Source organism: Neobacillus sp. S1115 (assembly GCF_055385565.1).
In genome coordinates this window covers 403,186-518,528 of record NZ_AP038275.1, presented here as the reverse complement: position 1 = coordinate 518,528, position 115,343 = coordinate 403,186, and the positions used below count along the sequence as shown (strand labels likewise).

Below are 115,343 nucleotides of genomic sequence, written 5' to 3'. Positions count from 1 at the left end.
AGAGACTCCGGAATTCAGTAGGTACTAATTTATGCAGAGGAAAAAAAGTCCGTTTTGGTTGACTGTATCCGGCAAAAAATTCCGTTTTAATCGGAACTTTTTGCCGGATATTTTTTTATAAAGAAAAATATTAATTATTAATTTTCTTTATATTCCGTTATAAATAAAGGTTTTGTTACCACTGAAACACTTTGGCATGAAATTTGCATTGTAAATAAGTAAGCTTTTAAACATCAAGGGGCGAAACGGATTCCTAGTTTACATTTTTTGTATTCGCTTACAACATAAAAGGGGGATTTAAGAGTGAAAGAACGAAATGATCGTGCAGCGTCACGACGTATTACAAGCAACATCTTCAAGGGATCGCTTGGAAATCTAATTGAATGGTACGACTGGTATGTCTATTCTGCTTTTGCCATTTATTTTTCTGCTGTATTTTTCCCACAAGGAAATCCCACCATTCAATTGCTTAACACAGCTGGGATTTTCGCTATCGGTTTTCTCATGCGTCCTATTGGCAGTCTGTTAATGGGAATATACGCCGACCGGCGTGGCCGCCGAGCTGCGTTGACACTTTCCGTCACCATTATGGCAGGGGGGTCTTTAGTTATTGCCTGTACTCCTGGTTATAGCAGCATCGGTATTCTATCACCTATCATTCTCGTCATTGCCCGGCTGATTCAAGGAATCTCGCTCGGCGGAGAGTACGGAACTTCCGCCACATATTTATCTGAGATGGCGAGCAGCGGCCGCCGCGGCTTCTACTCTAGTTTCCAGTACGTTACACTTGTAGGCGGGCAGTTGCTGGCACTCGGTGTAATGATTATCCTTCAGCAAACACTTAGTGAGAGCGCTATGCATTCATGGGGCTGGCGTATTCCGTTCGTCATTGGCGCATTAGGAGCATTGGCCGTATTATGGTTGCGCCGTACAATGGACGAATCTGAACAATTTTCGAAAATGGGCAAAGAAACCCGTAAAAAGGCTGGAACCCTTAAGGTTTTAATGAAATATCCTAAGGCAGTTTTAACAGTAGTTGGCTTAACGCTCGGCGGAACGATCGCCTTCTACACTTTTACAACTTATCTACAGAAATTTATGATTAACACAGTAGGAATCGATAAAGAATCTGTCAGCTGGATTAATTTTCTGGCATTACTCATATTTGTTGTTTTGCAGCCACTTGCCGGTATGCTTTCCGACCGAATTGGCCGCCGCCCGCTATTACTAGGTTTTGGAGTATTGGGAACCATCCTGACGGTACCGCTCTTTATGCTTATGCAACAGACAAAAAATCCAGTCATGGCTTTTCTACTTATGTTGGTCGGCCTCGTGATTGTGACAGGCTATACATCCATCAACTCGATTGTAAAAGCGGAATTATTCCCAACCGAAATTCGGGCACTTGGCGTAGGATTTCCGTATTCCCTCACCGTCGCTATATTCGGCGGGTCAGCTGAGTTCGTTGCTTTATGGTTGAAGAATGCCGGAAAAGAATCTCTCTTCTTCTATTACGTTGCCGTTTGTATAGCAATAAGTCTATTTACTTACTGGCGTATGGGTGAATCTTCTAAAACATCCCATATTGAGTCTGAACTTAATTTCAATAATAAATCAGCATAGACAAATTGCCCTACAAGGTCATCTATAAACTTGTAGGGCATTTTTGCTCGTAGATGATAGCAAATTAAATGGTAATAAAATTAGGTTAATAAGAAAAAGAACAATATGATATAATCAGCAACAGGTAAGATACATCAAGTAAGTGAAGGAGTTCATATGGTAATGCAGGTGCTTCAAAAAACACAAACGATAGTTCGCTATCAGAAACCTAACGGTAAAGCTTCTTATGGAATGCTTGAAGATAATGAGATATTACAATTGTCCAGTGATTTTGCTGAAATTGTAAATAATGATCTGAAATTTGATGGTGTAAGGGTTAAATATAGCGATGTGAAGATTTTGGAGCCAGTTATCCCCTCTAAAATCGTTAATTTTGGCTGGACATATGCTGGACACGCAAAAGAGACTGGAGGAACGGCCAATCTTAAAGAGCCGTTTTTGTTTTTAAAACCGACCTCTTCCTTGATCCCAGACCAGGGCGAAATCATCCTTCCATCACCTGACTTAACGCAACAGGTAGAATTGGAGGGAGAAGTGGCAATCGTTATTGGGAAGCGGGCCAAAAATGTAACAGAAGAAGAGGCAATGGATTACGTGTTTGGCTATACTTTATTTAATGATGTAACGGCAAGGGACCTTACAAAAACCGATCCCCAATTCACAAGAGGCAAAGGTTTTGATACATTCGGTCCGTTGGGTCCGTGTATTGTGACTGGCTTGGATCCGACTAATTTACGGATCGTAACAAAATTAAATGGAACAGTGGTACAAGATGGCAATACGAATCAGATGTCCCTTTCCATCCCTTTCCTTATCAGTTGGATTTCACAGGTTATGACACTTGAACCAGGTGATGTTCTGGCTACCGGTTCGCCTTCAGGAAGCTGCCCAATGAAATCCGGAGATGTTGTAGTTGTTGAAGTAGAGCAGATTGGTAAGCTTTGTAATTATGTAAAATAAATAATACGATTTCAATAACGAATGTCCCTATGCATCCTTTAAAGCTATAGGCATAGATTTAAAATAAGGTGTTAAATGCAAGTATTCATCTACTACTTGCATTTAACACCTTTACTTTTAAACAATACTTATAGAACTTATAGAAAGTTCAGCTTATAAACCTTTTTGGGTCTTCCTCTCAGTTTTTCTTGCTTTTTATGTGAGATTTTGGCTATTCCCTTTTCCTCAAGTTTATTTAAGATTCGGTTGGCCTGACGTAATGTAATCTTTAAATGAAATGCCAATTCATCCGCGGTTAGTTCATCGGTCATATTTTTGGCAATGACCGCCATGATTTTTTTGATTTGCAAGGTCGATATTTCTAATTTTTCGCTAAGCTGCTCTAACTGCGGTTCAACCGTATTGGTAATTTGTATGCAATGTTCTTCGCCAAGCGGCCCAACGATTTCCTCATTGTCAGTAATCACGAAAGTACAAGAAATTCCATGCAATTGCGCTTCTTTATTTGCGTTTTCAGCAGATGTTTTGGCCTGATATAACGAGGAACCGGCACCCCATCCTATATATGTATTGAACGAGAGTGTCTTATTCAGGTATTCAAGGACGGAACATTGCGTAAATTGGTTTGTTAGTTCTTTTAGTTCTCCATAGGAAGTGATAATTTCAAAGCAATCATGCTTTTTTTGGATGGCAGACAGTATTTTGTATTGATCATTGTACTCCATAAGCGCTTTATGGAGAAGAATTTGTTTGAAATCCAAATCAGACATGGTTTCTTGGCCTTCAATCGTGATAATGCCGATTGCCAACTGGTTGTCCATTAGCCGAGCAAGCTGCACCTCATTGATGATTTGCTTCATCTGTTCCAATATGGATTCAATAGAAGGAAAGATAAAGATATGAGGAATACCTGACTCTTCGAGGCGGCTAACCACATTGCTCATACGCGTAATCGATAAATCAGTCTTCCCTTGCTTCCATAATGTTAAATGCTTTTGAAATGTCCTCTCATAAATGTCTTCCAAAACTTCAAGGTCATGGGTATAGGGAAATTCCTCCTCCTTTAATACTTTCTGGAGACCCATAAAACCATTTTCTTCACTTATAAAATCAATAAAAACTCTGGAAAAGTTTAAATCTTTATTCGCATTGCTAATAGTAAATAAATGCTTATAAAAATCCCCTTCAGGGATATCCAAATAAAACGTAGGGGTTGGAAAGTGTGCAGTATTCTTGCTCAATATTTTATAACCCAATTCTCCACTACAGACAAACCCATCACAAAATGGCTGATAGTGCTCATATAACTCCTTAATCTCGCTAATTTTTCGATAAGGAATGAAAATGAGTTCACATTGCTCCCGAATCATGGGTTCAATTTTCTTTATTCTTCCAAGCGAATAAGGAGTCGTAATCACGCCAATTTTAATCATAAGCTATTTCGCTCCTTTCATCTGAACATAAGTACCTTTATTATACTAGTTTACTTGATTTAATACTAAACACTAACCATTTTTAGAAAATTTCCATTATAAATTATATTGTAATTCTTCAAACCGCTCGTTATAATTAATTTAAGACATGTCTTAAATGGTTCCAAAAATAGCGCTTCTAACTATCATGAAAAGGGGATTTTCTATGAATGAAAACGTGTACAACAAGAAAACCAAAACAATTGTTTTAACCCTTCTTTTTTTAACTTGGATTGTCAACTATATGGACAAAAACTCTATGAATGTTGCTATCATCTCTATTTCTAAAGAATTTCACCTAAATCCAACTCAATCGGGAATGATCATCAGCAGTTTCTTTCTAGCTTATGCGATTATGCAATTAATCGGGGGATGGCTGACAGATAAATATGGTTCAAAGAAAATTATCCTCATATCGTTAATTGTATGGTCCATATTCACCATTTTTACTGGCTTCGCTTGGTCGTTTCTCTCATTAATTATTATTCGCTTCTTATTCGGGATTGGCGAAGGAAGCTTCCCTTCTGCTAGTTCTGTCGCCTTAGCAGAAAATTTCCCTAAAGAACAGCGTGGAAGGGCGAAAGGACTGTTGTCTGCCGCAACGCAAATAGGCGCCATCACGGCTTCTATTGTGGCTGCCTTAATGATTAGTAAGGTTGGATGGAATGTAATGTTCTATGTCTTTGGCGGGCTTGGATTTATTTTCCTTCTTTTACTTTGGAAATACCTTCCTGAAAGAACCCAATTAAACAGAGATCAAGAAAAGCCAAAAGTTTCTTATATAAACGTGCTAAAAAATCCACTTGCTTGGAAGTTAATGCTTATTTATTTCGGGATGAGTATGGTGAACTGGGGATTAAGTTCTTGGCTGCCTTCCTATTGGGTAAACGTGCGTCATCTTGAATTAGTGAAAACGGGCCTCATTTCGATGCTGCCGATTGCATTTTCGCTTCTTGCAATCGCTCTCAGTTCCTGGGCGATTGACAAAATAGCAGCAGGGAAAGAAAAGTATATTATCATAATAGGTTCTCTCATTGGTATCATTTCGCTTTACTTAACAATGGGTGCAGCCTCTGTCCCAATGGCACTTACATTCCTGTGCATGGCTTATTTTGGAGTTGGTCTCACCTCTGTTGTCCTTGCTCTCCCTTTGAAATATTTTTCTCAAGAATCGATGGGAACCACAGTAGGAATTATGTATTTTGGAGGACAGATGGCAGGAACGATTGCACCAACATTAATGGGCTATACCATCACCATTTTTAACGGTTCTTACTCTGGGGCTTTCACATTATTAATTCTTTCTCTTGTGATCCCTATTGTGACAAGCCTATTTTTAAAAACAAATTCTCATTCAACACAAATAAAAGGAAGTAATGCAGCATGACGGATATTCAAAAAATAATTGAGATTATTGAAGAAAAAAGGGACCATTTCATTCAGATCAGCGATCAAATCTGGGATTTTGCTGAAACCCGCTTCCAAGAAACACGCTCTGCTGAGCTAATTTGTCAAACGCTTGAAGCGGAAGGATTCTCAGTTGAAAAAGGAATTGCAGACCTACCTACCGCTTTTGTTGGCAGCTTTGGTACTGGGAGTCCTGTTGTAGCCATCCTAGGTGAATACGATGCACTTTCAGGACTAAGCCAGAAAAGCGGAACGACCTTTCACGAACCCATTGAAACAGGCGGAAATGGACACGGCTGCGGGCATAATCTTCTAGGAACTGGCGCTCTGGCCGCTGCGATTGCTCTAAAAGAGATGATGGAACAGCAGGGGCTGCAGGGAACCGTCAGATATTATGGGTGTCCTGCTGAAGAAGGCGGTTCTGGAAAAACCTTTATGGCTAGAGCAGGTTGTTTTGATGATGTTGATTTCGCCCTTTGCTGGCACCCCTGGACAACTAATACCATTTTACCAGGGAACTCATTAGCTAATTACCAAGTATACTTTAAATTCAAAGGAAAAAGTGCACATGCGGCAGTTCAACCTCACTTGGGAAGAAGCGCACTTGATGCCGTGGAACTGATGAACGTTGGCGTAAATTACCTGCGGGAGCACATCATTTCAGATGCAAGAATCCATTATGCCATTACAAACACCGGAGGATTTTCTCCTAATGTTGTTCAAGCAGAAGCAGAGGTTCTTTATTTAATTCGTGCACCTAAGACAGACCAAGTTAAAGAAATATACGAAAGAGTTTGTAAGATTGCTAGGGGCGCAGCGTTGATGACAGAAACAGAGGTAGAAATTGTATTTGATAAAGCCTGCTCCAACCTGGTTCCAAATACAACACTTAACGCCAAAATGGCTGAAGTAATGAATCAGATTGGTGCCCCGATTTATAATGAGGAGGAACTTCTTTTTGCCAAACAGCTTCATGCCACATTGTCTGAAGCAGACAGAAAAAACGAATTGAACAACTTGCCGAAAGAAGTCGCTGAGATTCTGAAGGATAAAGCCATTTCTGATATGATTAATCCATATTCTGATGATTTAGCAGATAAACCGCTCGGAGGGTCGACCGATGTTGGGGATGTGAGCTGGCTAGTACCGACAGCGCAAATTGGCACTGCCTGCTGGGTTTTAGGGACACCGGCCCATACCTGGCAAGTAGTTACCATAGGCGCTACATCTATTGCTCATAAAGGAATGCTTCAAGCGGGAAAGGTTCTAGCAGGAACAGCGCTTGAAGTAATCAAAAATCCAGAGCTCCTTGAGAAATGCAAACTTGAACAAAAAGAACGATTAGGTGGAGATGTCTATCAATGTCCAATACCTAAAGAAGTCGTTCCTGCATGTAATAGGATTTAGAAACAAAGGGACGGTTCATCTGCTTTCGAAGCAGATGAACCGTCCCTTTTCATTCTGAAATATCAGAATCCCCCCATGCATCACATCATGATGCAGAAGAACCGTCCCCATGCATCACTTGCATCTTTTTAGTAATGAACAGGATTCCTGGCAGTAATATGAAGGATACGATGAGTAAAATGATGGTCAGCCAGTTTTGGCTGGTGTCGTTGACTCCAGCTGCGAAGATGACGCCGAATACGCTCGAGGCAAGGATATTGCCTATAAATCTTGATGTCATAAACAGACCTGAGGCCGTCCCCGTTTCCGCTACAGAAACAAAGGAATAGAGCCGTGTTTGTAATCCTATGTTTAAAATTCCATTACTTAATCCAATGGTTGATAACACGATAAATATCCAGTAAAGCGGCGAGTTATGGTGGATTGTCAGCAATAGGACACCGCCCACTACTCCAATAATCCCTCCGGTTAGCAACGGCTTTCTATATCCAGATTTATCGATCCAACGTGTCGCCAGTGGCGTAGTAATAATGGAGAATATAGAAATTGATAGCATAATGAGACCCGTTAGCTTGGAGCTTAGCTTTAATACAGATTGTAAATAAATCGGCATGGAAAGCAGCAGGGCAAAAAAGATTACAGTTGCTAAAATATATTGAACATACACTAATGAAATATTGGGGTTATTTTTTAGGAAAATAACATCGATAAAGGGCCCCGCTTTCTTTTTTTCGAAAAAGTAAAACAAAAATGTCAGCACTAAAGAACCAATTAATGCCCATACATTCAAGCCGCTTGCGAGTGTTTGGAAAAAATACATCCAGCATGTAATAAATAAACTGAACAAAATAATCCCAATCCCATCCCACTTGAATGTATTATTTGTACTCCTCACATCATTCGGAATAAAAAGAACAACCAAAATAGCCGAAATAATGATAATCGGAAAGTTCACATAAAAAATCACATGCCAGCCGCCCTGCTGAATTAACAGTCCGCTGATGGTCGGCCCAAATGCCGCCGACGTGGTCGCAAATACCGATAGTGTACCGATTACTCTGTTTTGATTTTTTTGAATATAGGAGCGAACAATACCGATTCCAGCAGGGTATAGAGCGGATGTACCGATCGCTTGTATCGTTCTCATGCCTAAGAGAAATGGCATATTCGGAGATAATGGAGCAGTAAATGAAGAAATACCTACCAACAATAGGCCAAATAAAAAGATTCTTTTCCTCCCATAAGTGTCACTAAGTTTACCAATGAGGGGCAGGAAAATAGCACTTACAATAAAATAGGAAGCAATTAGCCACGTAATATCTTTTGATGTAAGCAAAAACTCATTTTTTATCTCAGGTAATGCAACAGTTATCATCGTTGTATTTAAAGGGTTCAATATGACCCCTAACGCGATGGCTACGATCAAGAAATTTCGGTTTTTAACTGAAGAAACATTTTTTGTTGCAAGCATGTACCATCCGATCTCCTCTTACCAATTTAATTATAAGTATATCATGAAACATGGGGACGGTTCTTTTGCTTCTGAAGCAAAAGAACCGTCCCCGTGCATCCTTTTACTCATTTACGGGAAAATTACTGTAAAAGATTTGAAAGGAGTGATAATTATATTGAAGAAGACTGGTTGGATTTTTATTACTTTATTTATGTTGGTTTTTGCTGGGTGTACGACTGCGCACAAGCCTGAGAAACAGCATGAGACGCAGTCTGAAGCAAAGAAAGAAAACAAGGGTGAGGACAGTAAGCCGGGTGCTAGTGATAATCAAACAAAGGATCAACTGGCCGGCACTGATTATAATGCTTATCAGCATATGACTTACAAGGGAAAGGTTGCTCCAAAGTTTGGAGCAGATGAACTGAGCGCCCCGCCATCGGGGAATTGGCTCACAAATGGCGGAGATATTCGCAATAGCAGATACTCCCCTCTTGAAAAAATCACTGCTGCTAATGTGAAAAATTTAAAATTAGAATGGGTCACAAGCTTAGGTTCCGGGACTGAGTTCAAATATTCGGGTGAAGGAACCCCGCTTGTTTATGATGGCGTCATGTTCACCATTACAGGAGCAAACCAGGTCCAGGCACTTGATGCCAAAACCGGAAAAATGATTTGGGAATATCGGCCGCAGATACCAAGCAGTATGAATACTGTCTGCTGCGGGTGGTTAAGCCGCGGTGTCGCTTTAGGAGACGGAAAGGTCTTTGTCGGATTACTGGATGCCAGACTGGTTGCTTTAGATCAAAAAACCGGAAAAGTGGTTTGGGAGACTAGGGTCGATGATTGGGAAAAAGGCTATACGATTACAAGCGCCCCGCTTTATTATGATGGAAAAGTCTATACAGGGATTGCCGGCGGTGAATATGGAATTAGAGGGTACGTAGCCGCTTATGACTCGGAAATCGGCAGACAAATTTGGCGGAGTTATACGCTTCCTGCCCCTGGTGAAAAAGGAAGCGAAACATGGCCAAACGGCAGCAAGGACTGGCTGACCGGGGGAGCGCCGGTGTGGAACACTCCAGCGGTTGACCCCGAATTAGGGATGATTTATTTTGCAGCTGGGAACACCTCCCCAGACCTGAACGGCAGCAATCGTGAAGGAGATAACTTATTTGCCAACTCCGTTCTTGCACTAGATGCCAAAACAGGAGAATATAAATGGCACTTCCAGGAAGTGCATCATGACATTTGGGACATGGACCCGGCCAATCCCGTCGTTTTATTTGATGTAAACATGAATGGACAAATACGTAAAGGAATTGTCCAGGCCGGGAAAACAGGATGGCTATATATTTTGGACAGGACAAACGGGAAACCGCTGATTGGCATTGAGGAAAAACCGGTACCGCAAAATGCCAATCAAAAAACATCACCGACTCAGCCGTTCCCAATTGGCGACGCATTTGTACCGCAAGCCGTGACGGAAGAAGATGTGAAGCGCGATTTGCCGAAGGACTTTAAGGGTGACATTGGCAGTATCTTTACTCCTTTCTGGGATAAGCCTGTCACTCTTAAACCAACACCGCAAGGAGGAGCCAACTGGCCGCCATCGGCATATAACCCGAACACAGAGTATTTTTACGTAATGGCTAATGACAATTATTTTGCCTATGCCCATTATGCCGAAGAGGAAAAGGATCGGTTCTCCGAGGGGAAAGAATATATCGGCAGCGTCTGGCAGCCGGTGAAAAATTCACCTAGCCGAGGTACTGTAACCGCCCTTGATGTGAAGACGAATAAAATTGTTTGGCAAAAGAAATGGGATGCCATCGCTTACAGCGGTTTGTTAACGACTAAAGGAAACCTGTTATTTACCGGCCATAATGATGGACGGATTATTGCCTACGATGCTTCTAAGGGCGATCAATTATGGGAGTTTAAAATGGATGCCGGTGCAAATGCCCCGCCGATTACCTATGAAGTCGACGGAAAGCAGTATATCTCCATCTATGCCGCCGGAAATACTTTGGCTGGAACAAAGCATGGCGATAAGATCTATACCTTTTCATTGGAGGGCAAATACGGATCGGTTAAAGACTTCCCTAAAAATAAAATCAATACCTCGCCAGTTAAGCAGATTGTGAAGGAAAAACAGCAGGCTAACAAAACGAAAAAAGAAACCTCTGGCACTGCCTCAGGTGAAGCGGTTTATAAAAACAACTGTATGGCCTGTCATGGCGATGCAGGCGCAGGCGGACACAATGGTCCAAATTTACAACAGACAAAGATGGACAAGGCTGCCATTATTAGACAGGTAGAGAATGGCAAAGGCCAAATGCCGCCATTTAAAGATAACTTAACGACGAAAGAAATTGATGCAGTCGCTGATTATGTAAAGAGCCTGGGCGGCGGATGATAGCTGTCCGAGAAACAAAAAAGGTAATCGTCCTGTTTTAATGGACGATTACCTTTTTTTAGTTGGCAGATGCTTTTTCTGTTAAGGAAATATGAATTAACCGGTCATCTTTATCGGTCGGATTTCCGCGTTTGTCACGGTTGCTGGTAATTGTATACAATTCATTGTGATCGACCAGCACATCCCTTAATCTTCCTGCCTCACTGTAAAACTCCTCAAATTTCTTGCTGGCAAGGTCATACGTAAAGATTTTCTTTCCGGCTAAGGAAGCAACAAAGAGCTTTCCGTCATTAAATGCCATACCTGATGGTGCCCACGTTTGATCACCGGATTGAAGAATCGGCTTCATCATGCCTTGTACCTCTTTATCTCCTTGTGCAACAGGCCAGCCATAGTTTTTCCCGGCTTGAATCAGATTAATTTCATCATGCCCTGATTCCCCATGCTCTGAACTATACAGGTTTCCATCCTGATCCCAAGCCAATCCCTGTGGGTTACGATGGCCATAGGAGTAAATATAAGAATTTTTATATGGGTTATCTGCTGGAACATCCCCATTCACGGTCATTCTTAAAATTTTTCCGGCTAAGCTATCAAGATTTTGGGCGTTCGTCGATTTGCCGATATCACCTGTAGTCGCGTACAGCATGCCATCCGGGCCGATTTTAATTCGGCCGCCGTTATTAACCTCGCCGCCAGGAATTTTATCCAAGAGAACCTTGTCTTCCTGCCACGTCTTATCTTCAAGCTTGAGTGAAATAATCCGGTTCAGGGTCTCGCCATCTTTCTGATAGCTGTGAAAAGCAAATGCTTTCTTTGTTGTTGCAAAATCAGGTGCTAACGTAAACCCAAGGAAACCGGCTTCCCCTTTATTGAAAATCTTCTCAGAGGTCTTTACATTCTGAACATCTACCAAGCCGAGGTCACCATTTATTTGAATGACCGACCCTTCCCGCTGGCTTAGAAAAAACAAACCGCCATTCTTATTAATCGTCCATGGGATATACAAATGATTCGCATTCACACTGCCATCATCGGATACTGCAACCTCGACTGCCTTATTCATTACCTCGCTCGCATCCTGCTGTAAGGAACCCTGTTTTTGGCCAGGATCTTTTGCATCATCTTTATCTTCCCAAAACACCGCATACCCAAGCCCCGCTGCCAAAGCAACACTCAACACACTAAAACCTATTAACTTCTTCAAAATACCACCTCAAAAATATAATTTACACCAACAGTTTAGACATATTTCAGACTATTTAAACAATGAAACATGGGTTGAAGCATGGGGAAGCATGGGGAAGCATGGGGACGGTTCTCGTGCATCAAATGCGTAGGGATGTGGGGACTTTTGCTGTGTAGCAATCGCACGAAAAAAGGACGGTTCTTCTGCCTTTGAGGCAGAAGAACCGTCCCTATGCATCATATCCTTTTTTGTTTTCTGCTTAATACGATTACGGTTGAACCCATGATTATGAGCAGGAGTCCAACGATAATTAAGTTGTACATGTTGGTTGCCGTTCCTTGTAATGCTTTGCCCGAAGTCTTTACTATATTTTCGGAATGGTCACCAGCTATATACTGTTCAGTTGATTCAAATACTGTGTACTTACTGAAATGGGAAGTGTCTGCTGTAACAAATCCATTCTCGTACGCTCCGCCAATCTTCTCCCATTTTTTAATTTGTTCATTGTAATAGTATATCTTCACATTTTTTGAGTTCTTTACTTGATATTTGTTCACTTTAAACGTTAACGAAACAGGATTTTGGAAAGTACTAATTTTTTCTCCACCTTGAATAATCGTAAAGTCATATACCCCACCTATTGAACCTTTTACAGAGGAGCCCTTTTCAATTATAACCTGTACTTCCTCATCGTTATGAATGAAGTTAAGGGCTGGTATCTCCAATACAAGGTCAGCTTTTTGCAGTCTGACCAGTGCCTTCTTTTCGCGCAATTGCTTCACCTGCTGTTTGGAGAACGCTACAGTAATGATTGGCTCATCTTGACTGTTTGAAAGATCAATTTCCAGCAATCCTTCTTGTTTCAACTGTTCGATTATTTTTGCGCCAATTTCCAGTCTAGACTTAACCTTATTCGGTTTTGTCGTCACTTTTTCTTTTAAGCCATCTTCCCCTGGATTCCCTGAAGAATGATCTCCCCCATGGTTTGGAGGATTTTCATTATCCCCTGGCTCTTGCTCATCATTATCATCATCTTCATCATCTGAAGGATCTGGTGTATTTGGCTGTTGTGCGTTTCCTTTGGTAAATGACCAGATGTCAGAAACAGATTTTCCTGTATAGTCATCCTCAGCCGTAGCATACCATGAATAGCCGGTGTTTTCGGTTAGCCCGTCCCATACCACTTCAGCTGTTTTCCCACTAGAAACCTTTTCTTGTTCGCCAATTTTTTCATCCGTATAAATGTTCACGGCAAAGTAATCAGTCGCGACTTGCTTTTCCTGTACTTGCAGGTCGACATTGATGACCATCTCATCCTTGCCAGGGAACGTTTCCGGATCATAGAAATTGTAATCATCTAAATACGGTGAGTACGTATTCACGATAATTCGGTTGTTATCCTGGTCAAAATGAAGCAGCTTCATATATCCTTGTCCGCCTTCAGGTCCTCCCTGATAGTCGCCGAGCATTTGGTACACTTGGCGGTCTGGAGTGCCATCTCCATTATCATCAACAGGATCAATCAATGTTTCCGAGTCATGGTAGTGGCCGCTTAGAACAGCAATGACATTTTTGTTTGGCAGTACGACCTCATTATAAATTCGGTTGCCTAAAGGACTGCGATTGCCTGACACTAACAAGTATTCGTGGAAATTCAAAATCGCCTTTCGGTTAGGATATTGTTTTAACACATCACTCATCCATTGCAAATCTTCATCCTGAATTCCCCAGCCCATGTATACCATGATAAAATCATTTCCATTGGCTGAGATTAAGTCATAATGACCTCGGTTATTTTTATAGGACCCGCCATAAAAAGACTTACCCTTAAAGCGGTCCTCACCGAACCATTTAGAAAATTGGGTATAATCACTTGTTTTGTGATCGACATCGTGGTTTCCTGCCAGTACACCGTATGGAACAAGATTGTCCTCGAGGATCCTCATATACTGATCGGCATTATTCCATTGGTATTCCTTGTCGGCTTCATCCACTACATCGCCTGTATGGAACACATATTTAATTTTTAACCTGTCCTTATTTTCGGCAATCCATTTGGTCTGCCTTTCAAATATGTACGGATAGCTTTCCGCATAATATTGTGTATCTGACATCCAAACAAAGGTATAGTCATATTCATCAGGTGTTTGCGGAATTTCATCTTGAATGAGCACGTTGATTTTTGAATCCTTCACATACTCATTTACCGCCACATTCCCTTTTAATTCAAAGTCTTCGGCACCAGCAATTTTATACGAGATCAGCACCCATTTCCCTTGCATGTGGTTCCATGCATACATGGATACTTTTCGACCAGACAGCGACTTACCATCCCAAACCAGCTCAATAATATCGTTTTCATCAACGGATGAATCGACTGTCACATCAAATCGATGGTAAGGAAACTGGGTTCCGGAATTTGACGCTAAATAGTTACCATCTTTCGCAGATACTAATGAAATATCCTCAGCAGAAAATGCTTCTTCTCCTGCAGGAACCCTTGCTTGCGGCGGTTCTACATCCGTTGCATTTTTAAAGGCTTTTACATCATTGGTTTTGCTTGCATCATATTTGTAGCCTTTATAAAAATTGACCTTTAGCTCATCATTGGTTGGATCCGTCACTTTGACCTTTAGTGCTGGATCACCATCAACAGGTACTGCACTGTCATCAGCCGGGGAAACAAGTTCAGGCTTATTCGGATTTTCGTTGGCAACAGAGAAATTCACCGTCATATTCTTGTTATTTCCAACTTTATCTGCTGCGTCTATAATCAGCGTGTGATTGCCTGGAGCAAGCAGTGATGATGCAGTATCATAAGGTACGTTAATTAGATTACCATCCAGCATCACTTTAACAGAATCCACTCCAGAAAGTGCATCCGTTACATCTGCCTCAATACTAAACTTCCCCTTATATTCTTTTCCATCTTTCATATTGGTTGCGATAACCGGTGCAGTATTATCAACTAAAACGGTGCTGCTTACTTCCTCATCCGAATCTTGGGCTTTTACAACATGCTGTCCATCTGAAACAGTGGTTGTGTCCCATTTATATGTTTTTGACGGAGCAAACCCTTCAGTAATCGTAAACTTGAAATCTTCAAATGGACGATAGGTTCCATCATCACCCATGTCATACGTCTTAGCTGGGTTACTATGAGAAGGATCTACCAGGATGGTTCCATCCGGTAAAACCAGACGGGCATTTCGGATGTTAAAATCATCGCGGTTTTCTTCCGATTCATCCAATTGGAATGGTGACGCTTTGTTGCCAGCACGGACCGTGATTGTATTTTCACCAACTAGGAGCTTATCGGCATCAATCGGCACCGTAAGTGTATCCCAATCATTTATCGGATCGTCAAAAATCCTCAGTATTTCATCACCCATCGTGACCCCGTTTTGAAAAAACGTATTGACCCCGTTTACCTCAAAGGCAAAATAAGCCGTATTTTCAACTGAGTTATAGGTATTTTCCGTCAGATCCGAGCCATCGATGAACAACTTGACTTGTTCAGGGCTGTCTTCATTCGATGTGCCCTTCAAAATTTTTTGTCCCCTTAGAATATCTCCATCCTGTACATTTAACCGGAGGCTGGAATCGTCCAGGTCACTTGTAATGGCTATTTTGTAGGTGTCACTTGTGACTTCGTTCGTTCCATCAGAAACCACAAAGTAATATTCCAAATATTTTTTACCAATAATCTCTGGAGAATAGATGGTATAGTGGTACATCATATCATCAAAATTCTCAGCTAAAATGGCTTGGCTGAATTCTGCTTGCGTATTGGTGCGATAAAATAATCGAACAGACTTCACTGCTGTGTCATCATCGGCATCGGCCACAATCTGAATGTCTTCTTTTTGGTCCACTTCAGACGAGGCTGTCCGATTTTCAATCGTTGGCAGAATGGAATCGTCTTCGATATGAACCGGCTTAGCCGGAACCTGAAAGGATTCCACGGCACCTGGGGTTGCGTCTTGAACACCAGGGCTTACTTTTATGAGTTTTGTTGATCCATCCAAAGAATATTTGTATAAAATTCCTTTATTTGGCTGTGTATCATCGACATTGGCTTCATCAAAATAGTAGGAAACGGCAATTTCTTGTTTGGCGTTTGTCGCAACCACAAGACCGCGCATGCTTCCATTCGCCATACCGGCACTGAAGATTCTTACAATATCTTTGTTTTCTACCAAGTTCGTACCATAATTGGCATTGAAATCAGCGACGGTTTTGCTGTCGTTTTGACCGTTGATAATCCAGAAAACAAGTGTTTTTTTAGAAGAGATCACTACATTATCTGGAACTGACGGCCAAATGACATCGGTTGTCGGATCCTCTCCGTAGCGGTATTGAATCTTATAATCTTTAAAATTTATATCCTTGTCCGTATTGTTATAGATTTCGATAAATTCATATCCATCGGCAGACCCAACATTTGTCGAATCTGGGACTACTTCGGTAACAAGGAATTCCGGGACTTTATTATAATCAACATCCGGTTTATTGACATTAATAACATAGTCTTCTGTTTTTGTAGTATTTACGCCATCTGATGCCTCAATATAGTAAGTAATATCAGAGTCTGCTGCCAAACCTGGAATCTCGGCAGAATAGCTGCCGGCATCCTCCGCACTTGCTTTCATCGAAACAGAGGTAAAGCTTTCCTCACCTGATTTTTTATAGTAAAGAGTTGCAAATGGTACGGCCTGATTATCTGTAATCGCCGCTTTGATCGTAATCGATGCAAAAGCATCGCTTTCCGTTACTGGAACGTGTGTAATAACAGGTACTTCCTTGTCAATCGGTGTTTCATCCGATTCAATAGGCTTTGTTGGAACCTGGGCAGTTTCAATCACGCCTGGTGTTGGAGCTGCTTTTACGGCATACTTCTCCATTTCCGATCCGATCGCGGGAAATTTGTATTGAATATCAGCGCCCATATTATCATTTTCGTCAGCTAAATAGCTGGCTGAAACAACATCAGTTCCGGAAGTGTCTTTTAACACCAGGGCTCGATTTCCGGTATTAGAAAAACCGGGGAAGTTTAGGTCGTTAAACTCTACCACTTTTTCACTAGATAATTCTAAGCCATAATTCTTGTTAAAATCCACAAGTGATTTGCTTCCGTTATTGAACCAAAATACCTTTGTTTCTTGGGGTTCAATTGTGACGGGAGGAATGTTAAATACAATTTCCTTCATCGTATCAGTGTAGCGATAAACAAACGTATAGTTTGTTAAGGATAATGGCTGGGTGGTATTGTTGTACAATTCAAAGAACTCGTAGTAATCCGTTCCGGTCCCATTTGAATTCGGGGATAACTCTGTGATCAACAGCGGCAGGTCACTGTATGTTTCCTCCGGCATTTGAACGGTAACTGGATACTCAGCTGTTTTTTGTTTGTTTTGACCATCTGTTGCTTCAATATAATATATTAAATTCGCATTTACACCTGTTCCCGGTATTTCAGCTTCATAGGTTGATACATTCTCGGTGTTTAGATTCATAGGTAAAGCAGTAAAGTTGTCAGCGCCTTCTTCCTTATAATAGAGCGTGGCACTAGGTATTGCCTGATCATCCGTGATAACAGCCTGAATTTTAATTGGCTGTAGCGGCTGACTTTCTTTAATGGCCGTATGTACAATTTCCGGAGCAGCAGTATCCGCAGCAGCAGGTGGCAACGATACTGGGGTACTAGGAACTTGCTCTGCTTCAATGGCACCCGGAGTAGGAGTAGCCTTTACTGTTAGCTTTTCCATTTCAGTTCCTGCAGATGGATATTTATATTGAACCACTAAACCTGTGTTATCCGTTTCACCTGGCAGATAACTTGCAAAAATAACTTCTTTGCCTTCTTTGTCCTTAAGCCCGACAGCCCGGTCTCCACCGTTGGCAAACCCCGGAAAAACATCCTTATATTCAACTACTTGACTGCTTGTTAAGTGAGTTCCAAATTTATTGTTAAAATCAGTCAAGGTCTTACCGCCATTATTAAACCAAAACACAAGTGTTTGCTTTGCTTCAATTGTAACAGGCGGAACCTGAAACACTTTTTCTTCCCCTGTAGTTGTATAACGATATACAAATGAATAATGAGTTAGTAGCAGGGGCTGATCCGTATTATTGTACAGTTCAAAGTACTCATAGTTATCGGTACCTGCCGAATCAGGTGAAATTTCTGTTATCAGCAGATGTGGGAAACTATTAAAATCCTCTTCTGCTAAATTAGTTTGTTCAGGAACCGTAACTTCTCTATTTAATTCTGTAACCTCAGATTGCGTTTCAGACACAGTCGGTTGTGTTCCATTGTTCGTGGATTCTGTTCCTTGATTAACCATTTCTGTGCTATCAAGAGCAGTTTCATTGATTTGTGCTGAAGACTCATTTTCGGTTGGAGGTTGCTCTTGGTTCAATGAAGGATCTTTAGTACCGGAATCTCCCTCTGCTTGTGCTGGTTGAGTCGAATCGGACACAGTTGTCTCGGTAGAATCAGCTTCCGCCGCTAAAAAATGCTTCGACGGAATAGTTATACTAATGTTTGAGAGAATAATAGATAAAATACACACATAAACAATTAGTTTACTTGCCCTTTTGTTCTTTCCTTTCTTCCTCATGGTCCCCTCCAAATATCTTTATTTCTTTACAGCTATCGACAATTATAAACAAGGAATGTTAGCGGAATTTAAAACTCATGTAAATGTTTTTATATTTTTGTATTAATTTTGTAAATTTTAAAATAAATCAATTTCTTTACATTAAATTAATTTTCACTTAACAATATTTCATTAAAATAAGACTCGTTATGACAAAATCTAGCGAGATTAGATCCCAGTTAGACAAGGAGAATCTATATGATATACCGAAAAATTGCTATCAAACTATGTATTGTACTATTTGTGACAGCCGCGGTTTTTCAGTCTAAAGCAGTAGAGGCACATTCCGGGTCAGTTGGATACTCCGAGGTAAAGATGGAGGGCAATAAAGCTACCTATGATTTATATTTACTTGGGGATCTTCTAGGCGGACTATTAAATATAGATAAAAATCAAGATGGCTATATGAAAGAAAATGAGATTTCCCAATCCAAGCCGGACATTGAAAAATTTGTATTAAAAGACCTATCCGTCATCAATAATGGAATAAAAGGAGAAGGCATTATAAAAGATATTCAGTTAACGAAGCGGTGGAATTATTCCATGTTCCGCATTTCGTTGGAGTTTACTTTCCAGGAGCCTGTAGAAGAGTACGAGATCGATTACAATATTTTCTTTCATCAAATCGATAAAGACCACCAAAATTTCATGACCATTTCCAATGGCGGTAAGGTTATTGAACATATATTTACTCGAGACAATATTGTTTTTCAAGGAAAAACAAATTCCAATAGCGTACAAATACAATCGACCGATAATAAACCTTATGTTGAAAGCCGCAGCACCCATAATAATATTTTGGGGTTTAAGGATTATTTAGTGCTGGGAATGAAACACATCTGGTCTGGAATTGACCATTTGCTCTTCCTATTCGGTCTTCTTCTATTAAAGGGAAGCTACAAGGATTATCTAAAAATATTGACTGCCTTTACCGTCGGTCATAGTATAACCTTGGCCCTGGCAGCTGCAGAAGTTTTGATTATTCCCAGCAGCATTATCGAACCAATGATTGCTTTAAGCATCATTTATGTCGCGGTTGAAAATATTTGGGCAAAGTCTATTAAACGGCGCTGGCTTGTAACCCTATTCTTTGGGCTAATCCATGGATTTGGATTCGCGGATATCATTATAGGAAAGCTTGGATACGACATTTTCACCCCACTTTTATCTTTTAACCTAGGGGTTGAGGTTGGACAAGTGGTTGTATTGGTCATCTTATTTCCTCTGATTTGGTGCCTTCGAAAATTCCGGTACCAAACAAAAATTGTTCACAGTACCTCAGCCATGATTAGTCTCATCGGATTGTATTGGTTTATCGAACGATTGCTTTAGTTTCCAATAAACAGAGGACGGTTCTCATGTTTCAGAAGAATGAGAACCGTCCCCATAACTAAATCTGTTTTAACAAGTATTCGCAAATTTTGCTTGAGCTTAGTCTAGCCGCCACATATGGGGGCCGAATTTCTCTGGTTCCTTCGAGCGGGAGTCCGAGCCACAAAACCTTTTCGTCGAGCATGACAAACGGAAACGGAAAGTTCTCTTCCTGCTCTGAAATAACGGTTAATTTCACCCGTTCGCTCCTTTTCATTAGCTGCCCCTTCCATTCTTCCGTTAACTCGCTCCCCTTCGGCAAGGAGATGGTAAGCGATGCCTTTGCCGATTTCAGGTCCCGAAAAACAGCTTCCAATTTTAGTGCATGAATCCATCTTAATTTGGGGTGTTGGCTGCGAATCCATGAACCAATTTCCTTCGTCGTGACCGTTTGATTGCGCCTGACCTGATAGTCAACGAGCTGCCTTAGCGTTTTTCCTGAGTAAACATGTTTTTGGATAAAATCTCGATTACTGACGTGAAGAAATTTCCCCTTCGTTCTCGTAATCGCGACATTAATGAGACGTTCACTGTCTTTGCCGGTTAAGAGCATTCCAGCCCGGTCCTGCGGGGCACTGTCGACTGTATCAAAGATCATCACATCCCGTTCACTGCCCTGGAATCGGTGGACAGTGGCCGCAATAATATCCGCTTGGCCGAGCTCATTCGTGTATATCTCTTCAAGCAGCAATTCCATTAGATTCGCTTGCGCCCGGTATGGTGTCACATACCCAATCGATTTAGCCCCGTCAAGGTAAGCTTCATGAATCAATTGAAAAGACAATAGCAGCTGCCAGAGGTTAAATCTTGAATTAGTAGCTTTATCACTCATACAATGTAAGCCCGTGAAGCTTGTATCCAAAAGCACAGCAGCCTGCTCCTTAAAGGGGGCAAGGCTTGTGATTCTGTTCCTGCTTTTATAGACGCTCTCATGATCTCCAACCAGTGAATGATAGATATACTTGTTGGTAAAAGCAGAAATATCGGGGTGCATCCTCCGCTGTTCTTTTAATAAAAAAACTTGCGGGTGAAGCTTCCCTTCTTTCAGGGATTCTACAACCCCAGCATGATGGAACACATCCTCTTTCAGCCATTTGGCCACAAGCGGATCCCGGCTTGAAGCAATCGGAGGCAATTGTTTGAAGTCCCCGCAAATAATCACCCGATGACCCAGTGCAGCCGCAAAAGCAGCCTGCGGCACATAGGCCATACTGGCTTCATCGAGGACGACGACGTCATACTCTTGCTCATAAACGGTGCTATCACTGGCTGCCTTTGCCAGCGTCGTGCCGATAATGAACGCCTCTTTTACTAATTGGACTTCTTTCTTCCGGACTTTTTCAAGAAGTCTCGCAATTTGTGTTTCAAGCTCCAGCAGCTGTTCCGAATCTCGTTTGCTAAAAGAATGAGCCAAATCCTGCTTTAAGTTACGTCTTTCTTCTATTAGTCTCTCTCGATCCTGGGCTAGGAGCGGGTCCTGCTTTTCAATGAGCAGACCCGTGGTAATTTCGTGATGGGCCGACAGCGTATCACCACCACCACCATAGCGAAGCACATCCCCTTCCCGGAATCGTTTTTTCCGTTTAATAAAATCAGTTAGTTCACTCATCAATACATCAACCGCTTGATTGCTGTGCGACAGAATCAACACTTTTTTCTGCTGAAAATATTTGTTGGCCGCCGTTCTGGCCAAGGTGTAGGTTTTTCCGGTACCCGGCGGACCCCAGACGAACGTGACAGGGTTGTATTTAGACCGCAAAACCAATTCGTGGACATTGCTCTTAATTTTTTCTGCCGGATGCTTGGTTTCCATCGAAGGATTCAGCAATCTTTTCACTCTCAGCCGCTTTTGCTTGTTTTTTTTGATTTCATCCAAGCGCTCAATTAATTGCTCCAGCAGCTCCCAGGGATCGTGCAGCAAAAACGCATCGGAGATGAGGTCACCGAAGCTTTGCTCTAGTGCCAGGATGACTCCCCTGCCCTCGGAGGAAAGTACTTTACCGTTGCTTTTCATCGCACCCCATTCCAACTTTATCGCCGATCCAACGGGTATCCTTAATGTGATGGCTGTATCAAAGTAATAGCTGTAGGCGTCATCGTTTGATAACATCCTGCCATTCGTCACAATATATCGGCTTCCACCGAACTTTTTCAAGTGATTAATTTCATTTTGAAGGGCTTGCTGCCACTCCTTGAGATAGATTTTGGTTGTTGTCATTTGGATCTCCTTTTGATGCATGGGGACGGTTCTTCTGCATCAAATGAGGCAGAAGAACCGTCCCCATGCATCATTCTCCTTCCTCCTCCTCCTGCTCATCTGCCTCTTGTAATTTTTGAATTTCATCCGTAAGCTGCTCAAACGCCTGTAGTCGAAATTTTGCACTGGCAATTAGGTCATCGATGATTTGCAGAAACGTCTCATATTCAATTCGGTTTTCACTGCATTCTTGAATCATTTTTAATAAATCCACTTCATACAATTGATATCTTTCATTGAAAGTTTTTTCATTCATTGTTAAAAAATACTCTTCATCCACTACGAATTCATTAAATATCTTTTTGGTCAATCGTTTCTTTGTGACCGTTATTTCTTCCTGATCCTGCTCACTGTCATAATGCTGCGCATCTTCATATTCCGAGCAAAGCGTCGCATATATCTTTTCCAGCAGCTCAGTCGGCTCTAAATATCTCAAATTCGGCATCTCAAAAACCTCCCATAACTAATTATTTCCAAATATCTCTTGTGAAACACAGAGATGAGACATGGGGACGGTTCTCGTGCATCAAACTGGTGAAAAAATGGCGGTTCTTCTGCTTTCGAAGCAGACGAACCGTCCCCATGCCTCAATGCAAAAAATGCTGAAAAGTCATGATATGTGTTTCTAATTAGTCATGATATGATAAATACTGGAAATTCCTTTTTTTGGAGGGTTGAGCATTGTTTCCCATTTTGTGGCCGATTTCTATCATTCTCTATTTCATTAATCGAGAAAATTCCTATGTAAAATGGATTTGTTTGCTTCTGTTTATTGGTGGCGGGGGCAGTTACTTTGCGCTTATGCATAACTTCATCCAACCCCATCTTCAATCAAAAGGTTTGTTGTCACTACAAGAGGAGACAATCCTTTCCGTATCCGTCACAATCTTTATGGCCATGTTTTATTTCCTGCTGCCATATGTTTTTCTGATGAGCTCCATGGCCTTAGCGAAAATACAATTCCCTTTTTCAAAATGGCTTTTGCTTCTTCCTTCAGTCATCTTTTTCCTACTGGATTTGGAAACCATCATGACGGGAATCACCCTTAACAGATTACACATTTGGGCAGGTCTTTATATTTTTTCAGGCTGTTTTTTTTACTTATATTCCATCTTCAATGCTGAAAATCAGGAACAAAGGCTTAATACGATTAGGCTCGGTATCCTTTTCATTCCGATTTTATCTGTCATTTTGTTAAAGGACTTCCTTTTCATTGATCAAGTGACGCTTTCCGAACAAGATATTATTTTTAAAAGGAATATAGAGTGGACCATCAATAGTAATTTTATAGATTTATGGTTAATTATTCTTTTACTGTTCTATAGTATTCGTTACGGAATCCTAGGGATTAAACTAAGATTGGAAAAGCATAGATTTAATGCCGCGATGTCAACAATCTCCTCTGGCACCACCATTATTAATCATGCTATTAAAAATGAAATTCAAAAAATGGATTATATGTTAGAAAGAACAAGGTCACACATCATGGAAGAAAACAAGGATGACGCCATCCACTCCGTTGAAAAGATCGGCTTTGTTACCGGCCATCTTCAGCAAATGGTTGACAGGATTAAGGAGAAATCGCAAGATATCATCCTTACCGAAAAACCAGTTAATCTTATCGAATTATTAGATACGGTACTGGTTGGTTTTCAACCGCTTCTGGATCAAAAAAATATTGCCTTACTGAAAGATTATGATTTTGCCGGGTCATTACGATGTGATGCTCACCATATATATGAAGTTTTTTCTAACCTATGTACCAATGCCGTTGAATCCATACAAACAGAATCAGGAATATTGACGGTCAAGGTAAGACGGCTAAAAAGACATATTGCCGTGGAAGTCAGTGATACTGGCTGTGGAATGGACAAAAATTCATTCACAAAAATATTTGAACCATTTTTCACGACTAAAAAGAACACCAGAAATTACGGTCTTGGATTGTCTTATTGCTTCCATGTCATGGCCAAGCATCAAGGACAAATAAAAGTTCTCGATAGCAAGAAGGGCATTGGAACGACCATGGCCATACTTTTGCCAAAAAGAAGAGTTGTAGAGGTTAACCAAGGGATAAAACGGGGGTGAACTAATGGAAAAAATCAAAGTCCTACTAGTGGAAGATGATGAGGATTGGAAAAATAACATTAGTGAAGACCTCGCCAAAGAAGACGACATTACACTAGCAGGTGTCGTTTCCACAAAAGAGGATGCGTTATCAGCACTCCAATCCATTGAGGTTGATATTATTTTAATGGATATTAATTTAACAGCCAATAATTTGGACGGCATTGAAATCGCTCGTGAGTTGAAAAGAAATGGGATCAGCACGAGCAAAATCATCATGCTGACTTCGTTACATCAAAAAGAAATTGTCATGCAGTCATTTAAACAAGGGGCAGTGAACTTTATAACAAAATCAAGCTATCGAGATATCATTAGAGCTATTCGAGAAGCCTATTATAATCGCTCCGCTATCCACCCTGATGCTGCGGAAATTATGCGCACTGAAATTATCTTATCCGATTTAACCCCGATGGAACGGGAAATTTATGACCTTAAGCAACAAGGTTATAATAAAACCCAAATTTCGGAGCTGCTCTATAAATCTGTCAACACGATTAAAAGTCAACTCCGCAGTATCCGGGATAAATTAAGGGGCTAAAGTAGAATAAAGGAACTCACGGAGAGCTCCTCTTTGATTTAACCTTGAAGGGACAATTCTGGATTTTTATTCTTTCCTGAAACGATCGGATAGGCTAAGGAGATCATGATAAAAGAGAACAGCAAAGGAGAGATAAATACACCAAATGGGACCAGGAAACCAAACGGACTAAACATTAGCAAGAACCCTATTTTCCGCTGAGCCATTTTGGAGATGGCAATCGCTATTCCAAAAAGAAAGATGCTCAACGGGAACAAGATCATGGAAAAATTAATAATTTCCGCCAGCGGAGACGGTACAGCACCATTTGCTAAGACTTGTGGTGCATATTCAAGTAAAATCGGTTTAAAAAATCCACTTGCCGCCTTCATAAAGATATGAAAAACAAAGCCAGGTATCAAAAGGATTCCGCTTACTAAACCAAATTTCCCTAACTTTTCTGCGTTGGCGAAATAAATACCAATCATCCCCATCAACAATAAAGTATGGGCCGTTATGTCTACGGTCGTGAGAAACAATGTTTCCTGCCATAATCCATACCATAGGGGAACTGTGGCAAAAAGCGCCGCCCCACAAATCCCTAAAAATGCAAAAGCTGAAATTCCTTTTTGTCCATTCATCTTATTTCCTCCTAAAAGTTATTTACAACTTGATTATAGGAGCCATTCAACAGTCTGAGGAGGATGAACTTTTTTCACCCCCTTCTGATGCAAAGGGACGGATCTTCTGCCTCAAGAAGCAGAAAATCCGTCCCTTTGCATTAAATATTAATGGATTATAGTGGTACCTATTAATGCTGTTGGGTTTTCCCCTAATGCCAACTTACTAATGTTTGCATAGCTAAGTTGCTTGTATGAATTTAACAATTGTTTTAATTCAGGAAATCTTTCGTCGTCTTTTAATTTTTCGATTTCCTTATGATAGATGGACAATACATAATCATCCTGGAACTGCGGTTCAAATTCACTTGGTTCCTCATCCATTAAAAGCGCGCCCATATATTGATAGCCATACTGCAATTGCCTAGTCAGCTGAATGATATTAATAAACTTTTCATAAATCGATGGTTTTGTTGTATGTAGGTTTGCTATGGCCATTTGTGCATCTTTTAATTCATCGTAATCTGATGATACTAACACAAAATAAGCCCCCTTTAGTTTAATTTAGTAATCCCACGGTTTGTCGATGGTTAGTCTCGATACAAGTTCCTTATTTTGTTCTCTCTTTAATTTGCGGATTTTTTCACGTTCTTTTCCCGTTTCAAATAAATATTTTTCTTCCTCTGTTTCTGGAATAACCCCAGGCACCTCCACCGGTCTTTTGTTTTCATCTAAAGGAACAAAAGTAAAGAATGCATTTGATGCGATTCGACGCTCTCCTGTTTCAAGATCTTCCGCAATCACTTTACAAAAAATCTCCATTGATTTTCTTCCTGTATAGGTGACAAATGATTCAATACAAACCGAATCACTTACTCGAATTGGCTCAAGAAAATTAACAGAGTCGGTCGATGCCGTTACACATTGCTTAATTCGCGTGTGGCTGCGGGCTGAAAGGGTCGCACAAGCATCCATCTTCTTCATTAAAACTCCGCCAAATAATGTATCATAATTGTTTAAATCATTAATTAGTACCTGATCCGTATGAATAATACGTGTTTCACTAACTTTCCTTGCTTCCACTTAAGCATCACCTTTATAAAAAATATAATTACGTTACATCCCGCTCATCTGGATAATTTTTAAACTAGGGCATTTATAATATGTCCATATTAAAATTTATCATGTAAATCAACTCTAAAGCATGAAAAATTCCCCTTTGAATCTAGCTGTCGTATGTTCGATTTTTTTCAATGAATTCTCCAAGTCAAAAATTTTCCAAATCGACTATAACGATGGACTTCAATCGTATTCATCTATATATCGAATTGCAAAATCACCAAAAAACAGTAACATTAGTTGTATACGTCCTTTAAAAATGCCTGGAAAATTCCTTGGCATTTTTGTTTTGTGTAAGTATTTTTAAAAAAATAATGATAGGGGTGTTGCAGCTTTATGAAGCTTTATGGAAAAATCTTCAAAGAATATTGGAATCCCTATGTAGCTATTAGTATTGCAGGATTAGTAAGTGCATTGTACTTTGGCATTACCGGAACTGTTTGGGCCGTGACTGGGGAATTCACAAGATTGGGCGGACATATATTAGGATGGTTCGGTGTCGATGTTTCGGATTGGGCCTATTTTCAACTGGTCGGCCTTCAAGGGACTCCCGTCAGCCGGACAGATGGCTGGATTGTCATCGGAATGCTGGCTGGCGCACTCATTACAATTCTCCTAAGCAACAGTTTCAAAATCCGTGTTCCGAAACAAAAAAGGCGGCTGGTACAAGGATTTATTGGCGGAATTATAGCAGGATTTGGCGCCCGTCTCGCTCTTGGCTGTAACTTGGCCGCCTTTTTCACAGGCGTCCCTCAGTTTTCGTTCCATTCGTGGATTTTTATGGCCGCCACTGCAATCGGGACCTTTTTTGGCGTTAAGGTTGTGAACACAAAATGGTGGCGAGGCAAGCCAACACTAATGAAAGGGACGATGAACCCAGTTGTTACCGAGCATGTCCAAAAAAGAAACATTCAGCCTATCTTGGGTGTAGTCTTTGCCTGTCTTTATATCGGTGTCATCCTTTACTTTTTCGCAGCAGGCAAAACTCTTTTGGCGGTTGCATGTATAGCTGGGGCCTTGTTTGGCATTCTCATTGAACGCGGACAAATTTGTTTCACTTCCGCTTTCCGCGATTTATGGATTAGCGGCCGTGCCGTTATGTCAAAAGCCATTGCCGTCGGGATGATGATTAGTGTCGTGATAACATTCATCTATATTCAAAACGGCTCTGTTGCTCTCATCAAAATTGCTGCTCCTAGTACAGTAATTGGCGGGCTGTTATTTGGATTTGGTATTGTTCTTGCCGGAGGCTGTGAAACCGGCATGATGTACCGGGCAATGGAAGGTCAATTGTTATTCTGGGTTGTCGGTGCAGGAAATATCGTCGGAGCTACTTTCTTGGCATACGGCTGGGACCATCTTGGGATTTTTCATGCCCTTGGAGAAAATTGGCCGAAGGTAAACTTAATTGAACAATGGGGACCTACAGGAGCCCTGGTTGGTACAATGGCTATGCTGCTTGTTTGGTTTTTACTTTCAAACTGGTGGGAAAAGCGGTTCCGTTATGGGACTGGAATCAAACACGAAAAGAAAGAACGGATTTCTCACGTTACAAAGGAGGCATAATTCATGTCACAGGTGATGGATGTTAACTACACTTTAGACATTCGCGGCGAGCCATGACCATACCCTGTCATTTATGCGCTGGATGCGCTAAAGTCTATGAAAATCGGGGAAGTATTACAGGTCATCGCGGACTGCCCGCAATCATTCCGCAGTGTGCCGGAGGAAGCCGTCAAACACGGCTATAAACTTCTAGCCGAACCGAAAAAGGTTGGGCAGGATATTTATTTTTATATTAAAGTGGTGTGAAACAAAGGGACGGTTCTTCTGCTTCGTGAAGCAGAAGAACCGTCCCTTTGCATCATTTTTGACTGATGAAATCACGGAATTGATCCATATCGAAGTTTTTCCCGGGGCAGGTCTTGGTTGTCCCAGGTAACTCGCGATGTCCTAAAACATCGGATACAGGGATCTTGAACTCGTTCATTAAATAGTGGCAAAGTTTTTTCGCTGACGACAATTGCTCTTTTGTCGGATGGTCGACATCAAAATCTCCAGTAAGACAAATACCGAGTGATACTTCATTATAATGATAAGCGTGGGCGCCTACATGGTAGCCTCTCCCCTTCAGAATATCTCCGTTTGCTTCTATAAAAAAGTTATAGCCAATTCCACTCCATTTCCGTACCGCTTGGTGAAAGTGGTGGGTCTTATAAATATCCCAGCCCTGTTCCTGCGCATGGTGAATAATAATGTATTTTATCTGACTAGGAATTTTTTTTAACGGTTCGGAAAATTGTAAATGAACATCCCTGACAAAGTTAGGTTCTTTTAACATGAAATCTCTCCTAAAAATCAAGAAACACCCCATCTGGGATAATGTCTTGATGATCGATTTGTTCACGGACCTTTACTGATTGGAGATAACGAAAATGCTTGTCTCCATAAATCTCTTTCTTTATTTCCAGACATTTTTCCATATATCCGGATACGGCTGCCTGCTTACTTAATAAAAAGGATAACACGGCAAGATTGTGATAGACCTTTGCTGCTTCCGCTGAGGAGTCCCCCAAATTTCCAACTACGATTTGCAAAGCCTTTAGATAAAGATTTAGCGATTTCCGATACTTTCCTTGCCGTATATATACGTTCCCTAAATGATTTAGAGCCTGGCTAAAGTTAATATGGGTCATACCAAAGACTTTTTTACCAAACTTAATCACCGCAAGACCCATCTTTGCCGCATCCTCGTATTCCTTTTTATGGTGATAAAAATAGACAAGACTGATATATGCTGCGGCAATTTTTCTCTCATCAAAATTCTCCGGTCTTTTTCGGATTTCGATTGATTTTAAATAGAGCGGCTCCGCTTCCTCCAGCCTGCCCATATCTTGATAAAGTGTCGCAAGGTTGTTGGCAGATAAGGCAACGCCAAGGTGATTTGCACCCAAGACCTGCTCCCTAATCCTTAATGACTCTAAATATAAAGGCTCCGCTTCCTCAAATTTTCCCTGATTATGAAAGATGGTAGCCAAGCCATAATAGGTTTTTGCTGTAAAGCTATTATTTGGCCCGTATACCTTCTCAGCAAGATCCACTGCTTTTCTAAACTGCTTTTCCGCTTCTTGATATTTTGTTTGTTTAAAATAAATAAAAGCCAAGTCATAAACAATGATTGCCAATAACTGACCTGCCTTGTCTGTTGGTATCGGGTCAAGATAGTTGATTAGCTGCTGATGCAGAGGAATGGGAACCTCCCACTTACCGTAATTAAAAAATCTGGAGTCCTCCGCTCTGAACCATTCTACAAACTCCTCTAACGGCATTAAATTCTTCACCGCCAAACTAAACCCATGAAAAAATGATTCATCCAGCCAAAAAGAGGGCTTTTCTACTGTTGAATTGAATTCATATTGACTTAGCTGTGATGAAAAGTATCGGAATAAAAACTGGTTTCCTTCCATAAATTTATGAATTCCAATATGGTCGCGCAAGCTTTCACGCATCAAAGAATGCATTTCCCATCTTCCATCAGCACCCATTTTTATAAAAGAAAATTGAATAAGGTCATCAAAATCATCCGCATAAAAGCCAATATCAAATTGTTTCACAAGGAGTGTAAATAACTCGCGATCCCAGGAACGGGTGAGAGCCAACAACTCTAACGCTCTTCGTTCCCCCTTTGTCAGGTATTTCATGAACCGAGTGAACAACTTTTCTACATTTTTCTCAAATTGGAAATCTTCCTTTACGGGTTCCCGTTCTTTTAAAATTCTTTTAAATAAATCGACGGAAAGTTCAATCGAATACGGGAGCCCTTTAGAGTAGCCCAATATCGTAGAGATGATTTCTTCTTGATAAATGCCGTGACGGCGTAAAATCTCCGCCCCAACTTCTTCTCCTAATGAGGTGAGCTGCGTCTGAACGATGACATCATTCCAATCTTTATCTTTCTCGGCCCATCGTAACCGTTCCCGTCCAAAAATCACCCATGTTATGCCTGGGGTGACTTGAATCCACTCGCGAATCCATTCATCTACGTAAAACTCGTCCCCTTTTAAACGCTGGTCTTCCCATAAAGCTTCATATGTATCTATAAAAATATAAACTTTAGCGGCATTTTTTTGGATATAATCCATCAAATCCTCACTGAAAATTTGCGGCAGCAATAAGAGGAGTTCAGATGCATCTTTATCAGACAACAAAGATAAATAGCTCATTTTCCTTTCATTTAAATACCTTGTTACTAATTTATGGCCTTTATGATATAAGTTATATATTTTAGGAACAAGACTAATGCCCGGAATTTCCTTTACTGTATTGATGACATCTAAAAGGAAGTCACTTTCATCTAATAGCGGGGCGGATGAGTCGTTTAAAGCGAGATTTGGGTAAGCTTTATTCATGTACAAGGAATAGGCAATATCAAAGAAGGCGAAATTTATTTTGTACTTTTTCCCTAAAGATTTTCTTAAATGAATAAGAGCATTATCAATTTTTTGATGCTCCTTTGTTTCAAAATTTAGAATGCCAACAGTATCCAAGTTCTGTTGGATTCTTTTGACCATCTCCTTCCTGAGAGCTGTTTTCCCAATGCCTCCTACCCCATAAAAGGAGCGAACCTTATATGTTTCCAAGGAAAGCGGAGCCTGGCTATCCTCCCTAAAAAAATCCAATAAAATTTCTTCACGCCCAACGAAAATATCACTAGACTGCTGACTTAATTTCTCCTCTAAACTCGGTCTCTTAAATCCCATTCAACCACCCTATATATTAAAAAGTATATGATATTTATTATAACAGGATATGATGCATGGGGACGGTTCTCGTGCATCACAAGCAATATAAAAAAGGAGACGGTTCTTCTGCTTTTGAAGCAGAAGAACCGTCCCTTTGCATCATTAAACGTGTTATAATATGTTAACTAGATTTCATTTCAGGTTTACCTTTAACGTTAAATGGGGGGAGAATTATGTATAGGCTGCGAGGTCATCATCTTTTTTGCCTTCTCGGCTATCGGGGAATGGGCTATTCCGAAGAATACGTGAAAAATATGACACGTTTGCATGAAAACTTGCGAAAAAACCCCACAACTTTAATTCATCTTGTAGATGGACCTGATCAGTTGTGCGAAAAATACCCTAACTCTGGGCAATACCACTGCGAAGACAATCATATTTATGAAAGAGACGCTGCTATTTTAGAGAAAATGGGGCTTAAAATCGGACAAATTCTGAGTTGGGAAGAGATCGAATCACACATCCGAAAATTTGTCGTCCCCGCCGATATTCAAACTATCTGCGAAACATGCTCCTGGCGTTCCTACGGAGTTTGTGAGGAAGGGATTCAAGAAATTCACGACGGGAAGGGCTTAAGAGAAGTTAAATGAAACATGGGGACGGTTCTTCTGCCTAAAGAGGCAGAAGAACCGTCCCCATGTTTCATTTTATGCCCAGAAATTTTTCGTATTTTGATAATACTTCCATATAAATGGGCGGCGGTGCGACATCTGGTTTCTTTCTCCTGACTTTCCGCAGTGCCTGTTCTCGATCTAACCGATATCGGTACATATAAAAAGCAGTTAGAATAAATCCAGTTCTGTGTATGCCAAACCTGCAATGGATTAGAACTCGATGCCCCCGGTCCACCAGCTTGTTTATTTGCTTCATCAAATTATCTAACCATTCCACGCTTGGTTTAACCCAGAGAAAGATGGGTGACCAAATCATAACTCTCCTTGAAAAATCAAATTCAGGCTGATCAGGGGTTATGCGGAGGTTTACGATTGCCGATATTTTTCTTTTAACAAAGTTCCAGTCATCGGAAGAAATACTCCCCCCTGCGTACAATCTTCCTGGGATCATTTCAATATGGTTCAATTTGGTTACTCCTCCGTACTTGATTAATTTACATTATGAAAAAAGAAGGTTAAAGTTCCCCATCATTCCGATCCCAGAATTTTTTACGTGCAAACAAAATACGACAATGTTTGACGATTACATTTAGTAGAATAGTAGTTACAATTTAATGATTTTGTTAAAAAATAGTAAAACTTGAAACATAACTAATATATTTAACGTCATAAGATGTATAGCTGAAATTACCTAAAGTGGGGAGTGTCTTTATGGAAAGTATGGTAAATATTAATGAAATTAATCAACAACGCGCCAATCCATCAAAGTGGTTTGCAAACTGGAAGTTTATCACTGGATGTATCATTATTGTTTTTGCAGTTATTGCAGCAGGCAGCTATTATCAGGCAACCCACTTTAATTCAAATATAAAGATTAATGGCATAAAAGTCAGTGGAATGAGTGCTGAGCAAGCACTTGATAAGTTAAAAACAACCGAATTAAAAAACGTGGTCTATATCGGTGATCAGCAAATTATAGATGGCGAAGATACGAAGATGGCATTTACGGACAAAGATTTGGCCGATGTAGAAAAATTATTAAGAAGCCAGTGGACGTTTTTTCCGTCTTCAAAAGCAAAAGATTATTCATTAATGCCTGTAAATCAGGACCAATACCGAAATCAGACGTTGAAAAAACAGTTGGAAGAAAAGCTGCTATCCATGAATCCGACTTTAAACGCACCAAAAGATGCAACGGTTCATTTAGAACAAGGGAAGATTGTTGTCACTAACAGCGTTGGCGGTGAACAGTTAGATGTCGCCGGTCTTCTAAAGGACTTCGATAAGCAGGAATACATTAGTGAAATCCATCTTAATCCTACATATATACAGCCCATTAAAGAAGACAGCGAGATTATAAAAAATCAACAGAAAAAGCTGGAGGCATTCCTTGCGCAATCCGTTGAATATAAGGTTCAGGATAAAGTCTTTTCGTTAAACGCCAGCGAATTAATTAAAAATGCGTCCATTTCAAAAGATTTGCAGATTAAGATTGATGATGCAAGTGATATAAAGAATAAGATCGCTGAAATTAATAATTCACAATCCACATTAAATAAAGATTTCTCATTCAAGACTCATTCAGGTTCAGTGATATCGGTAAAAGGCAAAGGCTATGGCTGGGCCATAAACGTTGATAAAGAAATACCGCGGATTCTGGCCGCTTTTGAAAATGGGGAGAAATCCGTTGCCGCTTCCAATATTTACGGTAAGGGCTGGAAAGGTGAAGGCTACGGATATGATACGATTACGAACAATGGCATTGGCGATACGTATGCCGAAGTCTCCATTGCTGAGCAGCGGATTTGGATATACAAAAATGGACAATTAGTCGTCACGACGAATGTCGTAACAGGCACACAGAACACCGGTCATGGTACATCACCAGGAGTGTGGTATATCCTCTATAAGCAAACGCATGCCACCCTAACAGGTAGAGAAAACGGAAAAATCACTTATCAGACTCCTGTTGATTATTGGGCACCTTTTACAAATGATGGCCAGGGGTTCCACGATGCCAGCTGGCGATCAAATTGGGGAAGTAAAGCCTATCTTGCGGCAGGATCACACGGCTGTGTCAATACACCGCCAAGCGTGATGAAAACCGTATACAATAACCTCAGTGCCTATCAGCCAGTTATCGTTTATTAAAGATGAGACAAAGGGACGGTTCTTCTGCTTGATTTTTTAAAGCAGAAGAACCGTCCCTTTGCATCATTCTATAGATTAGGTATCTGCCAATCAATCTCCTCCATTCCCAGTTCACGCAAAATTGCATTCGCACGGGAAAAGGGCTTGCTGCCAAAGAAGCCCCTGTTGGCGGAAAATGGGCTTGGGTGCGGCGACTTTATAATGAAATGCCGTGATGAGGTTATCAGCTGTTGTTTTTGTTGGGCAAAATTCCCCCAAAGGATAAACACTACCGGTGTCTCCCTATGATTTAATGTTTCTATAACTTTGTCCGTGAACATCTCCCAGCCAAGGCCTTTATGCGAGTTTGGGGTTCCCGCTTGGACGGTTAAGACCGCATTCAGCATTAATACGCCCTGTTTAGCCCACTTCTCCAAGAAACCATTATTGGGAATATAGCACCCCAAATCAGACTGCAGTTCCTTATAAATATTTTGCAAAGACGGCGGAACTCCTACCCCCGGTTTAACTGAAAAACTTAAACCATGGGCCTGACCGGGACCATGATATGGGTCTTGGCCTATAATCACTACTTTCGTATCATGATAAGGGGTAAAATGCAGCGCATTATAAATATCATATTTATCGGGATAAATCTCTCTTGTTTGATACTCTGCGGCCAATACTTTCCGCAAACGTTGATAATATGGTTTCTCAAACTCCCCTTCTAGCAAATGCTCCCAGTCGTTTTTTAAAATAGACATGTTCGTTACTCACTCTTTCTAAAGTTGTTAAACACCTTTAATTATAGGAGTGATTATTTGGGGTTTCAATGAAAAGAAGAACCGGCCCCTTGCACACTAAAAAGTAATGGTATTTATATCCAACGGCAAGTAAAATAGACATGTAGGTATTATTTTTGTTAAGGGGCGGATCGGTATGATTATCGTAACAACTGAGAATATTGCGAATCATAAAGTGACAGAAGTGTTAGGTCCTGTATTTGGATTAACTGTCAGGGCAAGAGGAATTGGCAAGGATATTATGGCTTCCTTAAAGGGGCTTGTTGGCGGCGAAATCAATCAGTATACAGAAATGCTTGAAGATGCCAGGAAACAAGCGATTGACCGGATGGTGAAAAATGCTGCCGCAATGGGGGCAAACGCGATCGTTATGATGCGCTTTGACTCAGGAGAAATCGGCCAGAATATGAGTGAAATTGTTGCTTACGGAACAGCTGTTGTTGCGGAAAAGGAATAAACAATGAAGTGGATTTTGGGATTTTACGGCATCCAATTCTTCATCCTGATTATTCTAATCATCCTCTCCTGGCTCATTTGGGACCGCCGCTTCAAGAATAAACATGGACAGCAAGTACCTAAAGGCTTCATCCGAACAAATGAGGTATCCATTGATCCAACCACAAATAAAAAATTAGTCGTTTACTTCAATCCGGAAACCGGAGAGCGCTTCTATAAAGAAGATTAAAACACGGGGACAGTTCTTTTGCTTCATTTTTTGAAGCAGAAGAACCGTCCCCATGCATCACCCATGCATCATATTCCATAATAACCGCAAACAACCTGGCCGACAGCTTTTGCTGCTACTAGGAGGGCGTCTTCATCAATGTCGAATTTCGGATGGTGGTTGAAGTATGGTTTTTCAACCCCTTTTGGTGTACAGCAAATGTAGAAGAAGCAGGCTGGGAATTTTTTCGCATAGTGTGCAAAGTCTTCTGATGGTGATAATTTCGGGAATTCCTGTACTTCCGTAATATCTTTATCATTTGCATTTTTTAGAATCTCTGCCACCATTTCCGTTAGGTCCGGATTATTATAGAGCGGCGGATAGTCTGGTGTATACGTCAACTCACAAGTAACGTTAAATTCTTCTTCAATCCCTCTTGAAATACGGCGAATTTCTGTTTCGATTAACGTACGGGTTTCATCTGTCATTGCCCGCACATCGCCTTCAATTTCGACGCTATCCTTAATAACATTAAAGGTGCCCTTTCCGTCAAATGAACCAATCGTGACGACGCCCATATCAAATGGGTTTAAGCGGCGGCTGATAACGGTTTGAACAGCCGTTACAAAATGAGCTCCGGCGACAATCGCATCATTGGCTAAATGAGGCGAAGAACCATGGCCGCCTACCCCTTGGACCTTTAATTTAAAGTAGGCACGTCCAGGAAAGACGTATCCACTGTTATAGCCAACAACCCCGGAAGGTCCCATTGGCAGTAAATGAATACCGAAAATATTGTCCAAATCATCAAGCAGCCCTGATTCGATCATGCCGATCGCTCCGCCTGGCGGTACCTCTTCAGCAGGCTGGTGAATGATTTTAATCGTACCAGGGATCTCATCCTTTAATTGGATTAAACAGTCGGCTAAGATCATGAGATAGGCTGTATGGCCGTCATGAGCGCAGGCATGCATGACACCTGGATTTTTCGATTTAAACGGGACATCTGTTTCTTCAAATATTGGCAGAGCATCGAAATCAGCGCGTAATCCAATCGTCTTCCCTGGCTTTCCGCCAGTAATCGTCACGATTAACCCGTTGCCGCCGCCCACTTTCCGATCTACTTTGACATCTTTCCCTTTGTAAAACTCTTCAATATATCTGCTTGTGTTTTCTTCTTGAAACGATAGTTCAGGATGTTCATGAAGATATCGGCGAATTTCGATCATTTCATCTTTACACTCTTCTAACATTTGCATAAGTTTGTTCTTCATTCCCAGTTCCTCCATTCAATCTTTTTTGTAAAATTCTCCGCACATTAACTTGCTTGTGGTTCGGCCTTCATTACACGCTCCCGCTCTTTCTCTTTCCCTGCATTTTGAGGAACCATGATGATAATGGATAACAGCGCCAGCACACCAAAGATCACATTCACGATGACACCTGCGGTTGCTGCGAATTCAATGCTGGTAACGGCCGCCATTGTGCTGTAGACTGTCGCGGAAATCGCCACTCCGAAGGCTCCCCCAAGCGAACTTGCCATTTTATAAATTCCGGCTGCTTCCCCCACTTTATTAGATGGAGCATTGGATACTGAAGTATCGGTAGAAGGTGTTGCATATATTCCAAGTCCCAGGCCAAATAAGGCAAAGCCAATAAACACGGCAACGGTATATGTTAAGTCATTCAGGAAGGTTAATCCCATCATCGCAACGCCAATAGTTGTAATAATCGTTCCCCAAATCATCGGTTTCTTTGCGCCAACTTTTTGAAGAATTTTCTCACCGACACGAATCATGGCTAACACCGCAACCAAGTAGCCGAGTGACAGCATACCTGATTGGAAGGCTGTGAATCCCCTGCCGACTTGTACATAAGTGTTTGCGACAACAAGTGTGCCTGCGATCGCATTTAATAGGAAGTTTGAATAAGTCGCTCCTGCATATGGCTTATTTTTAAATAAAGAAAAGTCGATTAACACGATAGCTTTGTTTCTTTCCACTTTGAAAAAAACAATCGCTCCAACAATCGCAACTGCTGCAAGAATGATGGTAGTTGGGCTTGTCCATCCTAAGTCTGCTCCAAAAGCGATAAATACGTTTAATGCAAGCATGGTAATAATGAAGATGACTAAGCCTGCATAATCGAATTTAAAAGCACCAAATGTTTCGCCCTTACTTTCAGGAGTGTCCTTAATTAAAAACATACCAAGAAGAGCAAATATGATGGAGAAGATAAAGATCCATCGCCATCCCATGTAAGTAGCAATCGCGCCCCCTGCGAACGAACAAACCCCTGATCCGCCCCAAGAACCGATGGACCAAAAGCTTAATGCCCGCTGCCGATCCGCTCCCTCATAATACGCTTTTACTAACGCAATGGTTGCCGGCATAATACATGCTGCAGATAAGCCTTGAATGATACGTCCGATAATAAGAAGAACCGCCCCTTGAGCAAACACTAAACAAAGCGAGCCGATAATGCTTAAAATCAAACCAATATTGGTAATTTTTTTACGTCCTATTTTATCTGCGAGCCCGCCCGCAGCCACAATAAACATCCCTGAAAATAAAGCACTTAAACTAATCGCTATATTCAACGCCTCAAGTGATACCCCTAAATCCGCTTGAACAGATGGGACGACGTTGACCATTGCTTGTGCAAACAGCCAGAATGTAATAACGCCAAACACAATCCCGGTAATTAATTTATTTGTTCCTTTATAGGTGGTCATCATAAATTCCTCCTTGACCTTATAATTTGTTTTTTTAGTCTTAATTAACCTGCAAGTGTGAAGGTGATTTAAATCATCTTGTGCCTTTATTATAAAAAAATGACCCCTTGTAAAAGGAGTCATTTTTTGTGCAGATAACCGTATCGTCAAAGGTATTTATTAACTTAAAAAATAGGAACACAAAATTTTGCGGTCAATTTTTTACATTATAGAATGACTTTTCTTATTTCAAAAAAGTGAACCGCATTTACAGTTAAATAGGAGTAAAAAGACCACTCTTCATCAATCATTTCATCAAAAACCTCTAAGCTTGGATGGCTTGTCCGGATAATATAGTCAATAATCTCTTGGTCCATACCATATTTACTATTGTTTTCCCTCCAGTTTTTATAAAGGGCCCCATGGTCTTTATCAAAAACATATTTGCGAATTTGATATTCACCGCAGGGAATCCCTTTAATCGTTACCCGCATTTCTCTCATTAATTTTTGCAAAAAAGTTTCTTCAATTGAAAAATAGGGGTTCACAATATTACTGTTCATTAACACAAGCTGATAGCCGCGTTCATTTTCTGTCATGATATAAGACGGACCCTTTGCGACTACTTTACCTTGCAATTTTTTGAAGAATGACATGGCATAATAGACAGGCCGCTTTCCATTAAAATAATGAAACAGCTCCATTCCTTCTAGTGGAATATCTTTTCCTCCCATATTTTGCTCGTGTGTTTCGGTATTAATCCAGAAACCGAGCGTTTTCACATCATCTGAAACTTTAATGGCATCGTTCAAGATTAAAGCTCCCCGGAAAAAGGTTCCGTTCGTATAACGGGTATTTCCTGAAATGGTGTTCCAAGTTAGCAAATGCAGCGGCTTCTCAATGGAATGCGCTTTTAAATATTGCTTTAATTTTTCCGTTTTTTCCTTGATAAAATCTTTTGCCAACCCATAATGGTGGTCGATTAATTCTTTAAAATTGATCACTTCATTAGGGCTGACTTTATAGGCGAGAAAATCAATTTCCGCAGCTTGCTGCAAAATCCACTTATACTGGTCATTTGTTGTACCTGCGGTAAATGAAAAAGGTAAAAACGCCCCTACTTGAATCGAAGGAATTTCTGTTTTTATTAACTTTCGCAGTTTCAAATAAAATCTCTCTAATTGTTTACTCGCAAAAGCCTGATCAAATGTTTCTGAAAATAAAAAGCACCAGGTGGCAAGATAACTTTCACCGAATACTTGTAAGCAGTGTTTTAAAAAGCTCTGCAGTTTATGAAGATAGGCATTTTCATCGGATGATATTTCGGCGTAGTTTACTTGAATATATAAAGACAAATCATTCGTTTTCATAAACTGAATGACTTCATCCGAATTATAATACGGTGATGTCGTTGGTATTAATTCATCTGTTTCTACCGCTGGAGATATCGTTCTCCCACTCAATAATTTCTGAATTCCAACATATTTGATTTGTAAATCTTCTTTTGCTAACAGCACTTGTGTTCGAACGGGGTTCTTTAGTAATTCCCTTAGTTCGCCGATCATTAAAATAGGGTTTGGATGATTTAATATTTTTATGTTTACCGAACTCACATCAATTTCCAGCTCTTCAAAGCCGGCTTCTGTATTACTAAAGGGTTTGGTAGTTTCACCTTCCGCTATAAGAACGCCTAATTTCATTAATATATCTGGAGAACTAAGAAGGATCTCTGATTCTTGAAGCTGAAGGCTTTCAACGAGAACAACTTTTTCCTGTGAGTGCTTTTCACGAAAAGTGTGCGGCGTTTCACCATATACCTTTTTAAACAAATTTGAAAAGGATTTGGTATTGGGGAAGCCATTTTTCAACGATATATACGTAATCGATTCGGTTGTATAGAGCAAATCTTTAACGCTGTGCTCTAAACGAATATTCATTAAAAAATTGATAAAGCCTGCCCCTAATTGCTGTTTAAAATATCGCGAGAAATAACTGGGAGACAGATAAAATTTATGAGCAACGTCCTCCAAGGTGAGCTGTTCATCATAATGCTGTTCAAGATACAAGATAATCTGCTTCAGCCTGGTATCCTTGACATGAATATTTTCAGATACCCTTCCCTGCTTTTTAAATCGGCGAATTAAAGTGATTAATATCTTACAAAGCATTTCGTGCATCTCTAGACGGTAGCCTTCATCCTGTCTGCAATAAATAACCATTAATTGTGCAAACAGTTTCCGCATTTCCGACATCAAATTTTCTTTCCCTCTATCTATTTGCTGGGAAAACAGCTCAAATTGATAACGACGGTACTCCGGATAATATTGCGAAATAAAAGAATCAGAAATACTTAATGTTAAAACCGTATTTTTCTTCGTACCTTGGACTTGATATATTTGATTTCTGTTAATAATAAGGTAGTCATATTCTTTAAGGTGATAAAATCGGCTATTGGTTTCAATCACCAATTCACCATCAAGGACAAGGAAAATTTCAATCCCCGAATACAGAGTGGATGATAAAAGCTCAATATGTTGTAAACGCAACTGAAAGTCTTCGCCCGCAGCCACTTGGATCACTCCCTTCATTATTCATTGTATCCAAAAAAGATGCACGGGGACGGTTCTTCTGCCTCAGTGAGGCAGAAGAACCGTCCCCGTGCATCAGTTAATTGAGAAATGTTAATAGCAATTGAAAATTGGAGTTTATTTTCCAGTATATTGATTGACGCCAATTATTTTAAATAAAAGTTCATTCTCCTTGACAAAATGGCAATATTTATATAATAATATCTCTTGTATTAGAATTATTTTAAAAAACTAATTATAATTAAAAGGAAAATAATTAGTTCCATGTAGTTTTGGCTATAATGCTATAGTGAACTATTTATTAATACACCCTCAGGAGGAAGATCATTATGTCTTTAATCGGTAAAGAAGTACAACCATTCTTAGCACAAGCTTACCAAAATGGTGAGTTTATCTCAGTTTCTGAAGAAACTTTCAAAGGTAAGTGGAGCGTCCTTTGCTTCTATCCAGCAGACTTCACATTCGTATGCCCTACTGAATTAGAAGACCTGCAAAACCAATATGCAACTCTTAAAGATCTTGGCGTTGAAGTATACTCTTGTTCAACAGACACTCACTTCACTCATAAAGCATGGCATGATCATTCACCAGCCATCAGCAAAATTGAATATATTATGATTGGCGACCCTGCGCAAAAGGTTACTCGTGCATTCGATGTATTAGATGAAGCAGAAGGTCTTGCACAACGCGGAACTTTCATCATCGATCCTGACGGCATTGTCCAAGCTATGGAAATCAATGCAGATGGCATCGGCCGTGACGCAAGCACAATCGTAAATAAGATTAAAGCAGCACAATACGTTCGTAACAACCCAGGTGAAGTTTGCCCTGCTAAATGGCAAGAAGGAGCTCAAACTCTTAAGCCAAGCCTTGATCTTGTCGGCAAAATTTAAGGAGTCATAACCATGATTTTAGATGCAGATATAAAAGCACAATTAGCCCAATACCTTCAAATGATGGAGGGCGATGTGCTGCTTAAAGTTAGCGCTGGATCGGATGACGTTTCTCGTGACATGATGGCCCTTGTGGACGAATTAGCTGCCATGTCAAACCGTATTAAGGTAGAGAAAACAGAATTGCAGAGAACGCCAAGCTTTAGTGTGAATCGGATTGGAGAAGACGCGGGGGTAACATTTGCCGGAGTCCCACTTGGACACGAATTTACTTCCCTAGTGTTGGCACTGCTTCAGGTTAGCGGAAGAGCACCAAAGGTTGACCAAAAAGTCATCGACCAAGTGAAAAACATCAAAGGTGAATATCACTTTGAAACTTACGTTAGCCTAACCTGCCACAACTGTCCTGATGTTGTACAAGCACTGAATGTGATGAGCGTTCTTAACCCAACCATCACTCATACAATGATTGATGGTGCGGCATTTAAAGCAGAAGTTGAAAGCAAAGACATCATGGCTGTTCCAACGGTATTCCTAAATGGGGAATCCTTCGGCAGCGGCCGTATGTCATTAGAAGAGATCCTTGCCAAGATTGGCAGCGAGCCAGATGCATCCGAGTTTGCCAACAAGGATCCATTCGATGTCCTTGTGATCGGCGGCGGCCCTGCTGGTGCGAGTGCCGCCATTTACGCTGCGCGTAAAGGCATCCGCACTGGTATTGTCGCGGAACGATTTGGCGGACAGGTGATGGACACGCTTGGCATTGAGAACCTGATTGGTACGAAATACACGGAAGGTCCTAAGCTCGCAGCAAGTCTCGAAGAGCATGTGAAAGAGTACAATGTTGATGTCATGAATCTGCAGCGTGCGAAACGCTTGGAAAAAAATGACCTCGTTGAAGTTGAGCTTGAAAACGGCGCTGTTCTAAAAAGTAAGACAGTCATCCTTTCAACAGGTGCACGCTGGCGTAATGTCAATGTTCCTGGCGAAGCGGAATTCAAGAACAAAGGTGTAGCCTACTGCCCTCACTGTGATGGTCCATTGTTTGCCGGTAAAGACGTGGCCGTTATCGGCGGCGGAAATTCCGGCATTGAAGCAGCAATTGACCTTGCAGGTATTGTGAAGCATGTAACTGTTATTGAATTTGCTCCGGAGCTGAAGGCTGATTCCGTCCTGCAAGACAGACTAAACAGCCTTCCTAATGCAACAGTCATCAAGAATGCACAAACAAAAGAAATTACCGGTACTGACAAAGTAAACGGTATTACCTATGTTGACCGTGCAACTGGCGAGGAACACCATGTTGAACTACAGGGTGTGTTCGTTCAAATCGGTCTTGTTCCAAACACCGAGTGGTTAGAAGGTACAGTTGAACGCACTCGCTTCGGTGAAGTTATTGTAGACAAACACGGCGCTACAACCCTCTCTGGAGTCTTTGCTGCAGGTGATTGTACCGACAGCGCATTTAAACAAATCATCATTTCAATGGGATCAGGAGCAACTGCAGCCTTAGGCGCATTTGATTATCTGATCAGAAATTAACACATGGGGACGGTTCTTCTGCTTCATTTTGAAGCAGAAGAACCGTCCCTTTTCCTTTACGTGATGCATCAGAACCGTCCCCATGCATCACCAATTTATGTTAATTCAAAAAAAGCCAAAAAATCTATTGACATTTATCTCATATACGGATAATATGAAGAAGCGTTATTTTGGAAAGCTAAAATATATCTAATCTTGAGTCTTTCCAAGCAGATAATTTTGACCACTTCCTATAGGGAGTTAAGGCCATACGGACAGCCGGGTCAAATGCCGAGTGGCAACTTGGTTGCCTTATTGATTGAGTTAAAAGCTCAAATTTTATAAGTTGGTTACTTTACAACCAGTGCATATGCACACAACTTGTGAAACGGTCAATAAGAGTGGAAAAAGGCATTATTTGCTATATAGACTCTGATCAATTGATATATTTTGATTATTAGAAGCTTTCTTCATAATGTCCAATTAACCATTATGGTAGAGGTATCCGTGTGAACTTTTTACGGTATACTTATGCTTTTTAATATGACGATTATATCTAAAGCAAGTGTTGTGCGCGTTAATATGCGAATTACACTTGCTTTTTTTGTTGGAAAAATATTACTAAGTGAGGGGATATGAAAATGGGTAAAGCACTTATTATCGGGGCTGGCGGCGTGGCATCTGTTGCCGTTCACAAATGTGTTCAAAACAGCGAAGTATTTGAAGAGATTTGTATTGCAAGCCGTACAAAATCAAAATGTGACGAGCTTAAAGCTAAATTAGACGGCACAACCAAAACAAAAATTACTACTGCTCAAGTAGATGCAGACAACGTTGATGAGCTAATCGCGTTAATTAATGAAGTAAAGCCAGATATCGTTATGAACCTGGCATTGCCATACCAGGACTTAACCATCATGGACGCTTGTCTTGCAACGAAAACACACTACATGGACACAGCTAACTATGAGCCTGAAGATACGGCTAAGTTTGAATACAAATGGCAATGGGAATACAAAGAGCGCTTTGAAAAAGCCGGTATTACTGCCCTTTTAGGAAGCGGCTTTGACCCAGGTGTGACAGGCGTATTCTCTGCTTATGCATTAAAACATTATTTCGATGAAATAGAATATATCGACATCCTTGACTGTAACGGCGGCGACCATGGCTATCCGTTCGCAACAAACTTTAACCCAGAAATCAACATCCGTGAAGTTTCTGCAAACGGACGTTATTGGGAAAATGGCGAATGGGTTGAAACAGATCCAATGGAAATCAAACGCGTTTACAACTTCAAGGAAGTTGGCGAAAAGGATATGTATCTTCTTTACCACGAAGAGCTTGAATCCCTTGCGAAAAACATGCCGGGACTTAAGCGTATCCGTTTCTTCATGACATTTGGCCAAAGCTACATTATGCACCTAAAAGCTCTTGAGAACGTAGGAATGACTTCTATCGAACCAATCGAATTCGAAGGAAAGCAAATCATTCCGCTTCAATTCTTGAAAGCTGTATTACCTGACCCAGCTTCCCTTGGACCTCGTACAGTCGGCAAAACAAACATTGGCTGTATCTTCAAAGGGAAAAAGGACGGCAAAGATAAAACTTATTACGTATACAATGTTTGTGACCACCAAGAATGCTATAAAGAAGTCGGCTCTCAAGCCATCTCTTATACAACTGGTGTTCCAGCGATGATCGGCGCTGCCATGATCTTAACTGGCAAATGGAACAAAGCGGGCGTTTACAATATCGAAGAATTCGATCCAGATCCATTCATGGAAGAGTTAAACAAATGGGGACTTCCATGGGTAGAGGATTTCAATCCAGTTCTTGTTGATGAACTACCTGAAGACTCAAAACAACCGGAGCTAGTTCGCTAAAATGCGGTTTGAAGAACTACCAACACCATGTTATGTGGTCGATGAAGAGCTTGTTGAAAGAAATCTTAAAATCCTTAACGGTGTCATGCAGCGTACCGGAGCGAAGATTGTTTTAGCGCAAAAAGCTTTTTCGATGACAACAATGTATCCCCTCATTGGACAATATTTAAGTGGTACTACAGCAAGCGGTTTGTTTGAAGCACGGTTAGGCTACGAAGAAATGGGCAAAGAGAATCATGTCTTTGCCCCTGCCTACCGTGAAGATGAAATTGATGAAATTATTTCGATTTGCGATCATATTATCTTTAACTCTTTCTCACAGTTAGAAAAATTTAAAGATAAAGCTTTAAAAGCCGGCAGAAAAGTGGGCTTGCGCATCAATCCTGAATGTTCCACCCAAATTGGACATGCGATTTACGATCCATGTTCACCTGGTTCCCGTTTCGGTGTGACTAGAGATCTTTTCCGTCCAGAATTGCTTGAAGGTGTGTCCGGTCTTCATTTCCACACCCTTTGTCAGCAAAACTCTGATGACCTAGAAACAACTCTTAATGCAGTGGAAGAAAAATTCGGAGAATGGCTTCCTCAAATGGAATGGATCAACTTTGGCGGCGGCCACCATATCACAAGAGAAGATTACGATATTCCTAGACTAGAAGCTTGTATTAAGAGAATGCAAGAAAAATACGGTTTAGAAGTATATCTAGAGCCGGGAGAAGCGATTGCTCTTAACGCTGGCTATCTGATTACATCTGTCCTTGATTTACACCAAAATAAAATGGATATCGCTATTCTTGACACGTCTGCAACCTGCCATATGCCTGACGTATTAGAAATGCCTTACCGCCCTCCTCTCTTTGGTTCAGGCGAAGCAGGCGAGAAGCCATATACATATCGTCTTGGCGGGCAAACCTGCCTGACAGGCGATGTGATCGGCGATTATTCGTTCGACCAGCCATTAAAGAGCGGCGACCGCTTGGTGTTCGGCGATATGGCCATCTATACCATGGTTAAAAATACTACCTTCAACGGCATGGCCCTGCCGGCCATCGCAGTAAAAGACAAAGACGGCGATTGCAAAGTTGTACGTGAATTTGGTTATCAAGACTTTAAAATGCGTTTAGCTTAACTGGAAGAGAAAAAACCAGACTCTGAGAGCCTGGTTTTTAATTTATGATTACTTCTAATGGAAAAAACTCGCCTTTTAAGTTTTTATTGATGATCAGAAGAATCTGTATTTTAGGTTATTGAAAGTGTTCATCCTTTAAGGAATAATGATTGACGTTTCTTTTATCCCGAAGCTCCAACCGTTGGATACGTTTTATTTCTTCCATTTGGCCCAATATTGAAACTAATTCAAATAAGAGGAGGGTCTCGGGCGGGAGGTAATGGAATGATTGGTGATACTGCTTATCTTTTCCATCCAATTCTCCAAGCTTAAGCTGCCCGAGAATCTTGTTCATCATTTGTTGATTTGACTCCGAAAATTCGAACGGATCATCATCATTTATCTTTTTTATTAATTCGATGGATGAATTCATAATTTGTTTTACCTCATGGTTAAAGGAGGTCTTAAGCGCAGGAAATGAATTTAAAATTCCCAGGTGGTTAATTATCTGGTGTAATATGCATATTTTTTTATTTTCATAATGGTAAATTCTCATTATCTTACGAGGAAAATGATGGAACTCCCATTCCTTTCTCTGATAGCTGCATAGTGTTTGGATTGTCTCCAAATTTTTAACAAGTGATTTAAACATCATTCTTGTACCTTTATGCAACGGCTCCTGGTTGATAATTTCCAGCCCTCTTTTTTCAAAATAATGGGTTACTTCTATAAAAAGTTGTTTTGTTTTTCCCTGGATATCCTTAGAATAGTCCGGATGAATAAGTAAAAGATTCACTAAAGACGATACAATCAAACCAATGCTCGTCGTTCCAAGCCTGACGAAAAATGACAATATGTATTGATGATGAACCGTAGAAATCATAGCCACCCCTGTAAGAGTAGCGACCAATATTCCCGAATGCAGCCTCAGTTTATTGCAGGTAAAGATGGTTCCTAAAGCTACTAATGTATAAGTAAATGGACGATCGCCAAATAGAAACGTAAATAAGACAGAATAAGCTGCACCAATGGCTGAGGCAGGAAAGCGAATAAGCGCTTTTTCTATTGAATCTTTTGCTGTAGGTTCAACCGTGACAATGGCTGCTATGACGGCAAACATCTCCGGCCATTTTAAAGAATAACAAAGAATTGATGTTAATAACACCGCAATTCCAGTCTTAAGAATTCTGCCACCCACAAATTTGTTATTTTTTATAATCCCCATAATATACATTCCCTCTTTTAAGACTGTATGTTTCCACTATATGCAAGTGGAGAGAATTCGATAAGAGAAAAAGCAAAAACAAAAGGTACCCTTCCTAAAAGGATACCCTTTGTACCTAAAACGGGCGGAAAAACGGAGAACCTGTCCGAACACCTAATTAACTGACCGGTGTTTTTTCCCTAGACGCAATAAAGGATGGCCTTGGTGCCTGGCCCGAAAATGGGGTAACAAGCTTATTTTCCACGCTATTGTATACGAAGAATACATTGCTTCTTGGATAGGGGCTAATATTGCTATTTGAACCATGCATAATGTTGCAATCAAACAAGATGATCGAACCGGCAGGTCCTGTAGGAGCAACAATTCCTCCCTCTTCTACAAGCTTTATCAGGCTTTCATTATCAGGCACCCCTATTTCCTGTCTTTGAAGCGATGTTTCATAATTGGCCTCCGGTGTTTCCCCTACACAAGCAACAAATTTTTTGTGGGAACCAGGCACAACCATTAGCGGACCATTGTAAGGATTATTCTCGGTTAAGGCAATCGAACAGCTAATCGCCCTCATTCGCGGCATTCCGTCTTCCACATGCCATGTTTCAAAATCGGAATGCCAATAAAACTCTTTCCCGGTGAAGCCGGACTTAAAATTGATTCTGGACTGATGGATATACACTTTACTTCCGAGCAGCTGTTCCAGGATATCAACAAGCCGCTTATCTTCAGACAGGGACTTGAAGAAAGTTTCATGCTCATGGACAGCAAACACTGACCGGACTTCCTTGCTTTCGGGCTCCTGAATTACCCTATTATTTACACTGCCTTTGCTCGAATTTAAGACATTTGAAAGCTCATCCCTCATGACGGCTGTTTCGGATTCACTAAAAAACTGTTCCAGGAATAGATAGCCATTCTCCTCAAAGAACTTTAACTGCTGCGGGCTTAAGGGGCCAGGCTGCGAAATCGGAGAATAAACGACAGGATCTTTTCGTTCCACTATTGCAGGCTTATTATTTACTCTCGAAGGATATGAGTCAATCATTCAACTAAGCTCCTTTCAATAACATTTATTTAAACACGTGCTTTTTCTTCCGGCCTTGGATAGGCACCTTCTTCATCATGAGTTTCCCTGCCAGTGCACGGAGGATTAAACACACAAACCATCCGCATTTTCGTTTTGGCCGTTAGTGTATGTTTTTCATGACCATTGAGGGTATACATGGTTCCTGCTTTTATTGAATATCGTTTACCATTTGTTATATCCTCCAGTTCCCCTTCTCCCTCAATACAGTAAACCGCTTCGACATGATACTTATACCAAAAAGTTGAAACTGTACCGGCATGGATAATCGTATCGTGGAGAGAAAAACCCACTCCGTCCTTTTTTAAAAGAAAACGCCGGCTCTCCCAGGTATCTCCCGTTACATGGTCAATAGTTCCTTTTACATCATCTAAAGATTTAACAATCATTCTATATTCCTCCTATCAACATTAAGGGGCATTGCACCCCATTTTTATTTAGGCTTTTTTCTAAAAGATTGTTACTAATAAAGATTCGCAAATAAAAATTGCAAAATCGCAAACAAAAGGAGTTGATTCGCAAAAAAACTCGTAAAATCGCAAATTAAAGTGCTGGATTCACAAATAAAACCTGAAAATCCCCTGAAAAGGTGTAATATTACTCTTCGTTACGTTAATTTTATAGAAAGAATCAACAATATTTACGAAAACAGTCTTTATTTATTTAGGCTTTCTTTTACACTGGCTTCAATAATGGCAAAACCGCGCTTTAGCCCTTCTTGGTCAATGGTTAATGGCGGCATGATTTTGAATACTTCACTGTCTGGTCCGGAAGTCTCCATAATAAGACCCCTTTCAAAGGCATGCCTGCAAATCTTCTCAGCCAATCCATTGACACCACAGGCAATGCCTCTCATTAAGCCCCTGCCGCGGACCTCTCCCTGCATTTCAGGATACTTTTGTTTCAACCCCTCCAGAAACGCTTCAACCAATTCCCCTTTTTTGACTATTTCCTCGCCAAACGACTCTGTTTCCCAAAAGGTAAGTGCCTCTGCCGCTGTAATAAATGCCAGATTATGGCCCCGGAATGTTCCGTTGTGCTCACCAGGTTCCCATAGGTCATATTCCGGTTTGATCAGCGTCAAGGCCATTGGAAGCCCATACCCACTGATTGATTTTGACAAACAAACGATATCCGGCTGTATACCTGAAGGTTCAAAACTAAAGAACGGGCCGGTTCGGCCGCAGCCTGCCTGAACATCATCAACAATCAGCAGGATATCCCAGCGGCGGCAAATCCCTTCAATTCGTTTCAGCCATTCCTCATTGGCCGTATTCAAACCGCCTTCACCTTGGAGCGTTTCAAGAATTATCGCTGCGGGAAGTGCGACTCCACTTCCGTTATCTTCGAGGAAACGTTCCAAATAATCGACAGTATCGACCTCATCGCCCAAATAGCGGTCAAATGGCATTGCCACACTATTATGTAGCGGGACGCCGGCTCCATGACGTTTAAAGGAATTACCAGTGATAGACAATGAACCCAAAGTCATGCCGTGAAAGGCATTCGTAAAACTGATGACCAAATCACGACCCGTAACTTTCCTCGCAAGCTTTAGGGCGCTTTCCACGGTATTGGTCCCGGTAGGTCCTGGAAACATCACCTTATATTCCAGTCTCCTCGGCTCTAGAATAGTTTTTTGGAACCTCCTTAAAAAGTCAGCCTTTGCTTTTGTTGCCATGTCAAGACTATGGGCAATTCCATCATCGGCGATATAGCGCAGCAATTTCTCCTTCATTTTCTGAGGATTATGGCCATAATTGAGCGCTCCTGCACCCGCAAAGAAATCAATATACTCCTTGCCATTTATATCCCATAGTGTATAGCCTTTTGCTTTTTCAAACGTTACAGGGAAACTGCGAATATAGCTTCGTACAACGGATTCCATTTCTTCAAATACACGAAGCTGAGAATCAATTTCTGTAATAACTTGCATGCAACCACAACCTTTCTGAATATTCGGTCATTTTTTCTTGCAAAAAGGTACTTAAGATCAAGAAACATAATTCTTATCTAAATGGCCCAATCCGAAACATTTGCTCAGCTTCATGTCCGGGTTCCGGAAATAACTCATCAGAAAAACATTCTGAAATATTGCAGGAGCAATTCAACTGTTTTGCCAATCCCTTAAACAGGGACTGAGAGGGAATGTTTGTGGGAGATACTGTTGCTTCTAGTTTGTTAATATTTTCACATGACCTCCTGCTTAACAGCTCATGCAATAGTTTTTTTCCCAGCCCTATTCCTCGGTAAGACTCGTGAACAGCCACTTGCCAAACAAAGATGGTATCACGAGATTGAGGGGGACGGAACGCGGACACAAAGCCGATTATTCGTTGCCCATCTTCAGCAACGACACAGGTATCAGGGAAGAATTCACAAAGCATCAAATAGGAATAGGCTGAATTCAAATCTAATGTCTTGCTACTTTTGATTAATTCCCAAATGGCTGCACCATCTTCTTTCGTCGGTTTTCGAAACCGAACGGAAGCCCGTCTAACGGGTTCTGCTGTTTTTAAATCATTCAATAAGTTTACTCCTCCTTTTTTCCATTTTGCTTACATTATTAATCATAACGAGTTTAGTAAACAAACGTCAATTTGGGTTTCAGGGGATTATCGTATATAATCTGGGCTCTAATGGGCTAAGAGGAAGTCAGCGGCCTCTACTTCCAAAATCCCCCGGTTTCCTCCCAAATACTTAAATATTCAAAAAATTTATATAAATTAGCAAACAATTGTAGTTATGACTTCCTTTTACCAGGAGCAATCGGTGCATGGAAAAAGACGGATGTGGAAGAAGCAGGATAGATAGATTACGGGGGGTAATCAGTAAAAAAAGCCTAAAGATGGAGTTTTGCCCTCCTCCCTCCCCCGTAATTTAATAAATTTTTAATACCTCCTTAATAGCCTGTTTAGGCTGTTTGGTTATGATTATCTTGTTCGCCGTTTCATTGCGGAGCGGCTGCTGGTATAAGATAATATCAATATCAACCCTGGACAATAACTGGTTGGTTTTTGGACTTTTATAAGCCAAAAAGAATCTTAATAAGAAAGTAGTGGAATCGATGTCCATTAAATTAAGGCTTGTATTATCCAATCTCGCCATGATTCTTGTGCCGATTATTTTTGTTTGCTTATCCGCCGTATTAGTCGCGTTACTGTTCAAAACGGATGTTAAAGAATTACGGGCCATCTACCTCCCTCCGGAGCATTACAAGAAAATATCAATTAAAAATCAGTTTTTTATTGATTTGCACAAGGAAACCTTGAAAAATCCGGGGCTGTTCATGGATCCAGCTTATCTCGAAAATCTTGACAGCCAATTAAATCAAAAGGCCGATACCTCTTTAATTGTAAGAAAAAGCAAGCACATCATCTATTTACCCGAAAAATTAAAAGACTTAGACAAGAGTGAACTACCGCCATTTGGCCTCTTCCGGGAGATCGAACCGGTTGAGCAGGTAAATCACCAATTCGTTTCGATAAAAAAGTTGGATTTCTATTATCCTGATGGCTCCGAAGGATCCTTGTTTTTTGTCAAGGACGCAAGCGGCGTGACCAAATTTGTACGAACCTTCTTCCCGATTTTATTTACCTTATTAATTCTGGTTTTAATTGGCACGAATGGACTACTGACCTATTATGTCTCCAAAAGCATTATCCGCCCAATCCGCGGACTGCAAAAGGCTGCCCAGCGCATGAAGGAAGGCGACCTCAGCATCCCGATTCCTGTTTACTCCAAGGATGAAATCGGCCAGCTTGCCTTGGGCGTCGAGGAAATGCGGGTCAGGTTAAAGGAATCGATTGAAACACAGCTTGCCTATGAGGAAAACCGCAAAGAGCTGATTGCCAACATTTCTCATGATTTAAGAACACCGATCACGACCATCAAAGGATACATGGAAGGTATCCGTGATGGAGTTGCCAACAGCCCGGAGAAAATGGACCGTTACATGCAGACGATTCTTTCGAAAGCAAACGAGCTCGACCGTATGATTGAAGAACTCTTTTTGTACTCTAAACTGGATTTGCAGCGTCTTCCTTTTCATTTTGAAAAAATTCACTTCGACCACTATTTGGAGGATTTTGTTGAAGAGCTTCGTTTTGATGTGGAAGGAAAACGGGTTGATATTAACTTAAACATCGAAAAATCTGGGGATTATCAAGTGATTGGAGACCGTGAGAATTTGAAAAGGGTCATCACCAATATTGTCGATAATTCCTTGAAATACATTGATAAACCGGACAAAGTGTTGTCCTTTCATTTATCTACAAACGATTCCTATGTTCTTTTTAAAATGACAGATAATGGCCCTGGAATCGCAAAGGAGAGTTTATCCTTAATATTTGACCGTTTTTATCGTGCTGATTCGGCGCGGGGAACGGACAAAGGCGGAAGCGGCCTGGGCCTGTCGATTGCGAAACGAATTATTGAAGAGCACCAGGGGTCCATCTGGGCGGAAAGCCAAGAAGGACATGGAACGACGATACTTTTTACGTTGAAAAAGGCGGGTGTTGAGTAGTGAAACGCATCTTAATTATTGAAGATGATAAAAGTATTGCCGAGCTTGAACGGGATTATTTAGAAATAGAGGGATTCTCGGTTGAAATTGCCTTCACTGGAGATGGCGGACTGAAACAGGCACTGGCGGAGGATTTTGACCTCGTGTTACTCGACCTGATGCTGCCAGGAGTAGACGGGTTCCAAATTTGCAAGACCATCCGAACCGAGAAAGACATCCCCATCCTGATGGTTTCGGCGAAAAAGGAAGATATCGATAAGATTCGTGGTTTGGGGATTGGAGCAGACGATTATATCGTCAAGCCGTTTAGTCCAAGCGAGTTAGTGGCAAGAGTAAAGGCGCATCTGTCCCGTTATCAGAGACTGATCGGCAAGGTGCCGCAGAATGACAGCATCCTAATCCGCGGCCTTCGCATCGACCAAACGTCAAGAAGGGTATATATAAACGACGAAGAGATTATTTTTACCACCAAGGAATTCGATGTATTAACCTTTCTGGCCCTAAATCCAAACCGTGTCTTCAGCAAGGAGCAATTATTTGAACGGGTATGGGGGCTCGATTCCATGGGCGACATTTCCACCGTCACTGTCCATATCCGAAGGATTCGCGAAAAGATTGAAACCGACCCATCCAATCCCCAATATATCGAGACGGTTTGGGGTGCAGGGTATCGGTTTAAAGGGTAATATATATAGTATTAACGGCGAACAGTCTCCAGTACTGTTCGCCGTTTTTTACTTTCACTCATTCTTTACTCTCCTAATATTTGAAAAAATAGAATCAACCCCAGGTGAAAAATGAAGGAACGGTGCCATCTTTGGAAGGTCAAACTTAAAGGGAGAAACCAAGGTATTTTGGCAGATATCTGCTTCCGCACGGTGCAATGGCCAGGGGGCATGGTCAATCTCTCCGCAAAAAATGTTCCCTTTTGCATCGACACTGTATAGACAATATCGTTCGGTCAGCCAGTGATCAAGGGTTCCACTTTCCGCAAAATAAACTTCTGATGAAGCGCTAAACTTCCCGTCAAACCCCACTGGAGAAGAAGTGCTTTTCCGATCTTTTCTTACACTATTGTAACTAAACTCCGCTCTCTCTTCCCAAGCATGAATCTCAGAATAAAAATACGGCAGCCGGTACCACTTCCGTGCAATAGTATAGGTGGCCCAATGCGGTGCATCAAGTGATAAAAAATAGACGCCGGGCTTTCCTTTATATTTCACATAGGTCCGGACATTGATTTCCGGGAACTTTGCAAATAACGGCAGTCTCGGCAACCCGCGCAGAAAAATCCCATCCATTACAAACACAACAATCCCAATCCAGGCATATCTCTCAAACGTATCGATTTGTAACGCTTTAGGAACAAATGGCCGAATCACATCCACAGGAACGGGCCAATGGGCAAATAATAAATTCCGCCATGATTGCTTCATAATCCAATTTTTCGATACATCCTGAAAGGAATGGAGGATTTCCATACGAATTCACCCCTGCTTTTTATAGGATAAAGTCACTTTTTTCACATCACTAGTCGCCTGATCAAGCGCGACAAGATCGTCCGGAAGCAGCCAAGAACAGCAGCCAATTTATCACCATATTTTATTCGATCCTTTTTATCTAACTTTTTTGCTGGTTTGGAACATTGGCTCGTGATGAACCAAAATAATTTCGAACCCATATCACAATAAGGACTATGACAGGAATCCCGACCAATAGCGGTAAAGCAATTACATACCACATTTTAAAATAAAAAAATTCTTGATAGAGAACTTTATTCTTCGCCCCTACGATGGAGTAAATAAAGACTAGGGCAACAACTGGCAAAATCAATGGCTGATATCTTTTAAACTTAAAAATATCGGCTAACCCGATCACCACGACATAAACATACAGGAATATTTTCACGAAAAATCCAACGGCAAATGTCCCAACCACGATAGAGTCCATTCTCTGGATAATATGACCAACATTGATTTTTTCAACGGCAAGCAGCAGCGGAATTTCAACGTTCTGTGCGTTTACGCCGATTACACTAATAACCAAAAGAAAGGTCCAGGAAAGACCTAAACCACTTAACAAGACGGACAATAAACCCGTTCTTTTTACCAATTCGGGCTTATTTAAATAAGGGAAAATCATCAGGAAAAGAAAGATTTCCCCAAATGGGAAAAAGACCGTTAAGGGTACAGCCTGTTGAAGCACCGGCAGCCAACCGAACTCTAAAACCGGCTGTACATTTTTAATTTGTATAATCCCGGAAGCAATGACCGTTATATTACCAATGACGCCAAAGGCAACCATTGCACCAATTAAGATTTCTGCCGTTCTTCCTAATACTTCAATTCCTAAATAACAGCCATAAGAAACCAATAAGAGACTGATGAAAATAATAACAGGGACAGGTGTTTCAGCTAAAATATAGGTTCCCATTGTATCGCCTAAATGCCGAACGTTAAATGCACCGGCAAAGAAAAAATAACAGATATACACTAAACCAAGAGGCAGCCCGATATATTTACTAAATACCTGCACTAAAATCCCGGTAAAAGGAAGATTCGGATACCGCTTGAATATTTGAAAGTATACAAAGAAAAATAGAATGAGTGCACCAGCCATGCCAAGCGCGATTGATATCCAAGCATCCTGTTTCGCCTGCTTTCCTATACTCGTGACAATGCCGGTTCCTAATTGAAATAGAAACATAAGAGAAAACAGCTGCTTCGCATCAATCTTCGCCTTTTCCATTAAATTAATGTCCTTCCCTAAGAAACGAAATGAATATTCATTATTGTGAACTTTCAGCTGGTAAATTAAACCTACACTTCATTGTTTTATGATAACCCACGTTAAATGGAATATGCCAAATGCAAGTGGAAATAATAACCTTAAATATAATAGGAATACGAGGGACATGACCTTGAATTTTTTTAAAAGTACAAATAAAAAACCTATTAAAGACAAATGGAAAGAGATGCAAAAAGAAACGGCGAAACAGCCCGCCACGCAAAGCCAAGCGAAACAAGAAAATGACACGTTGGAGCCTGTATTAACGGATAACATCGAAAAGATTAAAGAATTATTAGGTAACAGCGACGACATTATTACGAGGGAAATCAGAATTGGCACGGATGGCAGGATTAAAGCTTGTGTCGTTTTTACAGACGGCTTGATTGATAGTCATGCTGCGCAAAACTTCATAATGGAGTCGTTAATGTATAATTTGCGCATGACAGATGTCGAAGCGGAAACCTTTACGGGTTTGAACCTTTTATCCTATTTAAAAGAAATGGTATTAACTGTCGGAGACATTCAGGATCTAGATGATTTTACGAATCTCTTGGATTCTCTTTTATCGGGTAAAGTAATTCTTTTATTTGATGGGTATTCGAAAGGCTTCTCCATTGACATGAAAGGCTGGAATCAGCGTTCTGTGGAGGAGCCAACGACTGAGACGACAATCAGGGGCCCTCGAGAAGGATTTACAGAAAATATCCGGGTTAACACTGCACTAATCAGGAGGAAAATCAAAGATCACAACCTATGGATTGAATCAAGGAAAATTGGAAAAGTATCAAAAACAATCGTCTCCATCATGTATATAAAAGGAATTGTTAATGACAAGGTAGTTGAGGAAGTACGCACGCGGCTCAATCGGATTAAGATTGACAGTATTTTAGAAACAGGTTATATTGAGGAATTAATTCAGGATGGAGTATGGACACCTTTTCCCACCATGTATCATTCGGAACGGCCAGATGCCATCGCTGCCGACCTGTTAGAGGGACGTGTTGCCATTCTGGTTGACGGCACACCCTTTGTCATGACTGTACCTATCGTGTTCGCACAGTTTTTGCAGTCACCAGAAGATTATTACAACCGGGCAGATATTACAACCCTTCTTCGCTTCTTGCGTTATATCGGTTTTTTTATCGCCTTATTAGCACCATCATTATATATTGCTATTACCACCTTTCATCAGGAAATGCTGCCAACGCAATTACTGATTACCCTTGCCGCACAGCGGGAAGGTGTTCCTTTTCCAGCCTTTATTGAAGCTCTTGCGATGGAGGTCAGCTTTGAAATATTGCGTGAAGCAGGCTTAAGAATGCCAAAAGCGATTGGCCAAGCGGTTTCCATTGTTGGAACACTTGTTATCGGCACTGCAGCGGTTGAAGCCGGATTTGTGTCAGCTGCCATGGTTATCGTTGTCGCCATTACAGCTATAGCCAGTTTTATTGTCAGTAATTATGAATTGGCCATTGCCATCAGGATGTTACGATTTCCCTTTATGGCCATCGCGGCCTCATTTGGATTATTTGGAATCATTGTCGGATTGATTGCCATGGTTCTTCATATGTGCAGCCTGCGTTCATTTGGCGTGCCTTACATGGCCCCCTTCGGCCCCTTTATCATGGATGACCAAAAGGATGCCATTTTCCGATTGCCAAGATGGGCTATGTCTAAACGGCCCCGTTTAATCAGTCAAAATAATAACGTACGCGAAGTCACTCCTGCACCAAAACCTCCCGAAAAAGAATGAAAGCTGCCTTCACGTCAAAGGCAGCTTTTTTCTCTTTTTTCCAAACCTAATACATTTCCTTAATCCATGAATTATTAATAATAATAAAGGAAGAGCAAGTCCATATATCAAAGAATAAACAGTCCAAATTTCATAGTCAAATTTTGCTGAATGGGTAACATTGGGATGTGAAAAAAGGGACATTATCACCATAATCATCCCTAGAGGAAATGTAAACGGCCTATAATCTTTTATGTTTAAGCTTTGTACCAAACTGATGATAGCTGCATAAAAATAAAGGGACATCTTAAAAAAAAGTGTTATAAACCACATAAACGCCAAGACGGCTTCAATCCGCTGCAAAAAATCCCCTATCTTGATCATCCTTGCTAAATTATAACTAGGATACATCTGTCTAGCGCTTGCTTCAGGACCCAAAACTAAAATAGTCAGTGTAATCAAGATGATTAAACAAACTCCTGCTATACCGATTGCCATAAAAAAAAGTTTCTCAGCTGCCCTTGGCTGCTTCACAGAAATAGGAAAAAGCATCAATAATACAATCGATGGGAATGAGAAATTGCTTAAATAAAGGAACACAGAACGGATCATTGGTTTTATTCCCGAGATAAGTATCGGATCGAGGTTTTGCAGTTTCCATAAATCAGGGGTTAATAATATTGATCCTACCAGCAATACGAACAAAAAAATAAATACAGGAAAAAACAGTTCTGCCGAGCGTGCAAGCGTTTCAAGACCAAGACGGATTCCCATCAATAAGATGCACGCGAGAACAATATGGATTGCTTCTATTGGAGTGTGGGGCATGATCTGGGTGGTAAGGAAAGTACCTGCGTAATACAATAGATCTGATGCAGCAATGTAAGCAAAGAAAAAAAATGAAAGGGAAATAATTTTACCTGCCCACTTACCGAAGAGTGTTTCTATGATTCCAGCCAGTGTCATCGCAGGGAATATCCTGCCTATCATGACATATAAAGCAACGATCAAACAACTAATGACTGTACCGATAATGGCTGTTATCCAGGCATCCTGTTTTACCACATTAGCAAGGCTGCCAGGTATCACTAAGATCGTCGTACCCACAGAAAACAAAATAACTAGAATCGCAAATTGCCGTGCGCTTATTTTAAGATTTTCCATTACTTTCACCCAACCTATTTCAGCAAGCCATTTATAACATTACTCATTGGCTGGAGAACCATTCTGATCCCATTCAAAGGGTTCGGAATGTTCAAATTCAGGCTATGTGCTACGCCTAACCCAACGGCCAAAACCATTAAGACGGAAAATACCCATAGCTCTTTTGTTAACTTTTTTTTTCGCAATTTAGGAATTTCAAAAGCAAAAATCATAATGGCTGCCACTATTGTAATTGCAACTCCAAGCATTTGAATGACTTCCTCTCATTCACTGTTATCCTGTCTATTCCCTACTCTTCGTTTCATTACTCATACTCACTCGCCATCCATTCTTAACTTATTTTATACATAATAAACGGTGCGAATCGCATTTGTTGGTCTTGATTGAATTTTCTCTTTGAGAAATAAAACATCCTGCCATTTGCCCGCTTAAAAAACCAAATTTTGGGGAGCATATAACTAGCTTACAGGCTTAAAGGAGTAATGGCATGAACCGAAAATTCCTTTTACTTGCTTCCATTTGCTCCCTTATTCTTCTCACTTCCTGTTGGAACCGAAGAGAATTAAATCAGCTTGGCATTGTGATTGGAATGGGAATTGATAAAGTAGATGGTCAATTCCTAGTGACGACACAAGTCGTAAATCCCAGTGAAATTGCAGCATCCACAGGCAGCGGCGGCAATTCTCCTGTGGTTGTTTACCAACAAAAAGGGGCTACATTATTCGAGGCAATCAGAAGAATGACAAACGAATCACCACGAAAACTATATTTTTCACATCTACGTCTGCTCGTGTTTGGTGAAGAAATTGCAACAAAAGGGATTGGTAAGTCATTAGACTTTTTGACAAGGGACCCTGAATTGCGGACTGACTTTTATATTACTATCGCTAAAAACAGCGAAGCAGGGGATGTATTAAAAGTCTTAACTGCGATAGAAAAAATCCCAGTCCAGCAATTATATGATTCGCTTCTAACCTCGGAGAAACAGTGGTCACCAACCCTGCCCGTTACATTGGATCAATTGAATTCAGAATTAATAGAAAAAGGGAAGGATTCCAAATTAACTGGGCTTATGATAAAGGGTCCGCTGCAGGCGGGTGAAAGTCTGGGGAAATATCAGCAATCAGAAGCAGAAACCTACTTGCAATATGATGAGGTTGGCGTGTTTAAAAAGGATCAATTAATAGGATGGCTAGGCACGGACGAAAGCAAAGGCCTCAACTACGCTTTAGGGAATGTCAAAAGTACGATAATAACCGTACCCTGTCCTGAAAAAGGGGTCGTAGGCATTAAGCTGCTTCATACAAAAACAGAGTTAAAAACAAAGGTTTCAAGCAGCAAGCCAAAAGGAAACATAAAAATTACGGCAGTGGGAAGGTTGGCAGATGTATACTGTAAGACACTCGATTTAAGTAAACCGGAAACCATCAGCCAGTTAGAACGAAAAGCAGAGAAAAAATTGAAAGATAACATTCTTAATGCTCTACATGCTTCGCAAAAGAAATATAAACTCGATCCATTTGGTTTCGGTGAAGCAGCACGCCGTGATAACCCGGATTATTGGCATTCGGTCAAGGAAGATTGGCAGAAAATTTTTGAAAAAATGCCGGTAAATGTAGAAGTTACTGTAAAAATACATGATGTAGGAATGATTAAGAACTCTCCTTTAAATTTCATGAAGGACTAATCGCATTGGAGGAATGAGATGGACCGAAAAACCCTTATACTCCTACTTTTCAGTTCTATCCTCCTTTCTGGCTGCTGGAACAAACGGGAATTAAATGAACTGTCTATTGTATTAGGATTGGGGCTTGATAAAGATCAGGATCAATATGTTTTGACTGCCCAGGTAGTCAATCCGAGTGAAATTGCCTCCAAGAAAGGCGGAAGCGGCAAAGCGCCAGTGGTCGTTTATCAAAGCAAAGGTGACACAATATTTGAAGCAGCAAGAAAAGTTACAACAGCTTCCCCAAGAAAGCTTTATTTTGCGCACCTGCGAATCCTGGTCTTCGGAGAGAAATTGGCAAAGGAAGGAATTGGCGAAACCATTGACGCTCTTTTAAGGGAACCGGAAGTACGAAATGATTTTTACATAACAGTAGCCAAAAATGCGAAAGCAGCAGATGTCTTAAAGGTATTAACTCCGTTAGAAAAAATTCCAGCTAATAACTTGTTTAACTCTCTCGAGGCATCAGCGAAAGCTTGGGCGCCAACGGAAGGTGTTACATTAGATAAACTTGTTAATAACATGGTGAGTGATGGAATGAATCCTATTCTAACAGGTGTTGAAATTAAAGGAAATGTAAATGAAGGGGCAAATCTTAAAAATACAGAACGGACAAAACCGAAAACAACTCTGGAATATAAAGGAATGGCGATTTTCAAACAGGATAAACTGATTGGATGGTTAAATGAAAGGGATAGTAGGGATGTTCATTATACCTTAGGAAAAGTGAAGAGCAGTGTAGGACATGTAAGATGTCCGCAGGGTGGAAAAGCCGTCATAGAGGTATTGGGCGTAAAATCCAAACTTACTGCAAAAATGATAAATGGGAAGCCTCAAGGGTCGGTAAGGATCAAAGTGCGAGGAAATGTCGGAGAAGTTGATTGCAAAGGATTAGATTTAACAAACCCCAAATCTATTTCTTATTTAGAAAAAGCATCAGAAATAGCCCTTAAAGAAAATATAAAATTGACGATAGAGCATGTTCAAAAAAATTATCAAATTGATATTTTCGGTTTCGGGGAAGCACTTTATCGCTCAGAACCTGATGCTTGGAAGAAATATAAAAAGGATTGGAATCAAACATTTTCCGAAATGCCTGTTACCGTTAAGGTTGATATGACGATTCAGCAAACTGGAACCATCAATAATTCGCCTCTTAATAATATGAAATAGGTCTTAAAGGTTGTCACCCCTTTGGGAAAAGTGAGGAACTCGCATGCTTGAAAAGGGTAAAATATCACCTCATCAATTTACCATAATGATTGCTTCATTTATAGTCGGCGGCAGTGTATTGTATGTCCCATCAGGACTTATCCATACTGCGAAACAAGATGCCTGGCTGGCTAGTATTCTAGTGGTCGGGCTCGGGCTGTTACTCGTCTATATGCTCAATGCACTGGGAAGCAGTTTTCCAAATATGAACTTTGCTCAATATTGTGAAAAAATATTAGGAAAATGGCCTGGAAAATTCGTTTCCCTCTTATATTTCTTTTATTTTTTCTTAAGTACCGCTACTTTTGTGCGACAATTCGGTGATTTTGTGATTATCCAGCTTCTCAAGGATACACCCCTTTTAGCGGTTCATATTCTTCTCATTGTCATTATGATAATGGGCGTCCGTTACGGCCTAGAGCCCTTTTCTCGTGCGATAGGAATTTTCTTTCCGTATATTTTTTTACTTTTTGTATTGTTTATCCTTTCACTCTTCCCGATGATTCAATTTCATCAGCTCCAGCCAGTGTTGGACAATGGATTAAAACCTATAATGGGTACAGCTGTGAAAGCCCTTGGAACCCCTTATTTGCAATTGGTGTTATTTTTAATGGTCTTCCCTGCTGTAAACCAGACAAAACCCGCTAAAAAGTCTTTTTTGCTTGGGACATTAATCGGAGGAAGTGTGTTAGCGCTTGTCACTTTATTATGCATTTTGTGTTTCGGGGCGCTTTTCTCTGAACACCAGCAATTTATCACCTATGTACTAGCACTCAATATCAATATCGGCGGCTTTTGGCAGCGTATTGAAGCGTTGATGGCATTCATCTGGTTCATTACCATTTATATTAAAATCACCCTTTATTTCTATGGATCGGTTATATGCCTGGGCCAAATTTTAAAATTAAAGGAATATAAATCTTTAACGTTTCCTCTAGGGTTCATCACGCTATTTCTCTCTCTTATTATCAATAAGAATATTGTTGAATCCGACCAACAAGCCGATTGGTGGACAGCCTTTTCCCTGCCTTTCGGTCTTTTGATCCCGTTATTGTTACTCATATTAAGTAAAGTTAGAAAAAAAGCTTGAGGAAGCAAGAGGCACCTAATCCGAATTTGGTTTAGGTGCCTTTTTCTTTTCCCGATTATAACGTTCCAGCAAGTCCTCCGTCGATATTAACCGCTACCCCTGAAACATATGAGGCGGCATCAGAAACAAGGAAGGAAATCACTTTCGCTGCTTCTTCCGTATTTCCGATGCGGCCTAGTGGAATTTGCCGGTCTTTCCTTGAAAACTCTTCCCATGATAGATCTGGCGCTTGGTTTTTCCACATTTTTTCGATTTGCTCACTTCGAATCAGACCAATACAAACGGTATTGACGCGGATATTGTCCTTGCCCAGGTCTTTACTCATGGCTTTAGTAAGAGCCATCCCTGCTGCCCTGCTGACCGATGTTGGCAGCGAAGAGGCAGGCGGAGTTTTCCCAGAGATGGCCGTGACATTGACGATAGCCCCGCCCCCTGCCTGACGCATATATGGCACGGCATAGCGTGAACAATGAATCGCCCCGAATAGTTTTAAATCTAGATCCTGCTGCCAAAGCTCCGTTTCCACTTTTTCGAATGGGTGGGCTTGTGACGTACCGGCATTGTTCACCAAAATATCCAGCCGCCCATATTTTTCAACAGCTGCTTGGACCAGTTTCTGACAATCCTCTTCCTTCGTAACATCCGCCACAACGTATAGTACTTCTTTTCCGGTCTTTTCAAAAATAAACGCAGCAGCCTCTTGTAAACGGTCCTCGTTTCTGGCACAAATCGTGACTTCTGCACCTTCTCCCACTAAATAAAGGGCCGTTTCCAAGCCAATCCCTTTGCTTGCCCCCGTAATGATGGCAGATTTCCCTATTAAACCTAATTCCATAATAGTGTTCCCCTTTCTCATTCACTTTTTATCCTTCACCTTAATGATACAGAAAAAATGAATAAGTTGGTATTTTCGGGACTCTAGGCTCCTACAACGGTATTTGTCGAACTGAAGCTGATATATCAAAGCAGTTTTTTGCATAAATATATACCCATTACCATTTTCCTGTAGAAAGGGGGAATTTTTTTGATGGATGTCTGCATTTCTTGCGGAATGGAATTATCAATCATGGAGCGCAACAGGGCCGAATGCTGGGAGTGCAGGGATAAGAAGACGACTGAGGTTTACGCCGAAGAGGAAGATTAGTTGTGCAGTCATGTGACTAAACCTAAAGACTCGCTGCCAAAAATCAAGAGACACCTACCAATTCGACAGGTGTCTCTTACTGTTTATCCAGCGGTTAATTTCATTTTTTCTATGATTGCCGAAAAATAGTTCCGGACCGTTCCCTTTTTGTTTGATGGCTGATTTGATGTGTCTGTGATTGGACTACCATCGAGACAGTTTGACTCCTCTGTTTCTAGCTTGGTATCGGGTTCATCCTTTAGCTCCGGAGCGTAAATCCGCTCTCCCCTCATGATGCTGCGAATCGAACCGGCCAGCTCCTCACTCGGACTGTCCTTCAATAAATAGCCTGTTACACCCGCCTTTAGGGCACGCTTCCAGTAACCTGCTCTTGCAAAAGTTGTTAGAATGATGACCTTACAGCCCGCCGACATTAAAGATTCAGCAACTTCAAGGCCATTCTTCCCAGGCATCTCTACATCCATAATACAAATATCCGGTTTTAAGCGGTGCACGAGTGTCAGTGCTTCTTCCCCGTTACTGGCCTGCCCTGCCACTTCCATGTCCTCTTCCAGGTTAAGCAGGGAACCAATGACTCCTAACAGCATTTCCTGATCCTCTAAGATGACGATTCTGATCATTTTGTTCCCTCCTTGACGGCACCTGCCATTATGCAAAGACTCCCCAAAAAGAAACGGGGAGTCAGCCAATAATAGTCATTTATAGCTCCGGTTTTGCGTGAATGGAAACACTTTTTCTCATTACCTCTTTGGCCTCTTTAAAGCTTACAAAATCCTTCTTTTCCTCATCCCATAAGCGAAACTTTAGTGACTTTAAGCTTGTAGCCAGTGTAATGGTTGGAACATTTTGCAGCGGAAGCGTATTATTGTGCGCCTCTTCCAATTTATAGTTTGGTACCCTTGGGTTTAAATGGTGGACGTGATGGAAACCGATATTCCCTGTCAGCCATTGCAAAAGCTTTGGCAGTTTATAGTATGAACTTCCTTCCACTGCAGCCCTTACATACTCCCAGTCCTTGTCTTCTTCAAAATAAGAATCCTCGAAGGTATGCTGGATGTAAAACAGCCAAATCCCAGCTGCTCCAGCAATCATGAAAATCGTACCTTGTACAATTAGCAATGCCTGCCAGCCAATCGCCCAGCAAAGCAGCCCTGCTAACGCGAGGATCAGAACATTCGTCAGATAGGTGTTATTGCGTTCCTTTTGTTTGGCGCCTCTATGGTTAAATCTATTTTTTAACAGGAATTGATAAATTGGCCCTAATCCAAACAAAACGATTGGATTGCGATACAAACGATAGCCTAAACGAAGTCTGAACGATGCTGCCTTATATTCTTCTACTGTCAGCGTCCAAATATCGCCTGTTCCCCGCTTGTCGAGATTGCCGCTTGTTGCGTGGTGAACCGCATGATCATGCCCCCACTGGTCAAACGGGAATAACGTCAATACCCCCATAAATGTCCCTACTACTCGATTAGCACGTCGGCTTTTCAAGAAGGAATAATGGGTGCAATCATGAAAAATAATGAACATCCTGACCAAAAATCCTGCCGCCAGAATAGCTGGTACCAGTGTCAGCCAATAGGAGACTGACAAGCTTTGGTAAGCAAGGAACCATAATATTAGAAATGGCACGACCGTATTAATTATTTGCATTACACTTTGCTTTGTTGTGGTTTGTTCAAAAGATGCAACTTGTTTTCGTAATTGTTTCGTACTCTCTAAGGTCATTTTTCAATTTCCCTTCTTTGTATGTCGTTAAACTAAGTATAGGAGATTGAAAATAATCTTGTTAGTAGCATGTGTCATGGACTAGACATGACAAATGTCATAAAAAAGCGAAGTTTTTGGCTAAACATGTAGAAAAATCCGCATTTTATTTAATATATTTTTTAAAAATCAATGTTGCATTATGTCCGCCGAAACCGAAGGAGTTGGATAAGACGACTTGAACATCCTTCTTTTTCGCTGTATTTGGAACGTAATCTAAATCCAGACCTTCATCTGATGTTTCGTAATTAATGGTTGGCGGAATAATCCCTTCCTTGATGGAAAGCAGCGAAAAAATAGCCTCAATCGCACCCGTTGCCCCAAGCATATGTCCGGTCATCGATTTGGTCGAGCTTACAGATAAGCCGTTGGCATGGCCGCCAAATACCTCTTTGATGGCCATCGTTTCATACAAGTCATTATAATAAGTGGACGTACCGTGGGCATTGATATAGTCCACTTGTTCAGGTGAGATTCCGGCGTCCTCCAAGGCTGCTTTCATCGCACGCTGGGCGCCCTCTCCATCTGGTGCCGGTGTTGTGATATGATGAGCGTCGCCTGAAGCCCCGTACCCAGCAATTTCTCCATAGATGCGGGCACCGCGGGCTAGTGCATGTTCTAATTCTTCCAATATCACGATGCCGGCGCCTTCCCCGATCACAAAGCCATCACGATTCTTATCGAAAGGCCGGCTTGCTGTATTCGGATCTGGATTTTTCGAAAGGGCGGTCATATTAGAGAATCCGGCAACCGTCATTTCTGTGATGGTGGCTTCCGTTCCTCCGGCAATCATCATTTCGGCATCGCCTTTTTGAATCACGCGGAAAGCATCGCCGATGGAATTAGCACCGGATGCGCATGCGGTAACAGAGCAATTGTTCATTCCCTTGGCACCAAGTTCAATGGAGACTTGGCCGGCTGCCATGTCCGGAATAAACATTGGAATCGTAAACGGATTAACCCTTCTTTGGCCTTTTTCAATAAATTTCTTATGCTGTTCCTCAAATTCGCCCAGCCCGCCGATGCCTGAACCAATCCATACTCCGACCCGTTCAGGATAAATATCTGTACCAATCTGAATGCCGGCATCCGCTGCCGCCATTTTACTTGCAGCAATCGCGAATTGACTGTAACGCCCCATTCTCCTCGCTTCTTTTTTATCCATATAGTTTTCTGGTGCGAAGTCTTTTACTTCCGCTGCGATTTTGACATCTACTTTATCTGTATCAAACAGGGTGGCCGGACCGATGCCTGAAATGCCGTTTTTAATATTATCCCATGTCGTCAGGGCGTCATTACCGAGAGGGGTAACCGCTCCAATACCCGTAATCACTACTCTTCTTTTCAACTTACTAACCCCCACTTGTTTATTTACATAGTTCATTGAGAATTTTATCATTCCTTCTATTTTACCTAATTTGGAGTGGTTCGCCTAATATTTCAATTTTCCGCGTGAATTTCGAATATCTCCGAGAAAAAATCAGTTTTTACGAGTGGCAAGGCTACACCCATCTTCATCAGTTCATCCCCGTAAAAGAGCTTTTCCTCGTTGTTAAGCCGATATTTCTGTTTCGGATGTAATCCCCGTAACAGAATGCGACGGAAGGGTGGATTCGGGACTGCTAGTGTTTGATAGTAAAAAACAACCGCATGCTGCTGATTGTCCGCGACGTACATCCAGGCTGTTTCCAGTCCTTCGAAGGGGCTGAGAAGCCTATACAAATCACCAAAGCTAATAAGACCCTGGATTTTACGATAGTGCTGGATTCCCTTTTGTACCGCCAGTTTTTCTTCCGTGCTCAGCTTGTCGACATTTAATTCAAAACCTAAGTTGGCAGCCATGGCCACAGACAATCTCATTTGAATGGGTGTTATTCGTCCAACTTGGTGGTTCGGTACATCTGAGATGTGGGCGCCCATGGTGATGGCCGGATAAACGATGCTAGTTCCATATTGGATTTTCAGCCTTTCGACTGCGTCTGTGTTATCACTTGTCCAGGTTTGCGGCATGTAATACAGCATGCCTGGGTCGAAGCGGCCACCGCCTCCCGAGCAGCTTTCAAATAATATATGCGGAAAACGTTCGGTTAATTTTTCTAATATATGATAAAGGCCAAGCATATAACGGTGGGCTGTTTCCTTCTGCCGTTCAGGAGAGAGTACAGCGGAACCAATCTCTGTCATGTTTCGGTTCATATCCCATTTTACATAGGAAATCGGGGCACTGCGGAAGAGGTTTGTGAGTGTTTCGAGAAGCCACTCACAGACCTCACTCCGGGATAAATCAAGAATGAGCTGGTTCCGCGACAGCGTCCGGTTCCGCCCCTTTACATGCAGACACCAATCGGGATGCTTCCGGTACAAATCGCTGTCAGGCGAGACCATTTCCGGCTCGACCCACAGTCCAAATTTCATTCCTTTCGTTTGCACGTAGTCCCCCAAGCCCTTTAACCCGTGTGGCAGTTTCTTCTGGTAGACTGTCCAGTCCCCTAGCGAGCTTTTGTCATTGTCGCGGCGCCCAAACCAGCCGTCATCAAGTACAAATAGCTCGATTTTAAGCTCTGCCGCCGCATCCGTCAGTTCCTTTAATTTTCGTTCAGAAAAATCAAAACGGGTGGCTTCCCAGTTATTGATAAGGACTGGGCGTAATTTATCGCGATAGGTTCCACGGCACACCCTGGCTCGCAATAGTTTGTGAAAGGTTCGCGACATTCCGCCAAGACCTGCCGATGAATAAACCATGATGGCCTCCGGGGTTTGAAATGTTCCCCCAGGCTTTAATAGCCAAATGAAATCAAACGGATTGATGCCAATCGAGAGCCTCGTTGTTTCGTAAGGAGCGACTTCAATAGACGCTTCAAAATTACCGCTATACACGAGACTAACCCCATAGACCTCTCCATGTTCTTCGCCCGCATCCTTTGAAAGCAGTGCGAGAAAAGGGTTATGCTGGTGGCTACTGGCGCCCCTTGAGGAGGAAATCGATTGAACTCCATGATGGAGCGGCTCCCGTTCGAGATAGCGCTCCCTTGCCCATGTTCCGTGAAGATGGAGCCAGTCCCAATCAGAATGGTGAAAGTCCAAGGACATGCTCATACATTTGTGTATTTCCACCGCCTGGGTTCCTAGGTGCTCGAAGGAAGCCGATCTGGTAATCACATCAAAGTCCCTGTAAATAGTGTAAAAGAGGTTAATCCCTATCCCCAGCTTAGAATCAACCATCGTAATGACCAAGGTTTCCGCTTCGGAATCATCCTCGACATAGGCAAAAGGCAGCCCTGCTAGGGATGGCTTTCCTTTTAAGATTTCATGTGAATCATAAACAAACTCGGTAATCGTGGACCCGTCACTGGTGCGCAGCTGATAGGCCGGGCACCTAAAATCACCGTTGCCGTACGCCGGATACTCTTGGGGAAGAGTGTCCAGGGAAAATTGTTTGCTTGTTGGTTCCGTTGTTGGCGAAAAGGTCCTGCCTTTAAAGGAAAGGATCGAAGCAGGCTGCAATGTGTGAACCCGCTTACCCCAGTACAAATGGGCAGGATATTTTCTATGTACAATTTGAAGCAAATAACTTGTCCGGTCATTAAATAAATGAAAGATCCCATCCTCTTCATTCCACTCGATTGGCACGACAATCCTCTCCCTTGCTTTTATTGTCTTATTTCATCCTATTTTGCTTTGCAGTGAAAAATCACTAGGATTAGGCAAAAGAGCAGGAGTTATTGTCGTGTTTTCGAAGAACTTATTTTTTAGAATCTTTTCAAAATATTGTGGCTTTCCGACTAAGGAATAACATATTGCCCCGCTGTAAGCGATAGAACACTTGGTAATATAACTTGTCCAGTCGTATATAACCTTTCTATGCACCCCAAGGCTTGTAAAAATCAGCGATTCGGTCTTATAGGACCAAAAACAACAATATTTACGAAAACAGCAATTTTTTTAAAATAATTGAATATATTTATTTCATATTTTTTCCAATAATTCTATTTTGATATCCGCTTAGATAACACGCTTTTTTAGAAGGCAATCTAAACGATCATAACAAGAGGTGAAAAAATGAGGTTTCGTTTCCATGCACTGTTGTTGTTCATCGGCGGGCTAGTTTGGGTGATAGTTGGTTCCCGGTTGGCTCTTAGCCCCCCTGGAAACCCAGATTTGGACATCTACCGTGATTCAAAAGGTTCGATGCCGCCGCTCAGTATTGGAATGCTGTTTATTACAAGTGGAATGGTGATTTTTTACCGGGAGCTTTTCCTCCATAAAGGTCTTGCGAAATTCGCCTTTATCCTCATTCAATCTGGAAGCGTCCTTTATTTTATCGGGCATTCACTAAGACAGTTCTTGAATGGCGCGTGGGAACCGGCAGCACCATTCGGTTTCATTATGTTAATTATCGGATTGTTTCTGTTTGGCCTTAGAAGTATAAAGGTAAAATCATTGCCTGCCCCAATCAGTTATTTCATATTAATAAGTTCACTATGCCTGCTCTTCTTTAATGACCAATTCTTCACTGCATGGATGTCAGTGCCATTTGGGCTCATTTGGATTGCCATTGGTGGAGCCTTATTTTTTAAGCCTCTTTGAACGCAATTTGCCAGCATCATTTTTGCACATTAACGGACCATAAGGCGTACAAATTAATTTAAAGCGTTAAAGTGCCATGGAATACCAAGTTTTCCATACTCAAATTATTGTGTTTTTTCTGAAAAAGTCGTAGTCTCTATATATAAGAGATTTCGAGATGAGGTGCGAAGATGACACAAGAGATTACATTTATTCAACGAGAACAATTAAAGGCTAAGCCTGATCCCGCTTCGCTTGGATTTGGGAAGTATTTTACGGATTACATGTTTGTAATGGATTATCATACAGATAACGGCTGGCATAATGCCAGGATTGTACCTTATGGACCATTAACACTTGATCCATCATCCATGGTATTCCATTACGGACAAGCGATTTTTGAAGGAATGAAGGCCTATAAAACTCCAGATGGTGAGGTGCAGCTTTTCCGTCCGGATAAAAACATGAAGCGTCTGAACGACTCCTGCGACAGGCTTTGCATCCCGCAAGTTGATGGGGAGTTCTTATTAAAAGCGATTAAACAATTGGTTACAGTTGAAAAAGACTGGGTTCCGGAAGGCGCCGGACAATCGCTTTACATTCGCCCATTCATTTATGCATCGGAGGCAGGTCTTGGGGTACATCCTGCCCATCAATATACATTGCTTGTTATCATGTCTCCGTCAGGTGCCTATTATGGGGATCAATTAAATCCTGTTAACATCTATGTTGAAGAGCATTATGTCCGCGCAGTTCTTGGCGGGGTTGGACACGTGAAGACTTCAGGCAATTACGCAGCAAGCCTGAAAGCCCAGGAAAAGGCCGAAGCGAACGGCTACGCGCAAATTCTTTGGTTAGATGCGAAGGAAAACAAATATGTTGAAGAAGTAGGCAGCATGAATATTTTCTTCAAAATAAATGGTGAAGTCGTTACACCTAAGCTAAATGGCAGTATTTTACCAGGGGTAACTCGTGATTCTGTTATTCAGATTTTAAAACATTGGGGAGAACCTGTCCGCGAGGAGAGAATCTCCATTGAAGAGGTTTTTGCGGCATATGAGCGTGGAGAACTGGAAGAGGTTTTCGGAGCTGGAACAGCAGCCGTTATCTCACCTGTTGGCGAATTAACATGGAACGGCAAAACGATCGTCATTAACGACCGCAAAATCGGGCAAACATCCCAACGCCTCTATGATGGCATCACAGGCATTCAATTAGGCAAGCTCGAGGATCCATTTAACTGGACCGTTAAAGTGAGCGCTGTAGAAGTCTAACCAATAGAAAAGGTGCCTGATCCCCGCCGCGATACCGCACGCGGGGGTCAGGCACCTTTTATTTTGCTGACAACTCTTTTATTTTTTCTATCCAGTCTTTGAAGCTGCCGAATTCATTGGCATCGAATCCAAAGTGTTCCTTTATGATTTGGATGGTTTCGTTTTCTTTTTCTTGAAAAACCCCATCTGAATAAATCAGTTGTAAGAGTTCTGCTAAAACGATTTTTTTGGAGCGTTCAGTTTTGAAAGTTTTTAGAATGTCTTCGATTGCGAGACCTTCGTGTTTGTAATCCTTCAGCCCCATTTCCTTTTGAAACTTGCTAAGGACGGAACTTTCAAATATCGACAAATTCCCATCAATATTGGCAATCATCGCCGCAAGTTCAAGAAATGCCCTTTTCTCCTCAGGCTGAAGTTCTGCTAGAAACATTTATTACATACATCTCCTTGTAATCGTATATATTTATATACGTAACATGTCTATAAAAGTTTCATTTTAACCATATGCTTGTAAACTGTTTCGCACTTTGTATTTTTTCAAAGCCGTTTTTTCCAAAGCTCCATTGGACTTTCTTGTCCGTCTTTTAAAGGCATTTGGATAAATTGCAAGGACCTTTCGGATGGAGACTTTTTCAAATCCTCGTAAATGGATTTTGATTTTCCCAAACCCACTTCAGCGGCGTCCTCTACCGACGCACAATAATAGACTTTTTCAACTCCGGCAAAGTACATGGCTGTCAAGCACATCGCGCAAGGCTCACCGCTGGCGTAAACTACACACTCCGATAAATCATTCGTTTGAAATTGTTCCTGGGCGCGGCGAATGGCCAGCAACTCCGCATGGCCGCTGATATCAAACTTTTTGTGGAGCTCATTTACACCCTCTGAGACGATTGTATTATTTTTGACAAGCACCGCTCCAAACGGCTGCCCGCCTTCTGCCACATTTTGAAGTGCGAGCTCTACAGCCCGTTTCATGAATTTGTCCATTTCTTTCTTCCTTTCTTTTTTAGGATAAGGCTCCATATCCGGCAAGCACCTAGTTGTTTTTTCCTATAAAGCCACACATTCCCATTTCGTTATCATTTTGATATAATGATAGTATACCCTATATGCATCCAGAAAGATTTCCTCCAGATAAAGGGCTATCTTATAAAAATAAAAGGAGGTACCTCGATGTATCAGATTAAAGGGAAAGAAAAAATTTTCGTTTACACAGGTCCTGATGGTTCCGGACGAAAAACTATTGCGAAAAATGTCGCTACCGCATTTGACATGGAAACTGTTCTCTCTTACACCACTCGTTCCCCACGGCATTATGAAAAAGACGGCGAAGATTACCACTTTATAACTGAAGAAACCTTCAAAAACATGCAAGCCCAACAAGAATTTCTCGAAAGCGTCGAGATTGATGGAATCCATTATGGGATTCGTGAACAAGATGTTGTCGAGGCATTTAAGAATCATGATTTCGTTTATTTGACCTTAAATCCCGAAGGTGCTGAAAAGCTGAAAAAAATGTATGGAGATCATGTTGTACGAATTTTTGTGTACGCGGATCGTGATACGGTCATCGAAAGACATAAGAATCGTCAAGATAGTGAGGAAGTCATTGAACGGCATATGAGCCATTATAACGAAATAATGAGCTATAAAGGCAGCTGTGAACATGCATTCGAAAACTTCGATTCCCCGCAGGTCTCTTACCAAGTCAGTGAGCTAATCGAATCCTACCTGGACAGAAATCTCACCGTAACGGATTACTAAACTACTTAAAAGGGGCTTACCCCGCATTAACCCAGAAAATTGGTAAAACGAAAGGCGGACAGTTCACACGGGACTGTTCGCCTTTTGTGTTATTCCATCACACCGAGTAGCGGTTTACTTTTACCGTTTTAGTAGTTATAAACTCTTTATAACTACCGGAGCTCCAATTTTCTTCATCAATGGGGAGTTATGAACTCTTCATAACTACCCGAGCGATAATTTCCTTCTATGTTTGGGCGTTATGAGCATTTCATAATTACCGAAACCCTCATTTCTTTCATCCCCCGGGCTTTATGAACTCCTTCATAACTACCAGAGCCTCCATTTCCTTCAACAATGGGGCGTTAAACTCTTCATAACTACCGAAGCGATGATTTCCTTCGTCGTTCAGGCGTTATGAACCCCTCATAACTACCGAAATCCTAATTTCCTTCACCGCCCGGGTGTTATGAACACCTTCATAACTTCCGAGTCACTGCTTCCTCCACATGTTCAGGCGTTATAAGCCCTTCATAACTGCCGAGTCACTCGGTCCTCAACTCGCTCAGGCGTTATGAACTCTTCATAACTACCGAGTCACTGATTCCTCCAACCGTTCAGGCGTTATGAACTCTTCATAACTACCGAGTCACTGATTCCTCCAACCGTTCAGGCGTTATGAACTCTTCATAACTACCGAGTCACTGATTCCTCCAACCGTTCAGGCGTTATGAACTCTTCATAGTTTATATATCTTTTAAGATTACGAGTTGTAAACAGCCTTTCCAAAAAAATTCTTGAATTTTCCATATTGCACGAGTACTCTATTTAAAACAAGGGGGGATTGGCGTGATTAGAAAGCTTACCGAACAAGACCATCAGCAGGTTCTCGCATTTTTAAGTGAGGAACCATCTATTAATCTATTTATCATCGGGGATATCGAGGCTTTCGGATATTCATCGGAGTTTCAGGAAATTTGGGCAGAGTTTGATGAACAGAGCACGATTAAAGCTGTTCTGCTAAGATTCCATCAATCTTTCATTCCTTACGCAAAGGGAGAATTTGATACTGCCGGCTTTGTCTCCATTATGAGACAGTACACGCAGCCTATTTTTCTATCAGGGAAGTCCCATATCGTGGAAAAATTCGAGGGCTTTGAGGAACTATCTCTTGGCAAAAAACAAGTAACATTTTTTGCAGAGTGCCTTTCTGACGATGGTCTTGGTGACAATGATGTTGAGGTTAAAAAGGCGACAATTGAGGACGTTGATCAAATCATTGAGCTTCGCAGCAGCATTGAGGAATTTCACATTAGAAGTGATGCCCGGAAGATGCTAATAAATGCGATGGAATCCAACACAGGAAGAACCTATTATACCGCCCGCCAAGGCCTGATGACCGCCTGTGTTTCCACGACAGCGGAAAATTCCATATCAGCTATGATTGTCGGAGTCTGCACGCGAAAGGAAAACCGCCGTCAAGGTCTAGCAACAGCTATCATGGAAAAGTTATTTAAAGATGTTCTAGCAGAAGGTAAAACGCTTTGTCTCTTCTATGATAACCCGGAAGCAGGCCGTATTTATAAACGGCTTGGCTTTAAAGATATTGGGAAGTGGACCATGTACCGCTAAAAATTCCCGTCAAAAAAGGAAGGTGCCGAGTCACCTTCCTTTTTACCGTTAATACACTAGGTATAAGTCCCTCAATCACCATTACCTTAACAAGCCGGGGGCTGTCCCACTGCATAAAATCACCTGCAAGCAAATAAGCTAATATAAGCATCTAAATAAAGGGGTTGGAAGCAATGGCCATTTTCAACAAAATCGCCTTATTCTTTGTCATTTTATATTCCGTTTTCACCATCATTAATACCTATTTAGGTGAAACCGAGCGAGCCCAATCCAACGTCATTTACTTCCTAATGAACGGATTTGCCTATATCGTCACCGCATTCGAAAAAGAAAAACACAGTCAGGCTTCAGATGCATTCACGTATTAATGCAACTGGGGCCTTGCCCCCGGCGCGTTAAAGCGGACAAGTATACCTATTGAAAACTCCAATAACCATTTAGCTTTTCAAAGATCTGGGTTTGGTTTGTGTTTGATAGGTTTACTATGAATGGGGTATCCCCTTTTTCCTTCAGCACTTTCGCGGTAATCCCTTCCCCCATAGGACTGCAAAACAAAAGCTCTGTTCCGGCCAGGGCTATTTTTCTGCACCGAGCATTTAATTCATGGTTTGTGAACTCCTCGTTCACTTGGAGGTTAAGGAGTTTCCCCCAGATGGCCAAGGAATCGTCCAAATTATGAACCGCAAAACCAACACTCTCAAATTGGACACTCCCCGCCGGGTGGCGGCCAATAAGGCCTAACTGGTCTAGTTCTGCCAACCGTTCGTCGTCGGATTTCTCCCATTGAATAAAGAAAGGAAGCCGCAACTCCGACCCAGCATACTCTGGGAATAGCAGCGACCATTTAATGACCTCGCCGTCACCGCGGACACGCTCTCCCGGAATCGGCCCATAAACCGTGAATCCTTCCTCCTTGAGCTGTTCCGCCAATGCTTCAATCTCATTTGTACGAATCGCAATTCTGGCCGGCCCCTCCCCATTATCCTTCGGAAGCTGTTCCACAATATGCGTAATCAACCGGTTGGCCTCATGCGTTTCCGCACGCTGCCAATCCTCAATTCCTAAAAACTCTAAGTAACTTAATCCAAAATAACTTAAGGTGTTATACGTCCCCCAAGACTCATGGCGTCCGCCGGGTACCAATTTTAACCCTATTTGTTCAAGAGGCTCAATGGCCTCCCCCGGGTTTTTGAAGAACCAAACTAAATGGTCGAAAGAAAATTGCATATGAATTCCCCCTGTTATGTAAAAATCATTTCAAGTATAAAAACTATTGCATCGGATTCATATAATCATTTACCAATATTTGTACCTCTTCACCTTCGGAAATGCCCCCCGGTCTTTCCACTGCACAAACGATTCCCCGCCGCTTATACCCAGCACGGACAAAACGTGCGGCCAGCTTAGGATACTCCGGAAAGTGCTTTTGAATCTCCTCACCAGGGAAGATGCACGGCAGGTTTTCCCCCATGCAGATCAATCCGGCCCCACTTGGAAACAGAATCCGCGAGCCCAGCGTTAATTTGGTCAACCCCGGAAAGCCTTGCACCAATAGGTTCGCTCCAAGCCATTCAGGCATAACATGCGGTACCCCTAACTCTTTGGCAATCTCCGCACAGTCTTCCACTGAAACAACGGTAATCTGCCGGCGGTTCAGAATTTCCGTCCCCTTTGGATACATAGGCTGCCTAGAGTCAGCCGCGAACGTTACTCCGAAATGACGATCACCTCTTATTCCGCCAAATTCAAGTTGTACCTCCGGAATCCTTCTGGTCACAAACGTACCCGCCCGGTCCGCTATTAATATGGCCGTGATGTTTGCTTTTGCTTTTTTCATATCAAAGTCCTCCCGTAAAAATCCACTAATTCTACTTTACCGCAGGCTGACACCAAATCCAATTTTTACAAACCGCTACGTTCACACAACTTTCAGATTCATTTTTTCATAGATAAGTTATAATACGGTTGTCACCCCTAGAATATCTTCTCTTGCCCCTTTCAAAAAAATCCACTTAGAAAGCTGGTTGATTCGTTCTATGAAAAAACAATCTTTATGTCCGTGCGGCAGCGGCAAACCTCAGGAGAAATGCTGCGGCAACAAGCTGCAAATGAATGTATTTATACAGCCATTCGCTAATCCGGAGGAACGGGAAGAATTTATAAAGAACATGGCGATAGGCTCCCAATTTCACCTTCGGCAACGCGGCCACTTTTTCTACTATGGAAAAGATATTCTCTCCTACAAACGGGAACAGCCTGCCAACAAGCTCCGCAATGAATTTCTCGAAATTTTTTCAAGCTTTATGACCGATACGTTAGAAGATACCTGTCCTCCTTCATGGAAAGAATGCGATTCCTCATTCTGGGAAGAATTAATCTTCACTCATTTTCCTCATTGTATGAAAATTACGCCGCAAGAAAAAGAAACCGAAAAATTCCTGATGCAGTTGAAAAATTTCGTCCGCTGGCTGGACCGAAGGGTTGGCACTTCTTGGTATGGACTTGTTAACCAATTTGCGAATGAGGCCCGCTCCGACCTTAAAACCTGCGAACGCCTGCTGAACAGCCTCTTTTTACGCGATTTTCCGCGGCTTCACCTCGATGACTTTAATCTCGATTTGGATATGGAAAAAATCCAGCACAAATTTAATCAGTTTACCGACCGGCGGGACAGCCTTTTCGAAGTGACCAGCAGAATAGAGGACACCATTGTGTTGACTGAATTCACGACAAACCAAACTTATTACATCAAGGGGCTTCCCTGCCATTTGGTGAAACCTGGGTTGATCATGAGCGGCGCCATTGGTCGAAAAAAAGGCGAAAAAGCCTGGGATTGGTATCAAACAGAGGGGATTTATCCGAACAGAGGCAGGAAATTTATGAAGTTAAACATCCCTGCTCCAAAGCCCGTTCACGTTTAAACACTTAAACTGGTCATGCCCTCCATCCTTCATTTTGCTTAAAAAAAGTATTATACTCTTCCTAATAATAGCAACGATGGAGAGTGTCTGACACCTTGACTAATATCAGAGATTTAGCAAAAATGGCCGGCGTTTCCGTCACAACGGTATCTAGGGTGCTCAATAATCACCCATATGTCAAAGAGGAAAAGCGCAAGGCTGTCCTCGATGCCATTAAGCAAAGCAATTACCAGCCAAATATTAACGCGGTTCATTTAAGCATGGGAAAAACCTTCCTTGTCGGTGTGGTGGTCCCATACATTGACCACCCCTATTTCGCTTCATTAATGAAAGGAATCTCCCATGAAGCATTAGCACATAATTATAATCTCGTTCTTTTCCAAACCAACTATAAGGAAGAAAGAGAATTAGACGCCTTGCAAATGTTAAAGCAAAAACAAATTGATGCGTTAATCATTTGTTCGAGAGCAAGCAGCTGGCCGTTAATTGAGGAGTTTCTTCCTTATGGGCCGATTATTCTGTGTGAGGATACTAGAGGTAAAAATGTGCCATCTACCTTTGTGGATCACTATCAAACCTTTATCTATGCGCTGGAATATTTAATTCAAAAAGGGCATCGAAAAGTTGGTTATTCCATCGGGAGAAAAACGGGTACAAACAGTAAGTTTAGAGAACTGGCATATAAGGCTTTTCTGAAAAAAAATCATTTGCCATATGACCCTGCTTTCATATTTGATAACTGTCTTTATTTTGAGGATGGAGAACGAGTCGTGGAAAAGATTATAGAAATGCCGGATGCTCCGACTGCTTTGCTGGTGACAAATGATGATGTTGCTGCCGGAATCGTCACCTGCGCAAGGAATCTGCAAATCTCCATTCCTAGAGACCTAGCGCTGATTGGCTTTAATAACCAGCCGATCTCTCAAATAATGGACATCACGACGATTGAAATCCCGCTTGTAGAAATTGGCAGAAATCTATTTCTTCAAGGAATCGAGGAAAATCAGGAAATTTCTTATCAGGAGATTCCTGTTAGATTGATTGAACGCGGTACAGTCTAATCTAAAGACTTGCGTTCAGTTGATGTGGCTGTACCCAAGTTTTCTTGAAAAAATTGTATCAATCTCCTTGACCTGAAACGCGTTTCATACTCTATCCTAAATTTTGTAATACCGCAGCACCTAGCTGGCGTGATCGGATTCTCGAGCGTTACGGTAGGTGCTGCAGGCAGCTTAGCTGGAAGCAAGCTCCTCTCTTGTTATTGTCATTTTCTGTGTTATAATATTCCCCGGCATAAGTTGATTCATAGAATTCTAACTTGATGCGGGCGGGAGAGGGACACACTAGAAAGTGTGATAAGAAAATGAAGGGAATTTTTAAACTTAGCGAGCACGGAACAAGCTTGAAGAAGGAAGTTATTGCGGGGGTTACGGCGTTCTTTTCCATTGTCTATATTATCGCTGTCAATGGAAGTATTCTGCAGGATGCAGGCATACCGTTAGAAGCTGGCATTATTGCAACCGTAATATCGTCGCTGATAGGCTGCCTGCTCGTGGCGTTTGTCGCCAACGCACCATTAATCATCGTTCCAGGTATGGGAATTAATGCTTTATTCACCTATACAATTGTCGGAACAATGGGGCTGAACTACAAAGAAGCATTAGCCGCGGTTATTGTCTCAGGCATCCTCTTTGTGGTTGTAGCATTTTCCAAACTATCGGTCATAATCTCCAGAGCTATTCCAACATCTTTAAAGGAATCCATTTCAGTTGGAATTGGCTTATTTATTGCCTTTATCGGCCTTCAAAAAAGCGGGATTATCGTCGGGAATCCGACGAACTTTGTAGCGATGGGCAACTTGGCAGCACCGATTGTTCTGGCGTCAATTATTAACCTAATCATCACATTGTTCTTATTTTTAAAGAAGGTTCCAGGGAATTTCTTGATCAGCATTATTCTAGGAACGATTGTCTCCTATTTTTTTGGATTAGTAGATTTCTCGGGTCTGCACACCAGCTTTATCTCCTTTACAGACTATAAAAACGTCCTGTTAAGTGCTGATTTTGGAAAAATAACGGCCCTTCCATTTTGGACTGCTGCTTTTTCACTGGTGCTGGTGCTGGTTTTTGAAAATATCGGCCTGCTTCATTCCCAAGTCGACGGGATGCTGCAAGCGCCTGAGAAAAACGGAAAATCCTTAAAGGCTATCTCCATTACCACGATTTTCTGCGGGCTTTTCGGTACGAGCCCTTCCGTTTCAACGGTTGAAACGGCAGCAGGAATTACCGCAGGCGGAAGAACTGGTTTAACGTCTGTTGTTACAGGGCTGCTTTTTCTAGCATCGCTTTTCTTCATGCCGTTCATCAAACTGGTTCCAGCAACGGCCATTGCACCGATTCTGATTATTATCGGGGGATTGATGCTGACCAATATCGTGAATATTGATTTCACGGATTTCACGGAGGCCTTTCCGGCATTTCTTGTCATCATCATGATTCCATTAACCTACAGTATCGTCGATGGGATTGCGTTCGGATTTATCGCATACCCGCTAGTTAAGCTGTTTACCAACAATAGACATCAGCTTTCTTTATCAATCTATATTGTTTCGATTCTGTTTCTGACTAATTTCTTGCTTCACGCAATAGGATAACCTGCAGGAACAGTTAAATATATAAAAGCAGAATGACAGCTATCGTCATTCTGCTTTCTATTTCTTTGATTCTAACTCCCAAAATCCAAATACCCCTCTTTTACTCTACGCTAGAAGTACTTGGGGCAGCATTCGGAATAGCAGACTGATAATTCACAGAGGAACGCTGTACTATTTGATGTTGAATAGATGGCCCTCCTTCAACAGATGCCTGGAAGTGGAAGACATTGGTATGGGCCAATTGGCTTTGAACCGCAAGACCAGAAGATTCGTTAGTTTGAGTATTATCAACACTCGCTTCTGTTGACTGGCCCTGATCGCTAACATTTGTGTTAGCTGACTGTTCTTGGCTCATTTCACTTGATCCGTTAGAAACCTGAGTTTGAACTCCTGTTGCGCTTCCGGACTGGCTCTCACCAGCAGCTGTTTGCAATTGTAACTTTTGCTTTTTAATTGAATCCATTTGTAATTGGTATTTACCGCCATAGATCGATTGATTTTGGCTAACGGATGAATCATTATCTTGAGCGAACGCGCTCCCTGCTCCAATCGTTAATAAAGCAACAGCTGCAATGGTTCCTACACTTTTCTTAAACATAACTTGTCCCCTTCCATCCTACGGATTAACATGAATAAGTATTAAAGAAAGCCCCATCCAGCGTAATACCAGATGGAGCTGAACCCAAATCAATGCTATAAATTAATTGGAAGATTGTGATTGTACAACTGTTGAGCCGGAAGATTGAGTTTGTGTAATGCCAGCACCAAATGCAGATGCCATTTGAGTGGATAGACCACCTGAAGTTTGTCTTTGAGTACCGCTGCCAGTTGCATCTTGCTGCTGAACAGTTTCATTTGATGCAGCTTGGGTTTGATCGTTACCTGCTCCAACCGCAGAAGCTGTTTGTGCTGTTCCAGTTGCAGAACCTTGGGACTGGTCAACATTACCTGCTGCAGCCTGACCTTGTGTTGTAGTATTTTCGCTAGCCTGTGACTGCTCGTTGCAATCTCCGGCAGCCTGTGCTCCTTGCGCTGTTGTGTTGGATGAACCTTGAGCTTGCTCAGCACCGGCAGCTCCAGCTTGAGATTGTTCTGCGGAATTTACTGATTCTTGAGCTTGTGCGTTTCCATCACCATCAGCCGCTGCAACTTGAGTTGTGTCAGTTGCTGCGCCTTGAGACTGTTCAGCACCAAGCGCGCCGCTTTGGCCTTGGGAAGTTTCATTAACAGCTACTTGCCCTTGTTCATTAAACGCACCGGATGCATCTGCGCCTTGTGCAGTTTCATTGACCGCACCTTGCTCTTGTGCAGCACCAAATGCACCTTCCTGATCTTGAGCAGTTTCATTGTAAGTGCCTTGGTATTGTCCATTACCAAGTCCTTCAGCATAAGCAGATTGCCCGGTAGCATTTGCTGAACCTTGTTCCTGAACTACACCGATACCAACGGCAGATTGGTCTTGATCAGTTACACCAATAACCTCTTGACCTTGCCCGTTGCCAACTCCAACAGCTGTTGCACCCTGACCGGACTCATTTGCGGAACCTTGAGATTGACCAATTAGTGCACCTACAGCAGATTGACCTTGAGTTGTTTCGGTTGCTGCTCCTTGGTATTGGTCGTTGCCTACACCGTAAGCTTCAGACAATTGGTTTGAATCATTTGAAGCTCCTTGTTCCTGGCCAATTAGGACGCCAAGAGCTCCTTGGCCTTGCCCCACTCCATTATAAACGCCCTGTTCTTGGTCATTCCATTTTCCTTCAGCATACTGGTCTTGGGTAGAATTATTGTCAGCACCTTGAGCCTGACCAATTAATAATCCGCCTGCCAATTGACCTTGAGCTGTTTCATTTGTGAAATCCTGATCTTGAGAATTATGTTTACCCAGTGACTCTTGTCCTTGGTAGCTGTCATTGGATGACCCTTGAACTTGACCAATCAATATTCCCAATGCGCCTTGACCCTGAGCACTTGTATTTGATCCAGTTTGGTTTTGGCTATTATGTTTGCCGATAGTTCCTTGGTATTGAGTAGTGTCATTGCTTGAACCTTGACCTTGACCAATCAATACACCTAAAGCTCCTTGACCTTGCAGAACAGTATCAGTTGAGCTTTGATTTTGATCTGTCTTTTTAGCGAAGGCAGCAAGCTGAATTTGTGATGATTCATTTGAAGAACCTTGGCCTTGACCAACCAAAACGCCAAGTGCTGCTTGCCCTTGAGCTGTAAATTTATCAGCTGCTTGGCTTTGAGATACTTTCTTTGAAAAAGCGGTGCCTTGGATTTGTGTTGCAGCATCACCTGCACCTTGGTTTTGAGAAACAAGGAACCCTCCACCAAGTTTGCCCTGCACTCTGGTTGAAGTCTCAGTTTGGTCCTGGTTTACACCATGTGCTGCAAATGCAGAGGTAGAACCTAGCAATGTTCCTGCAACTACTCCTACTCCTAAGATTCGTTTCCAGTTAAGTACGTTTTTTACTTTCTTATAATTTTCCAATTTCCATACCTCCACAAAAAAATTGGGAATTGTTAGTTCCTGAGATAAGTATACGATGACTGGAATTAATTAGAAAAACGCCAAATTCGGCGATTATTTCTTAATAACGAACGATTTTTGTTCTTTATTTAGCGAAATCTCCGTTTTTCTTAATTTTTTGTTTTTTTAAATTACCTTGTTAAAGCAAAAAAGCCCCGTTCACTTAGGGCTTTTATTAGGGGCTTTAAATTTTTGGATTATCGATATTCTGCACCAGAATTCAGAGGCCGATTCGGCTTAGAAATCCTCTTTTGTTCCTTAGGCAGCAGTTTGTTTATTATTCCAAATATACTTAATAACAGAAATAAAAATGTCAGTCCAAACCAAGCATAAGTTAAAGTTTTACGTGTTTTTTCTACTTGATCAGGATTCTTCTCATTTGAGGCAGGCTTTTCGCTCCCATAATAGCTAACCTTCCCGTCAACCCCATAAATAACAAGCCAGCTTTGGTCTGCCCAATTGTCTTTTTTGTGCTGCAGAACAATATCTGTATCCTGATCTTTCTGGGTTTGTTTCGGTCCATCCGACCAGCGCTGGGACCATGCAAAAAATAAAGCAATGGTTATGGTCATGCAGACAGCAATAAAAAAATTATTTTTCATTATGATTGCTCCTTACTAATAAATTCATTTTTCCATAAAACAAAACCCATATAGAATGTTTCTATATAGGTTTTGGTCTTTCAATCTGTTTAACTATTGATTAACTCTTCTACGCACTATTAACAGCAAACCTCCGGCTAATACTAATACCCCGCCATAAAGAAGGATATTAAAGTTGTTTGTAGCAGTCACCGGCAGTGAATACCCTTTTGCGGCTGGAGCAGCGGCCGTAGTTTTGATTACAGCAGGCTGTGAACTCACAGTTTGCACGTTATTAAGAACCGGTGTCTGCTGGCTGTTTCCATCTGTAGATGGTGTGACTGGTGCAGTACCTTCATTCCCGTTTTGCGGCGGTGTCCCCGGATTTTCATTTTCACTTGCCGGAGGAGTTACAGGAGTACCTCCATTATTACCATCTACAGGTGGGTTCTCTTCTCCCCCTGGTGGCTGGGTTCCTGGGTTTTCACTTCCGTCTGCAGGCGGTGTCTCTGGTTGCCCGCCATTGTCAGGATTTGGTTTCTCCTCAACTTGATTATTGATGATACTGGAGAAGAACGTAAGCCCTAGAAAACTGCTCATTGTTGCTTCGAAACGCTGCAGTTCTTTACTAAATGAAACCATTGCCGAATTTTCAACCACAACGGTTCCCCAATCAAACGTCTTTTCATACTTATGATTGGTTGGCTCTTCTTTCATTCCATCTACATCGTACATATGGGAATAAGAATCAACCAGCTTTCCGTTTACAATAATTTCTTGAAAGACTTTTACTATACTGCTTACTGAATCTTTTACAATTTCAATATAATTTTTTGTTGTTACATCTACACCTGTTTCAACAACCATTTGTTTTACTGTATTTAAGATTGAACTCTTTACTTCTGCCGTTTGGGTTTGTTCTACTTTTGCAGTGCCAGTGGTACTTAAATATTGTTGTTGTTGTGCCTCTATTGTCGTTTTCTGTTTCTGTTCGTCCACCTTTGAATCAAGCTGTTGTCTTTGGTCGACCGTTAATTCCGTTAACTGCGCCTGTTCAAATTCAGCTTGCTCATCTGCACTGATGGACTGTGATTGGCTCGTTGACGCATTGGTGCCTTGATTTTGTGTTCGGGTATCTCCCATTTCTAAGGTGACTTCCTGACTCTGTCCGGATGTAACATCCATCGCCTGCTTTTGTTCAGCTTCTGTTTTTTCAGATGATTCACCGGTTTGCAGCTGTCCTGCCTCTAGTTTCGTTGTCTGGCTTTGGTCCGCTTCTCCTTGGACATCACTTTCAATTTTGCCTTCACAGAAGGCAGAGGCGTTAACCGTCTGCTCTTGGCAGACTGTGCCATTGGCCATTTGATCTTGGACAACATTTACAGCACCGGTTACATCCTGGTTTTGGGTGCCTGTTCTATCAGTTGACTGGTTCTGGTTAACCTTTTTATCATCTGAAACAGCTTCCTTTTCTGTGTTTACCCTATCTTGACTGCCTTCAACAGAACTTGATGGCTCTTCAGGCAACGCAGCTTCATCCGCAGCACTTGCATCCTCTTTTGTATCTGATAAATCCAAGTTCGGTATGTTAACTGTTTCATTTAATCCATCAGCCGCATTTCCATTATCTTGTACAATTGCTTCTGGATTTGATAACACGGTTTCAGCAGCCTGCACGTTGATGATATTCAATCCCATTGTCGAACTATAAAGTAATAAGCAGGCAAGAATTATTTTTTTAAACATCCTTTTCCCCCCTTCATCCATTTATTTCTTTTGATATGTTCATTATAGTGAACAATCCATTCCGTGAAAAAGTTCGTTTTCAGCCATTTTTCTTAATACAGAACAGTTTTTGTCCATTTTAATGCATTTTTCTCCTATTTTCTTACTTTTTCATTATTTTGAACAATATGTTTAATATAGTGAACAAATCTTCCAAAAAAAGAGACTGTCGAATCAATTCGACAGTCTCTTAAATAATTTATGCTTCTACTACATTAGGCTGTTGGTAAACTTCGCTTTCGAATTCGCCGGTTGCCTTACTTGTTAATACTCCCGCAGTCATTGCACCACTGACGTTAAGGGCTGTACGACCCATGTCAATTAAAGGCTCAACGGAGATTAAGAGACCAACAATCGCAACTGGCAGGTTCAAGACTGATAGAACGATTAAAGCTGCGAAGGTTGCCCCGCCGCCTACACCGGCTACGCCGAATGAACTGATTGCAACCACAATAATCAGAGTGATGATGAAAGAAATGCTTGTTGGGTCAATACCTGCAGACGGCGCTACCATGACTGCGAGCATCGCCGGATAAATTCCTGCACAGCCGTTTTGTCCGATGGATAGTCCGAAAGAACCAGCAAAGTTGGCAATCCCTTCAGACACGCCAAAGTCTTTCGTTTGTGTCTTAATGGTCATTGGCAATGTTCCTGCACTTGAACGTGACGAAAAGGCAAACGTTAATGTAGGCATCCCTTTTTTCACATAGTTTACAGGGTTTAATTTTGCAAATGTTAAAAGTAATAAATGTACAATAAACATCAAGATAAGTGCTACGTAAGAGGCGACGACAAACTTTCCTAATTTTACAATCGCATCGTAATCACTAGTCGCTGCCACCTTTGTAATGATGGCCAAAATACCGTATGGCGTTAATCTAAGAATGAGTGTTACCACCCTCATGGTGATGGAATATAACGTATCGATTATTTTTGCAAAAAACTCAGCCTTCTCTGGTTCCTTGCGTTTTATCCCAAGATAGGCAACACCGATGAAAGCTGCAAAAATAACAACCGCAATTGTTGATGTTGGGCGGGCGCCTGTTAAATCTAGAAACGGATTGCTTGGAATGAGTTCAACGATTTGCTGTGGCAGTGTCATACTTTCAACGCCAACCACTTTTTCTTTCAATAGCTCATTGCGGGCATTTTCAGCATCCCCCGCCGTTAACTTTATTCCATCAAGCCCGAATCCGAGTGCAGATCCGATACCGATGGCTGCAGAAACCGCCGTAGTCCCAAGAAGAATGGCAATGACAAGAAAACTGATTTTCCCAATATTTTTAGTCAGCTTTAACTTTGTAAAAGCCCCGACAATCGATACGAACACTAATGGCATAACAACCATTTGCAGCAGTTTGACATAACCGCCGCCGACAATATTAAACCAGTTAATCGACTGTGTTGTTACTTCATGTGTTCCACCGTAAATAAGATGTATAATAAAACCAAAAACAAGACCTAAACCAAGTCCTGTGAACACACGTTTTGAAAAAGAAACATGCTTTTTTTGCATCATGAACAAGCCGAACATCAGCAAGAGAAGAACGACAACATTCACAATAATTAATATGTTAATCATTTCATAACCTCCTATTTTAATACTTTCAAATTTTAATGTATTTATTCCTATGAGTCAAGTCGGAATTACTAAACTATAAAGCAATTAAGTTTTTACTTTAATTCTATAAATTAGGGGCGCTCTCATAATGCATTTTATTATTTTGATATAATTTAATTGTTTCCAAGTGGACACATCTATAGATCATACTGATAACAAGCGACGCCCTACACTGTTCAAAAGTGATGCACGAACCGTCCCCATGCATCATTCCATGTTTCATTTGGCAAGTCCGCCAAAATACTTTATGATGTTAGGAGTATTTTGTTATTGGAGGACTTGAGCATATGAATATTGCTACTATTGGAACGGGTTCGATTGTGGATACCTTCCTTTCTGCATTAAATAATATAAAAGACGCCCAATGTGTGGCGATGTATTCCCGAAAGCAGGAAACTGCTCAACCGTTAGCCGAAAAATATCAAATCCCTAAAATCTATACCGATTTAGAAAAAATGTTCCAAGACCCAGGCATCGACTTTATTTACCTGGCATCCCCTAACAGCCTGCATTATGAACAGGCCACCCGAGCTCTCCAACATGGAAAGCATGTCATATGTGAAAAACCGTTCACATCGACCGTCGCAGAACTTGAAAGCTTGATAGCACTCGCCAAACAAAAGAATTTAATGCTGTTTGAGGCCATCACAACCATTCACCTGCCCAACTATCAACTCATTAAAGAAAACCTGCCAATGCTAGGGCAAGTAAGAATGATCCAGTGCAACTACAGCCAATACTCAAGCCGGTACGATGCCCTGCTTGCCGGGGAGACACCGAATGTATTTAATCCGAAGTTTTCCGGCGGCGCCCTTGTTGACATCAACATTTATAACCTGCATTTCGTGATGAACCTGTTCGGTACACCAGAATCCATCCGCTATACGGCAAATAAGCATGCGAACGGGATTGATACCTCAGGGGTACTTGTCATGAAATATCCTGACTTTATCGCCGAGTGCGTGGGAAGTAAGGATACACAAGGCCTTAACTTTGTCCTCATCCAAGGTGAAAAAGGATATATCCATGTTGAACATGGGGCAAATGGGTGTCAAAACGTCATCTTACATACCGACGGAACAGCCGTCACCTTAAACAAACAGACGACAACGAACAAGCTTTATTATGAACTGCTGGCCTTCAAAGAAATGTATAAAAATCAGGACTTTGACAGCTGCAATGAATTACTCGATTACAGTTACTCAGTCATGAAGATGCTAGTTGCAGCTAGAAAGGACGCCGGCATCGTTTTCCCAGCCGACCAGCCATAATTGAGAAAAGAGCCACTTCACAAGTCGGCTCTTTTTTTAATAGAAAAAAGGAAATTTTTACTATACTATGTAATTGAGGAAAAACCAAAATAAGTTGGTGATACCAATGTTTAAACTCTTATTGATTGAAGACGATGCTACATTATTCAACGAAGTGAAGGAACGGCTGAGCGGCTGGTCCTATGATGTGTATGGAATTACCGATTTTACCCAAGTCATGCAGGAATTCACAGCTCTCAAGCCTGATTTAGTCATCATTGATATCCAGCTGCCCAAATATGACGGGTTCCATTGGTGCAGGATGATTCGTTCTCACTCGAGCGTGCCAATTTTATTTTTATCATCACGGGATCACCCTTCCGACATGGTGATGGCGATGCAGCTTGGCGCGGATGACTTCATCCAAAAACCCTTTCATTTCGATGTCCTGATTGCAAAAATTCAAGCGATACTGCGCCGGGTTTATGATTACAGCAGCGACTGCCAAATCGAACTGAAAACCTGGTGCGGAGCGACAGTCGATTATCAAAAAAATACGGTCGGAAACGACGCAGGTTCAATCGAGTTGACCAAGAATGAAATGTTTATTTTAAGAGAACTTATTGATCAAAAGAATAAAATTGTCACTCGCGAAGCATTAATCAAAAGCTTGTGGGACGACGAGCGGTTTGTCAGCGATAATACCTTAACGGTGAACGTCAACCGGCTCCGCAAAAAACTCGATGAGCTTGGCATCGGACACTTTATCGAAACAAAAGTGGGACAAGGCTATATGGCGGTCGATGAGGCGCAACTGCCATGATAAAAAATTTTTTAATAGAACGGCGGAGCTGGATTCTGCTCATTTTATCCTTAGAATTTCTCATCATTTTTATCACCTACATTGATTCTGCTATCCCGTTTTTGCCCGTCCTGTATATGGTTTTTCTATCGCTCCTTATCTTTGCGATTTTCCTAACCGTTCGTTACCACAAGGAGACGAACTACTATAAAGGCCTGGAGGAATGGGAAAGCAGCCTTGATCTAACCGGCCTGCCAAAAGCCAGAAGCCCTTTTGAAAAAATTATTGAAAGAAGCGTCATCGTCCAAACCGAATCCCTAAAAATAGAGGCTTCCGCTAATCGGACGATGCTCGAGCAGGAAAAGGATGAACTATTATCCTGGATACACGAAGTGAAAACACCGTTGACAGCTATGTCTTTAATGATTGACCGCATGGAGGATGAAAAGCTTCGGGCAAACCTAAGATTTGAGTGGCTGCGAATTCATCTGCTACTCGACCAGCAGCTTCACCAAAAGCGGATACCATTCATAGAAAATGACTTATATATCGAAAAAGCAGATTTAAAAGTAATAATTTATTCAGAGATTAAGACGCTGCAATCATGGTGTATGCAAAAAGGGATCGGTTTTGATGTAGAGCTGGGCAACACCGAGGTGATGACAGATGCCAAATGGCTGGCGTTTATTCTTAGACAGCTATTAACCAATGCCGTTAAATACAGTGAAAAATCGGATATTCTCATAAAAAGCAGGAATCGGGATGGACGAGTCATTCTTGAAGTCACCGATTTGGGCCGAGGCATTGATCCACGGGATCTGCCCCGCATTTTTGACAAAGGCTTCACCTCGACGAGCAAACATCAAGACAGCGCGGCTACCGGCATGGGGCTTTATCTTGCAAAAAAGGTATCCCAGCCGCTATTCATCCATTTTGAGGTGCAATCCAAATTAGGAGAAGGCACAACATTTACGCTAATTTTCCCAAAAAGGAATGAATTCCACCATATATCAGGCATGTGACAACATTGTCACATGCTTTGCCGCATTTGTTCGGCGAAACGAAGGAAGTGATCCACACGCACCTTTATACTTAAGCTATCGAAATAAGGAGTGTGTCGAAATGCCAATTTTAGAAGCTAGTAAAATTTATAAAAGCTACGGCAACAAGTGGAATAAACAGGACGTTTTAAAGGGACTTGATTTAAGTATTGAAAAAGGAGAATTTGTCAGCATCATGGGTGCCTCAGGCTCCGGAAAAACAACGCTCCTGAACGTCCTTTCTTCGATTGACAAAGCAAGCAACGGTTCCATCAAAATAGAAGGTAACGAAATCACTCAAATGAAAGAAAAACAGCTGGCTGAGTTTCGGAAACATCATTTAGGGTTTATTTTTCAAGAATATAACCTTTTAGATACATTAACGGTAAAAGAAAACATTCTCCTGCCGCTGTCCATCACGAAAATGCCGAAAAAAGAAGCGGAGCAAAAATTTGCCGAAGTTGCTGAAGAACTCGGTATTTACGAGCTCAAGGACAAATATCCAAACGAAATTTCCGGCGGACAAAAACAGCGGACTTCTGCTGCAAGGGCGTTTATCCATGAACCGAGTATTATTTTTGCGGACGAACCGACTGGTGCGCTCGATTCCAAATCGGCATCGGACCTGTTAAACAAGCTTAGCGGATTAAATCAACGGCGTAATGCTACAATTGTTATGGTCACCCATGATCCTGTTGCCGCCAGCTTCAGCAGCCGGGTCATTTTCATTAAGGACGGGCAACTTTACACCCAGTTAAATAAGGGCGAACAGCCCCAGCAGGCCTTCTTTCAAGACATCATGAAAACACAAGCGGTGTTGGGCGGTGTTCAATATGAACATTAATCAACTGATTCTTCGCAACCTGAAAAAGAACTTAAAAAATTATTTCTTGTATGTGTTTGCGTTGGTCTTTAGTGTAGCTTTATATTTCGCGTTTGTTACACTGCAGTATGACCCGGCGATGACGGAAGCGAAAGGGACCATCAAAGGGGCCGCCGCCATTCGAACCGCTTCGATTTTGCTTGTCGCAATTGTCTCCATCTTTTTGCTGTATGCCAACAACATTTTCATCAAGCGGCGGAGCAAAGAAATCGGATTATTCCAGTTAATCGGGATGACCAAAGGCCGGATTTTCCGGATTCTCAGTGCCGAGAACTTTATCCTTTACTTCGGCTCCCTGGTGGTTGGCATCTTTCTCGGGTTTTCAGTGTCACGGCTAATATTGATGATTTTATTTAAAATTACCGGCGTTGATGCAGTAGCCAGCCTTCATTTCTCATCAGAGGCACTCATGCAAACAATGATTGTGTTTATCGTGATTTACCTGTTTATCATATTGATGAACTATCTATTTATCAAACGCCAAAGCATTTTAGCTTTGTTTAGGGTCATTTCATCGACAGAGGGAAACGCGAAAAAACTTTCCATGTTTCAAAACGTTATTGGAATTCTTGGATTAGTGCTGATTGCCACCGGCTATTATGTTTCTTCCAAGCTGTTCGGCGGAGATTTTACCACCATGCCGGTATTATTTGCGGCGATGACGGGAATTCTCGGATCAGTCATTATCGGAACATATTTGTTTTATAAGGGTTCGGTCAGTTTCATTTTCCAACTCATCCGCAAACGGAAAGACGGCTATTTATCAATTAATGAAGTGATGTCGCTGTCCTCCATCATGTTCCGAATGAAATCGAATGCACTTGTTTTAACGATTATCACGACTGTATCGGCGCTGGCGATCGGTCTATTATCATTATGCTATATCTCCTATTATTCTGTTGACAAAACAGCCCAAAATAATGTGGCAGCTGATTTTGCTTTTGTTACCGAAGGGGATGCAACGAAATTTGAGACCGCCCTGGACAATTCCGGAATCGACTTTCATGACAAACGTATTGAGGTTATTCAGGTCAGCGCAAACTTGAAGCCAATCCTAGAACGGAGTTTGGAAGGAATGATGGTTGACCCTGCCGACATGCCTATGTCAGTCATCAGCGACAGATCTGTAAAAAATGTTGATGCAGCACCGGGTGAAACTATTTTTACCGGCTATAGTGATTTGCTGCAGAAGTTTATGACCTTAAAGGATTCAGGAACGATTGAATTTAAGGGGCTTCATCAAGTGATTCCATTAAAATACTCGGGACTGAAAAAAGAGTTCGTCATTTCCTGGTACTACACAGCTGGCGGTTCACCGACTGCCATTGTTGATGATGCTGTTTTTCAGCGATTGAAACAGGATTTGGATCCAAAGGTTCAACAAAAATCATCCCTTTTCATTGGAATCAATTTAAAAAACGAGGGACAGCTTGAAAAAGCAAATAAGATTTTTACCGGACTTCAGTTTACTAGCGAGCATGGAAATGATTCCCGCCTCAACCTGATCAAAGAACAGAAGAAGACAATGGGGCTGGCCATGTTTATCGTTGGCTTCCTTGGGTTAACCTTTCTGATAACTTCCGGCTGCATTCTTTATTTTAAACAGATGGGTGAAAGTGAAGAGGAAAAGCCGAATTATACGATTTTACGAAAACTTGGTTTTACACAAGGGGATTTGTTAAGAGGAATTCAAGGAAAACAGCTCTTTAGCTTTGGCATTCCGTTAGCGGTTGGACTTGCACACGGTTATTTTGCGGTTCAATCCGGTTGGTTTTTGTTTGGTGCAGAGGTTTGGACACCGATGCTGGTTGTGATGCTATTGTATGCGGCACTATACTCCATTTTTGGTGTCCTTTCGGTTGCTTATTACAAAAAGGTTATTAATGAAGCTCTTTAATAAAGAAATGGCCCTCAACCTTTTTTGGCGGGGCCATTTAGGATTAGATTTCAACCTTTGGCACAAATATTTTTTCGTACTGATAGTCCCCATCCACTTCGTCAATCTTGATGACAGAGGCATTTTCAATCGGCTTGAAATTGATTAAATCTTCGACCGGCGATTCCATCAGAAAAGCCAGCAGCATATGCATAAAGGCTGCATGCGTAACAATCACAAGGTTATCGTAGCGCTGCTGCCGCTTAAGGCGGTCAACGACTGTGTTCATAAACATGGTCGCGCGCAGATATACATCAGCAAGGGACTCCCCATTTTGAAAGCGAAAATAAAATTGCCCCGCCGCTTTATATTCCTTTTTAGCCTCCGGAGTCCGGTTGTTGAAATCATAAAGATTGCCAAGCTCCCATTCTCTTAAAAGAGGATTTTCCAAAAATGGAACCTCAGCCGGAAGCAAGGAATGAATCGCCTGGGCGGTTTGTTTCGTACGCAAATAAGGGGAACTGTATAGTACTGTCTTACCATTTACGTTTGTCTTCATGAAATCGGCCGTAACTTGGGCTTGCTTGTGACCTAGCTCTGTCAAACTATGCTGGGAATCGTGCGTATGCGCCATCACGTTCCTGTCAACGTTATGCTCTGATTCGCCGTGACGGATAACATAAATATTCAAAATCTCCACCTCTAATTTCTTAGTTTTTCACCTTTTTAATCATTTTTTTAATAAGTCGAATCTGACCTCTATGGTTGAGTTCATCTTCAAATACATGAAACCATTTAAAATAATTATTGGCCGGCTTGTTCCACCAAAATGGAGTCTGCTCAAATAACCATTGGTCCGGCAGGGTTTTAAACTTTTCAATGGTGGCAGCCCGGACTTCTGCTAATTCCTTTAAATAATAATCAATGGAATAACCTTTGATTTCTTGTGCGGGTCTCCCGAGGTCTAGTGCTGGATTAAAACGGGCAACTTCTTCATCAGTTAAATCGTCGCGATTTTCAAAGGTGACAATTTGGTACACTTTTTCAACTGCAGCAAAATGGGCGAGCAGCATACCGATGGAATTGGCATCCTCGTCATAAAGAAAATCCAGCTCCTCGACGGTAAGATCCTTTACTTCTTCAATCGTTGTAGCCCTTGCGTAGTCCATCATTGAAACTAGTTTACTGAATTCTGGACCCAGTCCATCCTGTTGATCAATGATTAATATTGACTCCATATCCTTTATCAAATCTGTTTTCCTCCACTAGCCGAAAATTCATTCTTCCTTTTATTCGGCATCTGGCATTCGATTTCCTGTTAATTTTATGCAAAATAAAGAGACACATCGTTCAGACGTGCCTCTCCCATTTTAATAAACTATCATGTTTGCTTTTCCTAATTAGAGCACCGCATTATAAGGATCTTCCTCACGTCTTCTCCTTTTTCTCTCCGCACCTAGGACTTTAAGAGAAAGATAGATGCCTGAACCTGTTAGAAACATCATCGCAATGGCTGTCAAATCAATCAGCCACTTGACATCAGTATTTCCGATTCGCCCTTCATGAAGCCCCCTGATGATGCCAATAGCAGAAGTTTGGCCTGCACCTTCACCGCGGAACCCTCTCGTGAAGTTTCCGTTTCCGTTAAACCTGCCAGCCCCTCCTTGGAATTGGCCGTTTCCGTTCTGCCCCTGCATTTGGTTACCATCTTGTCCTTGCATTTGATTTCCGGATTGCCCGTTTGGTTGTCCTTGGTTGTTATCGCCCGCTTGGCCTTGCATTTGGCGATTAAACCCTCCTTGAGTCTGTCCAGCTCCGTTTGTAAAACCTTGTCTAAATTGACCAGGCTGGAAATTGCCGCGCTCTCCCATTTGTGTCTGTCCGATCAACCATGGTTCATTCATAAGCAGTCCTGTGAGCGACTCCATAAAGATTAACACAGAAGCTATTAAACCAATCCATAAATGCGCTTTTCTCACTTTTTTCATTTAAAGTTTACTCCCTTCCATATGCTTGTACCCATTAGATACCCTCATTATGAAGAGCTTTCCTTAAGATATTCTTAAAAAAATTAAAGAACCCAAATTAATTTTTTTGGGTTCTTGGAAAAACAATTTCAATCGATGTACCTTTACCGAGCGAGCTGCTCACTTTGACCTTGCCGTGATGCTTGTCGATTATCCATTTAGCGATGGATAATCCAAGCCCCGTTCCCTCAGCGGAAGTCCGAGCTTTATCGCTTTGGAAAAAGCGGTCAAATATACGCGGGATGTCCTGCTCCGGAATGCCAATCCCAGTGTCGTTTACAGTAAGCGCAATGCTTGAGTGGCTTTGCAGACAAGACAGCTTGATCTGCCCGCCTTCATTTGTATACTTCATCGCGTTGTCCAGTAATATAACAATGAGCTGGTGAATCCTTTCCTTATCCCCGTAAAAAGCAACGGGCTCAGGTGCCTGTAAATGTATTGTTTTTTCTTGATATAAAGCAATATCTTCAAATTGCAAAAGGATTTCTTTTAAAAGCTCATCGATTTGAAACTCTTGCTTCTTCATTTCCAGTTGATTGGAGTCAGATCTTGCCAGCGTCAATAAATTGGTCACTAGCTTGGAAAGCCTGCGTGATTCCTTCGAAATAGTAGAGATATCATGAATTTTATCCTGGATGGTAGCCTTTGGATTCCGGAACAGCACATCGGTTTTAGCCTGGATGACTGCCAACGGCGTCCGCAGCTCATGAGAGGCATCCGAGACAAATTCCTGCTGTTTATCCCAGGCCTTCTTAATCGGGACAAGAGCCCTGCCAGCAAGGAAATACCCGGAAGCCAGCGCGCAAACGACACCAATACCGCAGCCGATTAAGATAATTAATAACAGCCTATTTAATAATTCTTTTTCCGAATTGACGTTGCGGATGAATTGCACGGTGATTTTTCCGGCTGTAGTATTCACATCAAAAGCGATATATCGGTAGGAAAACCCTCCTGCTACCACATCCTGCAAGGAATTTAGTTTTTTCGGCCGAATCTGCTCCTCTTTACCCGAAAACAACTCGGTTTCACGGCCTTGTTCTCCGATCAGCTGTTTACCTTCGCCCTGCCACAATAAGGTCATGATCCTTGGGTCCCGTTTCATGAACCTAGGGCCGGGAGAATCATGATCATCATCGTCAACGCCTGGCTGCTGTTGAAAATGATTAACAGATTCCATTAACGACCGGTTTACATCCTGATATAATCGATTATCGGTATAAAAATAAATAATGCTTCCAAGAATGCTGATTAAAACGATGAAAACCAGCGAATTTAACAAAGTCAGCCTAATATGTGTGCGCCTGAACATATACTGCCCCTATTCCTCGTTCAGCATATAGCCGACACCGCGAATAGTCTTAATATCGGAGTGGTAGCCGCATGGTTCCAACTTTTTCCGAAGATGATGCATAAATACCTCGACTATCGCGATGGTGGTGTCGGAATCAAACCCCCAGACACGGTCATAGATTTGTTCTTTTGTTAAAATCGCTCCCTTGTTCTGGATCAGAAATTCAAGCAGCTCGTATTGCTTGGCCGTGAGCTTAATGGGTTTGCCGTCCACCACAATATCCCGTTCCCGGCCCAGTAATTCAATTCCCCGGTATTGAATGGTTTGGTTGGTCGTTAAGCTCCCGCTCCGTCTTAATAGCGCACGGATCCGTGCCTTTAATTCCGCTGCTTGGAACGGCTTCACTAAATAATCGTCCCCGCCGCTGTCTAGTCCTTTTACGCGGTCCTCCAAGGAGTCCCGTGCCGTTAAAAAAAGAACCGGAATTTTCAGGCCTTCCCTGCGAATGGTTTGGAGGACTTCAAAACCGTCAATCTCCGGAATCATCACATCCAATACAATTGCATCATGAATGTTTTGCATCGCTAAAAACAAGGCATCTTCTCCGTTGGCTGCCTGGTCCACTTCAAATTCATCGGATAATAGCTGAACAATGGATTCCAGCAAGGAGAGATTATCCTCTACCACTAATAAACGCATAAATGAACGCTCCCAAAATATTTATTAAAATTATTATATAGGAAACAAAGCGGCCGCAAAAGAAAGGCCGCTTAAATCCAAACTTTTTATTCGTATCTTAAGGCTTGAATAGGGTTTAGTTTTGACGCTTTATTGGCCGGGAACACCCCGAAGATGACACCAACCACCAGCGAGAAGAGGAACGAACCAATCATCACCGAAGAGGTGAATGACACTGTTAAACTAAACAGCGATGAGAGCAGCTTTCCTAATCCCACGCCGACAAGGATCCCAATCAATCCCCCGACGCCGCTTAATACAACCGCCTCAATCAGGAATTGCAGCAGCACATCTCGCCGTTTGGCGCCAATCGCCTTGCGGATCCCGATTTCCTTCGTCCGTTCTGAAACCGAGACGAGCATGATATTCATGATTCCAATCCCGCCAACAAGCAGAGAAATTCCGGCGATTCCGCCCAACATCATCGTCATCGTATTCGTTACGGAGCTCATCGTATCCATCAAATCCTTTTGGTTAGTGACGCTGTACGAATCGCTTTTGTTTGGATACATGCCAGCAAGCGCCAGTTTCACTTCATTCATGACCGAATCCATTTGGTCCTCGCTTTTTCCTTGTAAGTAGACCTGGTTAATGGTTGTGCTTTTCACTAAGCGCTGACCAGTGCTAAGCGGAACGATAATGGTGTTGTCGCCGCCCTGTCCCATTGAACTTCCTTTTGATGCGAGCACCCCGACAACTTTAAAAGAAGTTCCTTCTATTTGAATGTATTGCCCGACTGGGTTTTCCGCTCCAAAAAAGGTGGAGGCTGTTTCCGAGCCAATCACAGCAATTTTTTGCCGATATTCAATATCAAGGTCGGTGATAAAACGTCCTTGCTTAACCTTTGTGTCGCGCACATCCGAATAAGCGGCGTTAGTCCCCGTCACGGATACCTGCGAAGCGGTTTTATCCTTTTTCACATTGACACGGCCCGAAACAACAGGAGAAATGGCTTTGACACCATTCAATTTACTAAGTTCACTGATTTTATCTTCCGTTAAAGCTAAATCCGTTCCAAACGTATTGATGGTTAACAGGTTTGTACCAAGCTGATTAATCCTGCTGGTAACGTTCTGGGCCGAACCTTGGGCAATCGACACAAGCACAATCACCGAGGATACCCCGATAATCATCCCCAGCATGGTGAGGGCCGATCTGAGCTTATTGCTTTGGATACTGCGGAGTGCCATTTTAATAGATTGCCATATTCCCAATCAGCTCACCCCCATTTTCCAAAAGCTGTCCATCTTGGATGCTGACCATTCTCCCTGCCTGCTTCGCTATGGCCAAATCGTGTGTAATCAAAATGATGGTATGGCCTAATTCGTTAAGTTCTTTCATTAAGCTAAGAATTTCCTTACTTGTCTTGCTGTCAAGGGCACCAGTTGGCTCATCGGCAAGAAGGATGGAAGGATTTCCGGCCAATGCTCTGGCAATTGCAACCCGCTGTTGCTGACCGCCGGATAGCTGGGTAGGCAGGTGCCCGGCCCGCTCCTTCAAACCAACCTTGCTTAGGCTTTCCATTGCTCTTGCTTTCCGTTCCTTTGCCGGAACACCTGCATACAACAATGGCAGTTCGACATTTTCAAGAGCCGTTAATTTTGTTAACAGATTAAAGTTTTGAAAAATAAAGCCAATTTTTTGATTGCGGATAACCGCCAACTGGTTATCATTCATCTTGCCAATGTCCTTGCCATCCAACAAGTACTTTCCGGACTGGGGACGGTCAAGACAGCCAATCATGTTCATCAAGGTTGACTTTCCCGAACCTGACGGGCCAATGATCGCTAGAAATTCCCCTTTTTCAATTTCGATAGATACATTGTTTAAGGCATGAACTGTTTCGCCGCCAAGCTTATAGGTTTTCATTAGGTTGCTGATTTGAATGATTGGTTGACCCATTACTGACTACTCCCTTCTGAGGCGTAAAATTACGGAACGGAACCATTTGCTCACTCATTAGTTCCCGCTCCTTTCTCCGCCGGACCGCCATTGTCCACCACCGTTGTTGCTGCGATTAAAACCGCCCATGCCGCCCATGCCTGCTCCAAATCCACCTTGCATCATTCCGCGGGTATTGGTGGTAGACGAGCTGTCTGTCGCCAATTGAGGCAACTGAAGGATATCCCCGTCTGAAACACCTTCTGTGATTTCTACATAATCTTCATTTGCTAAACCTGTTTTTACCGTTTTTTGTTCTGATTGACCGTTAGAGCTGTTTGAAGCAACGATGACATATTTCTCTCCATTTGCTGTATGGACGGCATCAAGAGGAACATAGAGGGCATCCTCTTTACTTGCAGTCAGGATACTTGCCTCTGTGCTCATGCCGACTTTCAGGTTATCGATTTGATCAAAATGGATGGTGGCATCGAATGTGGACACCCCATTGGATGATGTCCCTTCATTAGCCACCGCCGATACTTTTCCTGTGAAAGTTTGATCAGGCAGCGCATTTACCTTTATGTTTACCGCTTGTCCTACTTGAATCTTGGTTATATCCAGCTCATCGACCTGTACGACGGTTTGTAAGTCTTTATAGTTCGTTAAGTGGGCAACAACCTGTCCTTGTGTAACCCGATCACCTGCTGCAATGGAAAAAGATGTGATCATACCATCTGCAGGTGCCGTGACAGGGTCGCTTCCATCTGTATAGGTGATTAATTCTTCACCTGATTTTACTTCCTCACCGGGAGACCACAATACTTCATCGATTATTTTATTGTTTTCGTTTGACTTAATATCAGTACTTGTCACCGGCTGGACCGTACCTGATCCGCTGATTTTTACTTCTAATTTTCCTTTTTGGACGGTGGCGGTCCGGACTTGTGCCGATGCCGTTTGTGTGGCGTTTTTAGAGTTATACCACTGATATCCGACATACCCCACAATCAGCACACTAATTGCAATAAGGATCCATTTTTTCATCTTTGCTTACTCCTTTTCATATCCGGCAGCGCCCCAGCCGGAAACATATTTTTGGATAAGCCTATTATCAAATCCCTTCCTTAACTTTTCCTTAAATAAATGAAAACTCGCCGATTGGCGAGTCCGATAGGACGGTTCATGAGGCATAGTTAAATTATGCTTTTCTTTTAGCAAAAAAAGACCTGAGCCGCTCTGGGTCCAGGTCGCTAATTTTCTATTATTCTATTTTCCGGCCTCAAGAAACATTGTTTTGGCTCTTTTGATAAACAAAAAGGAAAAAATCGCGACGACTGCAAGGTATCCTTCGATAATCCACAGGTTCGTAAATTGGCCGACTTGGGCAAATACGATTGGGAAGTCAATTCCTGCATGGATGAGAATAGCCAAAATCACATAGGTAAATTTCTTTTTTGCAACACCCAATAAAACCAGTAAACTTAATGCCATTTGTAGGATAACTGCAAAGAAACGCTCTAGAGCAGCCAAGTAATAATAACTTGGCCCCTGATTTAGGATCCCCTCTTTAATGGTTTCCAACTGGTCGCTTGGCAGTTGAGCCATTGAGCTTTCAAACGTTCCGGCATTGAGCATAAAGGAAAAAACCAAAGCCTGACCGCAAACCATCAGCATAAGGAGAATTGCCTCAATCCCACCCCAGCCAATGGCAAACGAGATTCCGCCTTTATAGTCATGGAATTTTTTCAAAAGCCATGTAAATAATATGAATCTACCTAATTCTTCAAAAAGCCCTGCCGCCAAGGCGCCGTATGTTCCCCATGCCCAAGGATGGTCGGCGTAATTTGGGAAGCTTGTGATTACGACCACATGCAAAATCTTTTCGAGCACTTGGGTGAACACAATAAAACCAACTGCCCCTAAAATTACAGGCTTTGCAGACACCCCAGTTCTCTTTCTATAAAACAAAATCAATCCAATAAATAATACAAACGAAAAGATAATTGGCACAAACATCGCAATAATCTTTGCCGTACTTACCATTTCAATCTCCCCTTTGAACCCTCTATTTTTACTATTATCATTCTCAATAATGATAATAATATCTTTTCTAATATCTGTCAATTGCTTTTTGGAAAATTTCTTTTATTGGGCTCTTCCCTATCAAGCTATGAAAAAATCAGGCAAAAGAATGAAGGTGCGGCATATGATAATAACATTCGTATGAATAGGTTTATGAGGCACGCTTTCGATATAGGGCAAAAGAATCAGCTGCCGAGGGAGGTTTTCTCTTGCGAAAAACATGGCTGTTAGGGTTCGGATTTTTCAGCATTAGTATCGGCTGGTCTTTGTATAACGGCTTTGTCCCTTTCTTTCTCAACGATTATCTGGAAAGCACGGCTTTAATTGGCTTTCTCATGACGATTGATAATTATTTCGCCCTTTTTATACAGCCCTATGTAGGCAGCCTCAGTGACCGGACCGAGACACGCTTCGGAAGGCGCATGCCCTACCTGCTTATCGGCATTCCACTCGCAGCCCTCTTTATCGCGCTAATTCCTTTCCATCATAATCTTTTCACGTTAATCCTTTTCATGGTTGGTATGAACTTATCAATGGCCATTTTCCGCTCACCCACCATTGCCCTGATGCCCGACATTACACCAGAATATCAGCGTACCAAGGCGAACGGGATCATTAATTTCATGGGCGGCCTAGGGGCCATCTTGGCCTTCAGTGTGGGGGCATTTTTGTTTAATGTTCATGAATCCTTGCCATTTCTGTTGGTGGGGATGGTTTTAATCGTTACGTTATGGGTTCTGTTTAAAAATATTAAGGAAAACCGTGATTCTTTACCGGTTACCATGTCGACTGCTTCTAAGATAGATTACAAAGGCGAACTGAACTCACCGACGATTTTTTTACTGGCGGCCATTTTCTTTTGGTTTGTGGCGATTCAGGGGATGGAGGCGTTGTTTACCTTGTATGGGGTAAAAGAACTTGGCTTGTCGAGAAGTGATTCCGCCTTCTCGTTAGCATTCTTTTCATTAAGCTTTGTCCTGTCCTCTATTCCAAGCGGTTTTTTTGGCGCTAAATATGGGGAGAAAAAGGTGATTTTAATAGGAGTCATCGGGTTATTCTTTGTCTTTCTCTTCTTAAATTGGGTAGACTCTGTGTTTGTCTTGAGGTTCTTTCTCGTCGCCGGGGGAATGTTCTGGGCTTGCATCAATATCAATGCTTATCCTTATGTGGTTTCAACGGGGAGTGAACACAGAAATGGGACCCGAACCGGCTTATATTATTTGGTTTCCTCCCTTGCTGCCATCGTATCCCCGCCAGTTTTAGGTCTGCTGATTGACCACTTTGGATTTAGGATGTTATTCTTTGCAGCTGCGGTAAGTATGCTGTTTGCGTTGGCCTGCATACTTAAAGTTAAGAATCTGGAGTCGGTCTCTCATTCAGTTCATTAAGATTCCTGGTTGGATTGTCCGTAAATTTGAACATTCTGTGACAAACCATAAAAATATTATCAACCATTAGTACCAGGTGTTAATTAACTCACTGCATTATGGAAACCCTATTGCTACAATGAGAAGGTGTAAATTCCTTCAAAATTAAAAATGAAATGGGGTTTTTTCTTGAATTTCCCGCAATTGAAAATAGGTCACATGATGCCCAAATTTCCTATCATGCAAGGCGGTATGGGAGTAGGAATTTCTTTAAGTAAGCTGGCATCAGCAGTTGCAAACGCAGGGGGCATTGGAATTATCTCAGGAACAGGGATTACGGTCGAGGAAATGAGATTGCATATTAGAAAAGCGAGGGAAAGTATAACGGGCACTGGTTATATTGGTGTTAATGTTCTATTTGCCATGAATGACTTTGCGGAAAAAATGAAAGCAGCCATTGAAGAAAAGGTTGATTTCATCATATCAGGAGCAGGAATTTCAAGGGATATGTATGCCTGGGGTAAAGAAGCGGGCATTCCCGTCATTTCGATTGTTTCTACAGCAAGGCTTGCGAAGATGTCTGAACGCCTTGGGGCTTCCGCTGTTGTGGTTGAGGGTTTTGAAGCCGGCGGGCACCTTGGTACCGACAGGCCTTTATTCGATATCCTGCCAGAAGTAATAGACGCAGTGAAGATTCCTGTCATTGCTGCCGGTGGCATTTTGACAGGTGCGGACCTCGCTCGCGCCTTAAAGATGGGAGCATCAGGAGTCCAAATGGGTACTAGGTTCGTAGCCAGCGAAGAGTGTGATGCACCGTTATCATTTAAGGAAAAATATGTTCATGCCCGTCAGGAAGATACGATTTTGCTCAAAACCACAGTTGGCCTCCAGGGACGTATGATTAAAAACCATTTTACCGAACTCATTTCAGATGAGAAAAAGGTGAAAATAAAGCATTGCATTGATTGCCTGAAGAATTGTTCTTATCGTTTTTGCACACTGGATTCGTTGATTACATCCATGAATGGGGATAGTGAGAACGGCCTTGTTTTCGCTGGTGCAAGAGTCCATGAAATCAAAGAAATCCTGCCGGTCAAAACCATTATTAGCAACATTATGAGAGAATACGAAGCTTGTGTTTGAGTGCATGGGGACGGTTCTTCTGCCTCTTTTTAAAAAATGAGGCAAGAGAACCGTCCCCATGTATCATATAACTTTATCTACAAATATTTGGAAAATCAGACCAATTGTCACTACTCGTAAGATGGGTTTCACATATTTTGGTTTTAGTTTTTCGGCGATGCGGACGCCGATTTGCGCTCCGGAAAGGGAACCAAGCAGCAGCGCAATCGTCATCGGCCAAATGATTTTTCCAGTTGAGATATAGGAAATGGCAGCGCCAAAGCAGCTGGAAAAAGTCGCGATCCGCACCAAAGCCACAGCGCGAAGGTAGGCAATATTCAAATAGCCGAACAAATAAAGCATCAGCGTTCCTTGTCCCGGGCCAAACAGGCCGTCATACAATCCGATTCCAAACAAGCCTGGCACACTGACCTTGTTCATCTTTAACGGTTCCGTGCCGGCGAAATTCCCTTTCCCCTTAAAGGAAGCGATAAAAGCGAAAATAAGCAAAATAATAGCGATGATGTACATATTTTTTCCCGATATATGGGATGCGATGAAGCCGCCGGTGACCCCGCCGCCGAGGCTGACAGGAATAATCCAGATGGCTTCCTTTAGGGAAATTTCCTTTTTTCTATAAAGATGGTAAAAGCTCGAAAAAGAACTAACCGTGTTGGATACTTTGTTCGCACCAATAGCCGAGTGGATTGGCAGCCCTAATATCAACATGGCAGGGAGGCTGATGAGTCCGCCCCCGCCGGCAAGCGTCCCAAGCGTTGTAGCACAGATTCCAATCATGTAAAGCAAGATATATTCCATCCTTGACACCCCCTTGTCACTTCACTACCAGTATATTCCTGTCCCCTCGATAAATAAATTTCGCAGTTATTATGAAAAAGAATAAGAATTACTTATGGAATAGGCAGCCGGGAACCCCGCAGATTCGGCCGCATATGGTGTTTTAGCTGAATGCCCATGTACTCGCAACAAGGCCAAGTTTGCCTCACCAGTGACGATTTAAAGTATGTCACCGGGCAAAACTTGCATTTAATGGGGGGGATTTCATTTTCTCATAAGAAAATGGCCTAGTTCATAAAAAATATTTGAAGAATTTTGCACTTTGAACAGCTGCCGGACTCTATCAAACTCTCATAACTACTGAAGCTTCCTCTTTTCTTCCTACCCGGGTGTTATGAAGCCCCCTTAACTACCGAAGCTTCACCTTCTCTTCTGGCTCGGGCGTTATGAGCCCTATTATAACTACTGAAGCTTCCTTTTTCCTTCCCGTCCGGGTGTTATGAAGCCCCCTTAACTACCGAAGCTTCACCTTCTCTTCTGGCTCGGGCGTTATGAACCCTCTCATAACTACCGAAGCTCCCTTTTTCCTTCTCGTCCGGGCGTTATAAAGCTCTCATAACTACCGAAGCTTCACCTTTTCTTCTGGCTCGGGCGTTATGAGCCCTATCATAACTACCGATGCTCCCTTTTTCCTTCTCGTCCGGGCGTTATGAAGCCATCATAACTACCGATGCTCCCTTTTTCCTTCTCGTCCGAGCGTTATGAAACTCTCATAACTACCGATGCTCCCTTTTTCCTTCTCGCCCGGGCGTTATGAAGCCATCATAACTACCATACCTTCTTATTTTCAGTTGGTTTAGTAGAAATAAAAAAGGGTGTCCGCCCCACGCGGACAATTGTCCATGCGTGGGGCATGACACCCAACTGAAACCTATTCTCTGCACCTTACCCAGCCGCCAAAATCTGCCGCAGCTGTTTCCTAGCCCGGTAAAGCCGGGTTTTGACAGTGGCGGATTTGAGGTTGAGGCGGCTAGCGATTTCGGTTTCTTTTAGTCCGTACTGCATTTTGAGTATCAGCACCTCCTGGAATTCCTTGGAGAGGTTCTCTATTGAGCCGCCGATTTCCTCTTGGAAAAGCCGGATGACAGCCGCCTCCTCTGTACTAGAACCGCTGCCCGCTCCCGCTCCGACACCTTGCAATGGTTCCAGTTCGGCGTAGTCCATCGGCGTCCATTGGCGCCTTTTCTCTGACCTAAGGAAGTCAATTGCTGTTCTCGCGGTAATGGCCGAGAGCCATGCTCCTAACTTGCCATTGTCCTCGACCGTGTCCAATTTCCGGTACGCCTTTAAAAAGGATTCTTGGACGATATCCTCTGCCAAAAACTCGTCTCTCGTATACTGATAAGCAATATAATATAGCCGTTTTGCGTGTTTAGAATAAACCTCATTAAAATTAACTGCGTTCATTTCTCGCTCCCGCTTATTTAAAATGATTTTTAATAAACTCAGGCACATGCTCCTCATCAAAATAAGTGACTTCATTAAAATGACCATCATTAAAATACACGATAGCCGCATATTCACTATGAGGATTTGTCCCGGCCTTCTCAAGTACTTGTTCAATTTGGCCATTATCGGTAATTTTCAAGGTGTTCCCACTGTGTTCTATCGCTGATTCGATATCTGTCGAAAATTTCCCGCTGTCCTCAATGGAAGAGAAATCACCCTTTGCCACCAGGACATGTGAAATATCCTCTGCGGTTACCTTTGCCTGATCGAGCACTTCCTTTTCCTTCAACCAACTCTCAAATTTCCGATAAGTCGGCTTAAATTCAAACATAACAGACTGTTCATTCCCCAAATTGATTTCAATGGTTGATCCAAGGCCCGAATAATAAATACTATCATTATAGGATTCTGCCAGCACATCTTCCCTTAATAGCGACAACGCCTGCCTTACATCCTCCGGCTTTGAAAGGGTCACAAACTTATTCACCGGCCCATTGGCCCTGATTTGCAGATAACTCACTTTCTTTTCATCCACCATAAAAATCTCTTTTGAAGTCATTTTATATTCCTTCGATTCGTAAATCGGCTTATATAAATCCTCGTAAAGACGCGTCATGACACGGTACTGGCGAATGACCTTTTTCCCGTTTTTCAATTCATACATGATAAAGAACTCTCTATCGGATTTATTCTTTTCCTGCTCATTGATTTTTTTATTGGCCAAGATTTGTTTATGCATCTTCAGGACGGCGGCGATATTCTCCGTTTCCTTCATTGGTTTAGGGTCAAAGACATCCCCGTAAAAACCATCATGGCTCAGGTAAAAGTTCGGATTATCCGTCAGCAGGACATTCTTAATATCACTTTGTTCCGGGATTCTATTTTCATAAAATCCAAGCGCCTGAACCCCTACTACAAGAAACGCAATAACAGCTAGATAAACGACAAGACCCTTGATGCGAGTGAAAACCCGCCATGTCTTACGCAGCACCATCTCCGCCGCAAAGTAGCCGATAGCTGCTCCGATTCCATAACCAAACAGGGTCCAGCCAAGATTTTTAAAGGAAACATCGTTAAAATACGACCCGCCCAGAAGCATGAAGCAAAAGGCAGTCCCATATTTAAAGACGGAACGCAATTTCGGAAAGGCAATCGCTTCAGAGGCAAGCTCCAGATTTCTTTTTTTATAAAAAAACAGGGACAGCCCATACAGGACAATTGTCAGGACAATATACAGCTCAGCATCCTTCCATTGAAAAGCTCGGCTTTCAAGAACAGCCGTAAAGGTGATCGGTGATAATTTTTCCAACTGGCGGTTTAGGAAAAAATCGCCCGGGAATCCGTAGAGCAAGATTTTCAAATTATAGGACAGCAATACGGTAATCCCGATTGGGAAAAACAGAAAAACATACGCCAGTACGGCTTGAACTACCGAGATTCCCGTCATAATTCCAACAAATACGCTTGCTATATACAGGAGCAGCGTAATCACGATGATCGTGCCTGACCAGTAGAGTAAATCATGGATCGTGAACAAGCTGCCGAGGTCATAGGTGAAATGCATGATGTAAACAATTCCTGTCACGATGGCTACCGGGAGGATGAGCAGCACCATTCCTGTCAGAGCATAATGGTGAAAAATTCGCTCCCTCTTTAACGGAAGACTATGCATGAGGTCCGCTGCTTGTTTGACATGCAGGAACCGAAACAAAAAGACAGCCAAAATGACAGGGGCAATCGCAATCAGGAAAACCTGAATCTCGTAGTCATATTGAAAAAGGTTGTTACGAGACTGATAGTATAAAAAATTATCAGAATCTGAATATAGAATTAATAGAATGCGAATCGGGAGCACAAACAGCAGACCAAGCAGGTAAATGACGGAAATCCAGCCTGTACTGCGTCCCATTTGCAGCATCAGTTCTTTATTAAACAACGACATTTTTGATGGCATAGCCGATATCCCCCATTTCGTAAATAAAGATTTCTTCAAGTGTTAGTGGGAGCAGGTCAAAAATGACGGGATGGGTCTCGATAATTTGTTTTGCTATTGCTGCCTCCTCACCCCTGACGATAAGCAAATGGACACTTCCCCGTTTTTCCGCATGAAGCGGCTTTAGTTTATCGAGCAGTCTATCCGGCAAGCCATTCTTATATGCAACTTGGACTTTGTGGACATTGGACTTTAGGTCATCCAGTTCTTTTTCGATTAAAAGTGACCCTTTGTGAAGGATGCCGATATGGTCGCAAATGTCCTCAATTTCCCGAAGGTTGTGGGACGAAACGAGAATCGTCATTTCCCTATCTGCCACATCTTGAATCAGCAGATTCTTCACCTTTTTGCGAACAACCGGATCAAGGCCATCCATTGGTTCATCGAGGATGAGAATGTCCGGTTTTGCCGCCAGAGCCATGATAAAGGCAATCTGACGCTGCCAGCCTTTGGAAAAGGATTGAATTTTCTTATTTACATCCACCTCAAACGCTTGGGCTAGATTCTTGAAGCGTTCCTCATCCCAGCTTGGATAGCAGCTCCTGTAAAAGCGGGCCATTTGCTTGGTGGTGTATTGTGGGAAAACGTATGGATGGTCTGGTATGTAAAATATTTTTTCTTTGAGGTGGATATTTTCAAAAACGGACTGCCCGTCAATCGTGACTTCCCCTTGCTCCTGCCGGTAAATACCCGCGAGGAGCTTGATGATGGTGGTCTTACCTGCCCCGTTTGAACCGATTAATCCATATATTGAACCTTTTTGAATGGTTAGGTTGACGTTTTCGACCGCGACGTGTCGATCAAATTTTTTAATTACGTTTTTCATTTCAATCATTACTTTTAGCCTCCCCCTTTTGAAGCATCAAGGTCTTGGATGAGAGAAATCAGTTCCTGCGCCGGAATCCCGAGGTACAAAGCCTCTAAGATTAATTTTTCCAGTTGCTTCTTCATTTCCGTGATTTTCTCCTTGTCTATAGCTTTTTGGTTTGGATTGACAAAGCTTCCTTTCCCTTTAAGGGAATAAATAAACCCCTGCGTCTCAAGCTCTCGATAAGCCTTTTGAATCGTATTCGGGTTAATGGAAAGCTCCGTTGCAAGCTGCCGGACAGATGGAAGCTGTTCATCAGGCTTGAGCAGCTCATTCATAATCAGTTCCTTCATCTTGTCCACCAGCTGTTCATATATTGGCTTACGGCTCCTCATATCCAGCTCAAACATAACTGGGTGCCCCCAATCTGTATTAACTGTACTATCATACATAGTACACTATGATTATATTCCATCCCTTTCCAAAAGGGAAGCCCTAATTTGGTATTTGCAGGAAAAAGGTGACAGGTACCGCGCGTGGGTATTGTCCACCTGAGGCTGACAAAATGCAAAAAGCTGGATAACCCCTATTGGATTATCCAGCTTTTTTATGTTGGTTTTTAAACTGTTTCCATACAAGCACCCACTAATAAAGGTGTCAGGCACTTTGTTCTATTATTCACCTATTCTATTTCTCATTCAAATATGCCCATGCATATTGTGCGTAGAGTTCGGCGCCGGTTGCAAGGGCGTCTTCGTCGATGTTGAATTTGCCATGGTGGTGGGCCCATTGTGTGTCTTTTTCAGGGTTGCCGCAGCCTACAAGAGCAAAGCTGCCAGGGGCCTCCATCATGTATTCACTGAAGTCTTCGCCGCCCATGGTTGGCTTTTCGAAGTAGATGACCTCCTCGCCAAACGCTTCGGAAGCGGTCTTTTGAACAAGCTTTGCACTGTACTCATCGTTGTTGACTGCTTGGGTGCCGTGAACGTAGTCAACTTTTGCCGTCGCGCCATAAATGGCAGCTACCTGCTCCGCATATTGCTTCAACTGGGTTTCAATATGATCTCTTACTGCCGGGTCAAAACAGCGGACCGTTCCCTCGATGTACGCATTTTCAGCAATCACGTTAAACCGCGTCCCGACGACCATTTTCCCAACTGTTAGAACGGCTGGTTGCTGCGGATCGACGGTACGTGAGACCACTGATTGCACATTCATCACAAAGGAGGAAGCCACAACCGCTGTATCAATACAAGCTTGTGGAATTGCTCCATGACCGCCTCTGCCTTTAAACGTGACGGTAAATAGGTCTGCGGACGCAAAGGATGGACCAGGATTGCAGGAAACCTTTCCTGTTGGCATCTGTGACCAGATATGGATGCCGAAAACATTATCGACCCCATTCATCGCCCCTTGCTTCACCATTCCTTTCGCACCTGTTGCCACTTCCTCGGCCGGCTGATAAATCAAACGGACATTACCTGGCAGTTCTTCTTTAATCTCATTCAAAGCCTTGGCGGCAATCAACAGCATCGCTGTATGAGCATCATGGCCGCAGGCATGCATTTTGCCATCTTCTTGCGACGCATATGGGAGCTCCTTATTTAATTCTTCTACCGTCAAGGCATCCATATCACCCCGCAGCCCTACGGTTTTACCAGGCTTCCCGCCTTCAATTGTAGCAATAACACCGGTCGGTTCTGTCTTCCGGTACGGAATACCAAGATTCTCAAGATACTCGCAAATAAAGGCGGTTGTCTTATATTCCTCCCAGGACAATTCCGGTTCACGGTGAAACTTTCTGCGCAACTCTACTAATTCTTCGTTATATTTTTGAATCGCTTCTTTAATTTTTGCATGAATCATAGCTATTCTGCCTCCGTTAACGTTTTTGCTGCTTCGTATAGAATCTCAACTGCATTGGCGATATCCTTACTGCTGGACCACTCTTCCGGACAATGGCTGAGCCCGTCCTTACTAGGAATAAATAACATAGCCACGTCGGTTACATCGGAAAGGACCATCGCGTCATGGCCCGCACCGCTGTTGATGGAGCAATAGGAAAGATTCAGTTCGCTGCATTTCTGTTTTAAAAGTGAAACAATCTCTTGATTCATCACTTTTGGCGGCATGTACAATTGCTGCTGGACTGTGGTCTTGATTCCATGGTCATTATAGGATTTTATCCATTCCATTACCCTTTCGACCGCATCAAGGACGCGTTCTTCTTTTCCTGATCGGATATCGACGGTAAAAACTACTTTATCAGGAATCACATTTGCACCATTCGGCCAAACATTGAGCCGGCCAGTGGTGATGACTGTTCCATCCCCTTCCTCGCAAGCGATTTCTGGGAATTTAGCAATCATTTGTGCAGCAACTACTAAGGCGTCTGCCCTTCGGTTCATTGGAGTGGTACCCGCGTGCCCTGCACGACCTTCAACCGTTACTTCCAATTGGGTTAATCCGACAATGGCTTCCACCATGCCAATTGGAATGCCCTTTTCTTCAAGGATTGGCCCCTGTTCGATATGTAGTTCCAAAAAGGCCTTCAGCGTTTTTGGATCCCTTTTTTTCGGCAAAGACGGGTCGAGGCCAATTTCCGTCATCGCTTCTACAGTGGTTTTCCCGTCTTTATCGGTAATCTTGAAAAATTCTCCCTCTGTCAATAAACCAGTTATCCCTCTCGATCCCATCAGTCCGCCACCAAATCTAGAACCCTCTTCTTCTATCAGGGCGACCACTTCCAATGGGTATTTGGGTGTCAGGTTATTTTCCGAAAAAAGACCGGCCACCTCAAGTCCAGCCACCACACCGGCAGGGCCGTCGTAGGACCCGCCGTTTGGTACGGAATCAAAGTGGGAACCGACGAGGACACTAGGTGCATCCTTTAACGTCCCTTCGAGTTTGCCAAAAATATTTCCTAAACCATCTTCGCGAACCTCTAGTCCGTATTCCTTCATGATTTCTTTAATATAATTCCGAGCCTGCAAGTCCTCTTTGCTATAAGTCAGCCGGGTCGTCCCTTTTCCCGGTGTGGCAGTGAATTGGCTCAAGACTTCTATATGTTTTTCGATTCTCTGCTGTAAATCGCTCAATGTTTTCCCCTCCAATTATTTCAGGAATCCAACAAAGATACCCGCTAAAACAACCGATACAATTGTCACTGTGATGAAACCACCCACTAGCATTGGCGGCAGCATTTGGTTTGTCAGCATTTCTCTTTCTTTCTCGTCATCCGTTAACGATTTGATTACCTCATTGGTAATGATATAGTCAGCCGGAAATCCGTATAAAGCAGTCAGAGAAACGGCAAACGCCATATTTTTGCTCACCTTCAAAATCTTGCCGGCGATAAATGAAAAGATATACATACCGATGACCGCTAAAATGATAGTTCCCACCAATGGGAATAAAATTTCCAACATCATGCTTGGTGTCGCTTGCTTTAGGCCGTCAAAAACAAACAACATCAACGCCATAATTGCTAGACCAAAACCATTGGCTTTTTGCAGAACTTGCTTTTCCAAAAATCCTACACTTGAGGCGATGACCCCAAACAATAAACATAGAACAAACGGGCTGATGGAAACAACCGGCGCGGCTAGCGTTGAAACAAGATAAGCAAGGTAAGCAACTAGCGCAAGTCTAAAGAACTTAAAGAAATCGGTGTTGTATTTATCAGGTAAATTTTTAAACAGCTTAAGCTCTGGTTTTGCAATTGCGGAAGCGGCTACCTCTGCAGCAGCATTTTCCTGTTCCTTAACTGCGGCAATTTCCCCGCTGCGGTACTGCTTCAAAAGCCTTTTTCCCTCTTTCTTTAACACGATTGAGGTGATTGGATAACCTGCAAACCCCTGAATAACATAGATAACAATGGCAAAAACGGATAGTGTTGCAAGGCCTGCTTCCTTTGCTCCCTCTGACATGATCAATGCAGAAACCACCCCGCCAACTAATGGCGGAATCGCAACCACGACTGTCTGAAAACCAAAAATAAGGCTGCCCACGGTCATCAACACAGCAATAATGCCTAGGATTCCTGATAGGGCGATAACAATCGTTTTCCACTGATTCTTCAATTCACGAAGGGATAGCAATGTACCCATATTGGTGATGAGCAAGTACATCATCATCGTCGCAACAACAGGCGGTACGCCGGAAATGGCTACGATATCTTTTGGAAAAAAGGTCCAATAACCGATCAGGAATAACACAGCACTGACAAATATCGATGGAATCCATGCCTTCGTCCGTACTGCAACAAGGTCTCCTACTAATAAAATGAATACTACTATGACTAAGGCTAGCATTTGTGACATAAAATCACTTCACTTTCTCTAAGATGGAATATTAATATTTCGCGTTGCTAAATTATTGTTATTAATAGAATAATAATATAATTTTATTTTTCAGTCAATTTATAATTTTTCCATTTTTCGAGTAACCGTTTTCAAAGCATTTACCCAATTACCTGCAAATTAATTGTTATTTTAGTATTTTTATAAAATTATTCCAAAAATATTTATAACCCAAAAAAATACAGCAGATGCATGATCCGCTGTATTAATAGGAGATGATATATTTTTGATCATTGGTTCCTTCAGTTGAAAAAACTCGTTCTATATATTTGATTCCATTATTGGACATAAGCATAACCGTCGAACTTCTTGTCCCATAATTCCCACTTTTGATAAACATCGGTGAAAGCATTCTTTCCATCTCTAATGACACGCCCGTATTCGGCAGTCGTTCATCCGGAGCAGGATCTGCATTATTGAGGAGAGTGATAAGCTGCTCTTCAAGGTCCTTTGGGTCTTCGGTTACGATGTTTGACAGGCCTGCCTTCCCTGTTATCACCTTCGGCCACTCGGTATTAAGAAGATGGTTACTGACCCCATAAATGCCCGGCTCAAGCTTTTGAAGCTCTTGTCCAATGTTAGAATAATAATAAAGCCCCTCGGCATCTCCAGCCAGCAAGTTGTAGCCGGGATACTGCTCCTTTGTTTCTGACAGCTTTTGCATGTAGCTTTCAATGGTCCCATTATAATTCAAGGCATCCGCCACCAGTTCCCCCCGTGACCGTTTTCCCTCGGCAACCTCTTTTGGATTACGATAGTTGGTCAATGCGGCAAACCGCCCTCCCCGGGTAACGCCCATCCAAGTTCCCATTTTCTCCAGGTCCCTTCCGGCAAGGATATCCGGCTCATCTTTCCAAAAATGGGCGGGGGCAGTCGGTCTTTTATAAAACTCATCTCGATTGGCAGCCACAATCAACTGATGCTTAGGGTGGACCTTATACGCAAAAAGAATTAAACACACGAATCATCACAGCCTTTTTGAAAAATTTCCCTTCTCCTATTTTAACGGTTTATCACCTTATCCGCCATGTTCTTGATAAAACTCAATTAAACGTTTGATTAGTTTCGCAAAGCCTTATGTATCAAGTATTCCAGCGTTTCAATCAAACGTTTGGTTAGTTTTTTCCTCTCATTTCTCAAATCTACACAAACGTTTAATTAATTTTTTCCGTCCGACCTAAAAGTCCAATCAAACGTTTGATTAGTTTCCCCAGCCCGTATGTGCCAAGCATTCCAGCATTTCAATCAAACGTTTAATTAGTTTTTCCCACAAAAAAGAGACTCCCTGAATAGACAGTCCCTTATACCAATCTTTTATTCTGCCAGCGGCAGTTTAATTACCACTACTGTTCCTTCGTTTTGTTTGCTTGAGTACGAAATACTTCCTTTATGCTGCTTGATGATCTTGTGGCAAATCATGACACCCAGTCCGGTTCCTTTTTCTTTTAAACTATAAAACGGTTCACCTAACCGCGGCAAAAGCTCTTCCGGGATCCCGCAGCCATGGTCCCTGATTTGGACAATACATTCGTCGGCATCCCCTTTACGGAGATAAATCTCGATATTACCGCCCTGGGGCATTGCCTCCATGGCGTTTTTTAAAATGTTCAGGAATACCTGCTTCAATTGATTTTTCTCACAAATAATCGGAAATGGTGCTTCCTCGAACAAAGTGTTCATTTGAATACCGTTCATAAGGGCCTGAGGAGATAGAAATTCAATCGTATTTTCAATCAATTCCCGTAAATCTGCCTGGCTGAGATTGACCGCCTGCGGTTTACCTAACGAAAGCATCTCGCTTGTAATCGTTTCAATCCGTTCAAGTTCACCCAGCAGCAAATCACTATATTCAAGATTATTGTTACCAGCCTTATAAAGCTGAACAAAGCCCTTAATGGTCGTAAGGGGATTCCGTATTTCGTGGGCTACCCCTGCAGCCAGCTCTCCAACAATAGAAAGCTTCTCGGATTGCAAGAGAATCTCTTCGGCCTTTTTCCGTTCTGAAATATCCCTGCTGACAATGACAAGGTGCTCGATTAAATTATTTTTTCCTCTAACAGGCATACAGCGGGATTCAAACTCAATCCAACGGCCGTCCTTGTGAAGGAAACGGACCTCCATTGACTGTGCTTCTTCTTTTTCAAACAGCCTTTGGACGTTTTTTCTAAAAAATCCAACATCATCAGGATGAATGAAATGGCAGAGTTCTTTCCCTTCCAATTCTGAAAGCTGATATCCCAGGACTAGCTCATGTGACGGGGAAAAATAAGTAATCGAGTGATCCTTCCACATTACTTTGATTAGGTCCGATGTATTTTCGGCAATCAGCCGATACTTTGCTTCGCTTTCTTCGATCATCTTATACGTTTCTGCCAATCTTTTATTTAATCGATAAAGCTTCAGATAGGATTCAATCAGG

98 protein-coding genes (2 of these 98 only partly in view) are annotated in these 115,343 nt (G+C 42.0%); 40 read left to right on the top strand and 58 right to left on the bottom strand.

Features of this window, described 5'->3' with window-relative positions:
* From ACZ5B7_RS02570 to ACZ5B7_RS02560, 3 genes are all read left to right on the top strand, one after another.
* On the top strand, positions 1-21 hold the 3' end of the coding sequence (locus ACZ5B7_RS02570) for a TAXI family TRAP transporter solute-binding subunit (protein WP_464492515.1). Its footprint begins 963 nt before the window's first position; 21 of the gene's 984 nt are visible here — the last part of the coding sequence; its start codon lies beyond the left edge, outside the window; its stop codon occupies positions 19-21.
* Positions 22-303: 282 nt separating this feature from the next.
* Positions 304-1,623: an MFS transporter gene (locus ACZ5B7_RS02565; protein ID WP_464492514.1), complete on the top strand. Its 1,320-nt coding sequence runs from the start codon at positions 304-306 to the stop codon at positions 1,621-1,623.
* 162 nt (positions 1,624-1,785) lie between these two features.
* Positions 1,786-2,583, top strand: coding sequence for a fumarylacetoacetate hydrolase family protein (locus tag ACZ5B7_RS02560; protein ID WP_464492513.1), 798 nt, complete (start codon positions 1,786-1,788; stop codon positions 2,581-2,583).
* 137 nt (positions 2,584-2,720) lie between these two features.
* Here ACZ5B7_RS02560 and ACZ5B7_RS02555 read toward each other — a convergent pair whose 3' ends face one another.
* Positions 2,721-4,016 carry a transcriptional regulator gene (locus ACZ5B7_RS02555; protein WP_464492512.1) on the bottom strand — a complete coding sequence of 432 codons (1,296 nt, stop codon included), beginning with the start codon at positions 4,014-4,016 and terminating at the stop codon, positions 2,721-2,723.
* A gap of 205 nt (positions 4,017-4,221) precedes the next feature.
* Between ACZ5B7_RS02555 and ACZ5B7_RS02550 the strand changes: the two genes are divergently transcribed.
* Positions 4,222-5,442: an MFS transporter gene (locus ACZ5B7_RS02550; protein ID WP_464492511.1), complete on the top strand. Its 1,221-nt coding sequence runs from the start codon at positions 4,222-4,224 to the stop codon at positions 5,440-5,442.
* The gene (locus ACZ5B7_RS02545) at positions 5,439-6,869 is read left to right on the top strand and encodes a M20 family metallopeptidase (protein ID WP_464492510.1); all 1,431 of its coding nucleotides are present in this window, start codon (positions 5,439-5,441) and stop codon (positions 6,867-6,869) included. Before ACZ5B7_RS02550 ends, ACZ5B7_RS02545 begins: the two co-directional genes overlap by 4 nt.
* A gap of 85 nt (positions 6,870-6,954) precedes the next feature.
* Here ACZ5B7_RS02545 and ACZ5B7_RS02540 read toward each other — a convergent pair whose 3' ends face one another.
* On the bottom strand, positions 6,955-8,340 hold the full coding sequence (locus ACZ5B7_RS02540) for an MFS transporter (RefSeq protein WP_464492509.1): 1,386 nt from the start codon (positions 8,338-8,340) through the stop codon (positions 6,955-6,957).
* 157 nt (positions 8,341-8,497) lie between these two features.
* Between ACZ5B7_RS02540 and ACZ5B7_RS02535 the strand changes: the two genes are divergently transcribed.
* A complete protein-coding gene (locus ACZ5B7_RS02535; protein ID WP_464492508.1) occupies positions 8,498-10,738 on the top strand; it encodes an outer membrane protein assembly factor BamB family protein in 2,241 nt (746 codons plus the stop codon).
* A gap of 58 nt (positions 10,739-10,796) precedes the next feature.
* Here ACZ5B7_RS02535 and ACZ5B7_RS02530 read toward each other — a convergent pair whose 3' ends face one another.
* Both ACZ5B7_RS02530 and ACZ5B7_RS02525 read right to left on the bottom strand, forming a co-directional pair.
* Positions 10,797-11,945, bottom strand: a complete 1,149-nt coding sequence (locus ACZ5B7_RS02530) for a PQQ-dependent sugar dehydrogenase (protein WP_464492507.1) — start codon at positions 11,943-11,945, stop codon at positions 10,797-10,799.
* Between the two features lie 218 nt (positions 11,946-12,163).
* A complete protein-coding gene (locus tag ACZ5B7_RS02525) occupies positions 12,164-18,550 on the bottom strand; it encodes a lamin tail domain-containing metallophosphoesterase family protein (protein ID WP_464492506.1) in 6,387 nt (2,128 codons plus the stop codon).
* Between the two features lie 237 nt (positions 18,551-18,787).
* Here ACZ5B7_RS02525 and ACZ5B7_RS02520 point away from each other — a divergent pair, with 237 nt between their 5' ends.
* A complete protein-coding gene (locus ACZ5B7_RS02520; RefSeq protein WP_464492505.1) occupies positions 18,788-19,921 on the top strand; it encodes a HupE/UreJ family protein in 1,134 nt (377 codons plus the stop codon).
* A gap of 58 nt (positions 19,922-19,979) precedes the next feature.
* Here ACZ5B7_RS02520 and ACZ5B7_RS02515 read toward each other — a convergent pair whose 3' ends face one another.
* Together ACZ5B7_RS02515 and ACZ5B7_RS02510 are read right to left on the bottom strand one after the other, a co-directional pair.
* The gene (locus ACZ5B7_RS02515; protein ID WP_464492504.1) at positions 19,980-22,178 is read right to left on the bottom strand and encodes an AAA domain-containing protein; all 2,199 of its coding nucleotides are present in this window, start codon (positions 22,176-22,178) and stop codon (positions 19,980-19,982) included.
* 70 nt (positions 22,179-22,248) lie between these two features.
* The gene (locus ACZ5B7_RS02510) at positions 22,249-22,662 is read right to left on the bottom strand and encodes a hypothetical protein (RefSeq protein WP_464492503.1); all 414 of its coding nucleotides are present in this window, start codon (positions 22,660-22,662) and stop codon (positions 22,249-22,251) included.
* Between the two features lie 236 nt (positions 22,663-22,898).
* On the opposite strand from ACZ5B7_RS02510, the gene ACZ5B7_RS02505 reads away from it, so the two are divergent.
* Together ACZ5B7_RS02505 and ACZ5B7_RS02500 are read left to right on the top strand one after the other, a co-directional pair.
* Positions 22,899-24,305 (top strand): sensor histidine kinase, encoded by a 1,407-nt coding sequence (locus tag ACZ5B7_RS02505; protein ID WP_464492502.1) that lies wholly within the window; start codon positions 22,899-22,901, stop codon positions 24,303-24,305.
* Positions 24,306-24,309: 4 nt separating this feature from the next.
* Positions 24,310-24,882, top strand: a complete 573-nt coding sequence (locus tag ACZ5B7_RS02500) for a response regulator transcription factor (RefSeq protein ID WP_464492501.1) — start codon at positions 24,310-24,312, stop codon at positions 24,880-24,882.
* A gap of 38 nt (positions 24,883-24,920) precedes the next feature.
* Here ACZ5B7_RS02500 and ACZ5B7_RS02495 read toward each other — a convergent pair whose 3' ends face one another.
* From ACZ5B7_RS02495 to ACZ5B7_RS02485, 3 genes are all read right to left on the bottom strand, one after another.
* A complete protein-coding gene (locus ACZ5B7_RS02495; protein ID WP_464492500.1) occupies positions 24,921-25,502 on the bottom strand; it encodes a hypothetical protein in 582 nt (193 codons plus the stop codon).
* Positions 25,503-25,649: 147 nt separating this feature from the next.
* The gene (locus ACZ5B7_RS02490; protein WP_464492499.1) at positions 25,650-26,021 is read right to left on the bottom strand and encodes a hypothetical protein; all 372 of its coding nucleotides are present in this window, start codon (positions 26,019-26,021) and stop codon (positions 25,650-25,652) included.
* Between the two features lie 24 nt (positions 26,022-26,045).
* Positions 26,046-26,564 (bottom strand): acyl-CoA thioesterase, encoded by a 519-nt coding sequence (locus tag ACZ5B7_RS02485; RefSeq protein WP_464492498.1) that lies wholly within the window; start codon positions 26,562-26,564, stop codon positions 26,046-26,048.
* A gap of 372 nt (positions 26,565-26,936) precedes the next feature.
* Between ACZ5B7_RS02485 and yedE the strand changes: the two genes are divergently transcribed.
* Together yedE and ACZ5B7_RS02475 are read left to right on the top strand one after the other, a co-directional pair.
* Positions 26,937-28,166 carry a selenium metabolism membrane protein YedE/FdhT gene (yedE, locus tag ACZ5B7_RS02480; protein ID WP_213147582.1) on the top strand — a complete coding sequence of 410 codons (1,230 nt, stop codon included), beginning with the start codon at positions 26,937-26,939 and terminating at the stop codon, positions 28,164-28,166.
* A gap of 69 nt (positions 28,167-28,235) precedes the next feature.
* Positions 28,236-28,412, top strand: coding sequence for a sulfurtransferase TusA family protein (locus tag ACZ5B7_RS02475; protein ID WP_284037878.1), 177 nt, complete (start codon positions 28,236-28,238; stop codon positions 28,410-28,412).
* A 52-nt stretch (positions 28,413-28,464) separates the two neighbouring features.
* On the opposite strand, the gene ACZ5B7_RS02470 is transcribed toward ACZ5B7_RS02475, so the two are convergent.
* Both ACZ5B7_RS02470 and ACZ5B7_RS02465 read right to left on the bottom strand, forming a co-directional pair.
* Entirely contained in the window at positions 28,465-28,941 is a 477-nt protein-coding gene (locus tag ACZ5B7_RS02470; protein WP_464492497.1) for a peptidoglycan recognition protein family protein, read from the bottom strand.
* Positions 28,942-28,951: 10 nt separating this feature from the next.
* Entirely contained in the window at positions 28,952-31,360 is a 2,409-nt protein-coding gene (locus ACZ5B7_RS02465) for a tetratricopeptide repeat protein (protein ID WP_464492496.1), read from the bottom strand.
* 215 nt (positions 31,361-31,575) lie between these two features.
* Between ACZ5B7_RS02465 and ACZ5B7_RS02460 the strand changes: the two genes are divergently transcribed.
* Positions 31,576-31,992 (top strand): DUF1284 domain-containing protein, encoded by a 417-nt coding sequence (locus ACZ5B7_RS02460; protein ID WP_464492495.1) that lies wholly within the window; start codon positions 31,576-31,578, stop codon positions 31,990-31,992.
* A gap of 52 nt (positions 31,993-32,044) precedes the next feature.
* Here ACZ5B7_RS02460 and ACZ5B7_RS02455 read toward each other — a convergent pair whose 3' ends face one another.
* Entirely contained in the window at positions 32,045-32,482 is a 438-nt protein-coding gene (locus ACZ5B7_RS02455; RefSeq protein ID WP_378588259.1) for a protein-tyrosine phosphatase family protein, read from the bottom strand.
* Positions 32,483-32,727: 245 nt separating this feature from the next.
* Here ACZ5B7_RS02455 and ACZ5B7_RS02450 point away from each other — a divergent pair, with 245 nt between their 5' ends.
* Positions 32,728-34,167: a L,D-transpeptidase family protein gene (locus ACZ5B7_RS02450; protein WP_464492494.1), complete on the top strand. Its 1,440-nt coding sequence runs from the start codon at positions 32,728-32,730 to the stop codon at positions 34,165-34,167.
* 68 nt (positions 34,168-34,235) lie between these two features.
* Here the strand turns inward: ACZ5B7_RS02450 and ACZ5B7_RS02445 are convergent, their stop codons facing one another.
* On the bottom strand, positions 34,236-34,910 hold the full coding sequence (locus ACZ5B7_RS02445) for a uracil-DNA glycosylase (protein ID WP_464492493.1): 675 nt from the start codon (positions 34,908-34,910) through the stop codon (positions 34,236-34,238).
* Positions 34,911-35,085: 175 nt separating this feature from the next.
* On the opposite strand from ACZ5B7_RS02445, the gene ACZ5B7_RS02440 reads away from it, so the two are divergent.
* Complete coding sequence (locus ACZ5B7_RS02440; protein ID WP_213147589.1) at positions 35,086-35,406, top strand: YbjQ family protein; 321 nt, start codon at positions 35,086-35,088, stop codon at positions 35,404-35,406.
* Between the two features lie 3 nt (positions 35,407-35,409).
* A complete protein-coding gene (locus ACZ5B7_RS02435) occupies positions 35,410-35,634 on the top strand; it encodes a hypothetical protein (RefSeq protein ID WP_423800601.1) in 225 nt (74 codons plus the stop codon).
* A 68-nt stretch (positions 35,635-35,702) separates the two neighbouring features.
* On the opposite strand, the gene ACZ5B7_RS02430 is transcribed toward ACZ5B7_RS02435, so the two are convergent.
* The 3 genes from ACZ5B7_RS02430 to ACZ5B7_RS02420 all read right to left on the bottom strand — a co-directional run bounded on the left by ACZ5B7_RS02430 (position 35,703) and on the right by ACZ5B7_RS02420 (position 40,896).
* The gene (locus ACZ5B7_RS02430; protein WP_464492492.1) at positions 35,703-36,887 is read right to left on the bottom strand and encodes an amidohydrolase; all 1,185 of its coding nucleotides are present in this window, start codon (positions 36,885-36,887) and stop codon (positions 35,703-35,705) included.
* Between the two features lie 44 nt (positions 36,888-36,931).
* Positions 36,932-38,350, bottom strand: a complete 1,419-nt coding sequence (locus ACZ5B7_RS02425; protein ID WP_464492491.1) for an MFS transporter — start codon at positions 38,348-38,350, stop codon at positions 36,932-36,934.
* Between the two features lie 203 nt (positions 38,351-38,553).
* Positions 38,554-40,896 carry a helix-turn-helix domain-containing protein gene (locus ACZ5B7_RS02420; RefSeq protein WP_464492490.1) on the bottom strand — a complete coding sequence of 781 codons (2,343 nt, stop codon included), beginning with the start codon at positions 40,894-40,896 and terminating at the stop codon, positions 38,554-38,556.
* Positions 40,897-41,243: 347 nt separating this feature from the next.
* Here ACZ5B7_RS02420 and ahpC point away from each other — a divergent pair, with 347 nt between their 5' ends.
* The 4 genes from ahpC to nspC all read left to right on the top strand — a co-directional run bounded on the left by ahpC (position 41,244) and on the right by nspC (position 46,340).
* The gene (gene ahpC / locus ACZ5B7_RS02415; RefSeq protein WP_464492489.1) at positions 41,244-41,807 is read left to right on the top strand and encodes an alkyl hydroperoxide reductase subunit C; all 564 of its coding nucleotides are present in this window, start codon (positions 41,244-41,246) and stop codon (positions 41,805-41,807) included.
* Positions 41,808-41,819: 12 nt separating this feature from the next.
* A complete protein-coding gene (gene ahpF, locus ACZ5B7_RS02410) occupies positions 41,820-43,349 on the top strand; it encodes an alkyl hydroperoxide reductase subunit F (protein ID WP_464492488.1) in 1,530 nt (509 codons plus the stop codon).
* Positions 43,350-43,969: 620 nt separating this feature from the next.
* Positions 43,970-45,211: a saccharopine dehydrogenase family protein gene (locus tag ACZ5B7_RS02405; RefSeq protein ID WP_217034352.1), complete on the top strand. Its 1,242-nt coding sequence runs from the start codon at positions 43,970-43,972 to the stop codon at positions 45,209-45,211.
* Between the two features lies 1 nt (position 45,212).
* Entirely contained in the window at positions 45,213-46,340 is a 1,128-nt protein-coding gene (gene nspC / locus ACZ5B7_RS02400; protein ID WP_464492487.1) for a carboxynorspermidine decarboxylase, read from the top strand.
* A gap of 115 nt (positions 46,341-46,455) precedes the next feature.
* On the opposite strand, the gene ACZ5B7_RS02395 is transcribed toward nspC, so the two are convergent.
* The 5 genes from ACZ5B7_RS02395 to ectA all read right to left on the bottom strand — a co-directional run bounded on the left by ACZ5B7_RS02395 (position 46,456) and on the right by ectA (position 51,150).
* Positions 46,456-47,544, bottom strand: coding sequence for an aromatic acid exporter family protein (locus ACZ5B7_RS02395; protein ID WP_464492486.1), 1,089 nt, complete (start codon positions 47,542-47,544; stop codon positions 46,456-46,458).
* A 157-nt stretch (positions 47,545-47,701) separates the two neighbouring features.
* A complete protein-coding gene (thpD, locus tag ACZ5B7_RS02390) occupies positions 47,702-48,583 on the bottom strand; it encodes an ectoine hydroxylase (RefSeq protein WP_464492485.1) in 882 nt (293 codons plus the stop codon).
* A 29-nt stretch (positions 48,584-48,612) separates the two neighbouring features.
* On the bottom strand, positions 48,613-49,011 hold the full coding sequence (locus ACZ5B7_RS02385) for an ectoine synthase (RefSeq protein ID WP_464492484.1): 399 nt from the start codon (positions 49,009-49,011) through the stop codon (positions 48,613-48,615).
* 266 nt (positions 49,012-49,277) lie between these two features.
* Positions 49,278-50,558 (bottom strand): diaminobutyrate--2-oxoglutarate transaminase, encoded by a 1,281-nt coding sequence (gene ectB, locus ACZ5B7_RS02380; RefSeq protein WP_464492483.1) that lies wholly within the window; start codon positions 50,556-50,558, stop codon positions 49,278-49,280.
* 73 nt (positions 50,559-50,631) lie between these two features.
* Positions 50,632-51,150 carry a diaminobutyrate acetyltransferase gene (gene ectA / locus ACZ5B7_RS02375; RefSeq protein ID WP_464492482.1) on the bottom strand — a complete coding sequence of 173 codons (519 nt, stop codon included), beginning with the start codon at positions 51,148-51,150 and terminating at the stop codon, positions 50,632-50,634.
* A gap of 539 nt (positions 51,151-51,689) precedes the next feature.
* On the opposite strand from ectA, the gene ACZ5B7_RS02370 reads away from it, so the two are divergent.
* Together ACZ5B7_RS02370 and ACZ5B7_RS02365 are read left to right on the top strand one after the other, a co-directional pair.
* Positions 51,690-53,147 carry a sensor histidine kinase gene (locus ACZ5B7_RS02370; RefSeq protein WP_464492481.1) on the top strand — a complete coding sequence of 486 codons (1,458 nt, stop codon included), beginning with the start codon at positions 51,690-51,692 and terminating at the stop codon, positions 53,145-53,147.
* Positions 53,147-53,833 (top strand): response regulator transcription factor, encoded by a 687-nt coding sequence (locus ACZ5B7_RS02365; protein ID WP_464492480.1) that lies wholly within the window; start codon positions 53,147-53,149, stop codon positions 53,831-53,833. Before ACZ5B7_RS02370 ends, ACZ5B7_RS02365 begins: the two co-directional genes overlap by 1 nt.
* 54 nt (positions 53,834-53,887) lie before the next feature.
* On the opposite strand, the gene ACZ5B7_RS02360 is transcribed toward ACZ5B7_RS02365, so the two are convergent.
* Both ACZ5B7_RS02360 and ACZ5B7_RS02355 read right to left on the bottom strand, forming a co-directional pair.
* The gene (locus ACZ5B7_RS02360) at positions 53,888-54,628 is read right to left on the bottom strand and encodes a YqjF family protein (RefSeq protein WP_464492479.1); all 741 of its coding nucleotides are present in this window, start codon (positions 54,626-54,628) and stop codon (positions 53,888-53,890) included.
* A gap of 139 nt (positions 54,629-54,767) precedes the next feature.
* Complete coding sequence (locus ACZ5B7_RS02355) at positions 54,768-55,895, bottom strand: GerAB/ArcD/ProY family transporter (RefSeq protein WP_464492478.1); 1,128 nt, start codon at positions 55,893-55,895, stop codon at positions 54,768-54,770.
* 226 nt (positions 55,896-56,121) lie between these two features.
* Between ACZ5B7_RS02355 and ACZ5B7_RS02350 the strand changes: the two genes are divergently transcribed.
* Complete coding sequence (locus ACZ5B7_RS02350) at positions 56,122-57,690, top strand: spore germination protein (protein ID WP_464494420.1); 1,569 nt, start codon at positions 56,122-56,124, stop codon at positions 57,688-57,690.
* Between the two features lie 9 nt (positions 57,691-57,699).
* Here ACZ5B7_RS02350 and ACZ5B7_RS02345 read toward each other — a convergent pair whose 3' ends face one another.
* Both ACZ5B7_RS02345 and ACZ5B7_RS02340 read right to left on the bottom strand, forming a co-directional pair.
* Positions 57,700-58,833, bottom strand: a complete 1,134-nt coding sequence (locus ACZ5B7_RS02345) for a GerAB/ArcD/ProY family transporter (RefSeq protein ID WP_464492477.1) — start codon at positions 58,831-58,833, stop codon at positions 57,700-57,702.
* Between the two features lie 14 nt (positions 58,834-58,847).
* The gene (locus ACZ5B7_RS02340) at positions 58,848-59,081 is read right to left on the bottom strand and encodes a hypothetical protein (protein WP_464492476.1); all 234 of its coding nucleotides are present in this window, start codon (positions 59,079-59,081) and stop codon (positions 58,848-58,850) included.
* Between the two features lie 239 nt (positions 59,082-59,320).
* On the opposite strand from ACZ5B7_RS02340, the gene ACZ5B7_RS02335 reads away from it, so the two are divergent.
* From ACZ5B7_RS02335 to ACZ5B7_RS02325, 3 genes are read left to right on the top strand one after another with little or no spacing between them, the layout of a single operon-like run.
* A complete protein-coding gene (locus ACZ5B7_RS02335; protein WP_464492475.1) occupies positions 59,321-60,520 on the top strand; it encodes a Ger(x)C family spore germination protein in 1,200 nt (399 codons plus the stop codon).
* An 18-nt stretch (positions 60,521-60,538) separates the two neighbouring features.
* On the top strand, positions 60,539-61,732 hold the full coding sequence (locus ACZ5B7_RS02330) for a Ger(x)C family spore germination protein (protein WP_464492474.1): 1,194 nt from the start codon (positions 60,539-60,541) through the stop codon (positions 61,730-61,732).
* A 43-nt stretch (positions 61,733-61,775) separates the two neighbouring features.
* The gene (locus ACZ5B7_RS02325; RefSeq protein WP_464492473.1) at positions 61,776-62,861 is read left to right on the top strand and encodes a GerAB/ArcD/ProY family transporter; all 1,086 of its coding nucleotides are present in this window, start codon (positions 61,776-61,778) and stop codon (positions 62,859-62,861) included.
* Between the two features lie 55 nt (positions 62,862-62,916).
* Here ACZ5B7_RS02325 and ACZ5B7_RS02320 read toward each other — a convergent pair whose 3' ends face one another.
* The 5 genes from ACZ5B7_RS02320 to ACZ5B7_RS02300 form a co-directional block, all read right to left on the bottom strand.
* Positions 62,917-63,696 (bottom strand): SDR family NAD(P)-dependent oxidoreductase, encoded by a 780-nt coding sequence (locus tag ACZ5B7_RS02320; RefSeq protein ID WP_423800582.1) that lies wholly within the window; start codon positions 63,694-63,696, stop codon positions 62,917-62,919.
* Between the two features lie 392 nt (positions 63,697-64,088).
* The gene (locus ACZ5B7_RS02315; protein WP_464492472.1) at positions 64,089-64,625 is read right to left on the bottom strand and encodes a response regulator; all 537 of its coding nucleotides are present in this window, start codon (positions 64,623-64,625) and stop codon (positions 64,089-64,091) included.
* A gap of 79 nt (positions 64,626-64,704) precedes the next feature.
* Positions 64,705-65,736 carry a Delta(5) desaturase DesA gene (desA, locus tag ACZ5B7_RS02310; RefSeq protein ID WP_464492471.1) on the bottom strand — a complete coding sequence of 344 codons (1,032 nt, stop codon included), beginning with the start codon at positions 65,734-65,736 and terminating at the stop codon, positions 64,705-64,707.
* 145 nt (positions 65,737-65,881) lie between these two features.
* Positions 65,882-67,123, bottom strand: coding sequence for a beta-ketoacyl-ACP synthase II (gene fabF / locus ACZ5B7_RS02305; protein WP_464492470.1), 1,242 nt, complete (start codon positions 67,121-67,123; stop codon positions 65,882-65,884).
* A 92-nt stretch (positions 67,124-67,215) separates the two neighbouring features.
* Entirely contained in the window at positions 67,216-69,405 is a 2,190-nt protein-coding gene (locus ACZ5B7_RS02300; RefSeq protein ID WP_464492469.1) for an alpha-galactosidase, read from the bottom strand.
* 429 nt (positions 69,406-69,834) lie between these two features.
* Between ACZ5B7_RS02300 and ACZ5B7_RS02295 the strand changes: the two genes are divergently transcribed.
* The gene (locus tag ACZ5B7_RS02295) at positions 69,835-70,362 is read left to right on the top strand and encodes a hypothetical protein (protein WP_464492468.1); all 528 of its coding nucleotides are present in this window, start codon (positions 69,835-69,837) and stop codon (positions 70,360-70,362) included.
* 170 nt (positions 70,363-70,532) lie between these two features.
* Positions 70,533-71,615: a branched-chain amino acid aminotransferase gene (locus ACZ5B7_RS02290; RefSeq protein ID WP_423800576.1), complete on the top strand. Its 1,083-nt coding sequence runs from the start codon at positions 70,533-70,535 to the stop codon at positions 71,613-71,615.
* A gap of 58 nt (positions 71,616-71,673) precedes the next feature.
* Here the strand turns inward: ACZ5B7_RS02290 and ACZ5B7_RS02285 are convergent, their stop codons facing one another.
* Together ACZ5B7_RS02285 and ACZ5B7_RS02280 are read right to left on the bottom strand one after the other, a co-directional pair.
* The gene (locus ACZ5B7_RS02285) at positions 71,674-72,045 is read right to left on the bottom strand and encodes a hypothetical protein (RefSeq protein ID WP_464492467.1); all 372 of its coding nucleotides are present in this window, start codon (positions 72,043-72,045) and stop codon (positions 71,674-71,676) included.
* A gap of 107 nt (positions 72,046-72,152) precedes the next feature.
* A complete protein-coding gene (locus ACZ5B7_RS02280; RefSeq protein ID WP_464492466.1) occupies positions 72,153-72,605 on the bottom strand; it encodes a nucleoside deaminase in 453 nt (150 codons plus the stop codon).
* Positions 72,606-72,791: 186 nt separating this feature from the next.
* Between ACZ5B7_RS02280 and ACZ5B7_RS02275 the strand changes: the two genes are divergently transcribed.
* The 3 genes from ACZ5B7_RS02275 to ACZ5B7_RS02265 all read left to right on the top strand — a co-directional run bounded on the left by ACZ5B7_RS02275 (position 72,792) and on the right by ACZ5B7_RS02265 (position 75,361).
* Entirely contained in the window at positions 72,792-73,382 is a 591-nt protein-coding gene (locus tag ACZ5B7_RS02275) for a guanylate kinase (RefSeq protein WP_464492465.1), read from the top strand.
* 828 nt (positions 73,383-74,210) lie between these two features.
* Positions 74,211-74,993 (top strand): GNAT family N-acetyltransferase, encoded by a 783-nt coding sequence (locus ACZ5B7_RS02270; protein WP_464492464.1) that lies wholly within the window; start codon positions 74,211-74,213, stop codon positions 74,991-74,993.
* 173 nt (positions 74,994-75,166) lie between these two features.
* Positions 75,167-75,361, top strand: coding sequence for a hypothetical protein (locus ACZ5B7_RS02265; RefSeq protein ID WP_213147620.1), 195 nt, complete (start codon positions 75,167-75,169; stop codon positions 75,359-75,361).
* Positions 75,362-75,407: 46 nt separating this feature from the next.
* Here the strand turns inward: ACZ5B7_RS02265 and ACZ5B7_RS02260 are convergent, their stop codons facing one another.
* Positions 75,408-76,220: a VOC family protein gene (locus tag ACZ5B7_RS02260; RefSeq protein ID WP_464492463.1), complete on the bottom strand. Its 813-nt coding sequence runs from the start codon at positions 76,218-76,220 to the stop codon at positions 75,408-75,410.
* Between the two features lie 43 nt (positions 76,221-76,263).
* On the bottom strand, positions 76,264-76,830 hold the full coding sequence (locus ACZ5B7_RS02255; RefSeq protein WP_464492462.1) for an MOSC domain-containing protein: 567 nt from the start codon (positions 76,828-76,830) through the stop codon (positions 76,264-76,266).
* A gap of 199 nt (positions 76,831-77,029) precedes the next feature.
* On the opposite strand from ACZ5B7_RS02255, the gene ACZ5B7_RS02250 reads away from it, so the two are divergent.
* The 3 genes from ACZ5B7_RS02250 to ACZ5B7_RS02240 all read left to right on the top strand — a co-directional run bounded on the left by ACZ5B7_RS02250 (position 77,030) and on the right by ACZ5B7_RS02240 (position 80,567).
* Positions 77,030-77,914, top strand: coding sequence for a hypothetical protein (locus ACZ5B7_RS02250; protein WP_464492461.1), 885 nt, complete (start codon positions 77,030-77,032; stop codon positions 77,912-77,914).
* Positions 77,915-78,009: 95 nt separating this feature from the next.
* A complete protein-coding gene (locus ACZ5B7_RS02245) occupies positions 78,010-78,975 on the top strand; it encodes a LacI family DNA-binding transcriptional regulator (RefSeq protein ID WP_464492460.1) in 966 nt (321 codons plus the stop codon).
* 302 nt (positions 78,976-79,277) lie between these two features.
* Positions 79,278-80,567, top strand: a complete 1,290-nt coding sequence (locus ACZ5B7_RS02240) for an NCS2 family permease (RefSeq protein ID WP_464492459.1) — start codon at positions 79,278-79,280, stop codon at positions 80,565-80,567.
* Between the two features lie 100 nt (positions 80,568-80,667).
* Here the strand turns inward: ACZ5B7_RS02240 and ACZ5B7_RS02235 are convergent, their stop codons facing one another.
* From ACZ5B7_RS02235 to ACZ5B7_RS02215, 5 genes are all read right to left on the bottom strand, one after another.
* Positions 80,668-81,165, bottom strand: a complete 498-nt coding sequence (locus ACZ5B7_RS02235) for a hypothetical protein (RefSeq protein ID WP_464492458.1) — start codon at positions 81,163-81,165, stop codon at positions 80,668-80,670.
* A 102-nt stretch (positions 81,166-81,267) separates the two neighbouring features.
* Positions 81,268-83,064, bottom strand: coding sequence for a hypothetical protein (locus ACZ5B7_RS02230; protein ID WP_464492457.1), 1,797 nt, complete (start codon positions 83,062-83,064; stop codon positions 81,268-81,270).
* A gap of 236 nt (positions 83,065-83,300) precedes the next feature.
* Complete coding sequence (locus tag ACZ5B7_RS02225) at positions 83,301-83,705, bottom strand: hypothetical protein (protein WP_464492456.1); 405 nt, start codon at positions 83,703-83,705, stop codon at positions 83,301-83,303.
* A gap of 93 nt (positions 83,706-83,798) precedes the next feature.
* A complete protein-coding gene (locus tag ACZ5B7_RS02220) occupies positions 83,799-85,430 on the bottom strand; it encodes an LPXTG cell wall anchor domain-containing protein (protein WP_464492455.1) in 1,632 nt (543 codons plus the stop codon).
* 238 nt (positions 85,431-85,668) lie between these two features.
* Positions 85,669-87,048: an L-cystine transporter gene (locus ACZ5B7_RS02215; protein WP_464494419.1), complete on the bottom strand. Its 1,380-nt coding sequence runs from the start codon at positions 87,046-87,048 to the stop codon at positions 85,669-85,671.
* 329 nt (positions 87,049-87,377) lie between these two features.
* Between ACZ5B7_RS02215 and ACZ5B7_RS02210 the strand changes: the two genes are divergently transcribed.
* From ACZ5B7_RS02210 to ACZ5B7_RS02190, 5 genes are all read left to right on the top strand, one after another.
* The gene (locus ACZ5B7_RS02210; protein WP_464492454.1) at positions 87,378-88,361 is read left to right on the top strand and encodes a Gfo/Idh/MocA family protein; all 984 of its coding nucleotides are present in this window, start codon (positions 87,378-87,380) and stop codon (positions 88,359-88,361) included.
* Positions 88,362-88,467: 106 nt separating this feature from the next.
* Positions 88,468-89,163: a response regulator gene (locus ACZ5B7_RS02205; RefSeq protein ID WP_464492453.1), complete on the top strand. Its 696-nt coding sequence runs from the start codon at positions 88,468-88,470 to the stop codon at positions 89,161-89,163.
* Complete coding sequence (locus ACZ5B7_RS02200) at positions 89,160-90,164, top strand: sensor histidine kinase (protein ID WP_464492452.1); 1,005 nt, start codon at positions 89,160-89,162, stop codon at positions 90,162-90,164. The genes ACZ5B7_RS02205 and ACZ5B7_RS02200 overlap by 4 nt, the downstream gene beginning before the upstream one ends.
* A gap of 100 nt (positions 90,165-90,264) precedes the next feature.
* A complete protein-coding gene (locus ACZ5B7_RS02195; RefSeq protein WP_464492451.1) occupies positions 90,265-91,026 on the top strand; it encodes an ABC transporter ATP-binding protein in 762 nt (253 codons plus the stop codon).
* Positions 91,016-92,962, top strand: a complete 1,947-nt coding sequence (locus ACZ5B7_RS02190) for an FtsX-like permease family protein (RefSeq protein WP_464492450.1) — start codon at positions 91,016-91,018, stop codon at positions 92,960-92,962. The genes ACZ5B7_RS02195 and ACZ5B7_RS02190 overlap by 11 nt, the downstream gene beginning before the upstream one ends.
* 43 nt (positions 92,963-93,005) lie before the next feature.
* Here ACZ5B7_RS02190 and ACZ5B7_RS02185 read toward each other — a convergent pair whose 3' ends face one another.
* The 9 genes from ACZ5B7_RS02185 to ACZ5B7_RS02145 all read right to left on the bottom strand — a co-directional run bounded on the left by ACZ5B7_RS02185 (position 93,006) and on the right by ACZ5B7_RS02145 (position 100,927).
* Positions 93,006-93,632, bottom strand: coding sequence for a histidine phosphatase family protein (locus ACZ5B7_RS02185; RefSeq protein WP_464492449.1), 627 nt, complete (start codon positions 93,630-93,632; stop codon positions 93,006-93,008).
* 19 nt (positions 93,633-93,651) lie between these two features.
* Positions 93,652-94,179 (bottom strand): DinB family protein, encoded by a 528-nt coding sequence (locus ACZ5B7_RS02180; RefSeq protein WP_464494418.1) that lies wholly within the window; start codon positions 94,177-94,179, stop codon positions 93,652-93,654.
* 162 nt (positions 94,180-94,341) lie between these two features.
* Positions 94,342-94,929 carry a PepSY-associated TM helix domain-containing protein gene (locus tag ACZ5B7_RS02175; protein ID WP_464492448.1) on the bottom strand — a complete coding sequence of 196 codons (588 nt, stop codon included), beginning with the start codon at positions 94,927-94,929 and terminating at the stop codon, positions 94,342-94,344.
* Positions 94,930-95,026: 97 nt separating this feature from the next.
* Positions 95,027-96,280, bottom strand: coding sequence for a sensor histidine kinase (locus tag ACZ5B7_RS02170; RefSeq protein WP_464492447.1), 1,254 nt, complete (start codon positions 96,278-96,280; stop codon positions 95,027-95,029).
* 9 nt (positions 96,281-96,289) lie between these two features.
* A complete protein-coding gene (locus ACZ5B7_RS02165) occupies positions 96,290-96,961 on the bottom strand; it encodes a response regulator transcription factor (RefSeq protein WP_423800560.1) in 672 nt (223 codons plus the stop codon).
* Positions 96,962-97,047: 86 nt separating this feature from the next.
* On the bottom strand, positions 97,048-98,214 hold the full coding sequence (locus ACZ5B7_RS02160) for an ABC transporter permease (protein ID WP_464492446.1): 1,167 nt from the start codon (positions 98,212-98,214) through the stop codon (positions 97,048-97,050).
* Positions 98,192-98,902, bottom strand: a complete 711-nt coding sequence (locus tag ACZ5B7_RS02155; RefSeq protein WP_464492445.1) for an ABC transporter ATP-binding protein — start codon at positions 98,900-98,902, stop codon at positions 98,192-98,194. Before ACZ5B7_RS02155 ends, ACZ5B7_RS02160 begins: the two co-directional genes overlap by 23 nt.
* A gap of 57 nt (positions 98,903-98,959) precedes the next feature.
* Positions 98,960-99,928 (bottom strand): efflux RND transporter periplasmic adaptor subunit, encoded by a 969-nt coding sequence (locus ACZ5B7_RS02150; protein ID WP_464492444.1) that lies wholly within the window; start codon positions 99,926-99,928, stop codon positions 98,960-98,962.
* Between the two features lie 222 nt (positions 99,929-100,150).
* The gene (locus tag ACZ5B7_RS02145; protein WP_464492443.1) at positions 100,151-100,927 is read right to left on the bottom strand and encodes a YhfC family intramembrane metalloprotease; all 777 of its coding nucleotides are present in this window, start codon (positions 100,925-100,927) and stop codon (positions 100,151-100,153) included.
* A 248-nt stretch (positions 100,928-101,175) separates the two neighbouring features.
* Between ACZ5B7_RS02145 and ACZ5B7_RS02140 the strand changes: the two genes are divergently transcribed.
* Positions 101,176-102,354, top strand: coding sequence for an SLC45 family MFS transporter (locus ACZ5B7_RS02140; protein WP_464492442.1), 1,179 nt, complete (start codon positions 101,176-101,178; stop codon positions 102,352-102,354).
* Positions 102,355-102,504: 150 nt separating this feature from the next.
* Positions 102,505-103,476 (top strand): NAD(P)H-dependent flavin oxidoreductase, encoded by a 972-nt coding sequence (locus ACZ5B7_RS02135; protein ID WP_464492441.1) that lies wholly within the window; start codon positions 102,505-102,507, stop codon positions 103,474-103,476.
* Between the two features lie 63 nt (positions 103,477-103,539).
* Here ACZ5B7_RS02135 and ACZ5B7_RS02130 read toward each other — a convergent pair whose 3' ends face one another.
* From ACZ5B7_RS02130 to ACZ5B7_RS02085, 10 genes are all read right to left on the bottom strand, one after another.
* Entirely contained in the window at positions 103,540-104,274 is a 735-nt protein-coding gene (locus ACZ5B7_RS02130) for a sulfite exporter TauE/SafE family protein (protein WP_464492440.1), read from the bottom strand.
* 924 nt (positions 104,275-105,198) lie between these two features.
* Entirely contained in the window at positions 105,199-105,720 is a 522-nt protein-coding gene (locus ACZ5B7_RS02125; RefSeq protein ID WP_464492439.1) for an RNA polymerase sigma factor, read from the bottom strand.
* A 13-nt stretch (positions 105,721-105,733) separates the two neighbouring features.
* Positions 105,734-107,716, bottom strand: coding sequence for a DUF6449 domain-containing protein (locus tag ACZ5B7_RS02120; protein ID WP_464492438.1), 1,983 nt, complete (start codon positions 107,714-107,716; stop codon positions 105,734-105,736).
* Positions 107,691-108,590 carry an ABC transporter ATP-binding protein gene (locus ACZ5B7_RS02115; protein WP_464492437.1) on the bottom strand — a complete coding sequence of 300 codons (900 nt, stop codon included), beginning with the start codon at positions 108,588-108,590 and terminating at the stop codon, positions 107,691-107,693. Before ACZ5B7_RS02115 ends, ACZ5B7_RS02120 begins: the two co-directional genes overlap by 26 nt.
* A 5-nt stretch (positions 108,591-108,595) precedes the next feature.
* Positions 108,596-108,973 (bottom strand): GntR family transcriptional regulator, encoded by a 378-nt coding sequence (locus ACZ5B7_RS02110; protein WP_464492436.1) that lies wholly within the window; start codon positions 108,971-108,973, stop codon positions 108,596-108,598.
* Between the two features lie 277 nt (positions 108,974-109,250).
* The gene (locus ACZ5B7_RS02105; RefSeq protein ID WP_464492435.1) at positions 109,251-110,429 is read right to left on the bottom strand and encodes an amidohydrolase; all 1,179 of its coding nucleotides are present in this window, start codon (positions 110,427-110,429) and stop codon (positions 109,251-109,253) included.
* Between the two features lie 2 nt (positions 110,430-110,431).
* Positions 110,432-111,661 carry an allantoate amidohydrolase gene (locus ACZ5B7_RS02100; RefSeq protein WP_464492434.1) on the bottom strand — a complete coding sequence of 410 codons (1,230 nt, stop codon included), beginning with the start codon at positions 111,659-111,661 and terminating at the stop codon, positions 110,432-110,434.
* A gap of 15 nt (positions 111,662-111,676) precedes the next feature.
* The gene (locus ACZ5B7_RS02095) at positions 111,677-112,885 is read right to left on the bottom strand and encodes a hypothetical protein (protein ID WP_423800537.1); all 1,209 of its coding nucleotides are present in this window, start codon (positions 112,883-112,885) and stop codon (positions 111,677-111,679) included.
* Between the two features lie 244 nt (positions 112,886-113,129).
* Complete coding sequence (locus ACZ5B7_RS02090; RefSeq protein ID WP_464492433.1) at positions 113,130-113,885, bottom strand: NRDE family protein; 756 nt, start codon at positions 113,883-113,885, stop codon at positions 113,130-113,132.
* A 353-nt stretch (positions 113,886-114,238) separates the two neighbouring features.
* A protein-coding gene (locus tag ACZ5B7_RS02085) for an ATP-binding protein (RefSeq protein WP_464492432.1) crosses the window boundary here: on the bottom strand, positions 114,239-115,343 show its 3' portion. It continues 521 nt past the right edge of the window; 1,105 of the gene's 1,626 nt are visible here — the last part of the coding sequence; the start codon falls outside the window, past its right edge — the gene reads right to left on this strand; it ends in the stop codon at positions 114,239-114,241.

Bases quoted from the DNA above. Each gene is read 5' to 3' on its own strand.
- ACZ5B7_RS02150 (WP_464492444.1), bottom strand. From the start codon at position 99,928: ATGAAAAAATGGATCCTTATTGCAATTAGTGTGCTGATTGTGGGGTAT.
- ACZ5B7_RS02495 (WP_464492500.1), bottom strand. From the start codon at position 25,502: ATGAATGGACAAAAAGGAATTTCAGCTTTTGCATTTTTAGGGATTTGT.
- ACZ5B7_RS02115 (WP_464492437.1), bottom strand. From the start codon at position 108,590: ATGATTGAAATGAAAAACGTAATTAAAAAATTTGATCGACACGTCGCG.
- ACZ5B7_RS02385 (WP_464492484.1), bottom strand. From the start codon at position 49,011: ATGATTGTTAAATCTTTAGATGATGTAAAAGGAACTATTGACCATGTA.
- ACZ5B7_RS02135 (WP_464492441.1), top strand. From the start codon at position 102,505: ATGAAATGGGGTTTTTTCTTGAATTTCCCGCAATTGAAAATAGGTCAC.
- ACZ5B7_RS02545 (WP_464492510.1), top strand. From the start codon at position 5,439: ATGACGGATATTCAAAAAATAATTGAGATTATTGAAGAAAAAAGGGAC.
- ahpF (WP_464492488.1), top strand. From the start codon at position 41,820: ATGATTTTAGATGCAGATATAAAAGCACAATTAGCCCAATACCTTCAA.
- ACZ5B7_RS02370 (WP_464492481.1), top strand. From the start codon at position 51,690: ATGTCCATTAAATTAAGGCTTGTATTATCCAATCTCGCCATGATTCTT.
- ACZ5B7_RS02225 (WP_464492456.1), bottom strand. From the start codon at position 83,705: ATGAAAAATAATTTTTTTATTGCTGTCTGCATGACCATAACCATTGCT.
- ACZ5B7_RS02325 (WP_464492473.1), top strand. From the start codon at position 61,776: ATGCTTGAAAAGGGTAAAATATCACCTCATCAATTTACCATAATGATT.
- ACZ5B7_RS02445 (WP_464492493.1), bottom strand. From the start codon at position 34,910: ATGTCTATTTTAAAAAACGACTGGGAGCATTTGCTAGAAGGGGAGTTT.
- ACZ5B7_RS02405 (WP_217034352.1), top strand. From the start codon at position 43,970: ATGGGTAAAGCACTTATTATCGGGGCTGGCGGCGTGGCATCTGTTGCC.
- ACZ5B7_RS02240 (WP_464492459.1), top strand. From the start codon at position 79,278: ATGAAGGGAATTTTTAAACTTAGCGAGCACGGAACAAGCTTGAAGAAG.
- ACZ5B7_RS02515 (WP_464492504.1), bottom strand. From the start codon at position 22,178: ATGACAACAACCAAAATCTATCTCAAGGAGTGGCAGCAAGCCCTTCAA.
- ACZ5B7_RS02350 (WP_464494420.1), top strand. From the start codon at position 56,122: ATGCAAAAAGAAACGGCGAAACAGCCCGCCACGCAAAGCCAAGCGAAA.
- ACZ5B7_RS02195 (WP_464492451.1), top strand. From the start codon at position 90,265: ATGCCAATTTTAGAAGCTAGTAAAATTTATAAAAGCTACGGCAACAAG.
- ACZ5B7_RS02205 (WP_464492453.1), top strand. From the start codon at position 88,468: ATGTTTAAACTCTTATTGATTGAAGACGATGCTACATTATTCAACGAA.
- ACZ5B7_RS02250 (WP_464492461.1), top strand. From the start codon at position 77,030: ATGAAAAAACAATCTTTATGTCCGTGCGGCAGCGGCAAACCTCAGGAG.
- ACZ5B7_RS02165 (WP_423800560.1), bottom strand. From the start codon at position 96,961: ATGCGTTTATTAGTGGTAGAGGATAATCTCTCCTTGCTGGAATCCATT.
- ACZ5B7_RS02435 (WP_423800601.1), top strand. From the start codon at position 35,410: ATGAAGTGGATTTTGGGATTTTACGGCATCCAATTCTTCATCCTGATT.
- ACZ5B7_RS02320 (WP_423800582.1), bottom strand. From the start codon at position 63,696: ATGGAATTAGGTTTAATAGGGAAATCTGCCATCATTACGGGGGCAAGC.
- ACZ5B7_RS02425 (WP_464492491.1), bottom strand. From the start codon at position 38,350: ATGATGACCACCTATAAAGGAACAAATAAATTAATTACCGGGATTGTG.
- ACZ5B7_RS02175 (WP_464492448.1), bottom strand. From the start codon at position 94,929: ATGAAAAAAGTGAGAAAAGCGCATTTATGGATTGGTTTAATAGCTTCT.
- ACZ5B7_RS02450 (WP_464492494.1), top strand. From the start codon at position 32,728: ATGGAAAGTATGGTAAATATTAATGAAATTAATCAACAACGCGCCAAT.
- ACZ5B7_RS02105 (WP_464492435.1), bottom strand. From the start codon at position 110,429: ATGATTCATGCAAAAATTAAAGAAGCGATTCAAAAATATAACGAAGAA.
- ACZ5B7_RS02510 (WP_464492503.1), bottom strand. From the start codon at position 22,662: ATGCCGAATTTGAGATATTTAGAGCCGACTGAGCTGCTGGAAAAGATA.
- ACZ5B7_RS02255 (WP_464492462.1), bottom strand. From the start codon at position 76,830: ATGAAAAAAGCAAAAGCAAACATCACGGCCATATTAATAGCGGACCGG.
- yedE (WP_213147582.1), top strand. From the start codon at position 26,937: ATGAAGCTTTATGGAAAAATCTTCAAAGAATATTGGAATCCCTATGTA.
- ACZ5B7_RS02395 (WP_464492486.1), bottom strand. From the start codon at position 47,544: ATGGGGATTATAAAAAATAACAAATTTGTGGGTGGCAGAATTCTTAAG.
- nspC (WP_464492487.1), top strand. From the start codon at position 45,213: ATGCGGTTTGAAGAACTACCAACACCATGTTATGTGGTCGATGAAGAG.
- ACZ5B7_RS02290 (WP_423800576.1), top strand. From the start codon at position 70,533: ATGACACAAGAGATTACATTTATTCAACGAGAACAATTAAAGGCTAAG.
- ACZ5B7_RS02525 (WP_464492506.1), bottom strand. From the start codon at position 18,550: ATGAGGAAGAAAGGAAAGAACAAAAGGGCAAGTAAACTAATTGTTTAT.
- ahpC (WP_464492489.1), top strand. From the start codon at position 41,244: ATGTCTTTAATCGGTAAAGAAGTACAACCATTCTTAGCACAAGCTTAC.
- ACZ5B7_RS02315 (WP_464492472.1), bottom strand. From the start codon at position 64,625: ATGATCAGAATCGTCATCTTAGAGGATCAGGAAATGCTGTTAGGAGTC.
- ACZ5B7_RS02355 (WP_464492478.1), bottom strand. From the start codon at position 55,895: ATGGAAAAGGCGAAGATTGATGCGAAGCAGCTGTTTTCTCTTATGTTT.
- ACZ5B7_RS02145 (WP_464492443.1), bottom strand. From the start codon at position 100,927: ATGGTAAGTACGGCAAAGATTATTGCGATGTTTGTGCCAATTATCTTT.
- ACZ5B7_RS02275 (WP_464492465.1), top strand. From the start codon at position 72,792: ATGTATCAGATTAAAGGGAAAGAAAAAATTTTCGTTTACACAGGTCCT.
- ACZ5B7_RS02130 (WP_464492440.1), bottom strand. From the start codon at position 104,274: ATGGAATATATCTTGCTTTACATGATTGGAATCTGTGCTACAACGCTT.
- ACZ5B7_RS02470 (WP_464492497.1), bottom strand. From the start codon at position 28,941: ATGTTAAAAGAACCTAACTTTGTCAGGGATGTTCATTTACAATTTTCC.
- ACZ5B7_RS02260 (WP_464492463.1), bottom strand. From the start codon at position 76,220: ATGCAATTTTCTTTCGACCATTTAGTTTGGTTCTTCAAAAACCCGGGG.
- ACZ5B7_RS02500 (WP_464492501.1), top strand. From the start codon at position 24,310: ATGGAAAAAATCAAAGTCCTACTAGTGGAAGATGATGAGGATTGGAAA.
- thpD (WP_464492485.1), bottom strand. From the start codon at position 48,583: ATGATTGACTCATATCCTTCGAGAGTAAATAATAAGCCTGCAATAGTG.
- ACZ5B7_RS02200 (WP_464492452.1), top strand. From the start codon at position 89,160: ATGATAAAAAATTTTTTAATAGAACGGCGGAGCTGGATTCTGCTCATT.
- ACZ5B7_RS02170 (WP_464492447.1), bottom strand. From the start codon at position 96,280: ATGTTCAGGCGCACACATATTAGGCTGACTTTGTTAAATTCGCTGGTT.
- ACZ5B7_RS02440 (WP_213147589.1), top strand. From the start codon at position 35,086: ATGATTATCGTAACAACTGAGAATATTGCGAATCATAAAGTGACAGAA.
- ACZ5B7_RS02280 (WP_464492466.1), bottom strand. From the start codon at position 72,605: ATGGACAAATTCATGAAACGGGCTGTAGAGCTCGCACTTCAAAATGTG.
- ACZ5B7_RS02520 (WP_464492505.1), top strand. From the start codon at position 18,788: ATGATATACCGAAAAATTGCTATCAAACTATGTATTGTACTATTTGTG.
- ACZ5B7_RS02180 (WP_464494418.1), bottom strand. From the start codon at position 94,179: ATGGAGTCAATATTAATCATTGATCAACAGGATGGACTGGGTCCAGAA.
- ACZ5B7_RS02295 (WP_464492468.1), top strand. From the start codon at position 69,835: ATGAGGTTTCGTTTCCATGCACTGTTGTTGTTCATCGGCGGGCTAGTT.
- ACZ5B7_RS02540 (WP_464492509.1), bottom strand. From the start codon at position 8,340: ATGCTTGCAACAAAAAATGTTTCTTCAGTTAAAAACCGAAATTTCTTG.
- ACZ5B7_RS02265 (WP_213147620.1), top strand. From the start codon at position 75,167: ATGGCCATTTTCAACAAAATCGCCTTATTCTTTGTCATTTTATATTCC.
- ACZ5B7_RS02430 (WP_464492492.1), bottom strand. From the start codon at position 36,887: ATGAAGAACAAACTTATGCAAATGTTAGAAGAGTGTAAAGATGAAATG.
- ACZ5B7_RS02235 (WP_464492458.1), bottom strand. From the start codon at position 81,165: ATGTTTAAGAAAAGTGTAGGAACCATTGCAGCTGTTGCTTTATTAACG.
- ACZ5B7_RS02550 (WP_464492511.1), top strand. From the start codon at position 4,222: ATGAATGAAAACGTGTACAACAAGAAAACCAAAACAATTGTTTTAACC.
- ACZ5B7_RS02465 (WP_464492496.1), bottom strand. From the start codon at position 31,360: ATGGGATTTAAGAGACCGAGTTTAGAGGAGAAATTAAGTCAGCAGTCT.
- ACZ5B7_RS02340 (WP_464492476.1), bottom strand. From the start codon at position 59,081: ATGCTTGGAGTTGCAATTACAATAGTGGCAGCCATTATGATTTTTGCT.
- ACZ5B7_RS02285 (WP_464492467.1), bottom strand. From the start codon at position 72,045: ATGTTTCTAGCAGAACTTCAGCCTGAGGAGAAAAGGGCATTTCTTGAA.
- ACZ5B7_RS02120 (WP_464492438.1), bottom strand. From the start codon at position 107,716: ATGCCATCAAAAATGTCGTTGTTTAATAAAGAACTGATGCTGCAAATG.
- ACZ5B7_RS02345 (WP_464492477.1), bottom strand. From the start codon at position 58,833: ATGGAAAATCTTAAAATAAGCGCACGGCAATTTGCGATTCTAGTTATT.
- ACZ5B7_RS02560 (WP_464492513.1), top strand. From the start codon at position 1,786: ATGCAGGTGCTTCAAAAAACACAAACGATAGTTCGCTATCAGAAACCT.
- ectB (WP_464492483.1), bottom strand. From the start codon at position 50,558: ATGCAAGTTATTACAGAAATTGATTCTCAGCTTCGTGTATTTGAAGAA.
- ACZ5B7_RS02555 (WP_464492512.1), bottom strand. From the start codon at position 4,016: ATGATTAAAATTGGCGTGATTACGACTCCTTATTCGCTTGGAAGAATA.
- ACZ5B7_RS02125 (WP_464492439.1), bottom strand. From the start codon at position 105,720: ATGAACGCAGTTAATTTTAATGAGGTTTATTCTAAACACGCAAAACGG.
- ACZ5B7_RS02110 (WP_464492436.1), bottom strand. From the start codon at position 108,973: ATGTTTGAGCTGGATATGAGGAGCCGTAAGCCAATATATGAACAGCTG.
- ACZ5B7_RS02210 (WP_464492454.1), top strand. From the start codon at position 87,378: ATGAATATTGCTACTATTGGAACGGGTTCGATTGTGGATACCTTCCTT.
- ACZ5B7_RS02460 (WP_464492495.1), top strand. From the start codon at position 31,576: ATGTATAGGCTGCGAGGTCATCATCTTTTTTGCCTTCTCGGCTATCGG.
- ACZ5B7_RS02360 (WP_464492479.1), bottom strand. From the start codon at position 54,628: ATGGAAATCCTCCATTCCTTTCAGGATGTATCGAAAAATTGGATTATG.
- ACZ5B7_RS02155 (WP_464492445.1), bottom strand. From the start codon at position 98,902: ATGGGTCAACCAATCATTCAAATCAGCAACCTAATGAAAACCTATAAG.
- ACZ5B7_RS02190 (WP_464492450.1), top strand. From the start codon at position 91,016: ATGAACATTAATCAACTGATTCTTCGCAACCTGAAAAAGAACTTAAAA.
- ACZ5B7_RS02335 (WP_464492475.1), top strand. From the start codon at position 59,321: ATGAACCGAAAATTCCTTTTACTTGCTTCCATTTGCTCCCTTATTCTT.
- ACZ5B7_RS02220 (WP_464492455.1), bottom strand. From the start codon at position 85,430: ATGTTTAAAAAAATAATTCTTGCCTGCTTATTACTTTATAGTTCGACA.
- ACZ5B7_RS02095 (WP_423800537.1), bottom strand. From the start codon at position 112,885: ATGTCACAAATGCTAGCCTTAGTCATAGTAGTATTCATTTTATTAGTA.
- desA (WP_464492471.1), bottom strand. From the start codon at position 65,736: ATGACCTTAGAGAGTACGAAACAATTACGAAAACAAGTTGCATCTTTT.
- ACZ5B7_RS02330 (WP_464492474.1), top strand. From the start codon at position 60,539: ATGGACCGAAAAACCCTTATACTCCTACTTTTCAGTTCTATCCTCCTT.